This window comes from Colwellia sp. BRX8-9, assembly GCF_014077245.1.
In the GTDB taxonomy this organism is placed as follows: Bacteria; Pseudomonadota; Gammaproteobacteria; order Enterobacterales; family Alteromonadaceae; genus Colwellia_A.
The window spans coordinates 173,014-281,262 of the sequence record NZ_JACGVN010000003.1; the positions used below are offsets into that span (position 1 = coordinate 173,014).

Below are 108,249 nucleotides of genomic sequence, written 5' to 3' on the forward strand. Positions count from 1 at the left end.
GTTGGCCACTCAAAAGCCAAAGAACTTCTTATATCCAGACTACAACAATCAGATTTACCTAATCTCCTGCTGCGCGTTCGTAATGCAGTCGACGGTGAAATTTCTGAAATGAAAGTGTTAACAAAATCTATTGCCACTAACCCTTTTCTACTTGATTGGATAGAGTCTGGTGCCAGCAAAGACAATGAAGCTAACGTTATTAGCATGCTGAGTAACATCGCTAAAGATAACAATTTAAGTAATGCTTCCTTCGCCGATCGAAAAACAGCTAAATATTGGAACCAAGATGGCTTTCTTCGTGTTCTCAAAGATGACAGTCTTGATGGTTGGTTTTTTGCATTTACCAATAGTAATAAAGAAGAGTCGGCAAGTACCTACGCTTATCCGAATGGTAATGTAGATGTTTTTATCAACTATCAACAACTTAATGGACGAGGTGTTTCTGGATTATCTAAATCATTTAATGACATGGTTAGTTACCTAAACAGCTTTAAAATTGAAGAGTCAGGTTTAGTGTATCTTGTTGATCACTCGGGGTTGGTAAAAATCCATCAAGATAAAGCAAAAAGTGAAAAGGCGAACTTGACTGATATATATAAAGATATAAATTTTCAAACGCTGTTATCAAAAGAACAATTTTCTTTTCAAGAAACAGAAAGTTTAATCGTGGCGACAAGCTATATCTCAAGTTTGGGTTGGTATGTTGTTGCAGAAGTGCCAAAGGCTGAATTGTACTTAGCGTTGAACGAGTCACGAAATTATATGCTGATTTGGTTTGCCATTATTGTCGTAGTGTTTATTTTGATCAGTATCATTTTTGCAAAAAGTTTAACGCAACCTATCAATGACCTTGCTGGATTATTTAAAGCCTTGGGTGATGGTGAAGGCGACCTTAGTTACCGACTAAGTGAGAGCGGCAGCGAAGAAGTCTCACGTTTGGCCCATGGTTTTAATACTTTTATCAGTAAAATACACTCGGTAGTTAATGATGTCGCTAAAACATCAAAAGATGTCCGCCAAGCATCGTTAGATGTTTCCCAAGATGCAGAGCAGTCAAAACTCGATGCTGAAGGTCAGCGTGACATCGCCACACAAGTTGCAACGGCTATTAGTGAAATGGGTTCAACCATTACAGAAATTGCAGCAAACGCCGCACATGCGGCTGACTCGACCAGCGAAGCGATAACCCAAGCTAAAAATGCACAAGTTGTTGTTAAAGAATCAACTGAGAATATTTACCAGATGGCACAAAATATGGATTCTGTGTCTGTTACCATTGAATCTTTAGCGAATAAAAGCAACGCTATTAGCAGTGTGCTTGATGTTATACGAGGAATTTCAGAGCAAACAAATTTACTGGCATTAAATGCCGCGATTGAGGCTGCTCGTGCAGGCGAACAAGGTCGTGGTTTTGCGGTGGTCGCTGATGAAGTTCGTAACTTAGCGAAGCGCACCAGTGAGTCCACTGATGAAATTAATAAAATGATCAACCTTTTGCAATCAGAGTCTCAGCGAGCCGTTGATAGCGTGAGGGAAAGCAAAGTGACCGCCGAAGTTGGCGCAACGGATGCTCAACAGACAACAGAGGCACTTGAGGAAATTGTTGCTAATATTCAGCTCATTTCAGATCTAAATACTCAGGTGGCCACAGCAACAGAAGAGCAAGCAGCCGTTGTTGGTGAAATTAATATTCACGTTCATACGATAAGCGATAGCACAGAAAACAGTGCGCAAATATCAACCCGTATAGCCTCTTCAAGTGAATCACTTACTGCAATGGCAATGAATCTTGATAGCTTGGTCAAACGCTTTAAAATATAAGGGAAAGGTTAATGGCTTGGGTGAATAAGGGATTTTCAATCATTTAGTCTTTAATTTGACCAATAAAATAAAACCCAACGACTTTGATCGAGCAATATTTGCTGACAAAATCCTTGGGTTATTACTTTTATTGACAGTTAAACTTTAACGAAAACTAAGCAACAGCATTGTTTTTGTTAATGTTTATAACCTCGTTTGGATAAATATTTTTCATCACTAACTTAGGCGTACGGTCGACTTTAAAGAGTCCCCAATGTTTTTCAGGTTCTAATTTATCAGGAGATCCTTTCCATGGTTCATCAAAGGCTTCAAAGACAAAGGTCAGTATTTTTTCTTCTGTCGTCCAAGCAAGTAGTTGCTGATAATATTCTGCCTGTAGTACTTCGTTAGCATTCCAAGGCTCTATGCCCCGTCCATTTGATGCCGTTGTCCAACCCGCTTCGGTAATTATCACCGGTTTGTCAGGATAATGATGGGCAACACTGTAATAATTTTGTTTGGTATATTCGAGTGCATCTTCCATCGTTCTGTATTCCCAGGCAGGGTAAGTATGAATGGAAATAAAATCTAGTTCAGCAACCAAGGGCTCAAGTTTGTATGTCCAAGGGACATAGTTTTCACAAAAAGTTACCGGTTGATGAATTTCTTTTTTAATTTGTTTTACATAGTTTACTAAACTATCGACAGGTACCATATGGTCTGTCCATTCGACACTCGCTTCATTACCGACAGAAACTGAAAATACAATATCATCATACTTTTTGGTAAGTGCGATCATACTATGAATTTCATCACAATTTTTCTGACGATTAGCATTAATAACTTCTTGACTAAAATCAGCCCCCCAAGGACAGTTAGGGTTACTCATTTCTGCTGCCATATCGACGCCTAGCATTACTTTGAAATGCAGTTTTTCAGTTTTAATAACATCAAGAACAAGTTCGGCGTGTGGTCCACAATCGTAAAGTCGAAGGTAACTCCAATTTTTTTTCAAAATAAGTAAGTCTTCTTTAACTTCATTATAACTTGGGTAAAGACCTTCTCTTGGATTTTGCCCGTCACGATAGCCAGAATAACAAATAGCATTTTCATGAACTAATTTCATCGAACTAATTGTTGCTACTTTATCACTGTGTTTTTTAAACATACTTTAATTTCCCGTTTTTATCCCAAAGTCCCCAATGCGCGCCAACACCGCCTTCATCTTTAACTTTCCAAACCTCATCAAATGATGAAAAATAGAAGACCGCTATATTCTCTTCTTCTGCCCACTGATAAGTACCTAAAAAGTACTTAATGGCGTTTTCATAAGATGGCACAGCACCCCACTCTGCTGGACCTTCATTCGGCCAGCCAGTTTCAGTGATAATAACTTTTTTACCCTTGCCAGCTTTAATAGCACGGCGATACATGTCTTTCATGTAAAGAATGGAGTACTCAAGGGCACAGCCTTCCCAAAAAGGATAACAATTCGCTAAGATCAAGTCGCAGGCGTCGGTAACCTTGGGATGTTCTTCAAATTCATAATAAGCGTCAACATAGCCTACTTCGATACCCGGTAATGCTGCTTTTACACGATTAATGTAAGCGATTAATTGTCCTTCACTTAAGTCTTCACGCAGTAGGACTTCATTGCCAACGGCAACAATATCGGCATAACCTTGTTGTGCAACCGCTATCAGGTTGTTGATTTCTTTCTCATTATTTTCTAAATCATCATCTAGCCACGCACCGACTAAGGTTTTTAAACCTTGCTGCTTTGCTATCTTGGGGATATTTTCATTACCATCAGTACAAGAAAAAGAACGGATCCAGTTAATACTAGGAGAAATAATCGCCATACGTGCCGATATCTGTGCCTCGCTTATCTTAGTGCCAGGCCCTTGCCCTTCGGTATAAGGGCTAAAGGAAATACCATGAATTTTATTATCAAGTACCCCATTAACAGCACTTTGTAAGTCTTCTCTAGAAGAATGACCAAGATTCATTCCAGCCAATGACATATGCTTATTGTATTTACTCGACATGCTCGTCTCCGATAACCATCGTTATATATAATTGACGGGGTATTGATACCCCGTCTTTAATCAAACAACCAAAAAAATCATGCTAAATAATGATTAATAGAATAAATTATCAGTTGATATCGTTAAGGTTAATTGCTGTATTTGACCGCTTCTAAGAAACAGCTCAGTGCTCTCTTTAGCAGGTAAACTCAACGCTGAAAATGTGTGCTGTTTACCGTCTTTATAAGTCACCATTAACGAAGGTTCAACTTCATCGTTAAGCTGGTAAACAATTGGAACCTGACACCATGTAAAGGCGAGTCCCATTGCTGGCACCGTTATTTCTTGCCAATTTTTGTTAACATCTAGGTAGCGAAATGGCTTTGCTTGTTGAATAAATTCACATGATTGCAATAAGCTTGGTTCAAACGAGACAACACCTGCGTTAACGCGCAGACCTAACTCGCCAAAACGTGAAAGTATTTCTTCTTTCACTTGTCCGGTCATACCCGGTTGTTGCGCACCCGAATGTTTAGGGGTATGAGAGTATGGGTCCATTGGAAATGCACCATATTCAAGTGGCGTTTTGTTGAAACCAATACCGTCACGAACTCGATAGTATAAACTGGCAATTTGTCGTCTTACCTCGTCACTTTCACCTTGATCAACACAGTTAAAAAAGTTTTCTTCTACCGCTAACATCAGCTTAGAAACCATGTGCCAATAGATACAGCCCAATCCTTCAAAACCAAACATACCACCAGAGCGGCCAGTAAAAGCTTGATGATTAAAGGTTTGCTCATAAAGATCAAAAATCGCTGTTTTATCAGTTGTCAGTGCCTGAGGATATTCTTGACTAAGCTCTGTTAATTTATCTTGTAGAACATTGCTATTAGTAATATCAGCATTGAAGCGATATTGACCATCAATATCTTGCAAAATGATACGTTCATCAGCTTGTTTAAGCATCTGTTGCAGCGAAGTGTTTTCTTGTACCTGCTGGGCATCAACACAATTTTTTTCTAAAAAGCTTGGTAGCTTTCTATCGGGGTAAAGCATAAAACTTTTTTGATCGGGGCGATAAACATCACTCGCAAAAAGCGCTTCGAGTACATCAACCACTTGTTTTGGTTTAAGTGCACCAGAACTTAAGGCAGCAACCTGTCCTTCGAGCATTGGGTACAGATTTTTAACCTTGGAGGTCTTATTTTCTAGGCTCAATAAATTATAAGCGTTATATAATCCGTCGGCGCGTTCATTGGTCTCAATCGTATGTTCAATCGCTTGTAGGGCATCACTTAACATCGCACTGATCTGACTAATCTGCTGATGCGTCTTACCACTAAAACCTTCTTGGCTATAGATAGCTTGACGGTAATGGCTTGCTGCCATGCCTAGTTCTGCAGTACTTTGATAGCGTACCTCAGCAGTTACTGGCTCAGGGGTTAACGTTGAAACTAAATGTGTTAATGCGTTTGCCGTATCAGTCAACCATAAGTTAACTTCAATAGACAACTCAACATCTTGTGTTTCATTAGCAATTAACTCTTGGAAAAAACAAACATAACGACGCAAGTAACATAAGGTCACCATAGATAAACCTTGCCCAACTAAAGCATTGTTTGCATCATTCCACTCGGGTCTTTGGGTATTTAACCAAATGCCGCCATCAACCACTAAATTACCCAATTTAGACAATAAGGGCACTAATAATTTTTCCAACAAGTTAACTTGATAAACATCACCCTTGGCGTCAAGGACCAGTTTGCCATCAGCCCCCATTGTTTTAACACGTTGCTCAATGTTAAGCGCGAGCGACTCATCATAGGTGACGGTGCTTTTAGCATCTTTAACCAAGTCATCAAATGACTTAATACGATAAGGCACATTGGCATAACTGAAAAGTGTTTGGCGCAGCATTGCAGTCAATTTTTCTGGATGAAATTGCTTCGACAGCTCAAGCATCTTTTGTAAGTAAATTATTTGATGATCACCCCAATAGCCAATATAGCTCCACGGGTCATCAGGTTCTTCTACTTCCCAGTCGATGCCTTCTTTGGTAATTCTATAAGGATTATAACCATCCATCGTCGAAGCATTAACAAACTTGGCAACAACACTTTCAATAAATTGCGGGTAGCTATACGTTAATGCCTCCCAGTTTTGAAAAATATCTCGCCAATTTCCTTGGTAAGTTAACAAACGCTTATTGTTTTCATCCACTAATTTAATAGCGAACTGGTTCCATGGACGACTCGGATCGCCATGACGACGACCAAATGAAATAGGTAAATATTCAGAAGCTAAGCGCTCAAGTTGACTATCGCCAGACGTTTTAATTTCTGTCAGTAATTCCACAAAATCTAACTTTTCCGGCAAGCTGTCTAACAGCGCTTGATTGCGTTGATAAACCTTATGGTTAAATAAATTAATCGTCTTGGTAAAATCATCTGCAGAGATCTGATACTGATCGTCAAAAATACCACCACGCAAGGCATTAAATAAAACATTAGCATAGTGATGCTCGGCAACACTCTCTTCACCCGTTAATTGAAAACCATCAACAGAAGCCATAATACGTGCTAATTCATCAGAGCCATTCGCTATAGAATCGTTGATATTTTCGTCGAGTTTATTTCGTTCGCCTAGCTGACGACGCAAGACAACAGATTGACTTTGAGTCTGCTCAATATTAGCAATAAATTGCCATTTTTTATCACTGTGCGGCTTAAGTTCAAGGGTAGTATTCACTAAATATGCGCCACGAATACCTCGCTTTGTTGTTTCCTGTTCAACCTGTTCGCCACGTCGAAAAGCACTTAACTGCTCAGATGAGAGTAAGATATTAGTGTTATCTAAACCAAGGCAAAAAACCGTATTGGCTTTTAATGACTCACAAGGCTCTGCTCTATCGGTGATGCCCGAAAACAAAGTAAAAAAGGCAAGACCTGAACTTTCATCTAACTCGGTCCACTTATAGGCATCCACTAAATTGCTTGAATTTGTTTGCGTAAAGCGCGGTGTACCTGCAGGTAAAACATTCTGAAAACCATCAATAATTTCAACACTTAAAGGTTTATCTGATAAGTTCTCTAATTCACACTTCCTTACAAAACCATAAGTGTCGCTCGTTGCCCAGGTATAGCGAAAGGCTAACTGCAAATCATTATGAATTTCTTCAAAACACAGTTTATTGCCTAAAACGTTCTTGTATAAGTTTCTGGTGATATTAAAACGAAGTTCATGCTCACGATTAAAGGGTTCCCAATCAACCTTTTCACTACCCGTATTAACACGTAGTAGGGTTTTACACCCCGTATTTAACTCACTTTCATGAATTTTGTCTACGGTAATATAAGGAAATAAAGGCGTCTCTGGCGATACACGCCCCGCGGTTAATCCACCCGTTGATGAAACGAATAGCCAATGGTCACTATTAGAAATAACGCTAACAAAAAAAGGAGCCATCTTATTAACATTGTTAATGGCATAAAAACGTTCGTCAGCGATAGTGACAAATTCACCGGTCACTTGATTGTTGTGGGTATTACATATTTTCATTTTTAATTCCTACCTAAACTCAAGGTACTTTACTGTTCTAAATAATTGAATAAATTGATAGATAAACGTTTAAATTCATCTATTTCTAAAATTTACGGTTTACTGATTTAAGGGTTTAAATATTCTGACAAAGTCAACTTCCATTGATACCGGAAAAATACTGTCATCTATCGGGCCACCTGCTTTGCCCCACATACCGCCAATCGCGAGATTTAAAATAACGTGGTAAGGATGATCGTAAGGCCAAGCGCGCCAGCCGCTAGATTCATTGCTATAAAAGAAATAAGGCACATTATCAAACAATACGGTAATACTCTCTGGCGTCCACTCAACGGAGTAAAGATGAAAGGCTTTTTCAACATCTTGACCTTCGATACTGCCCTTTCGTTGTTCCCAATTCGCCCAATAATAAGCTTTATTATGTACGGTGCCATGAATGGTTTGCATGTCGTAACCAACGTGTTCCATGATGTCTATTTCACCCGAGTTGGGCCAAGCATCACAGGTTGCACTGCCTTGCCAATCTTCATTTTCTTGACAGGTGCTTGAATATTTAAAAGGATTACTAGGCAACATCCAAATAGCTGACCAAGTGCCTTGCCCTGCCGGTAACTTAGCTCGAACGTCGACACGTCCGTAAAGAAAGTCGCCTTTACCTTGTGAGTGAATACGGCCAGAGGTATATTTTGCATCATCTAAATTTTCTTTGTAGGCGGTGATCACTAAATTACCGTCTTTTACATGGACATTTTTGAGGTTATCGGTATAAGTTTGATCTTCACTGTTCACCTTACGAGCAGGCCAAATATCATAACTCCATTTATTTGGATCTGGCTTACCTTGATAATTAAATTCATCACTCCAAACTAATTGCCATTGCTTTGACTCAATTTCTTTTTTACGGACAATTAGGGCACTAAGGATTGGCTGCCCGTTGATCGCTTCAAAGTTTATATCTAGCTGTCCATCGGTCACTTCAACATTATAAACAGCTCGTGCTAAGGCCGAGATATGCTTACCATCTCGAGCAAGCCTGACATTTAAATCGCTAATAACCAGCTTGTCCTCAGCAAAAACATTGAAGACTCGGGCATCCATAGCAGTATCTTCAGGTTCAGCAAATTTAAAAATGATATCGTATTGGCCATTTTCCATGGGTTGCTTGATGCCAATATTACCAAAGCGAAAAGATTGATAAATAAAACTATCTTGTGAGCCTTTGATATTTTCAATCGTACCTATATCACCGGAAGTTATCGATTGATCTGCTTGATAGCTTATACCGTCAACACCAACATATTCACTGCCACCAACATTAATTGCCCAAACTACCGTGTTATTTTTTTCACTATGATCACTTTGCTTGTCGCCCTGATGAGCAGAAGCTAAATGAGCATCATCGGACTGATAACTTTCATCGTCGCTTATCAGTGCTCGGCCAATAAGTAATACAGGGATCAAGATTAAAACCAAGACCAGCAATGATTTTTTGTTACTTTGTTTATTCTTCATGGTATTGAAGCTCCAAATTCATAACGCCATCTCAGCTACGTAGCATTATTTATTAGCAATATTGAGAGCAACAATAAGGGAACTAGAATGTATCGCAATCAAAACAAGGCAAGATGGACTAGCCTTGCGGTAAAAACGACACTTCTGACATAGCGGCTAAGCCCCGTGAGTCTTTAAGGCTAAATGTATTTGTTCAACTTTTTCTTTGTTAAGCACATACTTTCGCATGACCCAAGCAACAAGTATTGAACCTAATGCGGGGTAAACAGTGAATGATAGTAAAATACCCTCTTTAGCTGTTTCTGTTTGTTCAACGTCTGCTTGATAGCCATAATAAGCCAGTAACCAACCGGCGAAAGCGCCACCAAAAGCGACACCTAATTTGATAAAAAACACCACCGAAGAATAGACCATGCCGGTTATGCGAACACCCGTTTTCCAATGACCATAATCAATGGTGTCAGCCATCTTTGCCCACAACAAAGGCGTTGCCATTTGTAAAAAGAAGCTCCATAAAAAAAACAAAGCAAAGGCGGTGGTTACTTGATCTTTGGGGACAAAATAACTCATCACACAGATAAAAGCGGCGATGAGCTGTAAACTAATATAAGCCTTAATCTTGCAGACTCTTTTTGCAAGAGCTTGAGCACAAGCGCAGCCTAAAATGCTACCAATCATGCCCAGCGACATAAATAAAGTAATTTGCGCTTCGAGACCGAGCACATATTTAACATAATATATCGCTAATGTGGCTCTTAATACTTGGCCTGTTAATAAAAATAAACCTGCCAGCGACAATATTCGCCATTGATCATTTTGCCACAGTGCTTTTAAATCGTCGAAAAAGGATGTTTGCTGATTTTCAGGTACGCAAACACGTTCTTTAGTACCACTAAAACATAATAGAAACATCGCCACGCCTAAAAGGCTCATCGCGACCATAGTGAGCTGATACCCTTTGGCTTTATCACCATCACCAAAATACTCAACTAAAGGCAAAGTGCCTGCGGCAACAATTAATCCACCGAGCATTCCTAAAACGAATCGATAAGTTTGCACTGATACGCGTTCAGCAGGCTGCTTTGTTAAAACACCACCTAACGCAGAATATGGGATATTAATTGCGGTATAGACCATCATTAACGAGGTATAAGTAACAAAGGCGTATATAACCTTAGCGTTACCCGTCAAGTCTGGCGTAGTAAATGCCATAATAGAAATAATGCCAAACGGCACAGCGAGCCAAAGTAGATAAGGTCGAAATTGTCCAAAACGTGTTTTAGTACGGTCAGCAAGTGCCCCCATCAGCGGATCAGTTATCGCGTCAAATAAACGCACCACTAAAAACATAGTGCCAACAACAGCTGGCGAAATACCCACCACATCAGTATAAAAAATCAACAGGAACATCATTACCGTTTGGAAAATAATATTACTGGCGGTATCACCTAAGCCATAAGCAATTTTTTCGCGAATTGTTAACATAAAACGTCTCTTTTGATTATTAACTCAACTAACGAGCTTATACACATAAGGTTATAAAATAAAAAAACCTATAAACAAAAAAGGCCTATATCGCAAAACAATATAGGCCTATTAATTGAAACTCACTAGATTACAGGTTTACTTAAAGCTGTAACGAACACCTACAGTATATCTAGTACCGTATTGTCTAGCGGATAAAAACTGCTCTTCGTAACGACCAAAAGATTGCTCAGTTTCGTTATTAAGATTTAACCCTTCAACAAATACCGTAAAGTTTTCATCAATGTCGTAGTTAATACTCATATCGACTTGACCAAACTCTTTAGCAAATTGTGGTGGCGCATCAGAAGAACCTTGAGCTTGTCCTACACCGATAAGGTATTCGTCACGCCAAGCGTAAGTGACTTTTACTGACAAACCTTCTTTTTCATAGAACAATTGAAAGTTAGCCGAATCACTTAAACCGGTTAGTGGTGTTTGCGGTTCTAAATCAGCAACACTATCAACTTTAGTTATGTCATCAACATCAAATTTAACATCACCATCAACAAACGTCGCATTAGCACCGAAACCAAAACCACTCTCGCCAAAAAAATGTTGAACAGCGACTTCTATGCCGTCAACCATCTTGTCATCAGGGGCATTGAATGGACGGGTAATATCCCATTGCATTAAAGGATCATCACCTGCTGGTTCAATAAAGCCTTGAGCGTTTAACGTCGCTCCGTTAGCTTGCATTTGTGCAAAAATTTCATCACTGGTTGGCGTGCCACCGAGGTCAGATACCGCTTGATTCCAACGTGGTCCCTGATAAATATCACGCATATCATCAACTGATGTCGTTATTGTTTGGCTACTAATAAAATTCTTTACATCTTTTCTAAAGTAACCAATAGCAGCATAACTGCCTTCTGCGTAATAATATTCTAAAGAAATATCAAGGTTAGTAGACTCATAAGGGTCAAGATTAGTGTTACCTTCACCACCTATACGAGAGTTAGGACGCGTACTTGCCCCTAATGAACGGCCACCAGCTAAGCTGCCTAAAGGAGCACGAGCTATCGTTTTCCCCCAAGATGCACGGGCAACAAGTTCCTCGCTAAGATCAATTTTGGCATCAATCATAGGTAAAAAGACGTCATGCTCACCTTCAAGCGATAAAATAGTATTTTCACCTGGTTGATATTGAGTAAGCCACTCACTGCCACCTTTCCACCAAACTTCGGTAGGTATAGGTTGCAAGACATTACTAGTTACATCGGTTTGCTCATATCTAAAACCAACATTCACCTGCACGGGTAATTCAGCAACTTCAAATTCAAATAAAGACGACGCATAAACACTCGTTGTATCTTCATCTACTGAAGATTGTGATTGAACACTACCAGGGCGGTAAGCGTCGGTACTAAAAAAGTCGTCGCCTAATACATCACTGTTTAAATAAGACGTTGAACGAGCAACCGCTTCATCAAAGTCAAAACTATAATAGTATCCAGCACCCATAGGGTTGTCGCCATTTGAAAATTCATCCAAAAAGCCATCGGTTGTATTGTACTCAAACATGCCATCAGGAAATGCCGCTGAATAATTGGGGTTAAACAAGAAACCACCAATCAAACCACTCCATGAACGTGAGCCACCCATGGTTTGCTCAGTACGAGCAACACCAAACTTAGCTGACTTTAATGGCGAGTCATCTGGATTTTCCCATGAACCATCGATTTGCAGTTGATCAATTTCAGACTTTCCAGGAGTATGCTCAAATTGGCTAAAATGTGAATCCATTTCACTAGGTGCAAGCGTTGTAGAGCCATTTTTCCAGAAGATTGTCCCTTGTGGAATATCACCTTGTCTGAAGTCATAATGTTTATTAACTAATTGATCTGAACCAAAAACTAATGATCCCGTGCCATTCATGCCTTTATCTTTGCCATTATCAGCTTTATTTTCTGAACTATGGTAATCGACTGAAAAAACAAAGTCATCTGACGGTCGCCATTCAACATTAAAACCTAATGAGCTTTCATTCGTTTCAGTTGTATTTCGATTGGCCGTATAAGAACCATCGTTACCAGACAAGTCGGCAAAAATAACTGTACCATTTTCATCTAATTCGTAAGCATCAATGTTGCCACCAAAATCGTGCCATTGACCCCAACCAATAGAATTAGTGCCCGTGGTTGACTCTCCCATCGTATAATCAAGTGTCATAATCACACTTTCAATAGGCGCATATTGAAAAGTAACATTGGCATTAGTTCTTTCACGCTCAACATTAGCAATACCATAGTTCATATCACGAGGGAAAAAAGCACCCGCTGCCGCATTTGCATCACGATTATCAATGACTTTGTCATCATCTAAAGTCGGAAGCTGTGCGTCTGGCTGAAACTGCCAACCTTGAATATTTGCCGATTGTTGTTGAAAGTCACGTTGTTGATGAGAGAACGACAAAGCAAAACCAAAGGTGTCATCAGCAAAAGTATTACTGTATAAGCCTGAAAATTCTGGTGTTACATCATCACCTTCAACATTAGACGAGTCATAAATGCCTTTTCCTGAAAGAACAAATTTCTCACCTGGGCTAGCAAAAGGCTTCATGGTAATAATATTAACTGTCGCGCCAAGACCACCACTTGGGTTTTCTGCACGCGCAGTTTTATGTACTTCGATAGCACTAACACCATCAGAAGACAAATTTTCTAAACTGTATGAACGTGAATTACCCGTACCCGGCATTTGACGACCGTTAAGTGTAATTAGGTTAAACTCTGGACCAAAACCACGCACGGTGATCTGGCTGCCTTCGCCATTAGAACGACTGACCGAAACACCGGTAATACGTTGTAATGACTCGGCTAAGTTAGTGTCTGGAAATTTACCCATATCTTCAGCAGATATGACGTCGACAACGCCAGAAGCGTTTCTTTTTACTGACATAGAGCGAGACAAACTGCTCATGATACCAGTCACTTGAATAACTTCTATCGCAGCGTCTTTTTCACTATTATTGACTTTATCGGTTACTGCTTCTTCGGCATAAAGCTGACTGCTCAAACCGGTTGCTAAAACCGCTGATATACAAACGGCTAGGCGCTTTTTATTAAAAATTGAATGTTTCATGGTTACCCTACTTTCTTAAAATTAGTTTTAATGACGGCGGCTGTTTAAAGCCGCTCAACCTTTGCTAATATCGTGGTTACAGTGCCGTTATCATCACATTGTCAAGACGAAAAACAGCCCCTTCTCCAGTTCCCCAAGCAGGGAAAATCATTAATACATCTATCTGACTAATATCCAAACCCGCATCAAATAATGTTTGTAGTGGGAATGTGTAGGTTTGCCATTCACCCGTAGTCGGTGCTTTTCCTTCTGTGCTGCCTGTTAAAGGAAGCTCTGCAAAAGTTTCGGCTTTATTTGACTCGATTTTAAACATCCAAACACTTGCCGCATCGTTTGGTGGTGTAACAACTTTAACATCAAATTTCACCACACCGTTGGCTAAGATAGCTGATGCATCAACAAAAACGCCATCTTCAGCATCAAGCCCAACAACCGTTGGCTGTGAACCAATAACATATTCAGCCGTTACGCCATGCGCGGTATCATCGTTTTCAAGTGTTGGTGTTGTGCCACCACAACAATCCCACATTGACCAACCTGTAGCAGGTGCATCAGCAAATAAAACATCATTGTTGACAGTTGTTGCTGTTGGGTCATAAATTTTAACGTTATCTAAACGGTAAATAGCACCTTCGCCAGCACCCCATGCAGGGAAAACCATTAAGACATCAATCGCACTGACATCTAAACCAGCATTTGCTAAGTCAGATAAGTTAAAAGTATAAGTTTGCCATTGGTCTAGAGCAGGTGAAACACCTTCAACAGAGTCAGTTAACGGAAGTTCTGCGAAGGTCGCATTATTGTCCGCTTCAACTTTAAACATCCAAGCCGCATCACCAGGCATAGCCGTTACTTTCATTTCAAATTGAATTACACCGTTAGAAAGAATCGCAGAGGCATCAAATGGCGCAGGTGAGTCTGTGTTATCAGCTCTTGAAATAAAGCCCATTACAGTTGGCTCACCACCGATAGAAAATTCAGCTACGTTACCGTGAGCATCATCATCTAACTCAACAGTAGGCATAGAACCGCCACAACAATCCCACATTGGCCAGCTTGGATTTTCGTCATCGGTAAAGACCACTAATTCAGGCGCTCCACCAACGTCACCTTCAATCGCGATATTAGTAATTAAATATTCAGCACCTTCGCCTGTTTGCCAAGCTGGGAATATCATCACCACATCAATTGCACTAAGATCTAGACCTGCGTCTTGTAAGACTGATAATGGGAATGTATAAGTTTGCCATTGACCCACAACAGGATCTGCACCTTCATTACTGGTGTTAAGCGCAACATCGCCAGTATTAGGTCCGCCGTCACCGGCTTCGACTTTTAATAACCAAGTAGTCGCAGAAGATGGCGGGGTAACCACTTTCATTTCAAATGACAAAGTACCATTTAAATCAACTAATGGTGATGCATCAAATGGGCTAGACTCGCCAGAAAAATCATCGCCAAAATGTCCGCCTCGCGTTGAAAAACCTAATACGGTGCCATTGTTATCATTAATATTAAATTGAACAGCATCGCCTTTATCGGCATCAGCGATAATTGCAGGTGAAGTACCACCACAACAATCCCAAGCAATCCAGTTAGCATTTAAAGTACCGTTAAAAATATCTAGGTTTTTAGCAACACCATCACTTGGGGGCAATGGAACTGGCGCTTTACCTTCAACAAGACCATCTTCTAAACTATCGTAACCAGGTCTTACTGTTTCACAGCCTTTACCGGTATCAATATTTTGCTGACACTGGTAAACACGTACATAGTCAATTTCAAATTTGTTATCTGCACCAAAAGCTGTGGCATCAACACCTAAGTCATTAACATTTTCAGGCCAAGTGCCACCAACAGCAAAGTTAAGTACTAAATAAAATTCTTTGTCGTAAGGAGCCTTGCTCCAATAGGTTTTTAATTCACCCGATAATTGGTCGTAGTATTCAGTAAACCAACCTCGATGTGCTAAGCCTACTGCTTCATCTTTAGAGTTGTAGCGAATTTTGGATTGTCGCTGTGTTGCATATAAATGGTCATCCATGTACCAGCGAATTTCACCTTCTTGCCACTCAATGGCGTAAGTGTGAAAATCATCAGCTGGGTTAGCGCCACTTGCTAGGCTATAAGCTTGTCCTGATTGAGAATTGTTAGGCCAGCTTTTACCATAATGAAGTGTTCCGTAAACATGGTTTTCTGCGGTACCGTCTTCTCTCGCTACACCTAAGTTAACTGATTCAAAGATATCAATTTCACCCGAACGTGGCCATTCGCCATATTCTTCATCGGTAGGCATCATCCAAAATGCGGGCCAGCTACCTTGTCCTGAAGGCGCTTTTGCACGCATTTCCATACGTCCATATTTAAAATCGGCTTTGTAACGCGTCATCATACGTGCTGATGTGTAAGGTAAAGCGGCGCCCTCGGCTGCGGGTAAGGCTACAATGTTTAATATGCCATCTTGTATATATGAGTTTTCAGCGCTGTCGGTGTAACATTGTTTCTCTTGGTTACCACCACCGTCACAGTTAACTTCATGCGTCCAGTTTTGACTGTTTATTGTGCTTGCATCAAACTCATCATTCCACACCATTTTCCAATCAGAGACAGGTTGTTGTGGATCAATAATATCTGGTTTAGTTTCGGTGGCTGCACCACCACAGCCAGCAAGTCCTAACGTAACCGTTAGCCCTATTAACGCGGCCAAGCCTTGTGTTTTAAATTTAACACTGCTTTTAGTTTTCATGTCTTCTCCCCTAGAGATATCCAAATCAAATATTTATAATCATTTTTATAATGTCTATACGCTACTTTTATCTACAAAGCTCACGTGAATACAAATACAATCGTAAACAAAATACTGTTATTAACTAAATATCTTTTAGCACAACGATTTACTAATTAGCATTTAAATACGGTCAGATGGGATAGTGCAAAGTTGAAATGGACAAAACAGGGTCAAACGACTTTTTTTGATGACCTTTTTGGCTTTTATAATTACCGCTTTACTTGGGTTTTGTATTAAGAGGCTAATACAACTTTAAAGCAAGGTGAGTCATCATCTATATAATATGATAAAGACTAAGCTCAGTGCTCTCTTTACCCATTAGCTTTTAAGAATGAACACCAAAAGACACCCAATTGATAAGTGTTAAACCTTAGCCTCTTGCCATCACACTAATAAATACTCCGCATTATTTCAAGGGTTGATTGCCCGATAAAATCGCCCATCACGTGTAAAACACCGCTAACAATTAGCGGATAAAAGCTATTATTTATCTCCTTACACCAACAAATCCGTACACTTTAAAGTCAAATCGCTCAATAAAAACCCAATTACAGTGCAAAATTTAATAAAAACCCACTTGACCATGAAATTAGGGACGACTCACCGTTTCCTGATTGTTTGTATCACTTTTTACTGTAGTTTATTTTTGGCTTTTCTACGATTAATCTCAGTTAAATTTAACTAGAAATGCATCATAAAATAATAAAAGAAGAAGAAGTTTGGCTATTTAATTAGCCAAGTGAGTACCTTCAACTAAGCAGCACGGCTGCTATATACAAACCTAAGTATAACGACACAAGCTTGGTTTTATATTGCCAATACTGCAAATAATCAAATGACAATTGAACAGTTTATAGGGGATCTAAATGACTAATATAAAAAATAAAAAAAGCTTCAACAAAAACATAATCGTCCTAAGCCTAGGTTTAGCTTTATCTGCATGTGGGGGAAGTTCAAGCGATGATAAAGTTGCTGACGTTATAGAAGTTAACTCCGCACCAACTATTAGCAGCACAGCGGTCACAACAATTGAATCAGGTTCCACTTATAGCTACTCACTAGTCGCTGCTGATGCCGATGGTGACACTTTAACAATGTCAGCCACAAATTTACCCGCTTGGTTAACGTTTGATAGTGCAACCGGAAGCTTAACGGGTACGCCAGCGGATAGTGATGCCGGAGATACGGCAATTACTTTAACCGTAAGTGATGGAACTGATGAAATCACTCAATCCTTTACTGTTTCAGTCACTGTTCAAGCACAAGCTAACAATGCTGCTGTTATTACAAGTACTGGCGTTACAAGTGCTACTGTTGGTGAGTCATACTCCTACACACTTATGGCAACCGATGCTGACAGCGATACATTGACAATGTCAACAACTGTCCCAGGCGCGCTTTCTTGGTTAACGTTTGATGACAGTACAGGCATATTGTCAGGCACACCGGCATCGGGTGATGTTGCTGCTACAGAAATCACCTTAACAGTGAATGATGGCACTGTAGATACAATGCAAACATTTACCATTACCGTTGCTGACGCTGCAGTTGAAAACACCCGTAATATGATTGCTTTTGAAGGTGCTGCAGAGACCTATGCTTTCAATAATTTTGATGGCGGCATGTCAACTGTGATGGCTAATCCACAAGCAATGGGCATAAATACCAGCAACCAAGTCGTAGAAATGCAAAAATTGGCTGGACAACCTTGGGGAGGCAGTACATTAACCTTGCCTACAGCATTAACCTTGGCTGCGGAAGATAACACCTTCACAATGAAAGTTTGGTCGGCGCGTGCAGTACCTGTTTTATTTAAACTTGAAGGCATTAATAAAGAAATATCAATGGATCATGCAGGCACTGGCTGGGAAAATCTTAGTTACGATTTTGCAGATGATGTAACCGGCGCCTTAGACAGCGTTACGGTAATATTTGATTTAGGCACTATGGGCGACGCAGAAGGAAACGCGGCAGATTGGACCTTTTATTATGACGAAATAACAACACCTGCAACCGCTGAAGAAGAAGTCGTAGGTGGTGGCTCTACAAGTACCACTGATTTTGAAGCTGATCCACAAAGCTACACCTTTAATGATTTTGATGGAGGTGCAGCCGTTGTGCTAGCCAACCCAGATGCAACGGGTATTAATACCAGCGCTCAAGTGGGTCAAATGACAAAATCTGCGGGCCAAACTTGGGGTGGTTCAACAATGACATTGGCTACACCAGCGGCAATTCCAGCTAATAGCATGATTACCATGAAAGTTTGGGCTTCGCGTGCTGTACCCGTTTTAGTTAAATTTGACGATATGGATGCAGAAAGAACAGCAAACCATACTGGTTCAGGATGGGAAGAGTTGAACTTTGATTTTACTGGCGCGACCAGTACAAGTGAAACCAGACTTACCCTAATTTTTGATAATGGCGTGATGGGCGATGCCGCGAGCGATGCCGCTAACTGGACTTTCTACTTTGATGATTTTACCACCCCTGCTGCTGAAGAAGTCTCTGCAGGTAACTTTGTTGCCGTTGGAACTCCATATGACTTTGAAGCCACAGGTTTAGGCAGTGATTTTGTTTGGGCGGTATTTGAAAATGATGATAACCCTGCACTCGAATTTGTTGCTAACCCGGCTTCATCAACAGTGAATGACTCAACAACAGTTGCTATGTTTACCGCTAGAATGGCAGGTCAGCCATGGGCTGGTACTGAAACAACGGCGGCCAATACCACACCATTTACGATGGACGCAACCAATAGCATTGTTAAAATAATGGTTTATAAGTCTGTTATCAGTGATGTGGCATTAAAGTTCTCTGTAGGCGCTGCGGCACAAGCAGAAATCAAGGTACCTAATACTAAAATCAATGAATGGGAAGAGCTTACTTTTGACTTTTCTAGCCGTATTGGTATGGCTGAAACCATTAATATTGACTCGGTAATAGTTTTCCCTGAATTTACTGACGGCAGAGCTGCAGATACCGTAAGCTATTTTGATAATATTACTTTCGGTCATAATGAATAGTGTTGATAAAAAAATAAAACTTAGCTTGTGTTTTAATTAGCTAAGTTTTACATTAATTGTTAGTAAAATAAAAAGGGTTCTGGTTTACATTGCTAAGCCCTTTTATCTCGTTTTAATAGACTTATTTGAATAAGCGGAGAGGTTTTATGAAAATATCAAAAATGTTACTCAAGAGTGAACTCGTGTTGAATATAGGATTTGGCTTAACCGTATTGTTAATTGGCAAAATAACCCTATATTTTATCGCCTAAGAAAAGCACTAAAGGTCGTACATAATGGACAAAGCCTTTAGTAACTTTTAAATAACCCCTTTTAATCCCCGCAACAAAAACAGAATCTAGCGATGTAAAAATCTTTCAGCGATGATGACTCTTCCCAAAATAGACAGTAAATCCAATATTTTTACCGTCAGCTAAGATATAAAATTCATTACTTTATTAACAGATAACAGCTTAAATATTATTGACTCGTCTTTATCGCCCAATGAATATTAAGTGAAACTATAGCATTTATCAGCAAGTAGTCAGCGTTAGGCATTTAATGAAAGACTGACTTAATCAGTTCGCATTATCTCATCATTAATTTATTTAGTTTTAATTGAAAGTAAACCATCATCCAACACATCTCGTACTACTTAATAATAACTTCTCGACACTATTTATTAATAATAATTAATGTTGAGGAGAGAATAAAGTTATTCGAATAAGTGGAGAGATTTTATGAAAACACTAAAAATGTTACTCAAGAGTGAACTCGTGTTGAATATAGCATTTGGCTTAACCGTATTGTTAATTGGCAAAGTAACCCTATATTTTATCGCCTAAACAAAGCACTAAAGGTCGTACATAATGGACAAAACCTTTAGTAACTTTTGCTTAAATAGCGTAAACAGCCTATCTCTTTTATTGTTTTATCTGATAACCACTTTTAAATATCCAAGTAACCGCTAATAAGCAAAAAGCTAAAAAGCCACTCATCACAAAAAAGCTTGTTAGTAAACTTACGTCAGCCACTTCATAAAAACTCCATCGAAAGCCACTAATCAAATAAAAAACTGGGTTAAATTGCGTTACTGTTTGCCAAAACGGCGGCAGCATACTGACAGAATAAAAAGTGCCCCCTAAGAAAACCAAAGGCGTAATAACAATAAGTGGGATCACTTGTAGTTTCTCAAAATTATCTGCCCAGATGCCAATAATAAAACCAAATAAACTAAAGGTTATAGCGGTCATCACTAAAAAGAACAACATCCAAAATGGATGGGCTATTTCCAGAGGCACAAAGAAATGTGCTGTTGCGAGAATAATCAATGCTAGCAAAATGGATTTTGTCGCTGCCGCACCGACATAACCGAGCAGCACCTCAAAGGAAGATACCGGAGCAGAAAGTAGTTCATAAATAGTACCGGTAAATTTAGGAAAATAAATACCAAATGAGGCGTTGGAAATACTTTGTGTTAACAGCGAGAGCATAATTAACCCAGGAACAATAAAAGCACCGTAGCTCACGCCATCTATTTCAGTAATTCGAGAGCCAATGGCAGAACCAAAAACAACAAAATAAAGTGACGTCGAAATCACTGGAGAAATAATACTTTGAAAAATAGTACGTTTAGTCCTGGCCATTTCAAATTTGTAAATAGCCGCAACAGCATAACGATTCATGTTTTTTCCCTTACTAATGAAACAAATATATCTTCTAACGAACTTTGATCTGTTTTGATATCTTTAAAAGCAATACCCGCTAAAGACAATTGTTGAAGTAAAGCAGATATTCCTGTGTGTTCATTGGTGGTGTCGTAACTATAAATTAATTGCATCCCTTCATTTTGTAGCTGTAAATTAAAATCAGTCAATTGCGCAGGCATTTCAATTAACGGTTCTTTTAAATCGAGGATCAATTGCTTTTTACCCAATTGATTCATTAACGCTATTTTATCTTCAACTAAAATGAGCTGGCCGTTTTTGATCACACCAATACGGTCTGCTATTTCCTCAGCCTCTTCAATATAGTGTGTCGTTAAAATAATGGTGACACCGTCGTTGCGTAATTCTCTAACCAGTTGCCACATATCTTTGCGCAGCTCTACATCGACACCTGCGGTTGGTTCATCTAAAAACAAAATAGCAGGTTCATGAGAGAGCGCTTTAGCTATCATCACTCGTCGTTTCATACCACCGGATAACTCAATCATCTTGTTATCTTTTTTATCCCAAAGTGATAATGATTTTAGCGTTTTTTCTATAAAAGCTGGATTCGGTTTTTTGCCGAATAAACCTCGACTAAATGAAACTGTTGTCCATACTGTTTCAAAGGCGTCAGTGGTTAACTCTTGTGGTACTAAGCCAATAAGACTTCGGGTATGTCGGTAACCGGTGACGATATCTTTGCCATCAACGGTGATTTGCCCAGACGTGGCATCAACTATGCCGCAAATAGCACTGATCAGTGTAGTTTTACCTGCGCCGTTTGGTCCTAGCAAGGCAAAGATTTCAGCAGGTTTTATTGATAAGTTAATATTATTAAGTGCTTGAAAACCACCCGCATATACTTTGTTAACATCTGTGATTTTAATAATGGGTTGCAAGGTTATTTCTCATCAGTATTTGAATACTACTAAGGTATACGACATACCCTATTGATGGCTAGGAAAATCAATAAATTAGTTGCCCCGTTTTTGTATTAGCTGTATTCAGGTCTTGTTTGGCATAGCTAATATCGAACGCTTGGTTAGGTGTTACGCTAAAACGGGTTAAATAAAGTGAAATTTATATGAATAAATGTCGCTTGTTAACGTTTATATTTTTACTACTTTGTCATCATTGATTAACGTATCTGTAATCTTTATTTTATGCACTATACTGGTATAGAACAAAAAACAAGCAACTGACTTAGTTTCTTGATCATCGCAACAAAAGGATTTCACCCATGATAAAGTTTCCGCTATTGATTACAATAATTTGCACAGGACTATTACTCTTTGCCTGTTCTAAACCCGCCGAAGAAGTAGCTAAACAAGCCGTTATCGAAGAAAAAAAACCTGTCTTTGAGACCTATAGCGCAGAAGAGTTCTTTAAAACAACCTCAGTCTCTGGCTCATCAATTAATGCTGATGCCAGTGCGGTTTTGATCAGTAATGATAAAACAGGTATTTTTAATGCCTACAAAATGCCACTTGATGGCTCAGCCCCAATACAATTAACTCAGTCAACAGTTGACTCTGCTTTTGCAGTAAGTTGGTTTCCTAAAGACGACAGAATTCTTTATACCGCAGACAAGGGCGGTGACGAATTAGATCATTTATATGTAAGAGAATTATCAGGCAGCATAAAAGACCTTACCCCAGGTAAAGACTTAAAAGCTTATTTTGTTGGTTGGCATGAAGATAATAAACAGTTTTTTGTTGCCTCTAATGAAAGGGACCCTAAGTTTTTTGATGTATACCGTTATCAAAATGATGATTATTCAAGGGATCTTATTTATCAAAATTCTGCCGGCTATTCAGTCGAAACTATCAGCCCAAATGGTCAGTATATTGCTTTGAGCAAAACGAATAGCAATGCAGACTCCAATTTATATTTAGCCGACTTAAATAAAGCAGACGAGTTAACTGCACTTATAACTGAGCATCAAGGTGATGTTGAACACAGTGCCTACACTTTTACTCGTGATAGTAAGCGGCTGATATATTCAACAGACGAATTTGGCGAATATAAACAGGCTTGGGCTTGTGATATAAAAGCAAAAACACAAGCACTAAACTACGCTGCAGATTGGGACGTTAGTTTCACTTACTTCTCTAAAGATGGCCGTTATCAAGTCACTGGTGTTAATGCCGATGCGCAAACTAAAATAGAAATTATCGACCTGAAAATAAAGCAACCGTTAACACTTCCTAAATTGCCCAGTGGCGATTTACGTGGCGTAAACTTTTCAGCTGATGCCAGTTTAGTTATTTTTTATATCAATTCAGATACGTCGCCTTCTAACCTCTATGTTCATCAATTAGGATCAAAGCGTATTAAGCGCTTAACTAACACAGGTAATCCTAATATTATTGAAGAGAACTTAGTTGTTGGCGAAATTGTCCGCTTTAAAAGTTTTGATGGTTTAGAAATTCCTGGGATTTTATATAAACCCAAACAAGCCGCTACACAAAAAGTCCCTGCTTTAGTATGGATACATGGAGGCCCAGGAGGTCAAAGTCGTAAGGGTTATTCCGCTACCATTCAGCATTTGGTCAATAACGGCTACGCTATTTTTAGAATAAATAACCGTGGTTCAAGTGGCTATGGTAAAACCTTCTTTCATTTAGATGATAAGAAGCACGGTGACCATGATTTAAAAGATGTTGTCTATAATAAATATTATTTACAGACTTTAGATTGGGTCGACAAAGATAGAATAGGGGTTATTGGCGGAAGTTACGGTGGCTATTTAACCATGGCCGCAATGGCATTTACCGATGAGTTTACTGTCGGTGTCAATATCTTTGGTGTCACTAATTGGGTCAGAACGCTAGAAAGTATTCCACCCTACTGGGAGGCCTTTAGACAGTCTCTTTATGATGAGTTAGGTGATCCCAGTACAGATAGAGAACGTTTACGCAGTATTTCTCCAGTATTCTTCGGTGATAAAGTCAAAAGTCCGGTACTTGTTGTACAAGGTAAAAATGACCCTAGAGTATTAAAAATTGAAAGTGATGAAATGGTTGAGTCTATTCGAAGCGGTGGAACTTTCGTTGACTATTTGGTCTTTGACGATGAAGGTCACGGCTTTAGTAAAAAAGCTAATCGCATTGAAGCATCTAATAAGTACTTAAGCTTTTTAAAAACCTACTTATAGTCTGTTAACCTAAAACTCGCATGTAAAGGTAAAGTCTGTTGTAGACTTTACCTTTTTTATAAGATGTTATTGCTAAAAAAAGCTAATACAGCCTTAGCCGTATTAGCGATATAGTTTAAAAATAACCTTACTTTAAATCAAACTAGCCTAGTTGCATCACTTAAATCCAGGTTTTGAATAAGATGTTATGGCTAAAAAAGCTAATACAACCTTAGCCGTATTAGCGATATAGTTTAAAAATAAACAAGCTTACTTTAAATCAAACTGGCCTAGTTGCATCACTTTAATCCAGGTTTTGAATGAGATGTTATTGCTAAAAAAAGCTAATACAGCCTTAGCCGTATTAGCGATATAGTTTAAAAATAAACAAGCTTACTTTAAATCAAAGCGGTCTAATTGCATCACTTTAACCCAGGCTTTAATAAAGTCATTAATAAACTTTTTGTCAGCATCATCTGAGGCATACACTTCGGCAATGGCTCTTAATTCAGAGCTCGAGCCAAAGATAAGATCAACCGGTGTCGCTTGCCACTTTACCTTGCCTGAAGCGCGGTCAGCACCGATATAAATTCCAGCTGTAGATTCATCTTTAGTCCACACGGTAGACATATCTAATAAATTTACAAAGAAATCATTCGTTAAGACACCAGGAGTATTTGTGAACACCCCAAAAGATGAACCATCATAGTTTGCATCAAGTGCTCGCATACCGCCAACCAACACGGTCATTTCAGGGACATTTAAACCAAGAGAATTGGCTTTATCCACTAACATCTCTGTTGGCGATAGGTAACTTTCATCCGTATAAAAATTACGAAAGCCATCCGCTTTTGGTGCTAAATAATTAAATGATTTAACATCAGTTTGTGCTTGTGTTGCATCAGCACGGCCAGGCATAAAGGGGACAGCTACTGTTGTGCCTGCTTTTTTGGCTGCAGTTTCAATAGCTGCTGCGCCACCTAATACGATTAAGTCTGCTAGTGATACTTGCCTTTTAGCTGATTGCTTATTGTATTTAGCTTGAATAACTTCAAGTGTTGTTAATACTTTATTAAGTTCGGCTGGATTATTAACCGTCCAACTATTTTGTGGCTCTAGTTTAATGCGAGCACCATTAGCACCGCCGCGCATATCGGTGACACGATGACTCGATGCTGAAGCCCAAGCCGTTCTCACTAACTCAGCAGTGGTTAAATCTGACTGTGTAATTTGCTTTTTCAGCTCAGCAATATCTTGCTTGGTAATCAGTTGATAGTTGACCGCAGGAATAGGGTCTTGCCATGTTAGCACTTCACTCGGCACTTCACTGCCCACGTATCTTGCACGAGGTCCCATATCACGATGTGTTAATTTAAACCAAGCTCGAGCAAAAGCTTTTTCAAATGCTTCAGGCTCTGCTCTAAAACGTTCAACAATTTTACGAAACTCAGGGTCTTCTTTTAGAGCAAGATCTGTAGTAAACATAATGGGTGCATTACGTTTATTAGGGATATGGGCATCCGGTACTAAGTTAACCGCAGCTTTGTTTTCAGGTGTCCACTGTTTAGCTCCTGCAGGGCTTTTCGTTAGAACCCAATTGAAGTTCATTAGGTTGTCTAAGTAATTCGTTGACCATTGTGTTGGTGTCGTTGTCCAAGCACCTTCTAAGCCACTGGTTATCGTATCTGCGCCAACACCGCTGTCACATTTGTTTTTCCAGCCTAAACCCTGTGCTTCAATATCAGCGGCTGCGGGCTCTGCACCAACACAATCACTGGGTTTTTTCGCTCCATGTGCCTTACCAAAAGTATGACCACCAGCGCTTAAAGCAACAATTTCTTCATCATTCATCGCCATACGACCAAATGACATTCTGATGTCTTGAGCAGCTAAGAGAGGATCAGGTTTACCATGGGGCCCTTCTGGATTAACATAAATCAAGCCCATTTCTACTGCAGCAAGAGGACCTTTCAATTTACCCTTTTTATCGCGACGTTTATCAGTAAGCATGGTCGTTTCAGATCCCCAATAAACTAAATCAGGTTCCCAATCATCCGTTCTGCCACCCGCAAAACCAAAGGTTTTAAAACCCATCGATTCTAGCGCTACATTGCCCGAAAGCACCATCAAATCAGCCCAAGAAATTTTACGACCATATTTTTGTTTAACCGGCCATAATAATCGACGTGCTTTATCTAAGTTAGCATTATCAGGCCAGCTATTAAGGGGTTCAAAACGTTGTTGCCCACCCGACGAACCGCCGCGCCCGTCATGTACTCTATACACACCAGCACTGTGCCAAGCCATGCGGATCATTAATGGGCCGTAATGCCCCCAATCTGCAGGCCACCAAGATTTTGAGTCAGTCAGTGTGGTTTGAATATCTTTTTTAAGTTGGGTTAAATCAAGACTGGCAAATTCTTCAGCATAATTGAATTGTTCGCCGTATGGATTAGATTCAGCGCTATGCTGGCGTAAGGGGCTAAGATTTAACATATCTGGCCACCAAAACTGATTGGTTTTTGCTTCATTTGCCGCGAATGCAGTTGTAGGTATTACCATTGCAGATAAAGCAACAGAGATTGCCGCAGCAATCGGAAGGGTTTTATTAAACATGTGCAGTCCTTTTTTATAATAATGGGTTTATAAAATGTCATCGTTAGCATAAGATCAATAAGGAGAATTGAATAGTTGATTAAATTGAAGATAATGTTCTATTTTACATAATGACTGGTTTAATATTTTCAATTAAAAATTATTGAAGACCTATCACATAGACTTGTTGAAAAGGTACCTGCCAGTGAAATTGATGCCGATATTCTTGCATTACCCTACTCTATTGAGGGATTGATCAGTTTCAATTTTTGGCAAGAAGGCTTTTATTGGGTCTGTCATAAGGATCAGTGTCCAAAAAAAGTTCAGGGAATTACCAGTGAAGCGTTAGAAATTGATAAGCTGATGTTGTTAAAAGAAGGCCATTGCTTAAAAGGTCATGCCATAGCAGCTTATCGCTTGCAGCCTTCACACAAAAAGCAAGACACTGATGTTGACTCGGCGAGTCCTCATACTTTGATACAAATGATTGCAGGAAAACTTGGTACAACACTTTTGCCACAGATAGCCTTAGAGCCATTGACCTTGAACGAGTCAGAACTTCGGGCGATTCATGTAAATGAACCCGGGCCACACCGCACCATTGTCTTAATCATTAGACTTAACTATGTCCGAACTAATGAATTAACTCTACTTAAAGATATTTTCACCAAACAATTAACTAACAAGTATAGTTAAAGCGAAATGCTGTTTAGTTTCATTAAATTAACGATAATTCGCTTCTGCTAATAACGCCAATATCTTATACTAGGCAGTCATCATTATTGAGACTAAAATGACAAATAGACAACTTTTACCACTGCTGATTTTAATGGTTATTTTTAGCCCTTTAGCCATAGATATATTTTTACCCGCTTTACCCATTATGGCTGAAGAACTTCTTGTTCCCATGAAGGAAATTCAATGGAGCATAACGATATTCATTCTAAGTATGGGCTTTGGTCAACTGATAAGTGGCCCACTCGCTGATAGATATGGTCGTCGCCCCGTTGCGATGGCTGGTATAATTATTTATGGCTTGGCTTCTCTTCTTTGTGCTTATGCAGATAACTTAACGTTTTTTCTCCTTAGTCGTTTAGTACAAGGCTTTGGTGCTTGCGCCATTGTTGTAGCCGCCTTTGCCAGTGTCCGTGATAAATACAACGCAATAGAAAGTGGCGTGATGTACTCTTATTTAAACAGTGCTATATGCTGTATTCCTGCGCTTGCACCATTACTGGGTAATGTTTTAACCGAGTATTTTGGCTGGCGAAGTAACTTTCAATTTATGACAGGATATGCTGTTTTTGCCGGTTTGATTTTGTTTTTTACCCTCAAAGAAACCAGGCCCACACATACCATACCCTCTAAAAATCTTATCAGCTTGGGGCATTTTATTACGGTGGCGAAACACCCTGTCTTTCTTTTTAATGCTTTAGTAGTAATGTTATCAATGGCAATTATTATTGCCTATGTAACGAGTTCACCTGCTTGGTTAATGGTGAGATTGGGGTTAGATCAGCAAAGCTTTGTTTATTGGTTTAGTCTCAATGCTGTCATTAATATTGTCGCTTGTTTTTTGGCTCCTCAGGTTTTAGTTAAATTTGGTGCCCGGGTGACCATAGGTTTTGGTATGGTTTTGCTGATTGTAGCCGGATTGTTAATGTTAGCTTTATTAACTTGGCAAACACCTGTCGCTTTTATGTTACCAATAATGATCAGTTCACTTGGTTTTTCATTACTGATGGGAGCTTGTGCAGGACAAGCTCTAGCACCTTTTGGTGAAAAGGCAGGTTCAGCTTCAGCGCTGTTAGGATTTGTACAAATGAGTGGTTCAGCAGTTATTGTATATTTATTACAACTATTGCCACTCAATGAAGCTGAGCAATTGGTGTTATTAATGTTGTCAATAATTCCAGTGTATTTCATCTGGAAGTTGCCTCAAGTAAAAGCCCGTATCATGTTAGATGGTTAGCAATTGGTGGTGATTTTTGATTTATTACCACGATTACCACTAAATTTAGATAATGAAGATATACGTGACTTGAGACTCTGGCACAAGAAAGTGTAATCGCTGACAAGTATTGTATTCTCGATCAATATCAATATTTCACAGAGTAGATTAATTTTGACTTTGATAAATATAAACTAACCTTTCTTGTTATTTTTAACTACTTGCATAACGAACGCTTAATATTCGGGTAGCCAGCGTTTCAATGCCTCTTGTAGCTTGTTAGGGTTCACAGGTTTAGCAATAAAGTCGTCCATTCCTACGGCTAAGCATTTCTCTCGGTCACCTTGCATTGAATTGGCAGTCATGGCGATTATCGGAATATTGCTATTAAGTACCTTAGATTGAGGAAGACGAATTTTTTTAGTCGCTTCATAGCCATCCATTACCGGCATTTGACAATCCATAAAGACTAAATCAAAAGGTAAGTTTTGTAACGAATTTAGTGCTTCTTCACCGTTAGCCGCTATGTCGACTTGCACACCAAATTTTCTCAACAAACCTTGTGCAACTCTTTGATTGATAGCATTGTCTTCTACAACAAGAACCCTTGCTTTGAACTGCGGAAGTGCACGAGCGCTAAACGCCGTGATCAAAGGTTGCTGTTGGGAATTAACGCCAGCAATGGTCATTAAGGTATTGTAGAGAATCGACTGATCAACAGGTTTGTTTAGATATCCGTTAAAGCCAGCCGCTTTTAATCTTTCGACATCGCCACGTTGCCCTTGTGAGGTCAACATTAATAAACGAGTCGTTGAAAAAATATCGCTATCGGCTTTAATCTTAGTTGCTAGTTGAAGCCCATCCATTTCAGGCATTTGCATATCCAAAATAGCAATATGGTAAGGAGTTCCTTGTATTCTAGCTTGGGTCAGTTTTTCTAATGCCTTATCTCCACTATCTACTAGGGTATGCTCCACTTGCCACTTGGTCAGTAATAAACCTAACAAAGTCCGGTTAGTTAAATTATCATCAACCACCAGTATCTTTTGATTCTGTAAATTGTCATAAATTTTCTTGGGTCGCATGTTATCAGCATTAGCAATATTTATACTAAACCAAAATGTAGAGCCTTCTCCGTCAACACTTTTCAGGCCGATCTCGCCGCCCATCAATTCAACTAATTGTTTACTTATAGATAGCCCCAATCCGGTGCCACCATATTTACGGGTCGTTGAACCATCGGCCTGGCTAAAACGTTCGAATAGCTTGTTTTGATCCGCTAACGTTAGACCAATGCCTGTATCAGATATCTCAAAGAGTAATTTAGTGTGCTGCTTAGTCTGCTCTTGTACTTTGCAATGGACTGAAACCTCGCCTTGCTCTGTAAACTTTATCGCATTACCGATAAGATTATTGAGTATTTGACGAATACGCCCAGAGTCTGCAATAAATGACTGAGCGGGTAAAATATTAGCCGGACAAATTAGCTCTAAACCCTTGTTATGCGCTTGAAAAGCGAGACTGGTAGCAAGGTCATGGAGCAATACTTCTAAATCAAATTCAAGTGGTTCAAGCGCTAACATTCCTGCTTCAACTTTTGAATAATCAAGAATATCGTTAATAATACTCAGTAATGACTCGGCACTATTTTTTACTGTTTTCGCAAAATTGTGTTGTTCTGGATTAAGAGCCGTATCAAGTAAGAGGTTAGTCATGCCAATAACGCCATTCATCGGTGTGCGGATTTCATGACTCATGTTAGCTAAAAAAGCGGTTTTTGATTCATTAGCAACATCAGCTTGTTTTTTGGCTTCAGCTAAGCGAATAATCGTCTCTTTTTGATGGCTAATATCAGTACTGATATAAGTATAACCACTGAGTAATTTATTTTTATCGTAAAGTGGTACAATCGTAGTGTCTACCCAATAGCATTGTCCCTCTTTAGCTTTAATACGCACCTCATCATGCCAATATTTCCCCTTAGAAATCGCCGCAAAAATCTTATGCCAATAATTTTTTGACTGGTTATTAGCATTGAGAATACTATGACTTTTACCGATGAGTTCATTACGATTGTAACCAGTAATGGCGCAAAACTTATCATTGGCGTAGCTAATAATACCGTTAATATCGATTACAAGGACCAACGAATGTTCGTCCATCGCTTTTTTTTGTGCAGCCAAATCTTGTTGGGCGGTAATGCGTTTTTCTTCATTGATCACTCGTGCATCAATTTCTATTTTGAGTTTTTTATTCATGCGAAAAAACACTAAAATAATAAAAATGAGCAATGAGGCTATCGGTAATGCCCAGACGAGAATAGTTGATAATTCAGTACCCGATTGAACGTGTACCGATAACCAATTATTTGCAATAGCAGAACGTTTTTTTTCATTCATCGCAGCAAAGGTTTTATTTAAAATCGGAATAAGGGGTTCAAGCCCTTTTCTTACCGCCATCGATATTTCAAGTGTATATGGGGTAAAGGAGGTAATAATTAGATCATTAATTTTATTTTTGTTTATTTCATAATTAATCGCAGCAATAGAATCAACAAAGGCATCAATTTCACCCAACTGTAATTTTTTAAGTCCGTCTTCAACCGATAAAACATCTACAATTTTAATACTGGGGTGATCTCGACTAATCAATTCATTATAAACATAGCCTTTAATTAGGCCTAACTTCCTGCCTTGTAATGACGATAAACTTTCAGCATAGAAAGCGTTTTTCTTGCTAACAATGACGAGAGAAATTTCAAAGTAGGGTTCAGTAAAATTTATATATTCAGCTCTTTCTTTTGTATAAAAAATTGAAGACATGACATCAATATTGCCAAGTTTAAATTCCTCTAGCGCTTCCCCCCAACTCTTACCTACTGTTGGTGTTAAATTTATTTGTAGTTGTTGTTTTGCATGCAACATGTAATCTGCTGATATTCCGCTATGTTCACCCAATTCATCATTAAATTCAAAAGGAGGAAATGCAGAGTCAGTCCCCAAACTAAAAGAATTATTTTCTGACAGCCATTTTTTTTCGTTATCCGTTAAACTAGCAACAGATGATGATTTTTGAAAAAATGGTTTTAAGGTGGGGAGCCACTGTTTTTCTAATTCAATAATGTTATTAACGGGCATGTTTTCAATACCAGCATTAATTTTAGCTAATAATTCAGGTTGACCTTTTGCTATCACCCCAAAGACATTATTAGAAACAATAATCTCTTCAGAAATAGTGAATACTCCACTTAAGCCTTTTTTCGCTATTTGTGCAAAGGCATTAGGTAACTCAGCAACAACAGCCTGAACCTCATTATCTAACAACTTCTCGAGAGCATCATCAAAGTTTTTATACGTTGATTGTTCAAAGCTAGCAAAATTTTCCTTAAGGTAGGACTCTTGAAAGCTAAAATATTGACTGGTTATTTTAATATCACTTAATTCTCTTAGCTTAGATTTTTTGTCAATTGAGCGATTATAAATGATACCGGTTTGTACATTATGGATAGGTAAGGAAAAATCAGCCCACTGTTGTCGTTGCTGATTCTTAAAGAGCCCAACATGTAAGGTATTCTTTTGTTTGAGCAACGCTATACTTTCTTCAAAGGGTAATAGAACAAAGCGAATAGGAATATTGTTAGTTTTAGACCAGAGCTGCCAAAACTCAACATAAAGCCCACTAGGATTACCATTGGGAAGCTTAAAACTAAAGGGCAAGTTATCTTCAGTGCCAACAACAGTAATAACACCTAACGGCTCATTACCCAGCTCTTGTGAAACTGATTGAAAACTATGAATAAATGCAAAAGTTAATAGCAGGTAAAAGGTAATTCTTAATTTCATATTATTAATTTTTATTCTTCATAGTCGTTAGTATAAGTTAAGTATTTTCTTGAATATCTTACCGGGAAATTAATAATTCTCAGTCAATAGCATTACCCGTAATATATCCATAATAGAGTCGTGTGTTGAGAACACATTTCATTAACTGATGATTAGAAAGCTTATCGTTATACAAGCGCATTCTATCAACAAAACTTAGCACTAAGTCGCTTTAAAATCAATCAGCACTAACATCCCTCTCCGTCTAAAATGTGCGCTTTGGCTATCCAACTACAGATATTAAAAACTATTTTTGCAATTCAACACATATCAGTTTATTCACGTCGTTTAATATCACCAACCGTAAAATTAGTCTTTGCGATGATAGCGCCAACTTAATACCTCATAAGCTTGACGAATTTCGATAAAATCCGCCACGCAGCCACCTTTATCGGGATGGGTAATGGCAATTTTCTTCTGATAGGCCCGACGTATCCCAAACCAATCAATATTTTTATCTACCCCTAACGTCGTCAGAGCAGCAGCAACCTTATCTACTGCGCGGTATCTTTGCCAAAAATGGGAAAAGAGTAACTCCACTTCTGCAAGGGTAATGTTATTTAAGTTAGACCAGTTTAAATAGTAATGGGCTAGATCAGCATCGCGCATAGCCAAGGTACCTTTTGCGGCAGCATGATTTGGCACTAAACAGATTTCTAATGGAAAAATAGTCAGTAAAAAACCCTCGTCTTTAATATCTCGTTGAATTTGATAAAGCGCATTCATAACAAAAAAATTCTTTTGAAATATGGCAATTTGAGGGTCAACATCCTTTTTTATCAGTAGCAAAAAATCCTGTTGGCAAAGGTTGACTAAATCAATTATGGAACAAGCACTGTTTTGTTTTTTTAAATATCCCAGTATGTTAATAATCAAAGGATTGGTCATAGGTTCATTCCTTGTTGATTTAATACTTTTAAGCCAGTAGATAAATTAAAAGCTAACGTTAAACGGTTGTCTTCTGATGACAAGTTACCTTAACGGCTACGCGATCACTCGCGGGTAAGTTTAGTAACACACCTGCAATTGAAGACATAAACTATTTTCATCTCTTTTCAAGAAAATAAGTAATAGCTCACATGTAACTTCAAAAAATAATAACTAAAATTAATGATAGGCGCGTTAGACTGATTTGTTGATATTATGGATACTATTTATCTACTAGACAGCAAGAATCCACAAAATTTTCTGTATACCTTGTTCACCAAAGGTCTGCAATTTATTATTGTGCAGCAGTAAAGTATTAAACAAGTCATTGCCTCTCACATATCAGGAGTAATGACTTGTTAGTATTATCTATCTTAAATTTTTTCGAATACAGTCACTCTTAACTTGCGGTCAACATTATCATCGGGAAAATCACACTCACTGGTAAAGCGTTCTGACATTTTCAAACTATGGCCAGATGATTCAATAATCTCGGCATCTGACTCATCCCACGTTGCATCATAACGATGAAATAAACAAATCAACCAACCGCCCTGACTTAAAAGCTTTGAACACATACTCACCAATTTAGAAAAATCTTGCCCTTTAGGCTGATGCTCTGCATAAGGTGATTTATAAACGGTTGGCGGTGGATCTAAAATAATGCCTTCGAACTGCTGACCACTTTTTATTGCCTTAGGTAAATGCTTATAGATATCACCCTTTATAAAACTGCGAGTGCCAAAGTCCATAGCATTTTTTTCGTAGCTTTTTTCAATACGCGGTAATAACGCTTTCGATCTGTCCAGGTGAATTGCGGCCTTCGCGTTCCCTTTTAAAGCCGCTATACCCAAACTGCCCGTGAATGAAAATAAATTCAATACACGACGGCCTTCACTATTATTAGCTAACCACTTACGAACGGGACGTGCATCCAGATATAAACCACAATTATGCATCGTATCGGCAAGCAAACTATAATAGACCCCGTATTCTTTGGTAAATTCTGGCGCATCAGCAATATCGCCATGAAGCGAGAACATTCTATTCTTCAAGCGTAACCCGAGAGTTTGATCACCTTTTGCCATAATAAGCGTGAAGGGAAAACATTGTAATAGTGCATCTTTGATTACATCAAGGTCCTCACGAATATCGTCTTTAAATTCGACCAAGGCCATAGTGCCAAATTTTTCAATAACTACACCCGGCGCTCCTTCGGTGTAACCATGGAAAACACGCCAAGAATCAAATTCATCTGATTCATTTAAGACTTTTCTATCATTCCATGCTTTTTCGATGAGATCTTGCCACTTTATAGTCAAATCTATGTCCTGCCCTTAGGTATATTTCTAGTGTGGATTGTCTATATTCGTTAGATAATAAGTTAACAAAGAACACACTATCGCTTAAAACTTGTCAGCACGAGTTACTTTGAAAGCAGAACATCAAATAAATAAAATAATATAATGCTGCATCAGCAACTTATTCAATCAATATTATAACTAACCACTGCCGGTGTTAATACTGATATCCTAATAAATCAACCTTGTTATTAAAAGTTCTCCTAATTGAACATATTTTGTTTAAGATACTTCTGCCTAAATACTATCAACATCAGCAGCAGTAAATAACTGAATAAACCACCACTACTTTTCCCCCTCTCATCATCATCGCCAGCGTCAAGCGGCATGTTGTTAACGCTAAATTTAATAGTGTTGCTGACTGAAAGTCTTGGGTTACCGTTGTCAGTTACGGTCAAGTCTACTTGATATGAATTCCCGCCGGCCATAGAAGAGGGATCAAAACTAACAAGACCACCGTCGATAATAGGTGATGGAATAGTACCGGATATAAGCCAAACATAAGAAAGGATATCGTCAGCATTTTCATCGGTGGCGTTAGCAGATATTGTGACTAAACCTCCGCTAATATCAACTGATGACACAGCCACATTATTCTGTGTTATCGACAAAGAAACTTCAGGAGATATATTAACCATCTCTTCGAAACAGCCCTTTTCATCAACACTTTCTCCTGATGGAGTATTTGGACACTGATCAAGGTTGTTCTCTATGCCGTCGTTATCATCATCAGCATAAACAGCGGGCGTATTTTCATTACAGCGCTGGGCATTATTTTGATTGGTAGCAGTACAATGCGCCAAATAATCCACTTCCATGGTGACTTTACGCAGACTTGGGTCTATCGCCCCACCTAGATTTCCCCCCATAGCAACGTTGAGTAAAACAAACATCGGTTCTTTATATTGTGGACAATTCGATACATTATGCGAAGTAACTAAGGTATCATCCATATAAAATGATATGTTGTTTTCATCCCATTCAATGGCGTAATCATGCCAATCGAGTACATCATTAGCGCCATTTGGATAAGCGAATCTCACTTCATTACCGCAAGAGCCGCCGCCGGTATTAAAAAAGTTAGTTATATAAGTACTCGGGCTATTGGCAAACCATTCCCAGACATCAATCTCGCCAGCACCTGGGTTGGGCCAGTTAACAAAGTCATCATCATTTTTACGGGGGCTTTCAGCAATACGATTCTCTAACATCCAAAACGCCGGCCAAGAACCCCTTTCAAGGTTATGAAAACGAATTCTTGACTCTATTCTGCCATAGAGAAACTCACGTTTATCTTTACCGTTAATTCGACCGGAGGTCCAATCTCTAGATTGATTATTCAAGCCTGCACAATTAGTTTGCTGCTTTCTGGCGATTATTTTTAAGGTGCCATTAGAAACATCAAAGTTCTTATCAATGGAACTATCATCATCGGTATAACATTGAACTTCATTATTAAAGTTGGCATCGACTTGGGCCGTCCAATTTTGCCAATTAACACTGTCCCCTGAAAAAGTATCTATATAGTTAACTTCCCAACCTGCCATAGTAGGTGTCGTTATTAACAAACTCAGCAAACTCATTAAAAACAGTCGACTTTTAAAGCTGATATTCTTTAGCATTGAATTAACATTGCACTGATAAACTGAATATTGGTTCATTATTATTCTCTTTTTTCTTAAAAGAACTTATTAAATCAATCGATAATCAATTTAATAAGCTGCCGATTTTATAGTGATTTTAAAAAGGCTATTAATGAAGCTTCGTCAGCATCAGAAAGTGCTTCATACTTAACTTTAGAAGCTTCTGATTCCCCACCATGCCAGAGAATTGCTTCATCAATCGTTCTCGCCCGTCCGTCATGCAAATAACTATGCTCGGGCGTACAAACTTCATTACCTTGGCCGCCAACTGGGTTTTCTACACCTCCAGTAACGCAAGCCGACAAACCTATGCCCCATAGCGGTGTTGTTCGCCATTCAGCCCCTGTAGCGTTGCCCTCACCTAAGTTGTCAGCAAGACCTTCACCCATATCATGTAACAGTAAGTCGGTATAAGGATGAATAGTTTGATCTCTTAGTTCTGTAAACGGATGATAAATACTGGTTTGCAGTGTTGCGGTATGACAATCCACACAACCAATACTTGAGAATAACGCTTGTCCTTGTTGTACCTGAGGATCATCAAGGCCACGTTGCGCTCGTACACCCAACAATGCGATGTATTTCACTAAATTGTTCAAGTGCTGGTCGCTTATTTCAGATTGGTCATGACCACATTCATTTCTTTCTTGTTGAGCAGAACCACAATCTGGTGATGGTAGTACAGAGGTCATCACCCCCATATCAGTATTAAACGCTGCCGCAACTTGATGCTTTATGCTTGATGTAGCGGCTTTCCAACCAAAACGTCCAAGGCGAATATCTTGGGTTTCGGGATCGATAGCACTTTGCGCTTTACCTGAAATACCAAAGGGAGCAAATTCATCATTGACATCAGCCATCGCTAAAATAGTTTCTTCAGGAATTGCTTCTAATAATCCTAGGCCAACGAGTTGAGGTGCAATGCGTGCTGAGAATTTTTCTGGCGTACCCGTTGAAAACTTATAATTAGGTGAACGTAAACCATTCACCTCAGTCCATGATTCAATAGCTACCGTTCCTTCACTTTGTACGCTTCCCGTATTCGATGGCTGTAAAACATCGCCACGCTGGGCATCGGGTTCACCATCAGCATCAGCAATTTTAAAGACCCATTTGTCTAATGCCTCGCCAATTGGTGCCGGAGCTGCCCTACCATTACGTTCATGACAACTTGCGCAACTATGATTAACAAAATGTGTACCTGACTTACCTACCATTTCTGAAAAAACACCATTGGCTGGGTCTTCATCATGTTTACCATCAACAAAAGAGGTATGATGAATACGTCTTCCTAAAACGAACGCTTGCCCATTTAAACTTGATAAATTAGTCGCCATTTGCATGAAGTGGTCATTAGGTTCATTAGTATATTGATAAGGTAATGTGGTATCACCGCCTAACCAACCTTGTTTAGCGATAGGATGTGAATTTTCACGCTCTGATGATTTATCATCAAAATCTCCGACTGTTTTCCAAGGAGCCATGCCACCTTTACCTACTTGGTAAAGGTAAGTTGTGCCGTAATAATTTGACCGCCCCTCAGGAACGCCCAATAAAAACTGACTAACTTCAATTTCCATATGTTGGCCAATACTGAGGGTTTCTGTGCTGCCATTAAGTCCGCGAAACTCATTAATGGTTACTGAATATTTATATTGATCGCCACTAGTACTTGTTTGCACAAGGTCGTCGTCGTAACTACCGTGACCGACCGTCACAACGTTAGGCTCATAATTACCATGGTATTCAGCAACAGTATTCATTCCTGAATACCATGCTCTAAATTCTAACGCCTCAAGCTGCCATTGTGTTACCCATTCAATTAAAATAGATGAGCCGCCTTTAGCCACATAATCGGTGAATTTATAACGTGCTGTTCTATGAGTCCAATAATGAGAAAGGTAATGGTCGTATTGCTGAAATTGATCTTCTTTAGCATGACGATCACGTCCTCTGTCAGCAAATTTGGTGACCACAGCATCATTAGTTTCATAAATTAAAGCATGTTCTTGTGCCGTGCTAGAGGTATAAAGTGGCACGATATCACCAAAAAGTCCGTATTCTTGAAGGTTCCAACCCGCTATAGCCGCACCTTCAATAGTTCCTTTTTCGGTGTCACCTTTATAAAAGTATAACGGTTTACCCTGATAGGCAGCTTGTGTTGTGCCATCATTTCGATTAATGATTGATAAATTTGGCACACCAGAAGCGACACCATCAGTCACTAGAAGCGGAGGCCAATTAACCGCACAACCATCGTTGCAATTACTGCCGTCAGATCCAATGTCATTATCAAAGGTATATAAGCTAAAACTTGGCTTTTGGCTGTCTTCACCACCAACAAGAATATCGTTGTTAAACGCCACTTCAATTAACTGTTCTACGGCTTCACAGCCGAGAAAATCCACAAAGGTCCCGATAGGTGTATCTGGACAATTATCCAGATTATTAAATACGCCATCACCATCTGAGTCAGCGCACCCCACCTCATTAATTTCTGCATTTTCAAGCGTATCAGGGCACAAATCTAGATCGTTACTAATACCATCTAAATCATCATCAATAACCGCTGTTATTTGCAGCCAATTAATATTGAATGAACCTGCGTTTATCGCTAATCGTAAGGTAAAATTACCGCTCGTCGTTAAAAACGAATTAACCACCTGGGTTTCAAAGGTTTGCCATCCCCCCGTGCTAGCAACATTGTCACTACCAATTGTATTGCCATTTATCGACAGCGTATAATTACCACCGCCTGAATCTGAAGCCACACGGCTGCTAATGGTATAAGTCCCAGCACTTAAGGTTACCGGGTATTCTAGCCATTCTGTTGCTTGGGTATAACCAATATTGTAACCGCCGCCTACATCAGTGGTAACTTCGATATCTACAGCGTCATTACGGTAACTTGCTCCGCCTTCATTGCTCGCTGTGGTATCAAAATAGCTGATGTAATCTTCTGCTTGAACAAGCACATCAACAACCTCTTCAATGACCGCACAGCCAGAGCTGTCTACCCTTGTATTGTCTGGAGTTTCAGGACAAGTATCATCTGCATCTTTAACACCATCATTATCACTGTCCGTATCGACACTAACAATAATGATGTCGCAACCACTCGCATCTACAGTGGTATTGGCTAATGTATTAGGACACGAATCGACTTGGTCGAATACTCCGTCGTTATCAGTATCTGCATTGATAGTCTCTTTTTCTGTTGGAGTTGACCCACCTCCACAACTTATTAGCGTACTGAGTAATAACAATGAAAGCATTTTTTTTGAAAAAACACTTAAAGCTCCTGTTAGTGCACTAAGATTTAATGTTAATTTGCTCATTATTTTATTATTCTTCTATTAAAATATTCAATTAAGTCAATGATTAACCGGCTTAATGAATAATTTGGTTTATAACGTTCCCAAAAGATAAACAGTACTGCTGCACTTATATCAATAAGCGCTAACTCTGCATTTTTGAATTATCTTACTGTCGAGCATCCTATAAATAGCCATGTTCAGACTTGAATATTTTTAGCACAATTATTGGTCAAACAGCATCGAAATACGGTCAAAGGGGGGGTAGGAAAAGTTGAAATGGATAAGGGATATAAACAAGTACTCATGATAAGCTTTTGTTATCACCCATACAAAAAAAATCATTTTAATTTATTTAAAACAATAACTTAAAAAAATTGACTTTATTTTATTTCGTATTTATTTTAACTAAAAAAATAAAGATCTCACAAAAATAAAGCGGGTTGTATATCTACATGGTTAACTATGTAGATATACAATTTATAAGTGCCTTAGACAGGCGTAACACCGTCAGTATTTTCATCTAAGGCATTCACTTCAGCCGCCATTTTTCCTCGACGTGCCTCAAGTTTACTCCGGGTATCATGAGCCATTTTCTCAGTAATAGGGTAAGTAGCGACCATCCAAATAGCAACCACTGAACAAAGTACAGGCACAAGTACATCAGCTAAGCGCATATAAAACAGCGTATCAGCAGATTGAGCTCCAGCTAACGCAACATCAAAACCTGTTGCATGAAGTAAAAATCCACCAGCTGCCATCGCCGCAGCCAAGCCTAATTTAACAACCCACCAATAAATTGAGCCAAACATACCTTCACGTCGTTCACCGGTTTCTAATTCATCAAGATCACAGACATCAGCAACCATAGATCCCATTAAGGTGAACAAGCCGCCTAAACCAAAAGAGAAAAATATAGGTGGAATAATCACTAGCATTGGATTATCCGGTGTAAAACAAATCCATTTAAGTGCATAACCAAAGATAGAAATGGCAATGGTAATGAAAAAAGCATTTCGCTTCCCTAACCAGCTTGATAACTTAGTGACAATAAAAATAGCACAAGACGTTGAAATAAATGACACCGTACCCGCCCAACCAACATATTCAGCACCTAATGCTTGATCGCCGCCAAAAACATAATAAATAATCACGTAACTTTGGAAAGCTGAAACCATCATAAAGCCGTTGAACACTAAAAAGGTTGCGCCACATAAACTAAGGAAAGGCTTAAATTTAAGTGTAATTAAAAAGCCTTTAAAGAAATCAGTAACGGCATAACTCAAGCTTCTTGGTTTTATTGGTGGTGCATTCGGGTCAATAATCGTTTTTGAAGTTGCTATGGGTGTAAAGCGTTCAGTAAGAAATATTGCTGGTAAAATACCAACAATAATAGTAAATAGCCCAATAATGACGGCTAACCAACTGGCACCTTCAATCATATCGCTAAACAGCGATTCATTTTGCATAAACAGTAAGAACCAAGGTGCAAATAACCACGCAAATTGGCCCATAAAATTCTGCACAGCCATGATACTGGTACGTTCATGATAATCTGGCGTTAATTCATAACCTAATGCGACCCATGGTGTTGCAAAAATAGTGTAGGCTAGATAAAAAATGATAGAACCAATTAAAAAGAACCAAAAGTAAAATTCTTCACTCTGGCCTCTCGGTAATTGCCATAACAAGGCAAAAGTAATACCTGCGACAATAGCCCCCCAGAATATATAGGGTCTGCGTCGACCCCATTTTGATCTTGTGTGATCGGAAATATAGCCCATTAGCGGATCGGTAAAGGCATCGACCAAACGAGGCAATGCGCCTAACAAACCGACTAAAGCTGGATTCATACCTAAACCCAAGTTAAGCACTATGGTCATAGTACCAATTGCCGCACCTAATAAGTTATTTACGAAAGCGCCAAAGCCATAGATAATTTTTCTTAGCGTGGAAATTTTATCTTCAGTCGCGGTTTGATAATGTTCTTGCGTACTCATAAAGCGCTATTCCGTTAAAATGATTATTGAATGAAACTTTAGCCTAATTAAAATTTAGTGAAAGGTTTCAATTATAAATGTCATTTGACACTATATAATTGTAAATCTTAAACAATATAAAAACGATGAGTCGGTCATTATGGGGCGATGAAATGGTCACAATGAGCTTTTTGAATTTATATAATTTTTTCTACTAGCTCAAAAGTCCAATAAAAGTATTTACTGAAAAATTGATAAAATCCCAATAACCTCGAAATAAGTCCACCCTACCGTATTTTAGTTGTATCCATTTACATTCGTAATAGTCTGTCAAAGTAAACTAATTTATAAATAATAAGGCTAAGGTTAATTAACCGTTTAAATTTATATTTTTAATTTCATTTGAGAGATGTAATACCTATAAATATTTGTCAGCAACTAAGCAATGCTAAGGATGTAGATAGAGCGTTTTACGTGCCTGCTTAGCTCACTCAAATGACATTAAAATAAAATTGGCAAAATGAAGAAATTAAATAATGTCAGGATAACTCAATACTATGCAGCCACTACTTAGTCAGCCGTCAATAAAGGAACAAGTTGATGAGCTAATGTCAAAAATGACATTAGCACAAAAAATTGGACAAATGACCCAAGCTGAACGACTGAGCTGTACGCCCGATGATGTCAGAAAGTACCATTTAGGTTCGGTATTGAGTGGCGCAGGTTCATTGCCCGAAAATAATGATCTTAACAGTTGGCTAAAAACAACCGATAGCTATTGGCAAGCATCAATGGTGAGTGACGAAAATCATTTAGCAATCCCCTTACTCTATGGTGTTGATGCCATACACGGTCACAATAATCTTAAGGGAGCAACAATTTTCCCACACAATATCGGTTTAGGTGCTGCCGCCGATGCTGATTTAATAGCACGTATTGCACAAGTAACACGAAAAGAGGTATTAGCGAGTGGCGTCGATTGGGTCTTTGCACCCAACCTAGCTGTTGCACAAAATATTCAATGGGGTCGCAGCTATGAAAGCTACGCTCAAACCCCAGAATTAATTAATCAATACGCAAGTGAAATTATCAACGGTCTTCATGGAAAGCTTGCTGGTGAAGGCGTTATCGCTTGTGTCAAACATTGGGTTGGCGATGGAGCTACAACGCATGGTATTGACCAAGGTGATGCTAATATTTCTTGGCAAGAACTCAACAATACCCATATTAGCCCCTACATAAGCGCTTTAAAAGCGGGGGCAATGACAGTTATGGCGTCATTTAATAGTTGGAATGGCAACAAGTGCCATGGCCATAAGTATCTGCTCACGGATGTACTAAAACAACAATTGAATTTTTCTGGTTTCATTGTTTCTGACATGAATGGTATTGATTACCTCTGTGATGATTTTTATCTCGCGGTTGCTCAAGGCGTTAATGCTGGCATCGATATGTTTATGCTCCCCGAAAACTGGCAGCAATTTATTCACCATCTTCATAACCATGTTGAATTAGGAACTGTGCCTATATCAAGAATTAATGACGCCGTCCGCCGGATATTGTCAGTAAAGTTTGCCAGCGGATTATTTAATTCGCCTCGTCCCAGTGAAAGGATTTGGGCAAATAATGTTAGTTTTGGTGCTAGTGCGCATAGGAATATTGCACGAGAAGCGGTCAGAAAGTCACTTGTGCTGTTAAAAAACAAGAAAAACACACTGCCTTTAAAAAAGCAGGCTCGAATTTTAGTTACGGGTAAGAATGCTGATAATATCGGTCATCAGTGCGGAGGGTTTACCATTGATTGGCAAGGTGTATCAGGAAACGATCAATTTGAAGGAGCCACTTCTGTCTGGCAAGGTATTTCAGCGGTTGCGCCCAATGCGGTATTAAGGCGTGATAGTGATGTTTCAGCAATATCGGCAAAAGATCATGATATCGCTGTGGTGGTGATCGGTGAGTACCCTTATGCAGAAGGCCATGGTGATATCAGAGATTGTGAAAACCTTATAATAGAGGCAGGATCACAAATAAACGGTCAAGTAAATATTTCAGCGCCCTATGGCAACTCACTAGCATTAAAACAGTTACACCCAGAAGACTATCTATTGATAAAAGATATTAGTGATAAGGGCATACCCCTGGTTGTTATTTTGATCTCAGGGAGAACATTAATCATTAATGACGAATTAGATAAGTCAGCAGCATTCATTGCTGCTTGGCTTCCTGGCTCGGAAGGCCAAGGTGTTAGTGACATGCTCTTTGGCGAGTTTAACTTTCAGGGAAAGCTGTCTTTTTCTTGGCCCAAAAAAACCTCAGCAGAAAAGAAGAAAAATAACACCAAACCACTCTTCCCCATCGGTTATGGTTTACGTTACAAAAAATAAAATAATGATATTCACTGGCAATAAATCCTACGATGATAGTGCATTCACACTTAGTGAGCACCCACCATCACTTAGAGCAACTGGCAATAGGATGGACTAATGCTTTGGTAATTTTTCCCTGTTGGTGTTTAACCAATGGTTGATTAATATAGCCAGTAAATTTAGCTGACATGCGTTCAGATATTAAGGTAGCGCCTGAGCTTAAATTGGCAATAAACCCCGTGGACTTTTGTAGTTTTTGTTTCTTTTTATTGGCATTTTTATTGGCGTTATCACTATGTGAATCGACCGATAAGCAGCCCGCAGCGAAGCTCTGTTCACGACTCGCGGCAAGAATACAAATTCTATTTTCTGCGGCACGCGATAACAAGCAATATTCAACCTCACCTGGCTCTTGAATTTCAAAAGGCACCAGTAATAAGTGAACTTGATTCAACGCCGCTACGTTAACTATTTCAGGTATGGTTGCATCATCAGCTGTTAGCATAACAAGCTTGATATTACCTTGCTCTAACGGTAATTCTACAAGAGTTAACGCATCTCCAAGTGGTGTCCACTGGTATCGTTGGCAAAAGTGTAATTGCTGCTGTTTTGCCAATAAACCCTGTTCGCTTATTAACACCGCCTGATGTGCGCCATCAATCACTAAACTAGTACACACATATTGAAAAGGTCTCAGTACTGAGCTGATTTGTATAATGAGTTGTTTACTCAAAGAGGCTATATCGGCGAGTTGCTCAGCATTATTCGTTATGGTTTTATCTGCAATAAAAAATAACTCAGGCAATTGAATAATATCACTGAGGTTGTTTTCAATGTAAAAACAAACATCTTCAATGGCTTGTTCATTAGACTTATAGGTTGCAAATATTGCGACATTCGCCGTTTCGGGAACCTTGTCATTATTCATATGCTTAGCCACCTTTTTTATCGGTAATGTTAGCGCTTGATAAAGTTCAGGGCGTCGTTGCATAAAGACATCGCTGCCATCAGGTCGGCATTTGTTATTGGGTGCTATCGCAGAGTTTTCTAAATCAAGATCAGCAAACACAAAACCTGCTTCATTATGGTTCATTTTAGCGAGTACTTTACCCTCAGGAGAAACTATTTGGCTTTGGCCTGCGCCACTTAGAGATCCCGTTGCTGACAATCGACCAATTTTATTTGCTGTGGCCAAAAATACTTTATTTTCACACGCTCGAGCTGGGTCATGTAAGTGACTTTGATCGTAGGAAAATGTGCTTATTGAATTACAGAATAATTGCCCACCTTGCAAAGCTAATTCACGAGAGGTGTTAAAGGTCATCGTGTCATTACCCATTAACAGTCCAATTTTTGCTAGCGGCGTTAAAGTTAACGTAGACGCCTGACTTGCATTAATAAAAAAATCATTTTCATGACCTTCTAATTTTTGTTTATCGACTTGGTCAAGGCGTTGCCCAAACGGCGAAAATAAACAAGTGGTTATACTAACACCTGCTTTAATCGCATCCTTTTTTTGTTCAGGTGACCAGCTACTTGCAGCATATCGCCTTAAAGTAACGTTTATGACGATGTAGCAGTGATGCTTTTTGGCTTGTTCTGCAATAGCCAGTAAAAAAGGACCGTCAATGTCTAAAGCTTGATGCCAAGCCTGACTACGGTCCTTGTACCCTGGTTCGGTATGGCAAAAAAGTGTATTACAAAATTGAGGTAACACTATGAGTGCTGGCTGACAGACGGCCGCCTCATTTATCATACCCAGGCAGGTTACTTGATTTTCTTGAACATCCAAAGTGGTGGCAAATTGAGAAACGGCGACTCGCATGATATTTTTTCCGGATAATGGGCTGGTGCAGTGATGCAAGCTTAAAGTCATAACTTTAAGAGAGGGGATATTATACTATTAAACATTGCAGCCCAAACTTTCGACAAACTTAAGGGTGGGCTAACAATTAACGGTTTAGCAAGAGTAGGCAATTACACTTGATGGCGTTGCATTACTTATAAAAATTTCATTTGCATACCCAAACTAATGCGTTGTTGATGACGGTCATAGTCGATAAGTGAATCACCATAACCATTAAAGTACTGTATCAAGAAGTCATAACCTTCAGTCAATGAATAAGAAAGATTTAGTTCGACACTACCTTTATTATCACTCAATTTAAGATTATTTCGCACCGCAGTGAAAAGGTTGAATTTGCCTAGCTGAGTACCAACACCAAATTCCATATGCCCAAGATAGTCTGTAATATCTGGATTGTCATCACCAATCACAGAAAGTGGTGTTTCTTTTTCATCTTCAGCTAGTCGATGCCAAGCTTTTATATAATAAAAAGCACTTTCGTCACTAAACACTAACGAAGCAAAAACTCGGTTCCAACTGCGCGATGAAAGACCACTTTGACCATTGGATTGATGATTGATGCCAAACTGAACTTGATTAAACTCAAAGCCTAATATGCTGTGATTCTGTTGCCAACTGTAAAATAATTCAGGTTCGTAATTTGTTTCTCGAAAAGGTTTAGATGCCTCACTGTTGTACAATTGCCAATACGATACTGCGGTAAAACCAAAGTACAGACCTGAAGCATCAGTCGTTGGTAAATATATAGGAAACTTGATGCTAATTTGATATTTAGCCTCTACATTATCAACATTATCATTAGTTAACTCTTCAACCGTGCGGGTACCTGGTTTACTAATATAGGAGACTGGCAGTAGGTAATTTAATCTATGTTGCGAAATAGCAAAGGGGTTAGCGGTTGTTTTCAAAAGCGCTTGTTCTCTTTTCTCTAGAATAGATTTTTCTTTTTTTGTGGCGACACTTACTTCTTCAGCCATTAATAACTGAGGTAAAAAAAGCAGGATTAAGCATAAGGTTTTAGTTATAACTGTTGGTATATGGACGTTGTTCAAGTGTTATTTCTCATAAAAATTTAGTATAGGATCGACTTATCAATCAATGTTTAAAGGCATTGTGATAGTCGCTCAGTTTATTTTTCGTCATTCACTGTTTTGTTATTAAGTACTTAAACAGGGGTTGATTAAGTACATTGTTAACTAGAGTTAATAATAGCGATAATAACAGGTAAATCCAATTGGGTCAGTCAAACTTATTTGTAAAAGTAGTTTACATAAGCACCAGGGTGCGGCTTATTGGCCTTCTGCTGATGATTAAAACAAGGCTAATTAAATCAAAATATAAGTCGCAGTCCCTAAAAAGATTAAAAAACCAACCGCATCGGTTATGGTTGTTAAAATAACACCGCCCGCAATGGCTGGGTCTACACCCAGTTTTTTCAATATTATAGGAATAAGCGCACCTGAAAGCGTACCGGTAAGGCTCACAACAAAAAGAGCCAGCGCAAAAACGCCCCCTAACTGCCAATCGTCATACCATAAAATTGTAATTAAAAAGACCACTGCAGCCCATAATATGCCATTAATAAAAGAGACTTTTAATTCATGAATGGTCAGCGAAACAATATTGGCACTACTGACTAAATCGCGCGCAATACCACGAGTAACGACAGTTAACGTTTGGCTACCTGTAACGCCTCCCATGCTTGCCACTACGGGCATGAGTACCGCGAGCGCGACAAGTTGTTCTATTGATGCTTCAAAAAAGCCAATGACCCAAGCGGCCACAAAGGCGGTGATTAAATTGGTGCCTAGCCAAATAGCTCGATTAAAAGAAATATGAGAAACAGGGGCAAACATATCGAGCTCTTCATTAAGGCCGGCGGAGGCCAATAAACGCTGCTCTGAATTATGTTTTAGCACATCGATAACATCATCAACCGTTATTCGACCCAACAAAAAATTATTTTCATCTACAACTGGCGCAGAGATTAAATCATGGTCTTCGAAAATTTGTGCAACCTGAATGGCCGATTGTAACGAATCAATCAAGGGCACATCGTTTTTCATTACATCGCCAACCGACAAGCTATTATCCATTGAAACCAAGTCACTAAGATATAAGGTTCCTTGTACCTTGTTATTTCTGTCAACAACAACCAGTTGGTCAAGTTGTTCGGGCAACATACCTTCTTTTTTTCTTAACTTACACAAATACCGATAGACGGCTTTAAGACTAACATCCTTTCTGACCGCCGTAGCGTCAACATCCATCATACCGCCGGCTGTATTATCAGGAAAAGAGGCCACTGTTTGGTAACGCTCTTTTCGCTGACTATCCATGGCCTCAACCATAGCGCTTACTACTGGTAATGGTAAATCAGCATCAATGTCGGCTAACTCATCCATTTGAAGCGTCGATAAACATTTAAGTAAATCAGCTTCACTGGTTTTTTTAATCAAAAATTGGCGCAGTTCGCGGTGCACTGAGAGTAAGACTTCACCCTTGTAATTAACCGGGATCAAACTCCAAAAATCATCGCGATATTTATTGGGTAGTGATTCGAGTAATCGGCCCAATTTAGCCGGATGATATTTCTCTATTGAAATCAACAGCTCACGATCGTCTTCTTGCTCTAATGAATGCGTTAATTGGCTAACAAGTTTGGTAAAAGTATTGCTCATAGGATCCACTTATAGTGATTAATTCAATATTTACTGGAAAAGGCGTGCTTAGCAAGTTGCTTGAGCGTAATTTAGTCGCAATCACCACTGACATCAAGGCTTATTAATAGGTCAAGCTATTGCTTGAAAAGCCCGGCTAAATTTATGTAAATAAAACACTTACTTTAGGCGCTTAACAATAAGTCATCGCTAAAAGCGCGAGCCAGTCACTAGATATTAAAATAACGAGGATAAAAATAATTTTAACAATATGCATATAATAATGTAGACAAAGCAGTGCATTGGCCTTATAAAAACATTAAAATTGTACCATTTGCTAACTTTACTGGACCACCACTTTTTAGCCTTTAAATAATAGATAGAAGTAAGGCTTTCTCTATTTCTTGTTATAGAAAGCCTTAATGTAAACACTGAGTGCCAGTAATGCTAACCGGTAAGCTAACACCTACAAATCGTCAATAGGCCTAGTAATAATAACGTTTAAATATCGCCTGAGGTTTTTAATTACTTGGCTTACCAAATGATAATGACTGCAATAATTTTATTATTTTAAAATACCACACAACAAAACAATTAGAGTATACACTGAGCCAATTATTTGTATTAAACAAGGGTTACAATGAAGGAAAATATGCAGACATTCATCGCTTTATTGTCAGCAGATGACGATAATGATTTACGCCAACATTATTTAGCTTCAAGTGAGTCGGAAAATATCATTCAATTAGCTTATCTATTTCAACAAGGAATAGCGCAAGTCGCATCGTTTGATTTTTATCAACAATTAACCACGACATTAATAGCCAGTAAAATTTTACCTGTTGCGCTTATCGCACAAATTAAAACCAACGACACATTGAGTTTTTTTACCCCTGCCCTTCAGGTACAAGACAACTTTACAAAAACAGATCGCAGACAGCGCAATGCTTTACATTATTTATTCGCTGGCAATAAAGCAGTCGCCAGTACCCCACCCTTTATTTATTTACGTTCAATGATGTTATTTGGCAGCAATAATACCTTACGTGATGCACTCTGCCAGCGTGACCACGAAAACTTAACTCCCATTGAAGTTTATTTATCGACTAATCAAAATTTAATTTCGCTAGCGCCGCACGAACTTACCGCATTATTGGCCTTAATAGAGATCGAAAGTAAACAACAGCCCTTAGCCACAACCAACTACTCAAAGGTAATTAAAGTGCTTGCTGAATTATGTTCTCGTCAAGATAAGCACTTTGACAGTGAGCTACAACGTCTTATCTTGGTCGCCATCTACTACAAAAAAGCCATTAACGATATCGTTAATGGCTTACACTAAATTCCAGTTGGCGTTATCGCAATGATTATTGAGACTTGTTATCTTGTAAAAATTGTTTAACAACTAATACTGTTGCCTGAGGGTTTTCTTCGTGAGGTACATGCCCTAAATCATCAAAGACAACTAATTGACTGTTGATAATATCTTTCTTAAATTTCATCGCAAGCTTGATGGGGATGAGCTTATCTTTTCTTCCCCAAATGATAAGCGTTGGTACATTTATTGTTGAGATCTTTTTGGCTAAATCCCCGGGGACCGTCTGCTTAAAGCGTTCTTTTAGAGCGTTACGATTTCCTTCACGAAGCGTCAAATCATAGTATCTGTCAACTAATTCACTGGTGACTAAGTCAGGGTTTCCATAAACATTCTCAACACTTTTTTTCACCAAAGATTTAGGTAAAACGTTTTTTAATAACCGGCTCGTTATCGGATTTTTAGACAATTTAAAGGCTAAGGGTAAAGATTCAGACTTAAAAGGATAGCCACTCGCGTCGACTAAAATTATTTGAGAGACTCGCTCTGGATATAACACTGCGGTAGCCCAAGCAATATACCCGCCTAAAGAGTTACCTGCTAATACACTTTTTTTAACCTTTAACTTATCTAACACAGCAATAACAACTTCAGCATAATGTTCAATAGTATAATTATTTTTAGGATCGGGGCCGGTTAGACCAAAGGCAGGTAAATCAAAGCGAATAACTCTGCGTTGTGTTTTTAGTTGGTCAACCCAGCCATCCCATGTATGTAATGACGCGCTCGTACCATGAATTAAGACAATAGGATCTTCATCAGACTTTGGTCCTTCATCTCTAAAATGTATATTCATACCAGCAATCTGCATAAATTGTGATGGCTCAGCAGCCCAGCGCTTGCTGAGTTCAGCGACAGACTTATCAGGTGCTTGATTAACATAAAGATAACTGGCAAATAAAACGACTACGCTTAGTAGTATAAACAGACTGATTTTTAAAATTCTCAAGAGATTATTGGCCTTTTTCTCTATATATTGTTGATGAAGATTGATTGTAGCTGAATTTATTCTATCAGTATCAGCTACAATGAATAATCATCCCGGGTAAATATCCAAACGCTAACAACGCCATAATGATAAGTTGTTATTAAGCATAATCGTAATGACCTCCAGACTTAAGGGCTTTTTGATAGGCTGAACGGGCTTGAAAACGCTTAACGTAAGCGGTAATTTCTGGGTAGTTATTGTCATTTGAACTTTTGGCAACCCAAGCCTCTAGAGGAAAACTCATTTGAATATCAGCACCAGATAATTCTTCTCCAGCAAACCACTGATTATTTTTTAAATGGCTTTCGATAAAGTCTAAGTTCCCGGTAATATTTGGCCCAACATAGCCTTTCATTACTTTTTTCACAATCCCTCTAGCAATTGGCTTAACAAAAAAGGGCATCGTACTTTTCAATATTTTTTCAAAGATTATTTTTAGTAATAATTGTGGCATCAATGTTCCCTCAGCAAAATGTAACCAGTATATATACTGGCGATGTGCTTCTGTGCCAATATCGGGAGTAAAATCATCACCATAAGTTTGTGCAAGGTATTCAATAATGGCTCCAGACTCAGCAACAGTAATGCTACCATCAGTGATCACTGGAGATTTACCCAATGGATGTACTTTCTTTAAGGTGTTAGGCGCTAAATTTGTTTTTAGGTCTCGCTCATAACGCTTAACGTCATAAGGTACGCCAAGCTCTTCTAAAGCCCAAAGCACCCGCTGCGAACGTGAGTTATTAAGGTGGTGTACAACAATCATAGTTTTCCCCATTAAGATAAAAGCCTAAAGCCAACTATTGTACTATAAATCGCTATCATGATTTATTCGTGATGACCGCAACCAATAGTACAATAGTGCTAAGTATATATTATTTTAATAGCTTTATTTCCCGGCGTCGCATACGATTGAACCACATAATTATACTATCGGACTATTTTAATGCTTTGGACCTCCTGTGTTGTATTACGTCGAGATATCGAGCAACACCAGCATAACCTCCATGAGTTTGTCGTCTGTTTAAAAGGTGCTGTAAGCATAACGATTAATGACGAAAGCCATCAACTTTTAAGCGGACATTCCGTTTTTATCCCTGCTGAATATCAACATTCAATCACGACAGATAAAAACACCGAAACAAAATTACTGTTTGCATGTATTGCTCCCCCGTCCTTTGATAACTTGTCAACACCCGCCAACAGTTTGTATTTAAAAACGTTATCTAAAGGAGGATTTTTAACTAACAATCTCAATTTAAGCAGCCAGCACAGTACGCAAGGAATGCAAAAAATTGCCAATGAACTCGAAATACAACCCATTTCGAGCTCACCATTAAATGTTTGTTTAAAAGAGAACCTCTACTTACGACTATTACTGATCCATATCAGCAACGCCGGTTACGAGCAGCAAGCAAATGCACAATCATCTTTGCGAATGACCAATGCTCAAGATTGGATCAACAATAATTACACTATGGATATCACTCTAGATAAGGTGGCAAAGCAAGTTAATCTATCAAGAAGTCATTTTGCTCGCCAATTTCGCCAGCACACCGGTTTCAGCTTTATTGAATACCTTTTAAAACTGCGTTGTGATGCCGTTGCTAAAAACCTTGCTAGTTCCAACACCGATATAACCGAAATTGCTTTTGCTTCGGGCTTTAGTAATCTTAGTCATTTTTACCGGCACTTTAAACGCCGCTACGGGATAACTCCCGGTGCTTTTAGGTTAATGATTAAACATCAAGGGGTAACACTGAGACCTTAGGCCGCTGTAAAATTTTTCTAGCTAAGGAGTGTTTTACCTTAAGTGTTGTCATAGATGTATTAGCGCAAATATAGACTTCAAAACCCTATAAGCTCAAATATAATAAAGTTACCCTTGCAAGGGTTCGAGATAGAGTGACACAAGATTCATGCAATGTGTTGCCAGAATACTATTTTTCAAAGTAACCACAGCAGAAATTTGTCTACGTCAGATAAATTTATCATTTGAGAACCTGCTTAGATTCACGATTAAATACCTGTCGATTATCAGAATTATATAGGGGAGCTAAGATATAAACTTTGCTGAAGTCTTTACGGGTAATGGGGATAACGTTGAGCAGGTATTATGCAGGATAACAAAAAATAAAATCGAGCACGATGAAGATAACGAACACCTACTTCAGCATGCTTTAAATCAGCCTTACTTGATTGAACTACTCGGCACTTAAGTACCGAGTTTTCTCGACGACACTGATAAATTTAACCGAACTTTAGTCATAAGTATTAAATTTATTAAACTTTATAATAGAGGTTAATTCATCACCATATTCTGCACCCTTTTCAGAATAACGGTCTAACTTTTTAACTAAAGAGTAGGGGTCATCAGTTTTTAGTCGTAATTGCCTAAATTTCTGAAAGGCGGCGCTGCGTCCAAGGGTTCGATAGTAGCCCCTTACCGAGGCTTTAATAGAAGGGTATCTTTTTAGCCAAATGGTTTTATCACCCCTTTTTTTCAGTGCCGCGATTCTAGGTTCATCTTCATCGAATGACCAAACACCAAAAATATTATTAGCTTCATTAAAAAAACGAGAGGTTGCCCAAGAACTCTCCATTGCCGCTTGTGCAATAGCAATACTTTTAGGGTGAGGTTTAAGTGCCATTAACAGCTCATTATCAGTTTTGGCTTTATATTCTATTTTCAGTTTTTCTATCATATCGTTATCACTACCTAACTTAAGTGACTCTGAAACGTCAAGATATTGAACCATAAGTTCATCATAAACTTCGTCTATTGCAGGAATAATTAAATTTTTAAAGCGAGCCTTTTTCTCTTGTACTGTCATTTTTGGCAAAGTAGGTTCATTTGCGCCATAGAAATAAATCGCTGTCGATAATAATAATATTAAGGGGATAAGTATCAATAATGTTTTTGACTGAAAAGCAGTTAATTTCATGGCAAGCCTTGTAGTTAGAAATATATTGTTAAGTATAAAAAAGCGGTTAACTTTCAGGAAGTATAGCATAAAGTCCGCTAAAATTTTAAAAGTAAAGTTATCTAGTTCTGCAGTCTCGTGTCATAAAAAATTTACTTGTTTGATAAACAGCTGTGAAAAATTATTTTTCGTCTATTTTTCGTCTATACTCATTTTACTTATTTATTATCCTATTAACTAACATATGCAGCTAAAACTATTTTTATTAATCATCAGTTTGTTATTTACTCTGCCTTCCTTTGCTCAACAAAAAATCACCATTGCCTTTGGTGATGCTCTTGCACCTTGGGTAATGCCTGAAACTAACGACGGTATAATAATAACTTTAATAAGAGAGGCCTTAGAGCCAGCTGGCTATGAAATAGAAGCAATTTATTATCCATATGCTCGCCGAATAACATCATTCAGAGCTAAGGATGTTGATGCGGCCTGTGACATGAACTTAAAAACAATGACCAAAGAAAACCTTACCGGTTTCTTATCTGATGAAGCTTATGCTTACGAAAATTTTGCCTTCGCATTAAAAAAGCATAATTATAAATTTACTCACTTGAATGAGCTAGCTTCATACTCTTTATTGTCTTGGCAAGGCGCCAAAACACACTTGGGTGGAGAGTATGCCGTAATGGCCAACAAAAACCCGCTTTATCTAGAGAATCATGATCAAGAATTACAGGTTAAAATGTTATATCTAGAACGTTTCGATATCATTCAGTTAGACCTACAAATATTTAAACATTACCGAGCTAAAATTCAAAAAGAAGGACAAATCAATACCCATTTATTAGTGGATAAATTTCCACTTTTTGGAGCAAGCCCTAATAATATTCTTTTTCAGGATAAAAAAGCCAGAAATGCCTTCAATAAAGGCCTTAAAGAATTAAAAGCGAATGGTCGTTATGAAAAAATATTCGCATCGTATACCTTAGGTAACTAGTGAGTTATTTACGGATTATAGTCTCGACTCTAAGGATGACGAACCATTAGCGAAAAGTGCTCAACGTTTAGTGGTTTATTCTTATCATCCTCGCCTCAATATTACTCATCAATTTTGCACGAAGATAAAATGCCTTCGCTATTTTATATCCGTTAGCTTAAACAAAAATATTACAAGGTTAGCTTCATAGCTACTTATGCTCTATATTTCACGTAAAAAATACCGTTAGTTTAATCTGATCTTGACCAGAATATTAAGCTTAATGTAAAGTTAGTTTAAATGAGCTCGTCGTTCATCTTAACCATTATTTCACTCAACTATTTTAAAGGGCAATGCTATAGCGAAAGCATTTTTTTTACGCTAATAGCCACTTAAGTCTGGACTAAATGACTAAAATTAAAAACATACAAGATGTCTCTTTTGGCACCCCTATCGGTATATCGATGGGCAATGTAACCGCTTATTCTAGCGATTATGATACCGTAGACCCATTAATCTATAAATCGCGTAGTCACTTTAGAAGCTATGTAGATGATATTTATATGGGACATAAATGGCAATGTGTTGAATTTGCTCGTCGATGGCTTTACACCAACAAAGGTTATATTTTTAACGATGTAGCTATGGCTTACGAAATATTTAATTTACGTTCCGTGAGAGATATTGTAAATAATAACGAACTCGCCTTAAATGCCTTTGAAAATGGCGCAAAGAGATTACCTGAAGTAGGAAGTTTACTAATTTGGGATGAAGGTGGAGAATTTGAAGAAACGGGTCACGTAGCTATAATCACTGCAGTTTTTAACGATAAAGTGTATATCGCCGAACAAAACATGGCCTTTGCACCTTGGCCAAATGGGCAAAACTATTCGCGTGAAATAAAAGCAAAATTAGGCAGTAACGGCGACTACTGGCTACACTGCCCCTCTGATGGGTCAACCATTTTGGGGTGGTTAATACAAACTGATGATGAAACAGATGCGCTGATTTCTTCTCTGCCAGAACCCGAAGTGTTTAATATTGAAGCTTGTACTGCGCCAGCACAAAATAAAGCCAATACCCCTTGGTTAAACCTCGCCAATGACGACGAATATGCATTTTTTCAAATGATGGCTGGCCATAGACTGTCATGTGATGATGCAAGCGCTTTACGCTATTACCGTATATCACCCCAAGCTCATTTAGCACTAGAAACGGCCACGGATGAACTGCATCAAATGTTTATGCATACTACCGATTACGTGCTGGAACATCCAGAGCTATTGGAAAAATTTGGCTTACCCAAAAACCTAAATGAAAAAATTAAGCGCTCATGGTCTAACCGCGCTAATCAATTAGTAACAAGTCGTTTTGATTTTTCAATGTCTGAACATGGCTTGAAGGTCTACGAATATAATTGTGATTCGGCATCATGCTATATGGAGGTTGGAAAAGTACAAGGTAAATGGCTAAAACACTTCCAAGTGAAAGGTGGAACTGATGCAGGCACAGCCTTATTTAGCCTTTTAGTTAAAGCTTGGCAAGCTCGTGCTATCGACTCCGTTATTCATATATTACAAGATGATGACCCCGAAGAAACCTATCATGCACTCTTTATGAAAAACGCCATAGAAGCGGCGGGTCATCAATGTAAAATATTGGTAGGGATTGATTCATTAACGTGCAATAAAAATAATGAAATTGAAGATTCAGCCGGCATAAAGCTTCAATGGATATGGAAAACATGGGCGTGGGAGACTGCACTTGACGAAATAAGAGCAAATCAAGATGATGTCATTAATAAAGCTCAGCATAAAAAACCGCATAAACCTAGCTTATCTGACGTACTACTAAACGATAATATTATGGTTTTTGAGCCACTTTGGACACTTATTCCTAGCAACAAAGCGATTTTACCTGTGCTATGTATGCTATTTCCAAATCATCCCTACTTGTTAAATACCAGCTTTGAATTAACGGATGAACTTGAGCAAACTGGCTACGTAAGCAAGCCAATCGTTGGCCGCTGTGGTGCAAATATAAAGATAATAGATGAAAACAAGCAAGTGATTGCCGAAAAGTCAGGTAATTTTGAAACAAGAGAGCAAATCTACCAAACATTGTTCCCCTTGCCCTATGTCGAGGATAAATATGTGCAAGTTTGTACTTTTACCGCAAATGGCCATTATGCCGGTAGTGGTGTAAGAGTGGACTCGTCAATGATTATTGATAAAGATAGTGATTGTTTAGCATTACAATGTAAACATGACGTATAAAAATGTTTCTTGCGCTAACATTCAGCATATCTGCGCTTATTTCAACCGTATCTAGGATATTAACTTGCAATTATTAAGTATATTAAAAAATATTAAAAACTTTTTATTAACGGCATTTATTGGTGGAATGGTTATATTATTGCCCGTTGTTATTGTTTTTAAAGTCGCTTTTTGGCTATTAAATTCACTTTCAATGGCCTTTGAACCGATATCTACTTTTTTCTCAACACAATTTGTCTCTCACATCCCTTTAGCTGAAATCCTTGCGTTTACTGCAGTGTTTTTATTGTGTTTTATCATAGGACTACTCGTACAAACAGTATGGGGACGCTATGTTCATGGCCAATTAGAACAACGCTTACTTGTTCCAATTCCTGGTTATACGCTGATAAGAGATATACTGAGCCAGTTTAAAAATAAAGATGGTGGTTCTTTTACGCGCCCAGTAATGCTTAAAGCATTTCAATCTGAACAATTAGTTTTGGGTTATATTACTGACGAATTAGAGGATCATTTTGCGGTATTTGTGCCTACTAGCCCTAGCCCATTTAATGGTTTTGTTATTTTTGCTCCTAAAGCAGATGTTAAACACATTGAAGGCAGTGCTAAAAGCGTGATGAACTTAATCGTCGGCTGTGGTGTTGGCTCAGCTAAAACATTAACAAAAGATCATTTTAAAACCCCTTAACTTTACCATGTGTTAATGCGCCAATTTACAGAGTAAAACCAATAAGATAACAATTTATTTTTGGTGCTAACGCAATTTTTGTGAGTTAACTCAGTAAGTAACTCGTAATGACTATGGAATTTAATGACCAATGAATACATTAGAAGTGGAAAAAGAACGGATATGCCAGATAAGTTCTATTCTATATAGCGCGAGCCAACCGATTAGAATACTCACCCATTTAGAATGGAACAGAGATATTAAACAGCAATTCTTTGCGGATAAGTGCAAAGAGCTACCTAAGGTTAGCTACCCTACTTTTGATCCCAGTAAAACCTTAAGTTTAGTGAGTGAAGCTAGAAGCTTGATGGGGAATTCAGACATAGATGAATGGCTAAAGCGCATTTCAACTAAGCTTGAACATGGTGCTTTGATGATGGGATCGGTAGGCACTAAAAAGTTTTATGAATTTTCTGAGGCGCTTTACGGTAAACCTACCAACCCATTTACTGACGGTAAATCAACACCGCTTGAATTGGCAAATATTTTTGACAAACAAATTAGTAGTTATGCTAGTTACAACTTTGGTAGTCCACCACCTATGTGTTATCTAGCTTCAGATATCGCTGAGCAAATGCAAGCAGCCGTGACTAAAATGTTTGGTACAGATGCGCCAAAAGTTGAAGTGGTTGACGAGCTATCTGCCAACGCGCTAGCAAACCCAAAGTTAATACGGATTAGGAAGACAGCCTGTTTTACTGATCTTGACGCGCAACAACTCATTAATCATGAAGCCCATATTCATGTTGCCACCTCAATTAATGGACTTAATCAGCCGCACCTTAAAATATTAGCCGCTGGTCATCCTGGGACCACTAAAACACAAGAAGGCTTAGCGGTATTTTCTGAATATATCACTAATTCTATCGATTTGGATAGACTGCGTAGACTAGCTGACCGTATTATCGCGATACAAATGTCGATTGAAGGCGCAGACTTTTTAGAAGTGTATAACTACTTTTTAGGTCGTATTGGCAATGAATCACAAGCTTATGAAAATACTCGAAGAGTTTTCAGGGGAGGTGTTTTAACTGGCGGCGCTCCCTTTACTAAAGATGGTGTTTACTTAGAAGGACTTATCCGCGTGCATAATTTCTTAAAAGCTATCGCCGCTAATGGTCGAGCAGATTGTCTTAAATTATTATTTTGTGGAAAATTAGATATTGAAGACATTCCTGTACTATACAAATTAGAGGAAATGGGGCTATGTCAGCCCGGTAAATACTTACCACCATGGGTTGAAGACGCACGCTATTTATTGGCTTACTTAACCTGCTCTGAGTTTCTCAATAAAATGGATATGCCTAAAATTTATAGCCATTATGATGAGTTGCTGCACAGCATTCCAAAAACGTTCAATTAACGTTGCGAAATACATTAGCTACTAGCTGCCATCAGGCTTATATATGATAGCGGCTAATGCTGCCATTTAACAACAACTACTAGCTGCCATCAGGCTTATATATGATAGAGGCTAAAGCTACGGTTTAACAACAGCTACTAGCTGTCATCAGGCTTAAATGCAATAGCGGCTAATGCTGCCATTTAACAACAGCTACTAGCTGTCATCAGGCTTATATATGATAGCGGCTAAAGCTACGGTTTAACAACAACTACTAGCTGCCATCCGGCTTATATATGATAGCGGCTAATGCTGTTGTTAAAACAGCGTTACTTATGCAAAAGTTAGTGGTCGTCCTTATATTTTTCATAGACCTTTTCAAAATTCCCTGGATGTGCGGCAAAAGCAGCAAGCACCTTAGGGTCGAAATGCTCAGGCATGGTTCTACCATCACCTTCAATAATTATTTTTACTGCCTTTTCATGACTAAAAGCAGGCTTGTAAGGACGTTTTGAACGCAGCGCATCATAAACGTCACACAGCGCCATAATACGAGCAGATAATGGAATATCTTCACCAGAAAGACCATTAGGATAGCCAGTGCCATCCAATCTTTCGTGGTGATTTAATGCGATTTCAGCGCCCATTTTGATAAAAGGAGAATCCCCCTTTTGCAGGATTTTTGCGCCAATAGCACTATGCGTGTTCATGGTCTCACGCTCTTGAGGTGTAAAAGGCGTTGTTTTGAAAAGAATAGCATCTGATATACCAATCTTACCAATGTCGTGCATTGGGCTCGCATAAAACAATGCTTTATTCATTTTTTTACTCAGACCAAGCAATCGTCCTAACAGATATGAATAGTGTGCAATACGGCGTACGTGTGCCCCGGTCTCCTCATCCTTAAATTCAGCAGCGCTGACCATAGTGATGATAGTTTCCTTATAAGCATTTTCAAGCTTAACCGTACGTTCTTTAACCTTGTCTTCAAGTTTATTGTTGTATTCTGTAAGGAGATCACTGTAATCCTTTAAGCGCAACATATTCCTAACCCGTAATATAAGTTCAGCTCGGTCGATTGGCTTAGTAAGAAAATCATCAGCGCCTACTTTAAGTGCCGTCAATTTAGCCGCATGCTCATCTATCGAGGTCACCATAATAATTGGAATATACATGGTCTCAGGATTAAGTTTTAACCTTTCAGCAACTATATTGCCATTTAGCCCAGGCATCATGATGTCGAGTTAAGGTTTGATAGCGTGCTCAATAAAAAAAACACTTAATATAGCCAATTCATTAATACTCAGCTTGGGGTAAAACATAAGTAGCTTTAATCGCTAACCGTTGCGGTGCAATATCATCGAAGGCCTTTTGATATAGTGCTATCACGTCATTGGCTGTGTTTATATTGAAAGCAAAGTAGTTACCTACCTTATTGACCTGCCAGACCTGTTCATAGTCAGTTTCATCAAAGCCAAGTTGTTCTGCTAAATGAGCGAAACCATGTATAGAGATAACAATCATGTCGACACGATCTGATTGCATCATTAAAAAAGCTTGTTTTAAGGAGGAGACTTTTGCCAAGTTAGAGGAAGGGAAACCCACTTGATTAAGCGAAATTTCTGAGATATCGCCTGCTACGGTGGCAACTTTACGATAAAAAATTTGCCCTAAATTAGCGAACTCAAAGTTTTTTGATTTTTTGGCCATTAGTACATGAGTAGAGTGAAAAATAGGCCCGACCCATTTAAATAAACCTTCTCGAGCTTGAGTTCTAGAAACGGTAAACAAAGCGCTGTTGGCTTTATCTAAGGTAAATCTATAGCCACGTGCCCAGGGAACAACCAGAATTTCTTGTTCTGCAATGTCTAAATGTTTCCATAACGCTTTTAAGGTCTCTACTGAAATTCCCTTAAGCTTATCATTAACTAAATAATTAGCAGGAGGATAGTTTTCAGTATAAAAAGTAATATTTTTTGTTGGCGATAATTGTTGAAGTGCTTGTAGCGGAGCAATCACAATAAAAAATAGTAAAATAGACTTAATAATAAATTTATTCATTAAAACTGAATCCTCCACCACGACAAAACAAAATTAACAGACTTTATTATCAATTAACGTCAACCTTATTTATAGTCAATATATTTTGCCATATCAACGTTATTGATGGTGGACTGAGCTATGTGCTGTAAATAAAGTACGGACTGCATTTATCAGCTGACTATAAAACTATAACTAACTTAACATATTGTTTGAGTTTATGATTTTAATTAGTAACTTTTTTAGTGTACAGGCATTACTGGCTATAATCCTCGTTGCCATTCTTGACGAAGCGGAATTTCTGTAGAATGCGCTAATGCCATTTGCACCGTATTAACTAGTTTCTCTTTATCTTTCCCTAAAATGCCCTTTAAGACTAAGTAATTTGAAGCATGATCAGACCTAAAAATAGTTTTTTCTAATTCCAGAGCGGATAACAATGTTGCCATTTCAATAAATAACTCTTGCTGACTTAGCAGTCGATAGGGTTGATATTGTCGGTCAGTAAAGTTTTTAGCAAAACGTTCTTGCCCTAAAGGAAAGCTAACCACGAGTGTCGATAAGTAGTCGGGTTGTGCTTCATTCATTAATTTAGCTGAGTTAATGGCATGCTGTTTGGATAGCTCAGGTCCGCCAAGTCCATTTAAGATCATCACTGAACTTTTAATACCTGCTTGCTTAATTTTGTTGAGCGCAATTAAAGAGCTTTGATAGGTTTCGCCCTTGTCAATTAATTGTAAGACCTCATCGTCACCGCTTTCACAACCAACATACAAGAGAGACAAGCCTAACGCCTTTAACTCTGCTAGCTGTTCAACAGTTTTATTACTGACGTTTCTTGGTAGACAATAACTTGCAACACGAGTGACTTGCGGAAAATATTGCTTTATTAGCTCAAGTATTTCTTTTAAGCGTTTAAACGGTAACATCATTGCGTCACCGTCGGCTAAAAACACCCGACCAACCGGTAAGCCTGAGTCGACAACTTTAATCATCTCTTCTTCAATTAATGCGACTTTTTTCGGTTTAAATTTTTTATTTTCGGCCGTATACATTTCACAAAAAGAACAATTATTCCAAGAGCAGCCATTGGTAACTTGCAAAATAAGGCTCTTCCACTCACTGGGCGGACGAAAAACTGGCTCTATATATTTAAGGGGATACATTGGTCACTCACTTTTTAGATCACTTTAGATAGCTACACATCATCGAAAAAAAGTAGCAAATTCAACCTGAAAATATTCAGTTAAATCTTACGACCAATCGCCTCTATCTTTAAAGACTTTCGCTTCACTGGTGCTATGGGTTTGGTTGTAAGTTTTTATCTTTTGATTTTTACCTAACATAACTTTTAATTGATAATAAGTTTCACGGGCTAAGGTAAAACGGTCACTACGCCACCAAACATGATTATAAAGTTTTTTAACACCTGCAACCGCATCTGGTGATTGCTGGCAAAGTTTATCTGCTAAGCTTTTTGCTGACACTAAGGGATCAGCACAAATATCGGTAATTAACTTGAATTCAAGTGCTTGCTGCGCAGAAATTTCTTGACCAGTCATCGCCAACAACTTCGCTTGATCTGCTGGCAAGTGTTCTTTAAGTGCCAAAGTGCCACCCATATCCGGAATGAGTCCCCACCTTGCCTCTAAAATAGATAAAGTAGCACTGGGCTCAACAAAGCGAAAATCGCCACCGAGTGCTATTTGTAAACCGCCCCCCCAAACTCTGCCATGTAATGCCATGATCACCGGAGCAGGAATTTTACGCCAGCCCGTTGATACACGTTGTGCTAAATTTGATTGACCGGGTAACCATTTAAACAGGAGTTTAAAGATATTAACCGGTGCTTTCATCACAGACTTAACATCTAAACCACTACAAAAGTCGACACCCTTACCATGAACAATTACTGCTCGCAGTGATTTATCTTTTTGTAATTGTTTAATAATTTTATCAAGTTGATAAAACATCATCATATTAATAGCGTTATGCTTATCTGCACGATTAAGGGCAACATAAGCAATGTTGTTTTCGATAGTTAACAATACGGTTTTTTCTGGCATACTGACCTCTGGTTAGACCAGAATAAAATAACCTTGTCGACATGAGATGTAAATAAATAAAACAAATAAAAACAAATGAAACTGGAAGCATAAAGATGGAACATTATTTTCAAGGTAAAACAGTCGTTATTACCGGTGCATCTGCAGGTGTTGGTGCAGAAACTGCCCGAGCCTTTGCCAAATTGAAAGCTAATTTGGTTTTGTTAGCGAGAGGACAACAAGCACTCGACGAGATTGAAAAAGAACTTAGTGTTGAAACTTCGGTGTTAACCATCAAGATGGATGTCGCTAATTCAGCTGATTGCCAAAAAATGCTAGAGAGTGCTCAAGAGAAATTTGGCAGTATTCATTATCTTATTAATAATGCTGGCTATCATCAACGCGGTAATGTTGAAGATAATACCGCTGAACAATTAGCAAAAATGGTCGATGTAAATTTACGTGCGCCAATAGCACTGTCGGCATTAATTTTACCTTATATACGCAGCAGTATAACTAATGGTGGCTTTGGCGGCATCGTTAATGTTGGCTCTTTAGCTGGTCGAACACCATTACAGGGCGCTGCAACCTATTGCGCAACTAAGTCTGGGCTGCGTGCATTTACCTATGCCCTTGCTGATGAATTAAGCGGTTCGGGGATTAGTATTGGTTTGGTTTCTCCGGGGCCAATCAATACTGGCTTTATTATGTCTGAAATAGATGAAGTAGAAGATATTGTATTTTCTCAACCGATGAGCAGTCCACAGCAAGTCACTGAGGCAATAATCCGCGTAGCTAAAGGTGAGCAAATCGAGATTACATTACCTCGTTCGAGCGGTTGGTTAACTACTGTTTCTTATCTATTTCCTTCACTAAGACGCTTTCTAAGACCGGCACTTTATAAAAAAGGTCGAAAAGCAAAAGAGCGTTATCGAAACAAAAAATAATAAAGGCAAGTACATTGTCCGCATATCCGTATATAATATGGCTATAACTGTTTAGTAAAAAAGAATCTCATGACGCTAGAAGACGAACAACTCAATAATCCCTTGCACGGGCTTAAATTAGATACACTTTTAAATGAAGTGTATGATCATTATGGTTGGGAAATTCTAGCGGAATATACCAATATTAATTGTTTTAAAAACAAGCCTAGTATTGAATCTAGCTTAAAGTTTTTGCGTAAGACCGAGTGGGCACGTGAAAAAATGGAACGTTTTTATTTATATCAATTTAAGAACTTGCCTAAAGCTGATGATGAACAATATGAAATTCCACCGCGTCTGCGAGTGATACCCGCACGCCAGAAACCTAAAGACCCTGCCGTACTCATTTTAGGACAAGCCCCTATCCCTACAATCAGATCATCCAATTTTTCTGATAACAAACCTTCATCACAAGGTCGAGATAGCAGAAGTAATAGCAGTAAGGGTAGCTATAAAGATAAAAGTGAACAGGGCTTTGCTCGTCGTACAGAAAAACCTGAACGCTCAAAGCCAGCTAGTGCATCTTCAAATCCTTACTCTGATTCTCCTAAGTAACATCAATATAAGCATTCAAGTGACAGATTTACTACAGGGTTAATCTGTCAACATATCAATAAATCTCAAACTAAAATTATAAATATCTCCAGGCCATCGCGCCGATAAGTAGTTTCTATCTTTAACGATAAAGCCACGTGACAAGTGCTGTAAATCATCACGAGCTAATGGCAAACTGCCATTAACAAACTGAGTTTTACTGGCAAGTGCTGCCACTAATTCATCTTCTGTGGTTGTTTCTGGATACGTTAAATAATAATCATCTAACCAAAGTCGAGTTAATTGGAAAGCCATAAGCTCTTGACGCTTTAATAGCCCGGTACATTGATAATTATAGATGACCGATTTTTGACTTTTGGGATCAATACTTCTCGCTGGAATTAATACGCCATGACAAACAGCCGCGACGGGTTTATTTTCATTAAAAAAATCAACCACCAATCTTTGTAATACCTCTGACTCTAAATATTCTTTTACCCCTTTGTCATGCCCACCCGGTAATAATAATCCATCGAAGTCACTGGCTTTCACATCGGTGTAAAATAAAGGCTTATTAAATTCAGCTGATTGTTCCAGTTGACGATAGGCATTTATGGCATCTTGTCTAGCCTGTAATAAGGGTTTGAGCAAGCCCAAACCTTTTCCAGTCAGCATAATATCGTCAGCCGTCGCGACCTTGCCATCAGGTGTTATAAAGGTCATTTCAACCTGCTGTTCTTTTAGCAATAACCAAGGAATAGCGACTTCTGAAGGATCGCAACCATAGCGCGGTAGCGGGATCAGTACTTTTTTGTTATGCATCTTTATTGACCCTATTTAAGATTTATTTGTTAGCCTGTTCTTGTTGCAGGAAATAAGTCCATTGCTGCTCGTAGGCAGACATTTGCTGATGTTTCTTAGTGGCTAAATGCATTTGCTTGTCGTGCTCTGTGGCGAAAGCGCCTGTATGACAAGCTAAGCATTTTTTATCTTCAGGCACCCTACTTTTACGGTTATAGGTAATATAGTCGTCGCTGTTAGCATCAAACATCGCCTTACAGTTTTCTAGAGGCGCTTGGCTGTATATATAAGTTGTACCTTGAGTTGATTTAACATGTTTATCTCTGTTTACATTCCTGACTTTATAATCTGGAAATTTAGTAATATCAAAGAAAAAACGACCAATATAGTTGATATCGGTATCAGTGATTAATGCTTTTTCAATATTCCATTGCAGATAAGGTTTAACATTCTTTGAAGTGATCAACGCAAGTTTTGCACCGTTTTCATCAAGAAAGTATTGAAAGCAGTTCAACAGATATTTTCTCAGTAAAGCTCTGTTTAAGGTATTAACACTTAATTGCTGGCACTGAGCTTGAAAAGCTTGTTCAGAAGGAAAAGCGGGTAATAATGGAAATTGAAAGATCACCAAATCAAATGATTTTTCAGCTAACGTCCCCCAAGTATTTTCATCAGTGACGTCAAAATCAGTGATGACTTGGCAATTGTCCTGCTGTAACTGCTGATAATAAACATCACCGTACTTTTCCTGTAAACAAGCCATGCTGTCATAGATGGTTGCTGTCAGCTGCTGGGGTTGATGATGTTTAAGTAAAGATGCAGAAAAAGATAAGTCGCCATCGCCAACCGTTAAAACACGCCATTTAGGATCAATATGCATAATGAGATTTATAGAATAATAAAATTAGCATTGTATACCCGTTAACGCGTAAAGTGCAGAATTTCAGTGCTAATTAAAGTGACAATAACAATCGCCAGCTTTTGTCTAAATTGATAACTACTCGCAATTAAGGTACTAGCTTTGTACTTTACTTACGGCATTTTGCCACTGTGCATAAAGACGATTTTTTTTCTGCTCGCTGATTTGTGGCGTAAAACTTTTTTCACAGCGCCACAAGGTTGATAATTGATCAACAGAAGAAAAAACGCCTGCTTGTAAGCCGGTTAAATAAGCAACGCCTAACGCTGTGGTTTCAACGATATCAGGGCGTTCAACCGTTATCGATAACATATCGCTGATAAAATTAAGCAGCCAGTTATTTTCCGCCATACCGCCGTCTACTTTTAAAAATGAGAGCGCTAAGCCATCTTTTGCCATAGCATTTTGTAAATCTTTGCTTTGAAAAGCAACCGACTGCAAAGCAGCAGAAATTATTTCATTTCGACCTGAGTCACGACTAAGGCCTGAAATGACAGCGCGAGCATTAGGATCCCAATACGGGGCACCCAAGCCTGTAAATGCTGGGACTAAAAAAACACCATGCTCAACAACCGTATTTTCAGCAATTTTTTCACTGTCACTTGCTTTATCAATGATCTTTAATTGATCTCTTAGCCATTGAATAGTTGCCCCTGCCATAAAAATACTGCCTTCAATAGCATAAGTAACGTCACCGTTTAAACGATAGGCAATAGTTGTCAGTAGGCGATTAGTTGACTTTAAAGCTTTATTGCCGGTATTTAGCATTAAAAATGCGCCTGTACCATAAGTACATTTCGCCATGCCCTCAGTAAAACAAGCTTGACCAAATAAAGCCGCCTGTTGATCGCCAGCCATCGCTAAAATGGGGATTTCACCATTAAATAAAGATGATTGCGTGACACCAAATTCAGCGGCGCAGTCCATCACGTCAGGCAACATACTTTTGGGTATTGAAAATAAAGCCAGTAATTCATCATCCCAACATTGTTGGTGAATATTAAATAACATAGTGCGAGAAGCATTAGTTGCATCGGTTTTATGAGATTTCGCCGCCGTTAATTGCCACAATAAAAAAGTATCAACAGTGCCAAAAAGTAACTGACCTGCGTCTGCTTTTTCTCTTGCACCTGGTACATTATCCAATAACCAATTAATTTTGGTCGCAGAGAAGTACGCATCTAAAATTAAACCCGTTTTATCCATAATGCTATTTTTGATGTCTTGACAATCAATTGAATCACAAAAAAAAGCAGTACGTCTATCTTGCCAAACAATCGCATTGTAAATAACATCGCCAGTATTTTTATCCCATACGAGGGTCGTTTCTCGCTGGTTTGTTATGCCAATACCTAAGATATCGCTAGCACTCAACTGATTTTCATCTAGCACTTTTTGACAGGTACTTAAGACACTCTGCCATAGTTCGTTGGGGTTGTGTTCGACCCAACCATCTTGAGGAAAATATTGCGGAAACTCTTGTTGGGCACTCGCGTAACGTTCACCTTGGGTGGTGAACAATATCGCTCGTGAACTTGTTGTGCCCTGGTCTATCGATAAAAGATACTTTGCCATAAAAAAAGCCGTCTCCGCTGAATGAATAAAGTTAAGCAGGTTAAACAGATCATGCCACAACTTGCTTGTTGAGCAATTATAAAGGTTTTATCGCCACAACTTGCGTTATTGCTTGGCTATTATTACCCGCGTCTGAAATTGTTATCGCTTAAACATATCGATAAAAGATACTTTGCGGTAAAACAAAACAGTCTCCGCTGAATGAATAAAGTTAAGCAGGTTAAACAGATCATGCCACAACTTGCTTGTTGAGCAATTATAAAGGTTTTCTCGCCACGACTTGCGCTATGGCTTGGCTATTATTACCCACGTCTGAAATTGTTATCGCTTAAACATATCGATAAAAGATACTTTGCGATAAAACAAAACAGTCTCCGCTGAATGAATAAAGTTAAGCAGGTTAAACAGATCATGCCACAACTTACTTGTTAAGTAATTATAAAGGTTTTCTCGCCACGACTTGCGCTATGGCTTGGCTATGATTTCCCGTATCTGAAATTATTGTCCCTTCAAAAGAATGAATAATTTGCCAACCAGCAAAATGCTCAAGTAATTCTCCTTTTTTTAATAAAAAATCAGGATTTTTGGGGCGACCAAGAACCGCTTGTCCTAAGGTGAACGTTTCATAAATAACGAGACCATTAGGAACTACTGCCGCTTTAATCTGCTCGATAAGTGGTCGATGTAAGTAGCGAAAAACCATTACGGCACTATAACTATTTTCAACTAATGGCTGAGAAAACCTTTGTTCAAAGTCAATAAGCCAAAAGGTGGCTAATGTTGATTGATATTTATCTGCATCATGACTTATTGCTTGCTGAACATTCGCTAATGACTGCGTGTTAATATCAGCAAAAGTCACCGCTAAATTTTTCTCTAGGCAAAACAAACCATTCCTGCCATTGCCACAAGCTAGATCTAAGATGGGTAATGAATTTTCATGAGGGTTAAGTTCAGGTAAATACTTTTCTAGCAAGGAGGAATGCATAATTTTAACTTTTTGACTTTTTACTATGAGTAATAAAAAAGGCTGCAATCAATTTGCAGCCTTCATTTAATTCAATACTCATCATTAATAAGTATCGTTATTTAATCGCTTGATGACTGAGTCACTTAGCTACTTAAAACTGAGATACTGGCGCCGCTATTGCTTTACGGGTGATCTCAGCATTAACTTTTAATGCTTCAACAAAGCTTTGGTAAGCAGATTGTGCAAGTTGTTGCGTTTGTTGTTGTGCCATTCTTGGGTCAAGTGCTTTTTCAACATTACTCGCTATAACAGCTTGAACTTCTAATAAGGCTAAATCACCGTTATTTAATGTTACCGTCGTTGCTGAAATCTGACCTTCACTTGGATGAGGTAATTTAAAAGCCTCACGACTTAAGCTAGGCGCAATATCACTACCTGAGCGTGTAACATCAGCTTTTTCAATGAACACGGCGTTAATCGCTGTTAACTGCTCGCTAATATCATTACCTGCTTTAAATGAAACAAGTAAAGAGTCAGCTGTTGTTTGTGCTAGCTCTGTTGCTTTCTCGCTAATCAAAGTATCACGAATTTGTACAGTAACTTCAGTAAGTGGCTTAACTTCTGCTGGTTGGTACTCTTCTAAACGAATAACAATCGCTAAAGTATCGCTAACTTCAATAATGTCTGAGTTTAAGTTCTCTTGAAGGACTAAATCAGAGAAAGCAGCTTCGATTGCTTTAGGGCTATCAAATGGCGCTACATTGCCAAATTTACTTAACCAGTCTGTCGTCATTATTTTTGAGTTAACGGCTTCAGCAGCTTCGTCTAAACTATCAGGAGCTTCAAAACTTAATCGTGCCATTTCCTGTTGTAAATCAAAAAACTTATCTTGTGCTTTTGATTGACTTACTTTTGCTTGCAGTTCTACTTCTACATCAGCAAAAGCCTGAACTTGTTCAGCTTTTAGGTCGGTTAATTTAATGATATGAAAACCAAAGTCACTTTCGACAACATCACTTACGCTATTAATCTCGGTTAACGCGAAGGCGCCTTCGTCAAACGCATCGCCCATGGCACCACGTTCAATCCATTCTAAATCACCACCATTTTCACCGCTAAAAGTATCGTCTGAACTTTCTTTGGCTAAAGTAGCAAAATCTTCACCGGCATTAACACGGGCTAATAAAGCTTCTGCCGTTACTTTTGCCACAACTTCATCATCACCAAACTCAATTAAAATATGAGCGACACGACGCTGTTCGTCTTGACGATAGCTGGCAATATTCTCTTGGTAGTATGCTTTAACATCAGCATCACTGACTTCAATTGTTTTTGCAATATCGTTAACATCAAGTGCGATGTAGTTAAGTTTTACTTTTTCTTCGTTTTCAAAACGGCCTTGATTAGCTAAGTAGTACTGATTGATTTCATCGTCAGTTAACTCAATACCGGCTTTAAACTGTTCAGCATTAATGGTCGCATAGCGGACGTTACGCTTTTGGTTTTGTAAAGCGCTTACCCGTTTTTCTTGGTATGGCAAGTTGAACTCGCTGGCAACAAGTGCTTGTGTTAATTGACGACGAGTCATTTGAACACGTAAGTAATCACGAAAATCTGAAGATTGATAAAAACCGGCTTGGTTAATCATCGCTAAATAACGATTATTATCAAAAACACCATCGACCTGAAATTCAGTCATCGTGCGAATAGTTTGCTTAATACGTTCATCAGAAGCGCGAATAGACATATCAACTGTACTTTGATCAATCAGCTTTTCATTGATTAGGTTATCTAAAATACCGTTACGAAAGTTAGCCATATAATTTTCATCTGCTGATAATGTTTCGAACATATCACCAAATTGTTGTGCCATACGATTACGTTGCGCTTGATAAGCTTTATTAAAAGCATCTTGTGATATTTTTTCACCGTTAACGTCAGCGACAGATGTGTCTACTGAGTTGGTATAAGTACCAATTCCCGCTAAAGCAAAAGTTAAAATAACTAAACCTAGGATTGATTTTGCAATCCAGCCCTGTGAACCTTCTCGAATATTTTCTAACATCTTTTTCTCTATTTATTACGACAGATATATCTTTGTTCAGGATTCTATCAGAAGCATCACTGACCTTGAAGTAGCAGACGAAGATTTAATTATTTTATAGTGATATAAATGAAGCTATTTATGGGATATGTAAAATAAAAAAAGCCTTCGTTTAAAAAGGCTTTTCTGATTTATCTACAAAAATTGAAGCAGATAATTATGGATTAACTGAATCTTTTAATGCTTTACCAGCTTTAAATGCTGGGATTTTAGCTGCAGCGATTTGAATAGTTGCACCCGTCTGTGGGTTGCGGCCAGTGCGCGCAGCACGGTCACGTACTGAGAAAGTACCAAAACCAACTAGAGCAACTTGCTCACCATTTTTCAATTCGTCTGTAACAGCTTCAATAAATGAATCTAACGCACGACCAGCAGCAGCTTTAGAGATGTCTGCACCAGCAGCGATTTTTTCGATTAGTTGAGATTTGTTCACAAGTATTCCCCTTCAATTGTTATTATTCAGTGCCATCATTTGTTTTAGCGTCCTGCGGAAACTTTTATATTGAGCTTCTTTTGAACATCAAGCACTGTGTTTAAGAAAATAAAATTTATTATTTATTTTTATCTTAACCAAACCCTAATCCTATGTATGGATAGGGGTCTAGCGTTATCAGCGACATTAACTTAACACAGTTTCAGTGTTTGAAAAGCAAAAATCACTGTTTTTTGTTAATTTTTTGCAATTTTTTCTTTTATTTACTAAAAAAACAGCAATTTTTACAAATTAGTTGCCTAATTTGAATTTTTCTACTGGATGCTCTAAGGCAATATCTAATACCTCTTCTATCCATTTTACCGGATGAATAACCAAATCACCTTTAACATTGTCAGGAATTTCTTCCAAATCACGCTCATTATCTTTTGGAATAATGACTGTTTTAATACCACCACGATGCGCAGCCAAGAGTTTTTCTTTTAAGCCGCCAATAGGAAGTACTTCACCTCGTAACGTAATTTCACCTGTCATAGCAACATCTGCTCTGACCGGATTACCGGTTAAGCTAGAAACTAATGCCGTACACATACCAACACCGGCGCTTGGCCCATCTTTTGGTGTAGCACCTTCAGGGACATGGACATGGATATCACGTTTTTCATGAAAATCAGCATTAATACGAAATTTATCGGCTCGACTACGTACAACCGTCATCGCTGCTTGTATCGATTCCTGCATCACGTCACCTAATGAACCGGTGTAAGTCAGTTTACCTTTACCTGGAACCGAAGCTGTTTCTATAGTTAATAACTCACCACCTACAGATGTCCACGCTAAACCAGTCACTTGACCTATTCTATTTTCACTATCCGCTTTACCATAATCAAAACGTTGTACACCCAAAAATTCAGATAAGTTATCTTGATTAATAGTGACTTTTTTAATGGTTTTATCTAATAAAATCGCTTTTACCGCTTTACGACAAAGTTTTGATATCTCTCGCTCTAAGCCACGTACCCCAGCTTCTCTTGTGTAGTAGCGAATGATGCCCATAATAGCGCTGTCTTCAATTGAAATTTCTTTCTCTTTTAGACCATTACGACCAACTTGCTTATCGAGTAAGTGATTCTTGGCAATATTAAGCTTCTCATCTTCGGTATAACCCGACAAACGAATAACTTCCATGCGATCCAATAAAGGTCCAGGGATATCCATACTATTAGAAGTAGCAACAAACATCACATCGGATAAATCGTAATCAACTTCCAAATAATGGTCGTTAAACGTCGTGTTTTGCTCAGGATCAAGCACTTCCAGTAAAGCAGAGGCAGGATCGCCACGCATATCAGACGCCATTTTATCTATTTCATCTAATAAAAATAGTGGATTCTTAACCCCAACTTTAGCAATTTTTTGAATCAACTTACCTGGCAAAGAACCAATATATGTGCGGCGATGGCCTCGAATTTCAGCTTCATCACGCACACCACCTAGTGCCATACGCACGTATTTACGTCCGGTTGACTTAGCAATAGATTGTCCTAAAGACGTTTTACCAACCCCTGGAGGGCCAACTAAACAAAGAATAGGTCCTTTTAGCTGGCTAACACGTTGCTGCACCGCTAAATACTCTAAAATACGTTCTTTAACTTTATCTAAACCGTAATGATCTTTATCTAAAATATCTTGAGCAAGTTTTAAGTTACGCTTTAACTTACTACGCTTCTTCCAAGGTACACTGATCATCCAGTCGATGTATGAGCGAACCACGGTTGCTTCTGCCGACATCGGTGACATCATTTTTAATTTACGTACTTCGGCTAAAGTCTTTTCTTTAGCTTCTTCGGGCATTTGCGCATCTTCAATTTGCTTTTCAAGCTGCTCAACTTCGTTTGAACCTTCTTCGTCATCGCCTAATTCTTTTTGAATGGCTTTCATTTGCTCATTCAAATAGTATTCGCGCTGACTTTTTTCCATTTGTTTTTTAACACGGGTACGAATTTTCTTTTCAACTTGCAATAAGTCAATTTCGCCTTCCATCAGTGCCATTAAATATTCTAGACGTTGAGCAACATTCTCTATTTCTAGTACTTTTTGTTTTTCAGCTAACTTTAATGGCATATGTGCAGCCATCGTATCCGCTAATTGTTCTGCATCATCAATACCTGAAACTGAAGTTAACACTTCAGGTGGTATTTTTTTATTGAGTTTGACATAACCTTCAAACTGAGAAATAGCCGAACGAACCAAGACTTCACAATCGTCTTCGTTAACGGTTTCTACGTCAAGAAACTCAATATCGGCAGTGAAGTATTCTTGTGTTTCAACAAATTGAGTTATACGCGCTCTACGCGCTCCTTCAACTAACACTTTCACCGTGCCGTCAGGTAATTTCAACATTTGTAAAATTGTGGCAATCGTACCCGCACGATAAACATCATCGGCTGTAGGGTCGTCAACTGCGGCATCTTTTTGTGCAACAAGAAAAACCTGCTTGTCATTTTCCATCGCGATATCTAAACAGCGAATAGATTTTTCGCGACCTACAAATAATGGGATCACCATTTGGGGATAAACAACAACGTCGCGCAAGGCTAGAACAGGAATTTCATTGATACCAGATAACTCTTCGGTCATAGGTTACTCTCTCGAAAATCAGTAGGGAAAAAATTGTAGTTAAAAAGTATATGGGGATTTTAGTAAAGCTTTCAACGGATAGACAAAAAAAAAGAGCTAAATGATCAATGTCATCTAACTCTTTTTATCGAAACACCTAAAATTTTAGCAATGAACGGCTACTCGCTCGCTACTTTTTCCTGTGGTGTATCGTAAATAATAATCGGTTTTGACTCACCTTTTATTACTGTTTCATCGACCACAACTTTTATCGCATCATTCATTGATGGCAATTCGTACATGGTATCAAGTAAGACGCTTTCAACGATTGAGCGTAAACCACGCGCGCCCGTTTTACGCACCATTGCTTTGTGTGCAATAGCAATTAATGCATCTTCTCTGAACTCTAATTCAACGTTTTCCATGTCGAACAATGCACCAAACTGTTTAGTTAGCGCATTTTTAGGCTCTTGCAATATTTGGATTAATGCGTCTTCATCAAGTTCTGTCAATGTTGCTACAACAGGCAAGCGACCAATAAATTCAGGAATTAAACCATACTTAATCAGATCTTCTGGCTCAACATCTTGCAAGTGTTGGGTTAGCGTTTTCTTGCTATCTTTGCCACGAACTTCTGCGCCAAAACCTATACCTGCACCAGTATGTGAACGTTGCTCAACAACTTTATCTAAACCGGCAAATGCACCACCACAGATAAATAAGATTTTTGAGGTATCAACCTGCAAAAACTCTTGTTGAGGATGTTTACGCCCACCTTGTGGTGGAACTGAAGCAATAGTGCCTTCAATAAGCTTTAACAATGCTTGCTGAACACCTTCACCTGATACATCACGCGTGATTGATGGATTATCTGATTTACGTGAAATCTTATCAATTTCATCGATGTAAACAATACCACGCTGGGCTTTTTCAACATCGTAATCACATTTTTGTAAAAGCTTTTGAATGATGTTTTCAACATCTTCACCAACATAACCTGCTTCAGTTAATGTCGTTGCGTCGGCCATAGTAAACGGCACATCAAGTAAACGCGCTAAGGTTTCAGCCAGTAATGTTTTACCACTACCCGTTGGGCCAATAAGTAAAATATTACTTTTACTTAACTCTATACCATTGTGAGAGTCACCATTGCGTAAACGTTTGTAGTGATTATAAACCGCTACTGCTAATACTTTTTTCGCGTGATCTTGACCAATAACGTAGTCGTCTAAACTTTCACGGATCTCTATCGGTGTAGGTAAGCTTTCTTTTTCTTCTTTCGGGGAAATTTCTTTTATTTCTTCACGAATAATATCGTTGCACAGTTCAACACACTCATCACAAACAAATACTGACGGACCAGCAATAAGTTTACGAACTTCATGTTGGCTCTTGCCACAAAACGAACAATACAAAAGCTTGCCGTTATCACCGTCACCATTTTTAATATCGGTCATACGGAACCTCAATTTGTTTAATTTCTAATACAGATACTGTTAAGTATTTCATAAATTATCTAGATCACAAAGTTGTGAAATTATTTATCTAATCGTTCTGTTAATATGGAGTCAACTAATCCATATTCAACCGCACTTTCTGCACTTAGGAAGTTGTCACGGTCGGTGTCATGAGAAACTTTCTCTAATGACTGACCTGTATGCTCGGCCATTAAACTGTTCAATTTAGTTTTAATATAAAGAATTTCTTTCGCATGAATTTCAAAGTCAGATGCTTGACCTTGGAAACCACCAAGTGGCTGATGAATCATCACACGGGCATTGGGTAGACAGTAACGTTTACCTTTTTCACCGCCTGACAATAAGAATGCGCCCATGCTAGCCGCCTGACCAATACATACTGTACTAATGTTTGGCTTAATAAACTTCATCGTATCGTAAATAGCCATACCTGCAGTTACCGAACCGCCAGGTGAATTAATATATAAGTATATATCTTTATCAGGACTTTCAGACTCAAGGAATAATAACTGAGCAACAATCAAATTAGCCATGTGATCTTCAACTTGACCACACAAGAAAATAACACGCTCTTTTAAAAGTCTTGAATAAATATCGAACGAGCGCTCACCCTTAGGTGTTTGCTCAATAACCATTGGCACTAAAGCACTATCGATAGTGCTGGTGATTTTCTGAGAATTATTTTGAGAAGTAAACAACTAAAATTTCCTTTCTATATAAAAAATGGCTCGTATGTCCCCATACCAGCCATTTAAGCGATTGCTTGACATAATGTCAATCTAAAAGGTCTACCAATTCACATTTGTTTCACTAAAGTGCGACAAATTTAAGCAAATGGCAGCAACTTAGCCGATTAAGTTTCTTTGCTCAGTGGCAAGAATCCTAAGAGACTCAGTCTTATTTACCTTCTGGATTCATTATATCTTTAAAGCTTGCTTTCTTTTTATTAACTTTTGCGCTTTCAAGTAACAATTCAACAGCTTGCTCTTCTAATGCAACATTCTGCATTTGTTGGTTAAGCTCTTTGTTTGTTGCGTAGTACTCGATAACTTCTTTTGGATCTTCGTAAGCTGATGCGGCTGATGCAATTAATTCGTTAACTTTGTTTTCATCAACTTTTAATTCATTAACTTTGATCACTTCACCTAGTAACAAACCAACTTTAACACGGCGTTTAGCTTGCTCTTCAAACATATCAGCTGGAAGCTCTGGCATGTTATTAGGATCCATTTGACCCGCAAAACGTTGCATTGCTTGCTTACGTAAAACGTCAATTTCTTGAGCGATTAACGCTTTAGGAATTTCAACATCGTTAGCAGCTAATAAGCCTTCGATTACTTGCTCTTTAACTTTAGCTTTAACCGCTTGGGTTAACTCACGAGTCATGTTAGTGCTTACTTCAGTGCGTAATGCTTCTACGCCACCTTCTTGAACACCAAACAATTTAGCAAAATCTTCATCGATTGTTGGTAATACTGGACCTTCAGTTTTATGAAGAACGATATCAAACTCTGCTTCTTTGCCTTTTAGGTTTTCAGCATGGTAATCATCAGGGAAAGTCACTTTAATTGTTTTTTCATCGCCAGCTTTCATGCCAGTAATTTCTTTTTCAAAACCTGGGATCATGCGACCAGCGCCTAATTCAAGTTCGAAATCTTTAGCTTCGCCGCCTTCAAAAACTTCACCGTCAACACGGCCAGTAAAATCTAAAACAAGTTTGTCACCGGCTTTAGTTTTACGCTTGTTTTCTTTCCACGTTTTATGTTGATTCTGTAATGTAATAAACATTTCATCTAAATCAGCATCTGTAACTTCAACGTCAGGACGTTCAACGTTAATTGAATCTAAGCCCGTTAAAGCAACATCAGGGTAAACTTCAAAAGTAGCTTCGAATTCTAGCGCTTTGCCGTCTTCATTGCTTTTAGCAATAAAACTTGGACGACCAGCTGGATTCATTTTTTCTGCAACGATTGCATCAACAAAGTTACGTTGCATTAATTCGCCAGCAACTTCTTGACGAACTGATTGACCGTAACGCTTTTGGATAACAGTCGCAGGAACTTTACCTGGACGGAAACCATTAATTCGCTGGGTTTTTGATATGTGACGAAGACGGTTTTTAACTTCTACATCTACTGATTCTGCAGGAACAGAAATAGTTAACTTACGTTCCAAACCTTGTGTAGTCTCTACTGAAACTTGCATTTTAATACCTCAAAACTTAGCGTTTTAGTAACGCTTTCAATAACACAACTACTTCACAGCTTAATTAGCCAAAGAGTGTGACGTTTGTAGCCCTATAACCAACGCTACAGAAGCCCGAAAAATCAGAGTAAATACCAACACTAATAAATAGTTCCTCGCTCAGCGAGGTTTAAAAGGCATGATATAGACCTAGATTTTAAAATAATGACGCGAAATTATAGCGATGCTTGATATAAGAGTCGACCCTTTAATGACGTTATTTTTGACTTATTTTTTAAATGGGTGATAAAACGAGTAAAAACAGTGTGTGCTGACTTCATTTAAATGTAATAAATTAAATTTAAAGTGCATAAAGATTGGTGTAACTGGTAGTTAAAGAGTTGTTCTAGATTAAATTTATGATTTGTAAATAGAAGTGTATAACGGGAGATGACAAAGATAAAAGGCATATAAAATAAGAAGTGGTCGGTGATGCAAGATTCGAACTTGCGACCCCTTGGACCCAAACCAAGTGCGCTACCAAGCTGCGCTAATCACCGACATTTTCTACTTAACCTACTTTACTACAATATTTTATCACCATCTCTTGAGAAAAAATGGGGTGGCTAAAGGGACTTGAACCCTCGACAACCGGAATCACAATCCGGGGCTCTACCAACTGAGCTATAGCCACCATTGTAAAATACTGTTTGGTACGCCCTGCAGGATTCGAACCTGCGACCCACGCCTTAGAAGGGCGTTGCTCTATCCAGCTGAGCTAAGGGCGCACATTACCTACAGGCCAAATTTTTAGTTATTAAAAATAATTAAAAAAGTGGTCGGTGATGCAAGATTCGAACTTGCGACCCCTTGGACCCAAACCAAGTGCGCTACCAAGCTGCGCTAATCACCGATATGTACTGCGTTTAAAAGAACTAAAAATATGCCCCTTTCAACGGATGCGGATATTACCTAGTTGCCTGAGTCCCGTCAAACCTTTTTTATAAAAAAATAACCGTTTGCTCACTTTTAAAACAAGCCGCTTGATAATCAGCACTTATTGCCTATAAATATAGCAACTCTTCAATTATCAATAAATTCAGTTTTTGGCATACTTGATAAGCGTATATTTTATTTTTAAATCTTCATTTGACGATATATTACCGAATAAAAGACCATTTATAAGAACAGTAGCTATAACAGTCCAGGTTTTTATGCGAAAATAGTGTCGTTTTTCATCATTTAACTAAGTTAATAGAAACTATCATGACAGCAACTCTTATAGACGGTAAATATATTGCTCAGCAGCTTAGGCTCTCAGTAAAAGAAAAAGTAGCAGTACGCGTTAAAAATGGCTTACGACCTCCCGGGCTAGCCGTGATATTAGTCGGCTCAGATCCTGCTTCACAAGTTTATGTTGGTAGTAAGCGTAAAGCATGTGAAGAAGTTGGTTTTCTTTCTCGCTCATATGATCTGCCCCCAACAACCACTCAAGCTGAATTATTTACTTTAATTGATGAATTAAATAATGACGAAAATATTGATGGTATTCTTGTTCAGCTCCCTTTACCAAAAGGTTTAGATGCTAATTTAATTATCGAGCATATTAACCCTTTAAAAGATGTTGATGGCTTCCACCCATTCAACGTCGGCAAACTAGCACTTCGTCAACCAGGATTGCGCCCCTGTACACCTAAGGGCATTATCAAGCTGATAGAGACTACCGGTATAGACCCACATGGTTTAGAAGCGGTTATAGTCGGTGCTTCAAATATTGTTGGTCGTCCAATGACATTAGAACTATTACTGGCCGGTTGCACAGTAACCACCACGCATAGATTCACTAAAAATCTTGAAGATAAAATACGTAACGCTGATTTACTTGTTGTGGCCGTAGGAAAACCTGAGTTCATTCCTGGAGAATGGATTAAGGCTGGCGCTATTGTTATTGATGTGGGGATTAACCGTTTGGCCAATGGCAAACTTGTTGGTGATGTAGGTTTTGATATAGCTCAAACGAAAGCCGCTTATATTACGCCCGTACCTGGCGGCGTAGGCCCAATGACAGTAGCAAGTTTAATCGAGAACACTTTGATAGCTTGTGAAGAATTTCACTAAATTTTAAGCCGCTTAATATAAAGGAATAACCAATGTCTGACGCTATTTATCAGTTTAATGCGCTGAACAATAAAAAAGAAACCGTTGAGTTGAAAGACTACCAAGGTAAGGTAATGCTTATTGTAAATACGGCAAGTGCCTGCGGATTTACGCCTCAGTATGAAGGTTTACAATCACTTTACAGTGAGTATCAAACACAAGGTTTAGCGGTTTTAGCTTTTCCTTGTAATCAGTTTAAGCAACAAGAAAAAGGCAGTAATGAGGAAATACAGCAGTTTTGTGATCTAACGTTTAATATCAAATTCCCATTATTTGATAAAATTGACGTCAATGGCGACAACACTCACCCTCTTTTTACCTTTTTAAAGGCACAAGCACCTGGAATACTAGGTTCTAAGAGCATCAAGTGGAATTTCACTAAGTTTTTAGTGAACAAGAAAGGCCAAGTAGTTAAACGCTATGCGCCAACCACTAAACCGACTAGCATTAAAGCGGATATAGAAAAGTTACTCGCTGAGTAACTTATAATAAGCAGCCAAAAGTGTTGGCTGCTCTTATTATCTTATTGAGCTTTTGCTACTTTTAACATTTCAAGGTTACTGGCAATATCTTCTGCCGCTGTTCTTGGCGAAATATCATCATCTATTTTCAAGATTTTACCTTCTTTAGAAATATAAAATGTCACACGACTAGCAACCTGCATCATATTCAACACATCGTAGGCTTTTGCAGTCGCTTTTGTCGGGTCGCTTAACATCGGAAAGTCTGCGCCGGTTTTCTTAGCAAAATCTCTGTTGTCATCTAATGGGTCAACACTGGCCATAACGTAACTTGCATTATACGCTCTGATCAAATGCCCTTTCTCAACCAATGACTTACATTCAATGGTACAACCACGCGTGTTAGCCATTGGATACCAAGCTAAAACAACCGCTTGCTTACCTTGGTAGTCACTAAGTTGGTAATAATCACCATTGGTGGCTTGCAATTTAAAATCTGGTGCTTGCTCTCCCACTTTTAAATCAGAGGCTAACAAGCTAAAGCTCGTCATTAATGCTAAAAATGTACAAACTACTTTTGATGTTCTTTTCATCAGAGTTACCTTTTAAAAATGAATAATATTTTTTGTTAGTTTACCTTATTTTAGCTCATTAACCTTTAGCTAAAAGGTTATCGAGCCAACTTGTCGGTAGTATACGTTTGAATACGGCAAATAGTTTAGTAGGCACGGTAATTCTGTATCTTATTTTCGGGCGTTTACTCTCTAAGGCATGGATCAACGCTTTGGTGACATCTGCCGCTTCTAAGGTAAATTTTGCATTCGAGGTTTTACTGGCCAGCCTTGCTATTTGTTGTTGATACTCAAGATGATGGGCACTGTCTTTAGCGTCAATGTTGGCTGTAAAAGCACTTAAGGCATTGGCGCGAAATTGAGTATTAATGGGACCTGGCTGTAAAAGTATCACTGCGATATTCGCTGATCTCAATTCTAACCTTAAGGTGTCAGACAAACCTTCAACAGCATATTTTGAGGCATTATAAGCGCCACGATAAGCCATAGAAACAAAGCCTAACACTGAGCTACATTGAATAATTCGGCCATGACCTTGCTTGCGCATAACCGGAATAACTTGTTTAGTCAGCTCGTGCCAGCCAAAAACATTGCTTTCAAATTGGCTTATAAGCGCTTGAGTTGGTAAGTCTTCTAATGCGCCCGGTTGACCATAGGCACCATTATTAAAAAGAAAATCTAATGTCCCCCCAGTTTCATTGAGCACAAAAGCAAGTGCCGCATGGATACTGTCAACTTGGGTTAAATCAAGCTGGCAAGCGGTTAAACCTTTTTCTTGTAGCATAACAACATCGGCTTGTTTTCTTGCGGTAGCAAAAACTTGATAGCCTCTTGTTGATAACGTCAGAGCCGCATCTAAACCAATACCGCTTGAACAACCTGTTATTAAAATAGATTTTTTCACGCTGTTATTATTACCTGTAATTCGAAAATTTGCTTTATTGTCGGTGAGCATACTGGGGATATCAAATCAGTACAAGGCGAGATAATTAATTGTATAGATAAACACGAATGCCCAGCGCAATAATTGTTAGGCTAACATGATACACTTTTGTTTAAACACTAAAACGAGTTAAGCAACCATTGAAAGATTGTAATCAATGTGGAAAATGCTGTATAAAATATGGCGACGGAGGCATAGCAGCTTCGATTGAAGATATTGAGATGTGGGAAATTTTTCGCCCTCATATTCATCAATATGTAATAAAAGATAAGATTTGGTTTAATCCTCAAACCGGTAAACAACTGACACAGTGCCCTTTTCTAGAAAAAATGCCTAACCAAGATGCTACCGAGCAAGTTAAATATACTTGTGCAATTTATCAAGACCGCCCTGAAGACTGCCGGGATTATCCGAGTAATATCAGTGAGATGATCAGGGATGAGTGTGAAATGATAGAAATCATCGATTTAACCCATCCCCAACAAGCGCAATACAAACTTAATAAATTAATGAGCCGTAGTTAACGTTTATTTTTTGGCACATAATTTAGAATAGAAAGTGGCACCACTTTTTTGACTGGAAATCCTTCAAATTCTTTGCGTTTAATAACATGCCCTAAACGGCTTTCTATCGCACACAAGTTTCTAAAGTTGTCCTTGGCTACAAATGATACCGCTTCTCCAGAGGCTCCCGCTCGACCTGTTCGGCCAATACGGTGAATATAGTCATCGACTTGATCAGGTAAGTCGTAATTAACCACTCGAGTGAGCTCGCCGATATCAAGACCGCGTGAAGCAATACCTGTAGCGACAAGAAACTTAATTTTACCGGCTTTAAAGTCATTAAGAACTTGTTCTCGCATCGCTTGTGTTCTGCCACCATGAATAGACTCGGCACTAATGCCACGTTTTTCTAGCTGGCTAACAAGTTTAGCTGCACCGTGTTTTGTTTCGATAAAGATCAGCGCTTGCTGCCATTGATGTTCAATAATTAAATGGCTCAGTAATGCCGACTTATTACCTTTATCAACCGTTATTAACCATTGATCAATTTTAGGTTTAGAGGCGCTATTATTGCCGATAGAGATTTCTGTCGCATTACTAAAGGTACGCTTTGATAACGTTCGAACATCATCAGAAATAGTGGCTGAAAATAATAAGTTTTGACGTTCGAGTGGCAAACGTTCAATGATTTTATTAATATCTTCAATAAAACCCATATCAAGCATTCTATCAGCTTCATCTAAAACAAGGACTTCAAGTTCATCAAAATGCAGAGCACGTTGATGAGCCATATCAAGTAATCGCCCGGGAGTCGCAACAACAATATCAACCCCCCAAATAAGCTTCTGCCTTTGCGGTTCAATGTCAGTACCACCGTACATTGCCATCGAGCTTAGGTCTAAATACTTACCATAATCACGGATACTTTGTTCTACTTGAACGGCAAGTTCACGTGTTGGGGTAAGAATAAGCGCTCGAATACGTTTGCCACGTAATTTTCGTTCGGTATTAAGTTTTTCAAGTATTGGTAAAACAAAACTGGCCGTTTTACCGGTACCTGTTTGCGCTGCAGCAACAAGGTTCTTTCCCGATAAAATAACCGGAATGGCTTTTTTCTGAATAGCCGTTGGCTCGCTATATTTTAAGTCAGCAAGTGCTTTTAAAAGCGGTTCACTTAATCCCAGTGTCGAAAATGGCATAATACTATCCTTGAAGTTTAATTTTTAAACCTTTAATAAAGGTCGATAAAACTTCATCACTACAATCTCTATAATGTTTATTATTGATGCTTCGAAAAAATGCACTTAATTCATATTTGGTTAAGCTCAACTCGGCTAATTCAAGCGTATCAATCACTTCATCAGCTTGTAGAGAAAAAGCAATTTTTAACTTATTAAAAATAGCGTTATTAGTTAAGACAGCTTCAGGAACCGCTTGTGGTCCTTCTTTTGCGCCTCTTCTTTCAACAATCAAGCCATTGAGGAAACTAGCAAATTCTACGTCAAGTAGTTCAACATAAGTCTCATCGTCTTTTTCTTTATAAAAACAAACCAATTGCTCTGCTGATATTTCACAAGCGTTTAATTTAAAGACGGCACGGGTTTTTTCGTCATCAAAATCAAGTAAAGTACTTAAGCGACGAAGAATATCATTGTTTATCATGTTTAGACCTAGAGAACGTTGTTAAGGTGAAGGCAGCAGTAGAGTTGTCTTCAGAATGGTAGAGAGTATAGCGCACTCATTTTAAATGTTGGCTAACTCATTTTTTTATCTATAAATAGTGCTTAGTTAAAGCGTTAAAAACGCCATTAAAGGCGTTTTCAACAATCAAATAACTCAGCTAAAAGAGGACTAAGCTCTTTTTTGAGCCTGTATTTGGCTATCAAGATATTCATCTAATGAACCTTGAAAATCAACAAGCTTTTTATCTTTAATATCGATAATACGGGTTGCTAAGCTAGAAACAAACTCACGGTCATGACTAACAAAAATTAGCGTACCTTCAAAGTCTTTTAGCGCATTGTTTAATGCATCTATCGCTTCGATATCCATGTGGTTAGTTGGCTCATCCATAATTAATACGTTGATATCAGCCATCATTAAACGACCGAATAACAAGCGATTCTTTTCACCACCTGAACAGTTACGTGCTTTCTTGTTAGCATCATCATCAGTGAATAACATACGTCCTAGCATGCCACGAACACTTAAATCATTGTGACAAGGTCTACGCCATTGTGACATCCATTCCATCAATGTTAAGTCGTTGTCAAAGAATGAACCACTATCTTGTGGACAATAACCCACAGAAGCATTTTCAGACCATTTAACAACACCTTCAGTCTGCTCTAACTCGCTCATTAAACAGCGTAGCAACGTCGTTTTACCAACACCGTTTTCTCCGATGATAGCTAGTTTAGCGCCCGCTTCTAACAGTAAATCACCTTTAGAAAACAAAGTAACACCGTCAAAACCATGAGCTAAACCTTCAAGCTCTAGTGCTTGTCTGTGCATTTTCTTGCCAGGGGCAAAAGCTATTTTTGGGGTGATACGACTTGAAGACTTTACATCATCAAGTTTAATTTTATCCATTTTCTTAGCACGAGAACTTGCTTGTTTCGCTTTAGAAGCGTTAGCGCCAAAACGGTTAACAAAGTCTTGCAACTCAGCGATCTCAGCAACTTTTTTATCATTACCGGCTAATAATTGTTCGCGTAACAAACCAGACTGCGCGAGGAAGAACTCGTAATTACCCGGATAAACGCGTAATTCACCGTAATCAATATCAGCCATATGTGTACATACTGAATTAAGAAAATGTCTATCATGAGAAATAATGATCATGGTACATTTACGTTTGTTTAACTCAGCTTCTAACCAACTGATGGTATGGATATCCAAGTTGTTGGTTGGCTCATCGAGTAACAAAATATCAGGGTTAGCAAATAAGGCTTGTGCAAGTAAAACACGAAGTTTCCAACCTGGAGCAACTTGTTGCATTGAACCATAATGAAAAGATTCTTCGATACCTGCTTCTAGTAGTATTTCACCCGCGCGACTTTCTGCGGTGTAACCGTCCATTTCAGCAAATTCACTTTCTAGGTCACCAACACGCATACCATCGGCTTCGCTCATTTCAGCTTGTGCGTATATAGCATCTCTTTCTTGCTTTACTTTCCATAATGGCATATCACCCATAATAACAGTGTCAATAACATTGTGTTGTTCAAAAGCGAACTGGTCTTGACCCAACGTACTAACTTTGTTGCCAGTACTTACCGAGACATTGCCTGAACTTGGTACTAAGTCACCACTGAGTATCTTCATGAATGTAGACTTGCCACAACCATTTGCGCCGATCAAACCGTAGCGGTGACCATTGCCAAATTTAGCCGAAATGTTTTCAAACAAAGGCTCTGCGCCAAATTGCATTGTAATGTTAGATGTAGTGATCAAAGATAAATTCCTAAATAGTGCTAACTAAAATTGTTAACCAGCAACGGTGAAGATAGCAAAAATAGAAACATATTTAAGACCATCAAAATAAAGTGGCGCATTATACAGTAAAAACTCTATTTTCTCTACTTAATCCTTAAAATTTTTGGTTGTTTTTTCACCAGTATCAACACAGAAGTGATTAGTGCTTGATATATTATTAAATAAAAATAATCAAAGCTCGTTAATCGCCTAGGGTATTTGCTTGCAAAACCTTATTTGCTCTAGTATTTTGTTCGCACAATAAAAATAATAAATGCGGATATTTCATGTCTATTGATACAATTTATAAAGTCACTTTACATCCTTTCATTAATGAATCTATTGCTAGCTTAAAATCGATGACCAGTTTATCGGGGAGCGCCGGCGAAGCTTTTATGGATAAAGTTGAAGACTTTCGCTTTAAAGGTTATGCCGTTTGCTCTGATATTACCGGCTGTTTAGATGGGGTAATTATGATGCATCATTACCCAGAAACCGCAGTAGCTATTGGTAATTCTGTTTGCCAAAATATGTTTGATGAAGCATATGATTACCCAGAAATAAATGACGAGTTAAGTAATGCTTTAGCAGAATGGGGCAATACCATTGTTGGCCGAGCAACTGATTTACTGAGCCGCAACAACTTAAAATTTGATTTTTCTAGCCCGTATTTTATCCATAATTTTAAAGATATGGAAAAATACTTAGCAGGCGTTAAAGAGATAATAACGGTGCCAATTACCGTTGAAGGTGTTGGTCGATACTATTTTAATTTATTGGTGCGTAATGTTAATTTTCAAACCAGTAATGTTGAAAGAGAACAAAGCTCAGGCATTGCAAACCCACACAGCACACCTTTACCACTAGAGAGCAAAATATTACTTGTTGACGATAGTGCGATGATACGAAAAGCAATAAAACGCTTTTTAGCTGGTTTAGGTTATGAAAATGTTATTGAAGCAGACGATGGTAGTACTGCGGTAGAAGCGGTAAAAAATCAAGCACCTGACTTCCTTTTCATGGACGTCGTGATGACTAAGATGAACGGTAACGAAGCATTGAAAGCTATTCGTGCCAGTGGCTCAAATGTACCTGTGGTAATGTTGTCTTCGGTTACCGATAAAGGACTCGTCGATGAATGCCAAGCAAGTGGCGTTTCTGGTTTTATCTTTAAGCCAATTCAAGCCAGTAATGGCGCAGAAATAATTAAAGACTATTTAAAAGTAGTGTAAGCCCGTACATATTTATTTGATCAGGTACTTTATTTCAAAGATAAAGTACCTTTAAACTATTTGATATAAAAAAGAAGTTTTATAAAAGACATGGAAAAAGACACTGTTTCAACGGGTAACGTTTATGTGATGACTCACTCTTTTTTTTCAGATGTGATAAGAATAGGCTGTACTCCAGATGATCCGGTCGAATACGCTCGGTTACTATCAAAAAACTCGCCAGGTGATTACTCGCTGGTATTTTCTTTAGCGTGTAACAACCCGTGCGCGATAAAAAAGAAAATACGCGAATATCTCAACGCACAAGAATACGTTAATGAGTTTTACCAAGTATCAGCAGTGGTCGCAGCAAAACTGCTAAAAAGAGAAACCTTAAGAATTGCCATTACTAATGAAGTAAGTACTGACTAAGTTTTATAAAAAACGTCCCTGCCCCGGACAATAGCCACAATAAAACCACTTAACCCTATTTGACTAGTAGCTCACTAACAATAAGCTTTAACAAAAAAGTTTCCCGTTCAATAGAAAGTCCCTTTTTTAGACTATTCGCTATTGTTTGCTCATTATGACTAATCGCTTGATGTATATTCATCCAAACTGGATGCATACCATTGTTAATTTCATGCGCTTCAAGCTCGGTTTCAAGTAACTCTTCATCTATTGAACAAATATAACAATAAGACTCCATATGAATAAGTTCGAAGCCGGGCTTATGCCAAGGTCTAAACTCTTCATATAAACCAAACGCTTGAATATTTTGCACATTATGCGCGCCAGTTTCTTCTTTTAACTCGCGCACCAAACCGGCAACATTACTTTCACCTTCGTCGATACCGCCACCGGGTAAACTGTAATCATGATACCGCTTGGTATAAAGCAAAAGTATATCTTCGCCTTTTAAGACAATAGCCCGCGTTGCTTTTCGAGTAAATTGGCGTGCTGACATATCACGAATGTCAGGATGAATAGTTGATTTTAGTAAACGCATAGCAGGATCTTTAGAAATATCTAGAAAATCATCACCATTAAAACAAGAAGTTGTTAACTCCACACCCTAACCGTAATAATTTTAAACAACAGGTTATGAGCATCTTACTACAGTGAAGATAGATTAGCCGAAGATTTTATAGCTCCGCATAAATAGTACCCAGTACTAACAGGAGCTTGCGCTATTATTTTGGTATATCAATAAAGTATTTTAGAATAATCACCAGATTTGTCATTATTAAAGTGATGTTATCTGTCATATGAATATTAAGCCCAGTGAACAGGATCAACATGATAATAATTTTTAAGTTGCTGATAGAGCATCGGATACTTAGCATGAAACTGTTTAGCTTGCTCAAAAAATACTTCACTGGTAACAGCAAAAAATTCAGCCGGATTTGTTGCTCCGTAATAATCAAATAATGAGGGTGCTCCGGTTCTTGCTTGCATCTTTAACTGTTCAAATTGTAGAGAAAAAGCAGCAGACCAACCTTGATAGCTCTGCCCTTTATCCAGGATAGGCGCACCGTTAGCGCTGCCATTTTCTTGGTCTAGCTGATGGGCAAACTCATGAATGACCACATTACGACCATCATCAGGTATTTTTGCACCGTCTAAAGTATCTTGCCAAGATAATACAACTTTACCAAAATCCCATGATTCACCCGCCAATGCTACTTTTTGTTGGTATCTTAAGCCATCAGTCCCCATATTTTGCTGTTGCTTAATAAAAGCACGAGGGTAAACCAGGATAGTTTGTAATTTAGGGTAAAAATTAGTCTTGCGATTAAGCAACAATAGACATGCTTGGGCAGAAATCGTTATACGTATTTCATCGGTTATTTTAACACCGTTACAACCAACGAAGGTTTTCTCCGCCAAGAATACCTGAATATGTTGCTTTAACTGCAACTGTAAATCTGTTGGCATTTGTCCAAAATAAGGCATTCTTTGTTGAATGATTTTTCGCCATGTTTTTTTAAATGGCTGACGCCTTATTTTATCTCGCTGATATTCTCGCCAGTAAGGCTTACCGACAGAATAGCCAATAAGTAAAACGCCAATAAATATGGGAAGAAGATAAGACAACATAATGAACTTTACTGGTTAGGATTTACTATGATGTAGGTCCGCTATGATTAAATATCAAGCTATTGCCGCTATATTTCATCATTAAAAACGCTAAATATTAATTTTTCCGTTCTTTAAGAAACCTTTTAAGCTAAATACTGATTGTTGCCAATAAAGTTAACAGGTATACATATTGCGACATTGTGAGTATTATTTTAGCGTTAAGTAATACTTATAATAAAAGGCTCGATCGCAGGGCAATACTTGGAATTAAAACCACATGAAATTATCAAAAATATCTGCAGCGTTAGCAGCTGTGCTCGCTTTTTCTGGCTGCTCTGAACAAGAAACAAGCAGCAATAAAGCAGAGCCAAAGCAAACTCATCAAGCGACAGCAACTAGCAACAATGAATTTAAATGGCAGGTAGACCGTTTTGCTGATATCCGTGTTATACGTTATCAAGTACCTGGTTTTGAAGAGTTGCCTCTAGAAACTAAAGAGTTGTTATTTTATCTTTATAAAGCAGCGCTTTCTGGTCGTGATATTACTTGGGATCATAACTACAAATACAACCTCACCATTCGTCATACACTAGAAGCGGTTATTGCTGATTATGCCGGAGACAAAAGCAGCGAAGAATTCAAAAAGTTCAATGAATACACCAAACGTGTTTGGTTTTCTAACGGCATTCATCACCATTATATGTCAGGTAAATTCAGCCCTGAATTTAGCCCTGAAACTTTTGAACGCTATGTCATGTCAGTTGCCGAAAAAGGTAAATTACCCTTAAATAAAGACCAAAGTGCTGAGCAGTTAGTGGCCTTACTAACGCCTATTTTATTCGACCCAACGGTCGCACCTAAAATGGTTAATCAGTCTGCTAACATTGATAATGTTGTTGCCTCTTCCGTTAACTATTATGAAGGCGTTACCGAACAAGAAGTTGAAAACTTTTATAAAAATAAGGTCGATGTAGACCCTAAGCGTCCAGTATCTTGGGGCTTGAATTCTAAATTAGTAAAAATTGACGGCAAGATAGTTGAACAAGTGTGGAAAGTTGGTGGTATGTACGATAAAGCCATCAGTGAAATTGTCTTTTGGCTAGATAAAGCAGCAACCGTTGCTGAAAACGAGCAACAACGTAAAGCCCTAACCTTGTTATCTAAATACTATAGAAGCGGTGATTTAAAAGACTTTGACGACTACTCTATTGCTTGGGTTAAAGACGTTAATTCAGATGTTGACGTAGTAAATGGTTTCATCGAAGTTTACGACGATCCTCTAGCTTACAGAGGTTCATTTGAATCCGTTGTTTCGGTAAAAGATCACGAAGCCACCAAGGTGATTGCTAAGATTGCCGCAGAAGCTCAGTGGTTTGAAGATAATTCACCACTCATTGAAAGCCATAAGAAAAAAGAAGTCAAAGGTATTACCGGTAAAGCCATTACAGTTGTTATTGAATCTGGCGATGCTTCTCCTTCTACGCCTATTGGCATTAACTTACCCAACGCTAACTGGATACGCGCTGAGCATGGTTCAAAGTCGGTAAGCTTAACTAATATTGTTAGTGCTTATGACAACGTAAAAGGTGGTTCGTTAGCCGAGTTTGTTTGGGACGATGCTGAACTTGCCCGCAGCAAAGAATTTGGTCCGTTAGCGTCTCACTTACATACCGATTTACATGAAGTTGTTGGTCATGCTTCGGGGCAAATTAACGAAGGCGTTGGCACACCTAAAGAAACGTTAAAGCAATATTCGTCAGCCCTTGAAGAAGGTCGCGCCGACTTAATTGCCTTGTACTATCTTATGGATCAAAAATTAATTGATATGGGTGCAATGCCAAGCTTAGAAGTGGGTAAAGCAAGCTACGACAGTTATATTCGTAACGGCATGATGTTGCAATTAAGGCGTCTAAAAGAGGGTGAGCATATTGAAGAAGCACACATGCGTAACCGCCAGTTAATTGCAAGTTGGGCATTTGAAAAAGGTGCCACTGACAATGTTATTGAAAAGCGAGTTCGTGATGGAAAAACTTTTTTTGTTGTCAACGACTATCAAAAGCTACGGACATTATTTGGCCAATTATTACGTGAATTACAACGAATAAAGTCTGAAGGTGACTTTGCTGCAGGCCAAGCTTTAATTGAAGGCTATGCGGTTAAGGTTGACAAAAAATTGCACTTAGAAGTGTTGAGCCGTTATGAGAAACTTAAATTAGCACCATATTCTGGTTTTGTTAACCCTAAATTAGAGGCCGTTTATCTAGGTGATAAAATGACTAATGTTAAAATCACTTACCCTGATAACTTCCAAGAGCAGATGTTGGAATATGGTAAAGATTATGGTTTATTGCCCGTTTTAAACTAAAGTCAAAACCTCTTAAAATAACGTAAACGTTATCAGAAACCAAGGCGTGTGATCACAATAATCATACGCCTTGTTTATTTTGCTTAAAACGCCCTCTTTATCCTTAAAGTTATCTTTGGCATAATGTCGATTAGCAATATTAAGTAAAAACATGACAACTAAGTATTTTATAATATTTACGCGCAGCTTATAACTATAAAATTAAAACTATAAATTAATACAATCCAGAGAATTCTAATGAAAAAAACAACGATTCTATTATTAGCGATGGCTTCAACATTTGCCACAGCTGATGAAGGTATGTGGCAACCTCACCAATTGCCAAGCATTGCATCAGAACTTACCCAAGCAGGTTTAAAATTAAATCCTAACGATTTAACCGATCTTACTGGTTTTCCTATGGGTGCTATTGTCAGCCTTGGTGGCTGCACGGCTTCTTTTGTTTCTGATAAAGGCTTAGTTGCCTCTAATCACCATTGTGTTTATGGCTCTGTTCAATACAACTCAACAGCAGAAAACAACCTACTCGCCAATGGTTTTCTAGCAAAAACCTTTGATGAAGAGCTACCCGCTACACCCGGCAGTCGTATCTATGTAACAGAAGAAATCAATGATGTTACCACGTTAATTAAAGGCAGTATTACCGAGAACATGTCGGGCTCTGAGCGCTATAAAGCCATAGATAAAAACTCTAAAACATTAGTAGCTGAATGTGAAAGTGATGACAAATATCGTTGTAGTGTTGTCAATTTTCATGGCGGTTTAGAATATTATTTATTTAAACAATTAACTATTCGCGATGTTCGTTTAGTCCATGCTCCAGCAAGTAGTGTTGGTAAGTATGGTGGCGATGTTGATAACTGGATGTGGCCACGCCACACCGGAGACTATGGTTTTTATCGTGCATATGTCGGTAAAGATGGGCAACCCGCCGATTTTAGTAAAGACAACGTACCTTATGAGCCAAAGCATCACCTAAAAGTGAATAAAAGTAGTGTTGATGAAGGCGATTACATTATGGTGCTAGGTTACCCAGGACGCACCAACCGTTACCGCACTGCACTTGAGGTTGAAAACCAATTTACTTGGACTTACCCTAATGCTAAAAATTATCGTGAAGAGCTTATCGACTTAATTCATAACGAGTCTGCACCAGAAAGTGAAGCGAGAATAAAGTACGAAAGCACCTTAGCCGGCTTAGCTAACTACGCAAAAAATTACGGTAGCATGATAAAAAGCTACAATAAAGGCACAACGTTAGCCCGTAAACAGCAACTAGAACAAGACTTAAGCGCTTGGATCAATGCTGATAAAATGCGAAAGGCTAAATATGGCAACGCACTTACCGGCCTAAATAAGCTACTAAAACAAAACCAAAAAACTCAAGCACGCGATCTTATTCTAGGTTATATGGCTTACAACAAAATGTTAAGCACCGCTTATCGTTTACATCGTTTAGCCGTAGAAAAAAACAAACCAAACGTAGCGAGAGAAAGAGGTTACCAAGAACGTGATCTTGCACGTTTTGAACAAAGCATGAAAACCTTTAATCGTCGATTCGACGCGAATATCGATCAAAAGATCTTATTCGCTATGTTGACACATTATGTTGAATTGCCTAAATCAGAACGTATTCTCGCCATCGATGAATTTTTTGAACTTGAACAAGGGCTAAATAAAAAAGCCTTAAGCACTAAGCTTGAAAAAATGTATCAAACATCAACAATTGCTGACCAAGAAACTCGCCTTACTTGGATGAATAAATCGGTAGCCGACTTTGAAAAAAGCTCAGATCCCTTTATTCAACTTGCCGTAAAGACTTTTTCTGTAAGAAAAGCACTTGAAGAAAAAGACGAAGAATTGTCAGGTAATATTCAAGCTTATCGTCCTAAGTATATGGAAGCGTTAATCGCCTATTTTAACGATAAAAAACTCCCTGTATACGCAGATGCTAACAGTACATTACGTATTACTTACGGTAACGTAAAAGGTTATTCGCCAGTAGACGGACTCACTGCAACACCTTTTACCACACTTGAAGGTATAGTAGAAAAAGACACAGGTATAAAACCTTTTAATGCGTCTAAAAAACAACTCGAGTTAATTAAGAGTAAAAATTATGGCGAATACGCTAAAAAAGAACTCGGCTCAGTGCCAGTAAACTACCTAGGCACATTAGATATTACCGGTGGTAACTCTGGCTCACCTACTCTCAACGATAAAGCAGAATTTGTTGGTTTAGTCTTTGACGGTGTTTATGAAAGTATTATTGGTGATTGGGATTACGACACTAAATTAAACAGATCGATTCACGTTGATATTAAATACATGTTATGGGTGATGGAACATGTTGACGGCGCGACCAATCTTATTGAAGAAATGGATATAGTTGAATAATTAACTTAATTTTATTTACCTTAAAAATCCGGCTTAAGCTGGATTTTTAACGTTAACTAAACGAGATTATATGAACGATATACTTGCTAACAATACGTTATCCAAAGGTTGGTTGTTACTCTTTTCAGTTTGGGTACTCGCCACCATAAGCACGCTTGCTAGTTTATTTTTTAGTGAGGTTGTTAAACTCCCCGTTTGCTCTTTGTGCTGGTATCAGCGAATTGCTATGTACCCTTTGGTCGTTATTTTACCAATGGCTTTATTTCCATTCGACGCTAAAGTGACCCGCTATGCGAGTGTATTGGTTTTATTTGGCTGGCTAACCGCATTATTTCATGTGTTATTAGTGGCCGGTTATATTCCTAAAAGCGCACAGCCCTGCGTACAAGATATTCCTTGTTCAGAAACGCATCTCAATGTTTTTGGGTTCTTAAATATGCCAATGATGTCTTTACTAACCTTTAGTCTCATGGCTTTATTATTATTTTTTATGACTAAATCGGAATCATCATGAATAAAAAAACACTTTTCATTAGCGCCAGCCTTATTATCCTTTTGGCTTTTATTGGCGCAGCAACAATATTTAAAGCAAACAATAGCCACCAGAGCGCTAAGGTTGAAAACCTCGACATCATTGAACGTGTTGGCGCGCCAATAAAAGGACCGTTAGAGGCAAAAGTGACCATTGTCGAATTTTTCGATCCTGCTTGCGAAACATGTTCAGCTTTTTACCCACTGGTAAATAATTTAATTAAACGCTACCCTGGTAAAGTTAAGGTTATGATGCGCTACACCCCTTTCCATAAGGGTTCAGATCAAGTGGTTAAACTACTTGAAGCCGCACACTTACAAGAACAGTTTTGGCCGGCAGTAGAAATTTTATTTGCCAAACAGCAAGCCTGGACTCGCCATCATGTTGCTCAACCACAAAGTGCTCGTGCGTTATTAAAGGACTTACCTTTAGATAGCGCACAGTTTATGCGTGATGTCAGTAGCGAAAACGTTAGCAAGGTTATAATGCAAGATATCGCAGACGGTAAAACCCTCGAAGTTCGAGCAACGCCGCAGTTTTTTGTTAATGGAAAACCTCTGGTTAATTTTGGCTACGAACAGTTAACTCAGTTAGTTGAAGAAGCCATCGCCGAAGCCTACTAAGTGTTAAAAACAAGATGACGGTAAAATGTATAATCATTTTATCGTAAAATAAAATGAAAAAGGCGCGTATTCCCTCAAAGAATACGCGCCTTTTTTATGTTTACCAATAAGGTCTGATAAAAAATATCAAATCGACTTAGTTAATACTGTTCTCATCACTTAATTCAATATTAAGTTCTAAGACATTTAAATCGCCACCTTTATTATCAAGGTTTATCGAAAAACTTTCATCGGTGACTTTAATGTACTTACGCAATACCTCAAGGATATCCGCAGTGAGTTGCGGCAAGTAATCAGGCTGTTTATTTCGACTATTGCGCTCATGTGCAACAATAATTTGTAAACGTTCTTTCGCCTTAGAAGCGGTTGTTACCTGTTTTTCTTTTTTACGTAAAAAATAATCAAGTAATGCCATGTTATCCTCCAAACATACGACTAAGAATGCCTTTTTTCTTGGCATGTAAAAATCTAAAATCAACGGTTTCACCTAAAAGGCGATCAACCACATCCTGATACGCTTTTCCTGCATCACTTTCAGTATCTAAGATCACTGGCTCACCGGCATTAGATGCCTTAAGTACCGCTTGTGATTCCGGAATAACACCTAATAAAGGTATTGATAGAATATCTACCACATCTTCAACACTTAGCATTTCACCATCATCAACACGCTTAGGTGAATAACGCGTTAATAATAAGTGTTCTTTAATAGGTTCTAAGCCAAGCTCAGCTCTGCGAGAACGGCTAGCTAACATACCTAAAATTCGATCAGAGTCACGAACCGATGAAACTTCAGGGTTAGTAGTGACTATAGCTTCATCAGCATAATAAAGCGCCATCATAGCGCCTGCTTCAATACCCGCTGGAGAATCACAAACTATATAGTCATAGGTTTTACCAAGCTCTTCAAGAACCTTACCAACGTTTTCTTTATTTAACGCATCTTTGTCACGGGTTTGTGAAGCAGGTAATATAGATAAACTACTGACACGCTTATCTTTAATTAATGCCTGATTTAGGGTGGCTTCACCATTAATCACATTAACAAAGTCATAAACAACTCGGCGTTCACAGCCCATAATCAAATCAAGATTTCGTAAGCCTATATCAAAATCAATTAACACAACCTTTTGACCTTTTAACGCCAAACCAAGACCGATTGCCGCACTTGATGTCGTTTTGCCAACCCCGCCCTTTCCTGATGTAACTACTATTATTCGTGCCATAGACCGAATATCCTTTATAAGTTAAAAGTTAAATAAGTTTTGATGACGTTAATTCACTGTCAGTCAAATGTATATATACGGGTGAGCCCCAATGTTGCTCCATTGACTCGCTTAGCCAATAGTTACCATTAATCGAAACTAATTCGGCTTCAAGATTTTGGCAATATATTTGCGCATGATGGTGACCTGTTGCGCCGGCAATGGCTCGACCACGTAACGAACCATAAACATGAATATTACCATCAGCAATCACTTCAGCTCCAGCAGATACTGAGCCAATAACCACTAAATTTTGGTCTTTAGCATAAACTTGCTGACCAGAACGAATTTGACCACGATGTATTTTATCGCTGAAAAGTCCACGATCTGGTATATCGGCTATCGTTTCAGTTTTTGTAATTTCTGGTTTTTCTGCACGAGGCGCTTTATCTAAAGACTGGTTTTTTGCTGTATTAACAAATGAAAAGCCAAGTTCGCGGATCAACGTTCGTTGTTCTTTAGCTATCAACCCCGTAAAGCCAACAAAGGTAAAATTGAATTCTTCAATTAATGATTTGATTGCTTGATAGTCAACCGAACCCTCTAATTTTTCAATACTAACCACAATAGGAACAAGATAAAAAAAATCTGGCGCTTGCGCGACTTTGTTTGCTAAATCAGACCGAATATCTGCTAATTTTGATGTTTTTAAATGTAAAACAGACAGGGTAAAGCTTGAACCTTTAAATTCAATGCTAGCATCAGCCATAGCTAAATTTTTCCTAAGTATTAAGTAACGATGATTACCACTATCTTAACTTACTCAGCGATAGTGGCAATACTAGAAAAGGTGAAAGTGTTTATAAAGCGTTTTTAAGTGTCGAAATCAACACTTCTTGTCTGTGTTGATTTTGCTCAATTTTATTATTTGCTATTAATAATGAATAGCTTAAATTAATTGACGCAACTAATAAAGCACGCTCGCTGCTAGCATTTCCTCTTTGCTGTTTAATGTCATCGCACATAACAGCAAGTTTACTAGCCGCTTCCTTTAAATCCTCTGCCTGTTCAGCTGGGCAAGAAAACTGATGTAGCTTACCCATAATTTCAATGCTGATGCCATTAGAGTCTTTAATAGACATTAACTAAGCTCTTCTGCACTTTGCAATTTAGCTAATAAAGCAGTTAATACATTATTTGTTTGTTTCTGTTTTTCTTCACCTTCTAAGACTTCAAGCTGAAAGGTTTCATTTTCATCGACAAGCAAAGCTTTTTGCTCTGCTAATTCTGCCACTTGCTGAGCTAAGCCTGCTTTTTGCTCTGCTAATTCTGCTATTTGGCTTTTTAATTGGTTATTTTTATCAATGATTTTTTCGATCAGTTGTTCGAGTTGTGGGAGAGTATTTTCGTTCATAAGGCGCTCTGGTTAACTGTACTAATTAAGGGCGGCAAATTTAATATAAAGTGAGGCAGAATGCTACTTTTTACGACAATTATCGCCTTAATTTGTGTAACAATTATTAAAGATAGAATAGATTAATAAATCACGTTTAAAAAACAAGCGCTTCGACCAAATAACAAGCGGTAAATATAAGAAGTCTAGCCGGTAAATTTTTATATTAATTAACACCAATACGCATTTAACAACGCAAACTATCTTAATCTCGACCCTTTTTTATCACTAAATTAACTGACCTTTCTCTAACCTCCTTATCAATAACTAAAACATTGACCCGCATCAAGTCTGCGTTCAAATAATAACGCAACGACATAAATAACAGTTCGAGATCAATATTCGAGACAAAGAACTCGATAAAATAACGTCATAGATAAAGATAAAGACAATAAGTCACTACATTTTATTACTCAATGAGAACAAACTTATGAGCTTAAAAAATTCCCGCTTGGTTAACCCACTTGATAATGTTTCGTTTGGCAATGTCTACATAATGACACATTCTATTTTTTCAAATGTAATTAGAATAGGGTGTACTTCGTGCAATACTGAAGAATATGCAAAGTCGCTGTCAAAGAAGAGTCCAGGCCATTATCAACTCTTTTTTTCTTTGGCATGCGAAAATCCGTGTAAAGTTAAAAAGCAGATAAGACCGTATTTTGATGCGAAAAAATACGTTAACGAGTTTTATGAAGTGTCGCCTGAAATAGCAAGAAACCTATTAAAAAGAGAAGTGTTAAAAATACCCGTTTTAAGCGTGCACTAAACTATTTTTATAGGGTTGATTTTAATAAGTACTGATTAATATACTATTAAGATGACGGTCAACATTATGGAAATAACAGATTGGTTATAAGCGCCTATAGATAAACGTGACTTTATTCATTTTAAAACTCATCGCTAATGGCGCTTTTTATTGTCAATAATTATGCAAATAAGTCACTTGCTTCAGGGTGTTTTTCTAAATATTTGATAATGTATGAACACTGCGCAACCGCTTTTTTATTATCAATTTTTATCTGCTGAAGAACATCTTCTAACAGTGTTTTTGCTAGGCCTTTCCCCGCTAGTTCATCAGGAACAATAGTATGGGTTAAGTGCATATTACCGTTTTGATCATCGTAAGTGATATAAGCAACCGCGCCATCGATATGGTATTCGTATTTACATTCGTTTGCGTTATGTATGAGCGTGTAAGACATTATTTTTCCTTAAAAGAGATTAAAACGACTTCTTTCAAAAATAGCATGAAAGATCTAAATCTACCTGCCATATTTTACTGAAAGTGTCACATTACTGACATTCATCATATTTATTTATTCTTATAATAACACCATCAAATTGGACTAGTTAACATTAGGCCAATATTTATCTGCCGGTTTACTACGCAGGAGTTCACTGTGAATTATAAAGATTATTACAAAATTATGGGCGTTGATAAAACGTCGTCTCAGGATGAAATTAAAACATCATATCGGAAATTAGCACGAAAGTTTCATCCCGATGTCAGTAAAGAAAAAGATGCAGAAGCTCGCTTTAAAGACATTAATGAAGCCTATGACGTGTTACGCGATAAAGAAAAGCGCGCCGCTTATGACCAACTGGGTAGTAATTGGAAGGCGGGCCAAGCAGGCTTTACCCCGCCACCTAAATGGCAAGAGCAATATCAGCAAGGTAATGGGAATTTTAATGCCGGCGGTCAAGGCGACTTTAGTGATTTTTTTGAATCATTATTTGGTGGCGGCTTCAACGCAAACCAGCATTCATCGCGTGGTCCTCAGTCTAGGCAAGGGCAAGACAGTCATGCAAAAGTATTAATTGACTTACCTGATGCATATACCGGGGCAACTCGAAGCTTTACCTTGCAAGATCAGATGGTTGATGAACATGGACAAGCACAATCAAAAGCGCGAACCTTGAAAATAAGTATTCCAAAAGGTATTAAACCCGGACAGAAAATTCGTTTACAAAAGCAAGGTGAAACAGGTTTTGGCGGCGCTAACAATGGTGACTTATATATTGAAGTAGGCTTTAACCCTCATCCCTTATATACCATTGAAGGGCAAGACATCACCACCGAGCTTACTATTAGCCCATGGCAATCAGCACTAGGTGAAAAAGTAAAAGTGCCAACACCAACAGGAACAATTGATTTAAGCCTGCCTAAATTAGTAAGTAGTGGTGCTAAAATGCGTCTAAAAGGTCGGGGCTTACCAGGTAAAATTGCTGGAGACTTTTTTGTAAAACTTAAAATTGTTTTTCCAAAAAGCTTATCCGCAGCAGAAGAAGCGCTATACCAATCTTTAAAAGGACTCGCAAATGATACTAGCAAAGATGAAAGTGAAGATGACAAGGTTAAACAAAGTAGTTAAACAAAGTATTTAGCGTCTGCTCGGAGTAATAGACTAACAGGTAATGGTTCGCAACAAAGTAACATATTTTTGATAACCGGTATTATTGAAGTGAGAACCCGTCAGAAAAAGCCACCTTTAATACGTCTTAAATATATTAAAGCATTCTGTTAGAATAGTCGGCTATTGATTAAAGGACACCGAGGCAGCATGTCAGAATTTACAGAATTTTCACTTTTAGAGTCAATTATTGATCGCGTTACTCTTAAGGGCTATAAACAGCCTACACCGATCCAAAAAGAATGTATTCCGGCTCTTATTAATGGGAATGATCTTCTTGGTATAGCGCAAACGGGAACAGGAAAAACGGCGGCTTTTTCACTGCCTATTATCAATAATTTTGGTCGAAATAAAATAGATATTCAAGCGAAGAGCACGCGTTCGCTAATACTAACGCCAACGAGAGAGCTCGCCTCGCAAATAATGCAAAACATTGATGACTACTCTGAAGGTTTAGAACTTAAAACTAAGGTTGTTTATGGTGGTGTAGGAAGACAAGCTCAAGTTGACTCGATCGCGCTCGGACTTGATATTTTAGTGGCAACCCCTGGACGATTATTAGATTTAATTGAAACGGGTGATATAAATTTTAAGGCGTTAGAAATATTTGTCTTAGATGAAGCAGATACTATGCTTGATATGGGTTTTTTTAAAGATGTTCAAACCATTATATCTAAACTGCCAAAGAAGCGACAAACACTATTGTTTTCAGCGACTATGCCCGCTGAAATAGAAATACTGGCAGAAGCAATATTAACAGATCCAATAAAAATTCAAGTTGCGGCTGAAACGGTCACTATCGATTTGGTTAATCAAAGCGTATACCATCTTGATAAAGCGAATAAAGTACCTTTACTCTTTAATATATTACAAAAACCTGAATTTGAAAAAGTGCTTATCTTTTGTAAAACAAAGTATGGCGCTGACATCATTGTTAAAGCATTAGAAAAAGCATCGATAACAGCCGCTAGCCTTCACAGTAGTAAAACACAAGCCGTTAGAGAGGAAGCGCTACAAAACTTTAAAGATTCTAATCTAAGAGTATTAGTTGCCACTGATGTTGCTGCTCGCGGAATTGATGTTAATAATATTACTTTAGTTATTAACTATAACCTTCCTGAAGATCCAAGAAATTACATACATCGTATAGGGCGAACAGCTCGGGCCGGTAAAAGTGGAATGGCCATTTCATTTGCTGTAGAAAATGATATGAGGCAATTAATTAATATCGAAAATAGCATAGGACAAGTTATTCCTATTGTTACGGAGCAGCCTTTTCATAAAGAGTTTTCAAAATTGCCTAAAGAAGTCAAAAAAAAGGTAAGTAAAACAAATAAGACGAACAGAACGAATAGCACAAGAAAAAAAAGAAAATAAGGATAGCTATAAAGTAGCCAACTAAAGATTTTTAGCTCGGCTACAAATATCAACCGTAGATGCCTTTTAGAGTGCTTTTTTTTGCGGTGAAGATAAGTACACTGGGCAAAAGTTTATCAGCATTAACCTAGTTGCGGTGCAAATGAGCACCATAAATTAAGTAATATGTTTAACGATTAATTTTAGTGCGCATGCGGTAATGGCTAACCACACCTATGAGTACTATTCGTTGAGTCAGTCGGCGCATAAAGTGATCATTAATTATTATAATGCTCAGGGGTAGATTATAGGGTGCCCTACTTTTCTATCTTTTTATCCATTCGAAATAGAGTAATCAAGCATTCTGTGCTCGTTGGTTACTCAATTATCTAATGAGATAATTGAGCTTGTTAATCTTCGGCATAGAGTTTCTTAAAGTTTTTTAGATTCCAGCCAATCATGACTTCATTACCAATTTTAAGGGCGGGTAAAGAGCTAGCTCCTATAGCGTCAAGCTCTTTTCTACCGCGCTGCATTTTCGCATTGGTTAATCTGTATTTTATGCCATTATTATCCAAGTATTTTTGAGCTTCACGAGAATGGGGGCATTTATCTGAAATATATAAAACAACGCGTTTCATCACTAACCTTTGCTGAATTGTTAAAGATTCACTATTTTACTGAACTCTCAGAAAAAACAAAGATGAATTAACCGAACTTTCAATTTTATACAAAGAAAATTAAGCTACTTTGTTAAACCAAGGTAATAAAAATATATCAACTAGTTGTTTGGGCTTTGATTTAATCGTTTCTGCTTAGAGCTACCAACAATAAAATTTTATCAATTAAACTTTTTTAATTTGTGATTTTATCGACTTTGCAAACGTAAACACCATTAGTTTATTGAACACTTTGCAGCATTTAGAATATGTAAATCTAGCTTTACCCTGTAAGACAACTAAGCCACCAAACCTACCGTTTAAATGATTGCCTTGGCATTATTTTTTGTAAACTCAATTGACCTAAAAACCTTAACAAACTTCTCTAATTGAAGTCTTACGCTGTCCAAATTGGATTTATATGCCAACTCTCCAGCCATAAAGGAAAATCATCCGCCGACATGGGTCGGGAAATTCCGTAGCCTTGCGCGATAGTGCAGTTCAACGACAGTAGTTTTTCAGCGTGAGCCTTTGTTTCAACTCCCTCGGCTATCACACCGCGATTAAAAATATCAGCTAAGCCGATAACAGCCTTAACAATGGCAAGGTCAGAGGTATCTGTAAGCATATCTCGAATAAAAGTCTGATCAATTTTTAAAATATCAGCGGGTAGGCGTCTAAGGTAAGTTAGCGAAGAATAGCCAGTGCCAAAATCATCCAAGGCAAACTTTACCCCCATTTTTAGACAGGTATTCATGAGTTTACTGACCTGAATTACATCTTCTAGTGCACTAGTCTCTAATATTTCTAATTCCAGTAATTCAGGATAAATTTCAGGGTAGGCAGCTAACGCTCCCGCTAAATGTGTTACAAAATTACCACTTTGTAATTGGCTAGCACCTACGTTGACACTTACTGGTATGGTTAACCCTTGTGTCTGCCAGATACTCATCTGTTTAAGTGCTGTATTAATAACCCATTCACCAATTTTAATACTAATTAAATGGCCTTCAATGATGGGTAAAAAAGCATCGGGTGGCAAGATGCCTTGTTGAGGGTGTTTCCACCGGATCAGAGCCTCTGCGCCAATCACCTCATTGGTTTTCATGTTCACTTTAGGCTGATAATATAAAACAAACTCTTTTTTCTCAAACCCCTGACGAATGCGCTCAAGACCCTCCCTTCGTGTTCGATCTGCCTCTGAGGGGCCTATATCGAAAAACCGATAACAACCTTTCCCTGCATCTTTGGCAATATACATAGCCTGATCCGCTTGGCGAAGCAAAAGGTCAGGGTCAGAGCCGTTTTTCGGATAAAGCGTCACACCAATGCTGGCTGAAACTTTAAGTATATTATCATTACATATAATATTTTGAGATGCAGCTGTCAATATGCGCTGCAATACCGGCTCACATTCGTTTATATTATCGAGGTCGCTAAGTACAGCGATAAATTCATCACCGCCAATACGCGCTAAAAAATCACCCGCACGTAAAGACTGCTCAAACTTAGCTGAAATGTCGATTAGAAATTGATCACCCGTGTTGTGCCCATAACTATCATTAATTTTCTTGAAACCGTCTAAATCAATATAGGCAAGTGCAAGTATTTTTCCGTGTCGCTGGCTTTGCTTAATAGCCAACGTTAACTTGTTAGCCAACAGTATTCTATTGGGAAGACCGGTTAATATATCGTGATGGGCGCTATGTTCAAGTTGCTCTTGATGCGCTTTAAGATGAGTAATATCAGAGAACATTGATACATAGTGCATTACCTGACCAAGGGCATCACTTACTGCGCTAATTGATTGCAATTCGGGATAAATGTCACCATTTTTTCGTCGATTCCATATTTCTGAGCTCCAGTAGCCGTGTTCCTTCAAGGTTTTCCACATGTCTTTATAATAGTCATCGGACTGACGACCTGATTTGAGAATTCGTGGATTTTGACCAATAGCTTCCTTTCTACTATAACCAGTAATTTGGCTAAAAGTGTCATTGACCTCAAGGATATTACCCCTGATATCTGTTATTAAGATACCTTCGTGGGCGTGACTAAATACGCTAGCAGCGAGTTTTAATTTTACTTCTGTTTGTTTGCGCGCGGTTATATCAGTTAATACGGTTAAGCACTCGAGGCCGTCGTCGTTGATACTCATCATCACCTGAACGGTAATTAATTTATTATCAACGTATAGTTTTACTTCACAAGCGGATTGATTTAGCCCTTTAAAAGCATTCGACAGGTGTGAGTTGAATTGAGGCAGGGAATCTTCGGTTAAAAACGCGGCCAATCTCAAACCATTTATTTTTGCGCGCGGAATACCCAACATGCTGGCAGCGGTTAGATTGGTTTGGGTAATATCGCCTGAACGGTTAAGGGAAATAAAAGCCACAGGAGCGAAGTCGTATAAGGCTTCGTAACGTATTGCTGCTGCTTCAGAAGAATCTCTGGCTAAAATAAGATCGTTTTGCTGCATTTCTAACTCTATCTGGTGCACCTGTAACTCATGCAGAAGACTAACAGTCGATGCTTCATCAGTAATTGAATCACTTTCAGGTTGCCCATCTTCTTGCAAACGGTGCATAGCCTCTTTACGCACAGCAACTTTTTTGCTTGTAAGCTGCTTTGAGTCTTTTTTCATGATGTACTCTTCCTCATCGGGCATTTACCTTTATGTGATACTTTATTATTCCAGTATTAGCAGTTTTTCTAGTGTATTTTGTACATTAACGAGCATTTTTTTCATTGCCTCTGCCGAGGTGTTATCATCTTCTGCTAACATCAACTTAATATCATCTAACGTGCTAAGATTCTGTTTTTTATCAGTAATATTTTCGGTCACACAAACGAATAGGCCTTGCTCTTGTGAGTACATAGCACAAATAAACCACTGCCTAGACTCTTTGACGTAATATTCGAATTTCTCAGACTTTCCTGACATCGCCACGCGACCACAGGTTGCCATAAATTCAGTGTTAGATTGTAGGATATTTGGCACGACTTCACTGCCTTTTTTCCCTGCTACCTTATCTAATCCCGTTATTCCCGCGTAAGCATTGTTTACTTCAAGATAGTTGAAATCAACCGCTTTGCCGCCTTCCATTGTTATATTCTTGTAAGCAACGGCATGTGATGAATTCTCAAATAGCAAACGAAAGCGAGATTCTGACACAGCCATAGCAATACTCGCATTCCTGTTAATAGTATTATCGCTAAAAGTAATAACCACGCCATCAATTAGAGTTTCCTGCGTGCGATAGGGCATAATGCGTACAATATACCAACGACCATCATGAGTCGTTACTTCCTCTTCATGAAACATCAGGCTTCGTAGTACTTCATCCGTATGTTCAGATAACTTAGGATAAATTAATGAACTGACCAAGTCAGTGATAGGGCGACCGACATCACTAGGAATGAGTTTGAAAATTTTAACCGTTTCAGGGGTAAAACGACGTACATTGAGCTCATTGTCTAAAAAAAGCGTGGCGATGCTAGTACTATTAAGTAGATTTTTTAAGTCGTCTCTGGCTAAAGACAATTCATTGACTTTGATGTTTAGCTCATGATTAACCGCTCTTAACTCCTCATTCATCGACTGCATTTCTTCTTTGGAAGTTGTAAGCTCTTCGTTAGTGCTTTGAAACTCCTCATTCGTACTTTGTAATTCTTCGTTGGTAGATTTAAGATTCTCTTGTGCAAGCTGCATTTCGTTAGTGGTAAGTCGCAGTTCTTCCCTCCCCTGAGACAATATATTTTTTAGTTTTTCTATTTCATCACTATGGTCTTTGGCTAAATTACCTTTGAGCGATTTTTTAATGGGTGCAATGGCCGTTGTGGAAGTCGTAAACAACACAAGAACCATAGGGCCTAATGTTGATGAATCTAATACTGGTTGTACCCTAACATCGACCAGAATAATATTACCGTTACTGACAACCTCAACGTTCGTTATATCTAACTTTTTCTTCAGGCGCACCGCGCGATTAAATATTTCGTTCAATGGGGCGGCCAAACCTTCACGTGCCATGGAGAAAAGGTTGTAATTGACCTTGCCTACCGATGGCTCTAAATATTTCCCGGTTTTTCCGTTGATATAAATGACATCCGCTTTTTCAGTGGTTAGCAGAGCCGCCGGAGTAAAATTCTCTTGTAATAAGGATTGGATCAAATCTTCTAAGTTCATAGTAACTGTATCTTGGGGGTTAACGGGCACGTTTTTTTCTGGCTTTAACTCATGAGAATAACTATTCACTTCGTTAACCGGAAATTTCATAACATTAAAAGGCTGTGATGTCTCACGTCGTTTGTAAATACGTTCTTTTCCACTTAAAAGAGTAAACAGTGACTCTTCGTTTCCAATGGTTTCAGACGTTCCTAAAACAAGCACTCCAGACGGTTTTAAACTGTAGTGAAATAAGGGAAATAGTTTCTTTTGCAATTCTGGTTCTAAATAGATGAGCAAGTTACGACAACTGATGATATCAAGTTTGGTAAACGGAGGATCCATCACCAAATTTTGTTGGGCGAAAATAACATTTTCTCGTGCCTGTTGACCGATTTGATAGCCCCCGTCTATTTTCACAAAATATAAGTCTAATAGTTCTTTAGAAATATCAGCGCTAATACTATTGCTGTAAATCCCCATTCTAGCTTTATTTACGGCATCAATATCGAGGTCAGTAGCAAAAATCTGTAATTCAAAATGTTTGGTCGAGTTAAATTTTTTAAAGGCTTCTTGAAACACAATTGAGAGGGTATAGGCTTCTTCTCCGGTAGAGCAAGCAGGAACCCAAGCACGTAATGTACCTCCCTCTGGATATTCAGACAAAAGCGAGGGGATCACCTCATTTTCTAGTTTTTTCCAAACGGTATTGTCGCGAAAAAAGTTAGTAACACCAATCAGTAGCTCCTTAAGTAGCAATTCATTTTCTTGGGGATTAGTCCGTAAATAACGCACGTAGTCGGGTATATTGGAAAGCTGATGCAAGGCCATACGTCTTTCAACACGACGATTAATAGTGGTTTTTTTATAAAGCGAGAAATCTTGTCCGGTATGAGCGCGTAGCAATACCATCACCTTTTCAATATCTTCTTTATTTTTATTGTTCTCTTCAATCGGCAATGGCACTTTATTTACATAGTTAATGATATAACGCATTAATTCATCTGCTGGTGCTACGGCATCAACTAATCCGGTATCAATAGCACTTTGAGGCATACTGTCAAACTCGGCTGTATCAGGACTTTGCACAAATACCGCACCTGCTTTATCTTTGATCGACCCCAAACCCAACGTTCCGTCTGCCCCCATACCTGAAAGAATAACAGCAATACTGTGTTCCTTTCTATCGGCTGCCAGAGAAGTGAAAAAAGAATTAATAGGCAATTGCAAACCATGCGGGTTAGCACGCGTGAATAAAATTAATGTACCGTTTAAAATAGTTAGATCGTGGGCAGGAGGTATCACATAGACATTATTGGGCATAATCACCATATGATCGGTAATTTGATGTACGTCTAAGGGAGTCATGCGTTGCAGTAAGTCGCACAGGATGTTTTTGTGGTTAGGGTCTAAGTGTTGCACTACAATAAAGGCCATGCCGCAGTCAGCAGGCACATTACTTAAAAATCGTTCGATGGCTTGAAGACCGCCAGCAGAAGCACCGATAGCAATGATAGGGAAAACATCAACAGTAGACGACGTTTTATTCTCTGTTTTCTCATCAACCTGTTGTTCAGAAACAACATCTTTAGATTTTTTCATTGTGTGTGCTATTTTTATTCTTAGGGTGGCGGTTATAGATAATGCGCCGAATATGATGAAAATTCAATAAATTCAATAAATTC

78 protein-coding genes and 4 tRNA genes (1 of these 82 only partly in view) are annotated in these 108,249 nt (G+C 38.4%); 26 read left to right on the top strand and 56 right to left on the bottom strand.

The window, feature by feature from the left end:
- On the top strand, positions 1 to 1,821 hold the 3' portion of the coding sequence (locus tag H4J70_RS03840) for a methyl-accepting chemotaxis protein (protein ID WP_182214922.1). 90 nt of this gene lie to the left of the window's left edge; 1,821 of the gene's 1,911 nt are visible here — the last part of the coding sequence; its start codon lies beyond the left edge, outside the window; its stop codon occupies positions 1,819 to 1,821.
- Between the two features lie 154 nt (positions 1,822 to 1,975).
- On the opposite strand, the gene H4J70_RS03845 is transcribed toward H4J70_RS03840, so the two are convergent.
- From H4J70_RS03845 to H4J70_RS03875, 7 genes are all read right to left on the bottom strand, one after another.
- The gene (locus H4J70_RS03845) at positions 1,976 to 2,968 is read right to left on the bottom strand and encodes a glycosyl hydrolase family 17 protein (protein ID WP_220465246.1); all 993 of its coding nucleotides are present in this window, start codon (positions 2,966 to 2,968) and stop codon (positions 1,976 to 1,978) included.
- On the bottom strand, positions 2,961 to 3,848 hold the full coding sequence (locus H4J70_RS03850) for a glycosyl hydrolase family 17 protein (RefSeq protein ID WP_182214921.1): 888 nt from the start codon (positions 3,846 to 3,848) through the stop codon (positions 2,961 to 2,963). Before H4J70_RS03850 ends, H4J70_RS03845 begins: the two co-directional genes overlap by 8 nt.
- 93 nt (positions 3,849 to 3,941) lie before the next feature.
- Positions 3,942 to 7,388 (bottom strand): hypothetical protein, encoded by a 3,447-nt coding sequence (locus tag H4J70_RS03855; protein WP_182250649.1) that lies wholly within the window; start codon positions 7,386 to 7,388, stop codon positions 3,942 to 3,944.
- A gap of 99 nt (positions 7,389 to 7,487) precedes the next feature.
- Positions 7,488 to 8,900, bottom strand: coding sequence for a malectin domain-containing carbohydrate-binding protein (locus tag H4J70_RS03860; RefSeq protein WP_182250650.1), 1,413 nt, complete (start codon positions 8,898 to 8,900; stop codon positions 7,488 to 7,490).
- Between the two features lie 156 nt (positions 8,901 to 9,056).
- Entirely contained in the window at positions 9,057 to 10,385 is a 1,329-nt protein-coding gene (locus H4J70_RS03865; RefSeq protein ID WP_182250651.1) for a glycoside-pentoside-hexuronide (GPH):cation symporter, read from the bottom strand.
- Positions 10,386 to 10,523: 138 nt separating this feature from the next.
- Positions 10,524 to 13,508: a TonB-dependent receptor gene (locus H4J70_RS03870; RefSeq protein ID WP_182243245.1), complete on the bottom strand. Its 2,985-nt coding sequence runs from the start codon at positions 13,506 to 13,508 to the stop codon at positions 10,524 to 10,526.
- A 76-nt stretch (positions 13,509 to 13,584) separates the two neighbouring features.
- Positions 13,585 to 16,254 (bottom strand): glycoside hydrolase family 16 protein, encoded by a 2,670-nt coding sequence (locus H4J70_RS03875; RefSeq protein WP_182250652.1) that lies wholly within the window; start codon positions 16,252 to 16,254, stop codon positions 13,585 to 13,587.
- Positions 16,255 to 17,162: 908 nt separating this feature from the next.
- Between H4J70_RS03875 and H4J70_RS03880 the strand changes: the two genes are divergently transcribed.
- Positions 17,163 to 19,322 carry a putative Ig domain-containing protein gene (locus tag H4J70_RS03880; RefSeq protein WP_182221604.1) on the top strand — a complete coding sequence of 720 codons (2,160 nt, stop codon included), beginning with the start codon at positions 17,163 to 17,165 and terminating at the stop codon, positions 19,320 to 19,322.
- Between the two features lie 902 nt (positions 19,323 to 20,224).
- Here H4J70_RS03880 and H4J70_RS03885 read toward each other — a convergent pair.
- Positions 20,225 to 20,986: an ABC transporter permease gene (locus H4J70_RS03885; protein ID WP_070374125.1), complete on the bottom strand. Its 762-nt coding sequence runs from the start codon at positions 20,984 to 20,986 to the stop codon at positions 20,225 to 20,227.
- On the bottom strand, positions 20,983 to 21,909 hold the full coding sequence (locus H4J70_RS03890; protein WP_182214908.1) for an ABC transporter ATP-binding protein: 927 nt from the start codon (positions 21,907 to 21,909) through the stop codon (positions 20,983 to 20,985). The genes H4J70_RS03885 and H4J70_RS03890 overlap by 4 nt, the downstream gene beginning before the upstream one ends.
- A gap of 341 nt (positions 21,910 to 22,250) precedes the next feature.
- Between H4J70_RS03890 and H4J70_RS03895 the strand changes: the two genes are divergently transcribed.
- Complete coding sequence (locus H4J70_RS03895) at positions 22,251 to 24,167, top strand: S9 family peptidase (protein ID WP_182250653.1); 1,917 nt, start codon at positions 22,251 to 22,253, stop codon at positions 24,165 to 24,167.
- A gap of 372 nt (positions 24,168 to 24,539) precedes the next feature.
- Here H4J70_RS03895 and katG read toward each other — a convergent pair whose 3' ends face one another.
- The gene (gene katG, locus H4J70_RS03900) at positions 24,540 to 26,762 is read right to left on the bottom strand and encodes a catalase/peroxidase HPI (protein WP_182250654.1); all 2,223 of its coding nucleotides are present in this window, start codon (positions 26,760 to 26,762) and stop codon (positions 24,540 to 24,542) included.
- A gap of 141 nt (positions 26,763 to 26,903) precedes the next feature.
- On the opposite strand from katG, the gene H4J70_RS03905 reads away from it, so the two are divergent.
- Positions 26,904 to 27,437 carry a LysR substrate-binding domain-containing protein gene (locus tag H4J70_RS03905; protein WP_310740302.1) on the top strand — a complete coding sequence of 178 codons (534 nt, stop codon included), beginning with the start codon at positions 26,904 to 26,906 and terminating at the stop codon, positions 27,435 to 27,437.
- A 97-nt stretch (positions 27,438 to 27,534) separates the two neighbouring features.
- Positions 27,535 to 28,713 (top strand): multidrug effflux MFS transporter, encoded by a 1,179-nt coding sequence (locus tag H4J70_RS03910; protein ID WP_182250655.1) that lies wholly within the window; start codon positions 27,535 to 27,537, stop codon positions 28,711 to 28,713.
- A 215-nt stretch (positions 28,714 to 28,928) separates the two neighbouring features.
- On the opposite strand, the gene H4J70_RS03915 is transcribed toward H4J70_RS03910, so the two are convergent.
- The 6 genes from H4J70_RS03915 to H4J70_RS03940 all read right to left on the bottom strand — a co-directional run bounded on the left by H4J70_RS03915 (position 28,929) and on the right by H4J70_RS03940 (position 41,818).
- Positions 28,929 to 32,534: a response regulator gene (locus H4J70_RS03915; RefSeq protein ID WP_182250656.1), complete on the bottom strand. Its 3,606-nt coding sequence runs from the start codon at positions 32,532 to 32,534 to the stop codon at positions 28,929 to 28,931.
- A gap of 348 nt (positions 32,535 to 32,882) precedes the next feature.
- Positions 32,883 to 33,461: a DNA-J related domain-containing protein gene (locus tag H4J70_RS03920; RefSeq protein WP_182250657.1), complete on the bottom strand. Its 579-nt coding sequence runs from the start codon at positions 33,459 to 33,461 to the stop codon at positions 32,883 to 32,885.
- A gap of 413 nt (positions 33,462 to 33,874) precedes the next feature.
- Positions 33,875 to 34,822 carry a class I SAM-dependent methyltransferase gene (locus H4J70_RS03925; RefSeq protein WP_182214897.1) on the bottom strand — a complete coding sequence of 316 codons (948 nt, stop codon included), beginning with the start codon at positions 34,820 to 34,822 and terminating at the stop codon, positions 33,875 to 33,877.
- A 242-nt stretch (positions 34,823 to 35,064) separates the two neighbouring features.
- Complete coding sequence (locus H4J70_RS03930; protein WP_259367991.1) at positions 35,065 to 36,522, bottom strand: glycoside hydrolase family 16 protein; 1,458 nt, start codon at positions 36,520 to 36,522, stop codon at positions 35,065 to 35,067.
- A 68-nt stretch (positions 36,523 to 36,590) separates the two neighbouring features.
- The gene (locus H4J70_RS20860; RefSeq protein ID WP_182250658.1) at positions 36,591 to 39,842 is read right to left on the bottom strand and encodes a di-heme oxidoredictase family protein; all 3,252 of its coding nucleotides are present in this window, start codon (positions 39,840 to 39,842) and stop codon (positions 36,591 to 36,593) included.
- Between the two features lie 467 nt (positions 39,843 to 40,309).
- On the bottom strand, positions 40,310 to 41,818 hold the full coding sequence (locus tag H4J70_RS03940; protein ID WP_182221612.1) for an MFS transporter: 1,509 nt from the start codon (positions 41,816 to 41,818) through the stop codon (positions 40,310 to 40,312).
- Between the two features lie 536 nt (positions 41,819 to 42,354).
- Between H4J70_RS03940 and H4J70_RS03945 the strand changes: the two genes are divergently transcribed.
- Positions 42,355 to 44,181, top strand: coding sequence for a glycoside hydrolase family 3 protein (locus H4J70_RS03945; protein ID WP_182250659.1), 1,827 nt, complete (start codon positions 42,355 to 42,357; stop codon positions 44,179 to 44,181).
- Between the two features lie 67 nt (positions 44,182 to 44,248).
- On the opposite strand, the gene H4J70_RS03950 is transcribed toward H4J70_RS03945, so the two are convergent.
- The 3 genes from H4J70_RS03950 to mgtE form a co-directional block, all read right to left on the bottom strand.
- A complete protein-coding gene (locus H4J70_RS03950; RefSeq protein WP_182214890.1) occupies positions 44,249 to 45,988 on the bottom strand; it encodes a nitrilase-related carbon-nitrogen hydrolase in 1,740 nt (579 codons plus the stop codon).
- A gap of 176 nt (positions 45,989 to 46,164) precedes the next feature.
- Positions 46,165 to 47,007, bottom strand: coding sequence for a phospholipase A (locus tag H4J70_RS03955; protein ID WP_157470793.1), 843 nt, complete (start codon positions 47,005 to 47,007; stop codon positions 46,165 to 46,167).
- A 348-nt stretch (positions 47,008 to 47,355) separates the two neighbouring features.
- Positions 47,356 to 48,711, bottom strand: coding sequence for a magnesium transporter (gene mgtE / locus H4J70_RS03960; RefSeq protein ID WP_182214888.1), 1,356 nt, complete (start codon positions 48,709 to 48,711; stop codon positions 47,356 to 47,358).
- Positions 48,712 to 49,330: 619 nt separating this feature from the next.
- On the opposite strand from mgtE, the gene H4J70_RS03965 reads away from it, so the two are divergent.
- A complete protein-coding gene (locus H4J70_RS03965; protein ID WP_182231424.1) occupies positions 49,331 to 50,032 on the top strand; it encodes a hypothetical protein in 702 nt (233 codons plus the stop codon).
- A 25-nt stretch (positions 50,033 to 50,057) separates the two neighbouring features.
- On the opposite strand, the gene H4J70_RS03970 is transcribed toward H4J70_RS03965, so the two are convergent.
- A complete protein-coding gene (locus H4J70_RS03970; protein WP_220465247.1) occupies positions 50,058 to 51,014 on the bottom strand; it encodes an alpha/beta fold hydrolase in 957 nt (318 codons plus the stop codon).
- Between the two features lie 139 nt (positions 51,015 to 51,153).
- The gene (locus tag H4J70_RS03975; protein ID WP_182221615.1) at positions 51,154 to 51,819 is read right to left on the bottom strand and encodes a glutathione S-transferase; all 666 of its coding nucleotides are present in this window, start codon (positions 51,817 to 51,819) and stop codon (positions 51,154 to 51,156) included.
- 180 nt (positions 51,820 to 51,999) lie between these two features.
- Here H4J70_RS03975 and H4J70_RS03980 point away from each other — a divergent pair, with 180 nt between their 5' ends.
- The gene (locus H4J70_RS03980) at positions 52,000 to 52,824 is read left to right on the top strand and encodes an AraC family transcriptional regulator (RefSeq protein WP_182221616.1); all 825 of its coding nucleotides are present in this window, start codon (positions 52,000 to 52,002) and stop codon (positions 52,822 to 52,824) included.
- Between the two features lie 490 nt (positions 52,825 to 53,314).
- Here the strand turns inward: H4J70_RS03980 and H4J70_RS03985 are convergent, their stop codons facing one another.
- On the bottom strand, positions 53,315 to 53,998 hold the full coding sequence (locus H4J70_RS03985) for a glucosaminidase domain-containing protein (protein ID WP_182214882.1): 684 nt from the start codon (positions 53,996 to 53,998) through the stop codon (positions 53,315 to 53,317).
- Between the two features lie 223 nt (positions 53,999 to 54,221).
- Here H4J70_RS03985 and H4J70_RS03990 point away from each other — a divergent pair, with 223 nt between their 5' ends.
- From H4J70_RS03990 to H4J70_RS04005, 4 genes are all read left to right on the top strand, one after another.
- Positions 54,222 to 54,974 carry an ABC transporter substrate-binding protein gene (locus H4J70_RS03990; protein WP_182250660.1) on the top strand — a complete coding sequence of 251 codons (753 nt, stop codon included), beginning with the start codon at positions 54,222 to 54,224 and terminating at the stop codon, positions 54,972 to 54,974.
- A gap of 386 nt (positions 54,975 to 55,360) precedes the next feature.
- On the top strand, positions 55,361 to 57,229 hold the full coding sequence (locus tag H4J70_RS03995) for a glutathionylspermidine synthase family protein (RefSeq protein WP_182230120.1): 1,869 nt from the start codon (positions 55,361 to 55,363) through the stop codon (positions 57,227 to 57,229).
- A 64-nt stretch (positions 57,230 to 57,293) separates the two neighbouring features.
- Positions 57,294 to 57,917: a DUF502 domain-containing protein gene (locus H4J70_RS04000; protein ID WP_182214877.1), complete on the top strand. Its 624-nt coding sequence runs from the start codon at positions 57,294 to 57,296 to the stop codon at positions 57,915 to 57,917.
- 130 nt (positions 57,918 to 58,047) lie between these two features.
- Positions 58,048 to 59,319, top strand: coding sequence for a flavohemoglobin expression-modulating QEGLA motif protein (locus H4J70_RS04005; protein ID WP_182230121.1), 1,272 nt, complete (start codon positions 58,048 to 58,050; stop codon positions 59,317 to 59,319).
- Between the two features lie 323 nt (positions 59,320 to 59,642).
- Here H4J70_RS04005 and H4J70_RS04010 read toward each other — a convergent pair whose 3' ends face one another.
- The 4 genes from H4J70_RS04010 to H4J70_RS04025 all read right to left on the bottom strand — a co-directional run bounded on the left by H4J70_RS04010 (position 59,643) and on the right by H4J70_RS04025 (position 63,404).
- A complete protein-coding gene (locus tag H4J70_RS04010; protein ID WP_182250661.1) occupies positions 59,643 to 60,533 on the bottom strand; it encodes an HD-GYP domain-containing protein in 891 nt (296 codons plus the stop codon).
- A gap of 61 nt (positions 60,534 to 60,594) precedes the next feature.
- Complete coding sequence (locus tag H4J70_RS04015) at positions 60,595 to 61,359, bottom strand: ABC transporter substrate-binding protein (protein WP_182250662.1); 765 nt, start codon at positions 61,357 to 61,359, stop codon at positions 60,595 to 60,597.
- Between the two features lie 242 nt (positions 61,360 to 61,601).
- On the bottom strand, positions 61,602 to 62,504 hold the full coding sequence (locus H4J70_RS04020) for a radical SAM protein (protein ID WP_182221621.1): 903 nt from the start codon (positions 62,502 to 62,504) through the stop codon (positions 61,602 to 61,604).
- An 87-nt stretch (positions 62,505 to 62,591) separates the two neighbouring features.
- A complete protein-coding gene (locus H4J70_RS04025) occupies positions 62,592 to 63,404 on the bottom strand; it encodes a crotonase/enoyl-CoA hydratase family protein (RefSeq protein WP_182221622.1) in 813 nt (270 codons plus the stop codon).
- Between the two features lie 95 nt (positions 63,405 to 63,499).
- On the opposite strand from H4J70_RS04025, the gene H4J70_RS04030 reads away from it, so the two are divergent.
- Positions 63,500 to 64,330 (top strand): SDR family oxidoreductase, encoded by an 831-nt coding sequence (locus H4J70_RS04030; RefSeq protein ID WP_182214865.1) that lies wholly within the window; start codon positions 63,500 to 63,502, stop codon positions 64,328 to 64,330.
- Positions 64,331 to 64,399: 69 nt separating this feature from the next.
- Positions 64,400 to 64,924 (top strand): VF530 family DNA-binding protein, encoded by a 525-nt coding sequence (locus H4J70_RS04035; protein ID WP_182230126.1) that lies wholly within the window; start codon positions 64,400 to 64,402, stop codon positions 64,922 to 64,924.
- Positions 64,925 to 64,963: 39 nt separating this feature from the next.
- On the opposite strand, the gene H4J70_RS04040 is transcribed toward H4J70_RS04035, so the two are convergent.
- The 14 genes from H4J70_RS04040 to H4J70_RS04105 form a co-directional block, all read right to left on the bottom strand.
- Positions 64,964 to 65,725 (bottom strand): type 1 glutamine amidotransferase domain-containing protein, encoded by a 762-nt coding sequence (locus tag H4J70_RS04040; RefSeq protein ID WP_182230127.1) that lies wholly within the window; start codon positions 65,723 to 65,725, stop codon positions 64,964 to 64,966.
- A 22-nt stretch (positions 65,726 to 65,747) separates the two neighbouring features.
- Positions 65,748 to 66,584, bottom strand: coding sequence for a class I SAM-dependent methyltransferase (locus H4J70_RS04045; protein ID WP_182250663.1), 837 nt, complete (start codon positions 66,582 to 66,584; stop codon positions 65,748 to 65,750).
- 135 nt (positions 66,585 to 66,719) lie between these two features.
- Complete coding sequence (gene glpK, locus H4J70_RS04050; protein ID WP_182250664.1) at positions 66,720 to 68,198, bottom strand: glycerol kinase GlpK; 1,479 nt, start codon at positions 68,196 to 68,198, stop codon at positions 66,720 to 66,722.
- Between the two features lie 436 nt (positions 68,199 to 68,634).
- The gene (locus H4J70_RS04055) at positions 68,635 to 69,186 is read right to left on the bottom strand and encodes a methyltransferase domain-containing protein (protein WP_220467853.1); all 552 of its coding nucleotides are present in this window, start codon (positions 69,184 to 69,186) and stop codon (positions 68,635 to 68,637) included.
- A 133-nt stretch (positions 69,187 to 69,319) separates the two neighbouring features.
- Entirely contained in the window at positions 69,320 to 71,233 is a 1,914-nt protein-coding gene (locus H4J70_RS04060) for a SurA N-terminal domain-containing protein (RefSeq protein ID WP_182221628.1), read from the bottom strand.
- Positions 71,234 to 71,429: 196 nt separating this feature from the next.
- Positions 71,430 to 71,705, bottom strand: coding sequence for a nucleoid-associated protein HU-beta (hupB, locus tag H4J70_RS04065; RefSeq protein WP_070374161.1), 276 nt, complete (start codon positions 71,703 to 71,705; stop codon positions 71,430 to 71,432).
- A gap of 291 nt (positions 71,706 to 71,996) precedes the next feature.
- Complete coding sequence (gene lon / locus H4J70_RS04070; protein ID WP_070374162.1) at positions 71,997 to 74,345, bottom strand: endopeptidase La; 2,349 nt, start codon at positions 74,343 to 74,345, stop codon at positions 71,997 to 71,999.
- Between the two features lie 158 nt (positions 74,346 to 74,503).
- Positions 74,504 to 75,781, bottom strand: a complete 1,278-nt coding sequence (clpX, locus tag H4J70_RS04075; RefSeq protein WP_070374163.1) for an ATP-dependent protease ATP-binding subunit ClpX — start codon at positions 75,779 to 75,781, stop codon at positions 74,504 to 74,506.
- A gap of 80 nt (positions 75,782 to 75,861) precedes the next feature.
- Entirely contained in the window at positions 75,862 to 76,470 is a 609-nt protein-coding gene (clpP, locus tag H4J70_RS04080; protein WP_182214969.1) for an ATP-dependent Clp endopeptidase proteolytic subunit ClpP, read from the bottom strand.
- A gap of 229 nt (positions 76,471 to 76,699) precedes the next feature.
- Complete coding sequence (tig, locus tag H4J70_RS04085; RefSeq protein WP_070374164.1) at positions 76,700 to 78,007, bottom strand: trigger factor; 1,308 nt, start codon at positions 78,005 to 78,007, stop codon at positions 76,700 to 76,702.
- A gap of 462 nt (positions 78,008 to 78,469) precedes the next feature.
- Positions 78,470 to 78,546, bottom strand: a tRNA-Pro gene (locus H4J70_RS04090).
- A gap of 58 nt (positions 78,547 to 78,604) precedes the next feature.
- Positions 78,605 to 78,680: transfer RNA gene (locus H4J70_RS04095), tRNA-His, on the bottom strand.
- 17 nt (positions 78,681 to 78,697) lie between these two features.
- Positions 78,698 to 78,774 (bottom strand) — tRNA-Arg (locus tag H4J70_RS04100).
- 48 nt (positions 78,775 to 78,822) lie between these two features.
- Positions 78,823 to 78,899: transfer RNA gene (locus H4J70_RS04105), tRNA-Pro, on the bottom strand.
- A 353-nt stretch (positions 78,900 to 79,252) separates the two neighbouring features.
- Here H4J70_RS04105 and folD point away from each other — a divergent pair.
- Positions 79,253 to 80,104 (top strand): bifunctional methylenetetrahydrofolate dehydrogenase/methenyltetrahydrofolate cyclohydrolase FolD, encoded by an 852-nt coding sequence (gene folD, locus H4J70_RS04110; RefSeq protein WP_182214853.1) that lies wholly within the window; start codon positions 79,253 to 79,255, stop codon positions 80,102 to 80,104.
- Between the two features lie 32 nt (positions 80,105 to 80,136).
- Entirely contained in the window at positions 80,137 to 80,625 is a 489-nt protein-coding gene (locus H4J70_RS04115; RefSeq protein ID WP_182214852.1) for a glutathione peroxidase, read from the top strand.
- 41 nt (positions 80,626 to 80,666) lie between these two features.
- Here the strand turns inward: H4J70_RS04115 and H4J70_RS04120 are convergent, their stop codons facing one another.
- Both H4J70_RS04120 and H4J70_RS04125 read right to left on the bottom strand, forming a co-directional pair.
- Positions 80,667 to 81,197: a redoxin domain-containing protein gene (locus tag H4J70_RS04120; RefSeq protein WP_182174330.1), complete on the bottom strand. Its 531-nt coding sequence runs from the start codon at positions 81,195 to 81,197 to the stop codon at positions 80,667 to 80,669.
- Between the two features lie 58 nt (positions 81,198 to 81,255).
- On the bottom strand, positions 81,256 to 82,080 hold the full coding sequence (locus H4J70_RS04125; protein WP_070377001.1) for an SDR family oxidoreductase: 825 nt from the start codon (positions 82,078 to 82,080) through the stop codon (positions 81,256 to 81,258).
- A gap of 179 nt (positions 82,081 to 82,259) precedes the next feature.
- On the opposite strand from H4J70_RS04125, the gene H4J70_RS04130 reads away from it, so the two are divergent.
- Entirely contained in the window at positions 82,260 to 82,643 is a 384-nt protein-coding gene (locus H4J70_RS04130) for a YkgJ family cysteine cluster protein (RefSeq protein ID WP_070374168.1), read from the top strand.
- Here the strand turns inward: H4J70_RS04130 and H4J70_RS04135 are convergent.
- The 3 genes from H4J70_RS04135 to H4J70_RS04145 all read right to left on the bottom strand — a co-directional run bounded on the left by H4J70_RS04135 (position 82,640) and on the right by H4J70_RS04145 (position 86,078).
- The gene (locus H4J70_RS04135) at positions 82,640 to 83,821 is read right to left on the bottom strand and encodes a DEAD/DEAH box helicase (protein WP_182221630.1); all 1,182 of its coding nucleotides are present in this window, start codon (positions 83,819 to 83,821) and stop codon (positions 82,640 to 82,642) included. The two genes, H4J70_RS04130 and H4J70_RS04135, sit on opposite strands and share 4 nt — an antisense overlap.
- A gap of 4 nt (positions 83,822 to 83,825) precedes the next feature.
- Positions 83,826 to 84,284 (bottom strand): DUF1456 family protein, encoded by a 459-nt coding sequence (locus H4J70_RS04140; RefSeq protein ID WP_070374170.1) that lies wholly within the window; start codon positions 84,282 to 84,284, stop codon positions 83,826 to 83,828.
- 189 nt (positions 84,285 to 84,473) lie between these two features.
- Positions 84,474 to 86,078, bottom strand: a complete 1,605-nt coding sequence (locus H4J70_RS04145; RefSeq protein ID WP_070374171.1) for an ABC-F family ATPase — start codon at positions 86,076 to 86,078, stop codon at positions 84,474 to 84,476.
- A 308-nt stretch (positions 86,079 to 86,386) separates the two neighbouring features.
- Between H4J70_RS04145 and H4J70_RS04150 the strand changes: the two genes are divergently transcribed.
- Positions 86,387 to 87,331, top strand: coding sequence for a response regulator (locus H4J70_RS04150; RefSeq protein WP_182221631.1), 945 nt, complete (start codon positions 86,387 to 86,389; stop codon positions 87,329 to 87,331).
- Positions 87,332 to 87,421: 90 nt separating this feature from the next.
- Positions 87,422 to 87,742 (top strand): GIY-YIG nuclease family protein, encoded by a 321-nt coding sequence (locus tag H4J70_RS04155; protein WP_182221632.1) that lies wholly within the window; start codon positions 87,422 to 87,424, stop codon positions 87,740 to 87,742.
- A 55-nt stretch (positions 87,743 to 87,797) separates the two neighbouring features.
- Here H4J70_RS04155 and H4J70_RS04160 read toward each other — a convergent pair whose 3' ends face one another.
- Both H4J70_RS04160 and H4J70_RS04165 read right to left on the bottom strand, forming a co-directional pair.
- A complete protein-coding gene (locus tag H4J70_RS04160; RefSeq protein ID WP_182250672.1) occupies positions 87,798 to 88,319 on the bottom strand; it encodes an NUDIX hydrolase in 522 nt (173 codons plus the stop codon).
- A gap of 266 nt (positions 88,320 to 88,585) precedes the next feature.
- Entirely contained in the window at positions 88,586 to 89,410 is an 825-nt protein-coding gene (locus H4J70_RS04165; protein WP_182221633.1) for a zinc-dependent peptidase, read from the bottom strand.
- A gap of 259 nt (positions 89,411 to 89,669) precedes the next feature.
- On the opposite strand from H4J70_RS04165, the gene H4J70_RS04170 reads away from it, so the two are divergent.
- The 4 genes from H4J70_RS04170 (at position 89,670) to H4J70_RS04185 (ending at position 95,309) form a co-directional block, all read left to right on the top strand.
- Entirely contained in the window at positions 89,670 to 91,757 is a 2,088-nt protein-coding gene (locus H4J70_RS04170; protein ID WP_182214843.1) for a dipeptidyl-peptidase 3 family protein, read from the top strand.
- A 237-nt stretch (positions 91,758 to 91,994) separates the two neighbouring features.
- Positions 91,995 to 94,154, top strand: a complete 2,160-nt coding sequence (locus H4J70_RS04175) for a S46 family peptidase (protein ID WP_182214841.1) — start codon at positions 91,995 to 91,997, stop codon at positions 94,152 to 94,154.
- 70 nt (positions 94,155 to 94,224) lie between these two features.
- The gene (locus H4J70_RS04180) at positions 94,225 to 94,668 is read left to right on the top strand and encodes a disulfide bond formation protein B (RefSeq protein WP_182244049.1); all 444 of its coding nucleotides are present in this window, start codon (positions 94,225 to 94,227) and stop codon (positions 94,666 to 94,668) included.
- Positions 94,665 to 95,309, top strand: a complete 645-nt coding sequence (locus H4J70_RS04185; RefSeq protein ID WP_182214838.1) for a thioredoxin domain-containing protein — start codon at positions 94,665 to 94,667, stop codon at positions 95,307 to 95,309. The genes H4J70_RS04180 and H4J70_RS04185 overlap by 4 nt, the downstream gene beginning before the upstream one ends.
- A gap of 136 nt (positions 95,310 to 95,445) precedes the next feature.
- Here the strand turns inward: H4J70_RS04185 and minE are convergent, their stop codons facing one another.
- The 5 genes from minE to H4J70_RS04210 form a co-directional block, all read right to left on the bottom strand.
- Positions 95,446 to 95,724: a cell division topological specificity factor MinE gene (gene minE, locus H4J70_RS04190; RefSeq protein ID WP_070374180.1), complete on the bottom strand. Its 279-nt coding sequence runs from the start codon at positions 95,722 to 95,724 to the stop codon at positions 95,446 to 95,448.
- A 1-nt stretch (position 95,725) separates the two neighbouring features.
- Positions 95,726 to 96,535, bottom strand: coding sequence for a septum site-determining protein MinD (gene minD, locus H4J70_RS04195; RefSeq protein WP_070374181.1), 810 nt, complete (start codon positions 96,533 to 96,535; stop codon positions 95,726 to 95,728).
- A gap of 28 nt (positions 96,536 to 96,563) precedes the next feature.
- Entirely contained in the window at positions 96,564 to 97,283 is a 720-nt protein-coding gene (minC, locus tag H4J70_RS04200) for a septum site-determining protein MinC (protein WP_182243183.1), read from the bottom strand.
- A gap of 91 nt (positions 97,284 to 97,374) precedes the next feature.
- Positions 97,375 to 97,656 carry a cell division protein ZapA gene (locus tag H4J70_RS04205; protein ID WP_182214834.1) on the bottom strand — a complete coding sequence of 94 codons (282 nt, stop codon included), beginning with the start codon at positions 97,654 to 97,656 and terminating at the stop codon, positions 97,375 to 97,377.
- Positions 97,656 to 97,928, bottom strand: a complete 273-nt coding sequence (locus H4J70_RS04210; protein WP_182214833.1) for a DUF904 domain-containing protein — start codon at positions 97,926 to 97,928, stop codon at positions 97,656 to 97,658. The genes H4J70_RS04205 and H4J70_RS04210 overlap by 1 nt, the downstream gene beginning before the upstream one ends.
- A 535-nt stretch (positions 97,929 to 98,463) precedes the next feature.
- Between H4J70_RS04210 and H4J70_RS20985 the strand changes: the two genes are divergently transcribed.
- On the top strand, positions 98,464 to 98,736 hold the full coding sequence (locus H4J70_RS20985; RefSeq protein ID WP_404842483.1) for a GIY-YIG nuclease family protein: 273 nt from the start codon (positions 98,464 to 98,466) through the stop codon (positions 98,734 to 98,736).
- A gap of 160 nt (positions 98,737 to 98,896) precedes the next feature.
- Here the strand turns inward: H4J70_RS20985 and H4J70_RS04220 are convergent, their stop codons facing one another.
- Entirely contained in the window at positions 98,897 to 99,172 is a 276-nt protein-coding gene (locus H4J70_RS04220; protein ID WP_182244047.1) for a GNAT family N-acetyltransferase, read from the bottom strand.
- A gap of 198 nt (positions 99,173 to 99,370) precedes the next feature.
- Between H4J70_RS04220 and H4J70_RS04225 the strand changes: the two genes are divergently transcribed.
- Both H4J70_RS04225 and H4J70_RS04230 read left to right on the top strand, forming a co-directional pair.
- Positions 99,371 to 100,342, top strand: coding sequence for a DnaJ C-terminal domain-containing protein (locus H4J70_RS04225; RefSeq protein WP_182250666.1), 972 nt, complete (start codon positions 99,371 to 99,373; stop codon positions 100,340 to 100,342).
- A gap of 189 nt (positions 100,343 to 100,531) precedes the next feature.
- Positions 100,532 to 101,758, top strand: coding sequence for a DEAD/DEAH box helicase (locus tag H4J70_RS04230; RefSeq protein WP_182250667.1), 1,227 nt, complete (start codon positions 100,532 to 100,534; stop codon positions 101,756 to 101,758).
- Between the two features lie 389 nt (positions 101,759 to 102,147).
- Here H4J70_RS04230 and H4J70_RS04235 read toward each other — a convergent pair whose 3' ends face one another.
- The 3 genes from H4J70_RS04235 to H4J70_RS04245 all read right to left on the bottom strand — a co-directional run bounded on the left by H4J70_RS04235 (position 102,148) and on the right by H4J70_RS04245 (position 108,166).
- Positions 102,148 to 102,378 (bottom strand): glutaredoxin family protein, encoded by a 231-nt coding sequence (locus tag H4J70_RS04235; protein ID WP_070374193.1) that lies wholly within the window; start codon positions 102,376 to 102,378, stop codon positions 102,148 to 102,150.
- A 415-nt stretch (positions 102,379 to 102,793) separates the two neighbouring features.
- Positions 102,794 to 105,040 (bottom strand): GGDEF and EAL domain-containing protein, encoded by a 2,247-nt coding sequence (locus H4J70_RS04240; protein WP_182250668.1) that lies wholly within the window; start codon positions 105,038 to 105,040, stop codon positions 102,794 to 102,796.
- A 45-nt stretch (positions 105,041 to 105,085) separates the two neighbouring features.
- The gene (locus H4J70_RS04245; RefSeq protein WP_182217814.1) at positions 105,086 to 108,166 is read right to left on the bottom strand and encodes a chemotaxis protein CheB; all 3,081 of its coding nucleotides are present in this window, start codon (positions 108,164 to 108,166) and stop codon (positions 105,086 to 105,088) included.
- Positions 108,167 to 108,249: the final 83 nt, after the last annotated feature.

Excerpts from the sequence above, each read along its gene's own strand:
- H4J70_RS03950 (WP_182214890.1), bottom strand. The coding sequence starts at position 45,988 with ATGCGAGTCGCCGTTTCTCAATTTGCCACCACTTTGGATGTTCAAGAA.
- H4J70_RS03850 (WP_182214921.1), bottom strand. The coding sequence starts at position 3,848 with ATGTCGAGTAAATACAATAAGCATATGTCATTGGCTGGAATGAATCTT.
- H4J70_RS04025 (WP_182221622.1), bottom strand. The coding sequence starts at position 63,404 with ATGCCAGAAAAAACCGTATTGTTAACTATCGAAAACAACATTGCTTAT.
- H4J70_RS03985 (WP_182214882.1), bottom strand. The coding sequence starts at position 53,998 with ATGAAATTAACTGCTTTTCAGTCAAAAACATTATTGATACTTATCCCC.
- H4J70_RS04015 (WP_182250662.1), bottom strand. The coding sequence starts at position 61,359 with ATGAATAAATTTATTATTAAGTCTATTTTACTATTTTTTATTGTGATT.
- H4J70_RS04150 (WP_182221631.1), top strand. The coding sequence starts at position 86,387 with ATGTCTATTGATACAATTTATAAAGTCACTTTACATCCTTTCATTAAT.
- minE (WP_070374180.1), bottom strand. The coding sequence starts at position 95,724 with ATGGCATTACTTGATTATTTTTTACGTAAAAAAGAAAAACAGGTAACA.
- H4J70_RS03945 (WP_182250659.1), top strand. The coding sequence starts at position 42,355 with ATGCAGCCACTACTTAGTCAGCCGTCAATAAAGGAACAAGTTGATGAG.
- H4J70_RS03870 (WP_182243245.1), bottom strand. The coding sequence starts at position 13,508 with ATGAAACATTCAATTTTTAATAAAAAGCGCCTAGCCGTTTGTATATCA.
- clpX (WP_070374163.1), bottom strand. The coding sequence starts at position 75,781 with ATGACCGATATTAAAAATGGTGACGGTGATAACGGCAAGCTTTTGTAT.
- H4J70_RS03975 (WP_182221615.1), bottom strand. The coding sequence starts at position 51,819 with ATGATTGTTGTACACCACCTTAATAACTCACGTTCGCAGCGGGTGCTT.
- H4J70_RS04205 (WP_182214834.1), bottom strand. The coding sequence starts at position 97,656 with ATGTCTATTAAAGACTCTAATGGCATCAGCATTGAAATTATGGGTAAG.
- H4J70_RS04115 (WP_182214852.1), top strand. The coding sequence starts at position 80,137 with ATGTCTGACGCTATTTATCAGTTTAATGCGCTGAACAATAAAAAAGAA.
- H4J70_RS03980 (WP_182221616.1), top strand. The coding sequence starts at position 52,000 with ATGCTTTGGACCTCCTGTGTTGTATTACGTCGAGATATCGAGCAACAC.
- H4J70_RS04240 (WP_182250668.1), bottom strand. The coding sequence starts at position 105,040 with ATGAAAAAAGACTCAAAGCAGCTTACAAGCAAAAAAGTTGCTGTGCGT.
- katG (WP_182250654.1), bottom strand. The coding sequence starts at position 26,762 with ATGTTTAATAAAACCCTTCCGATTGCTGCGGCAATCTCTGTTGCTTTA.
- H4J70_RS04120 (WP_182174330.1), bottom strand. The coding sequence starts at position 81,197 with ATGAAAAGAACATCAAAAGTAGTTTGTACATTTTTAGCATTAATGACG.
- H4J70_RS04175 (WP_182214841.1), top strand. The coding sequence starts at position 91,995 with ATGAAAAAAACAACGATTCTATTATTAGCGATGGCTTCAACATTTGCC.
- H4J70_RS04040 (WP_182230127.1), bottom strand. The coding sequence starts at position 65,725 with ATGCATAACAAAAAAGTACTGATCCCGCTACCGCGCTATGGTTGCGAT.
- H4J70_RS03875 (WP_182250652.1), bottom strand. The coding sequence starts at position 16,254 with ATGAAAACTAAAAGCAGTGTTAAATTTAAAACACAAGGCTTGGCCGCG.
- H4J70_RS04045 (WP_182250663.1), bottom strand. The coding sequence starts at position 66,584 with ATGCATATTGATCCTAAATGGCGTGTTTTAACGGTTGGCGATGGCGAC.
- H4J70_RS04235 (WP_070374193.1), bottom strand. The coding sequence starts at position 102,378 with ATGAAACGCGTTGTTTTATATATTTCAGATAAATGCCCCCATTCTCGT.
- H4J70_RS03880 (WP_182221604.1), top strand. The coding sequence starts at position 17,163 with ATGACTAATATAAAAAATAAAAAAAGCTTCAACAAAAACATAATCGTC.
- minC (WP_182243183.1), bottom strand. The coding sequence starts at position 97,283 with ATGGCTGATGCTAGCATTGAATTTAAAGGTTCAAGCTTTACCCTGTCT.
- mgtE (WP_182214888.1), bottom strand. The coding sequence starts at position 48,711 with ATGAGCAATACTTTTACCAAACTTGTTAGCCAATTAACGCATTCATTA.
- H4J70_RS04165 (WP_182221633.1), bottom strand. The coding sequence starts at position 89,410 with ATGTTGTCTTATCTTCTTCCCATATTTATTGGCGTTTTACTTATTGGC.
- H4J70_RS04185 (WP_182214838.1), top strand. The coding sequence starts at position 94,665 with ATGAATAAAAAAACACTTTTCATTAGCGCCAGCCTTATTATCCTTTTG.
- H4J70_RS03895 (WP_182250653.1), top strand. The coding sequence starts at position 22,251 with ATGATAAAGTTTCCGCTATTGATTACAATAATTTGCACAGGACTATTA.
- H4J70_RS04035 (WP_182230126.1), top strand. The coding sequence starts at position 64,400 with ATGACGCTAGAAGACGAACAACTCAATAATCCCTTGCACGGGCTTAAA.
- H4J70_RS04030 (WP_182214865.1), top strand. The coding sequence starts at position 63,500 with ATGGAACATTATTTTCAAGGTAAAACAGTCGTTATTACCGGTGCATCT.
- H4J70_RS03910 (WP_182250655.1), top strand. The coding sequence starts at position 27,535 with ATGACAAATAGACAACTTTTACCACTGCTGATTTTAATGGTTATTTTT.
- minD (WP_070374181.1), bottom strand. The coding sequence starts at position 96,535 with ATGGCACGAATAATAGTAGTTACATCAGGAAAGGGCGGGGTTGGCAAA.
- H4J70_RS03940 (WP_182221612.1), bottom strand. The coding sequence starts at position 41,818 with ATGAGTACGCAAGAACATTATCAAACCGCGACTGAAGATAAAATTTCC.
- tig (WP_070374164.1), bottom strand. The coding sequence starts at position 78,007 with ATGCAAGTTTCAGTAGAGACTACACAAGGTTTGGAACGTAAGTTAACT.
- H4J70_RS03930 (WP_259367991.1), bottom strand. The coding sequence starts at position 36,522 with ATGAACCAATATTCAGTTTATCAGTGCAATGTTAATTCAATGCTAAAG.
- H4J70_RS03965 (WP_182231424.1), top strand. The coding sequence starts at position 49,331 with ATGAAGGAAAATATGCAGACATTCATCGCTTTATTGTCAGCAGATGAC.
- H4J70_RS04230 (WP_182250667.1), top strand. The coding sequence starts at position 100,532 with ATGTCAGAATTTACAGAATTTTCACTTTTAGAGTCAATTATTGATCGC.
- H4J70_RS03860 (WP_182250650.1), bottom strand. The coding sequence starts at position 8,900 with ATGAAGAATAAACAAAGTAACAAAAAATCATTGCTGGTCTTGGTTTTA.
- H4J70_RS03990 (WP_182250660.1), top strand. The coding sequence starts at position 54,222 with ATGCAGCTAAAACTATTTTTATTAATCATCAGTTTGTTATTTACTCTG.
- lon (WP_070374162.1), bottom strand. The coding sequence starts at position 74,345 with ATGACCGAAGAGTTATCTGGTATCAATGAAATTCCTGTTCTAGCCTTG.
- H4J70_RS20860 (WP_182250658.1), bottom strand. The coding sequence starts at position 39,842 with ATGAGCAAATTAACATTAAATCTTAGTGCACTAACAGGAGCTTTAAGT.
- H4J70_RS04135 (WP_182221630.1), bottom strand. The coding sequence starts at position 83,821 with ATGCCATTTTCGACACTGGGATTAAGTGAACCGCTTTTAAAAGCACTT.
- H4J70_RS03920 (WP_182250657.1), bottom strand. The coding sequence starts at position 33,461 with ATGACCAATCCTTTGATTATTAACATACTGGGATATTTAAAAAAACAA.
- H4J70_RS04170 (WP_182214843.1), top strand. The coding sequence starts at position 89,670 with ATGAAATTATCAAAAATATCTGCAGCGTTAGCAGCTGTGCTCGCTTTT.
- H4J70_RS03915 (WP_182250656.1), bottom strand. The coding sequence starts at position 32,534 with ATGAAATTAAGAATTACCTTTTACCTGCTATTAACTTTTGCATTTATT.
- glpK (WP_182250664.1), bottom strand. The coding sequence starts at position 68,198 with ATGGCAAAGTATCTTTTATCGATAGACCAGGGCACAACAAGTTCACGA.
- H4J70_RS04010 (WP_182250661.1), bottom strand. The coding sequence starts at position 60,533 with ATGATGCCTGGGCTAAATGGCAATATAGTTGCTGAAAGGTTAAAACTT.
- H4J70_RS03855 (WP_182250649.1), bottom strand. The coding sequence starts at position 7,388 with ATGAAAATATGTAATACCCACAACAATCAAGTGACCGGTGAATTTGTC.
- H4J70_RS20985 (WP_404842483.1), top strand. The coding sequence starts at position 98,464 with ATGACACATTCTATTTTTTCAAATGTAATTAGAATAGGGTGTACTTCG.
- H4J70_RS04180 (WP_182244049.1), top strand. The coding sequence starts at position 94,225 with ATGAACGATATACTTGCTAACAATACGTTATCCAAAGGTTGGTTGTTA.
- H4J70_RS03955 (WP_157470793.1), bottom strand. The coding sequence starts at position 47,007 with ATGGCTGAAGAAGTAAGTGTCGCCACAAAAAAAGAAAAATCTATTCTA.
- H4J70_RS04020 (WP_182221621.1), bottom strand. The coding sequence starts at position 62,504 with ATGTATCCCCTTAAATATATAGAGCCAGTTTTTCGTCCGCCCAGTGAG.
- H4J70_RS04210 (WP_182214833.1), bottom strand. The coding sequence starts at position 97,928 with ATGAACGAAAATACTCTCCCACAACTCGAACAACTGATCGAAAAAATC.
- H4J70_RS04220 (WP_182244047.1), bottom strand. The coding sequence starts at position 99,172 with ATGTCTTACACGCTCATACATAACGCAAACGAATGTAAATACGAATAC.
- H4J70_RS04140 (WP_070374170.1), bottom strand. The coding sequence starts at position 84,284 with ATGATAAACAATGATATTCTTCGTCGCTTAAGTACTTTACTTGATTTT.
- H4J70_RS04005 (WP_182230121.1), top strand. The coding sequence starts at position 58,048 with ATGAATACATTAGAAGTGGAAAAAGAACGGATATGCCAGATAAGTTCT.
- H4J70_RS04055 (WP_220467853.1), bottom strand. The coding sequence starts at position 69,186 with ATGCATTCCTCCTTGCTAGAAAAGTATTTACCTGAACTTAACCCTCAT.
- H4J70_RS04160 (WP_182250672.1), bottom strand. The coding sequence starts at position 88,319 with ATGCGTTTACTAAAATCAACTATTCATCCTGACATTCGTGATATGTCA.
- H4J70_RS03865 (WP_182250651.1), bottom strand. The coding sequence starts at position 10,385 with ATGTTAACAATTCGCGAAAAAATTGCTTATGGCTTAGGTGATACCGCC.
- H4J70_RS04245 (WP_182217814.1), bottom strand. The coding sequence starts at position 108,166 with ATGAAAAAATCTAAAGATGTTGTTTCTGAACAACAGGTTGATGAGAAA.
- H4J70_RS03885 (WP_070374125.1), bottom strand. The coding sequence starts at position 20,986 with ATGAATCGTTATGCTGTTGCGGCTATTTACAAATTTGAAATGGCCAGG.
- H4J70_RS04060 (WP_182221628.1), bottom strand. The coding sequence starts at position 71,233 with ATGTTAGAAAATATTCGAGAAGGTTCACAGGGCTGGATTGCAAAATCA.
- folD (WP_182214853.1), top strand. The coding sequence starts at position 79,253 with ATGACAGCAACTCTTATAGACGGTAAATATATTGCTCAGCAGCTTAGG.
- H4J70_RS03845 (WP_220465246.1), bottom strand. The coding sequence starts at position 2,968 with ATGTTTAAAAAACACAGTGATAAAGTAGCAACAATTAGTTCGATGAAA.
- H4J70_RS03995 (WP_182230120.1), top strand. The coding sequence starts at position 55,361 with ATGACTAAAATTAAAAACATACAAGATGTCTCTTTTGGCACCCCTATC.
- H4J70_RS04155 (WP_182221632.1), top strand. The coding sequence starts at position 87,422 with ATGGAAAAAGACACTGTTTCAACGGGTAACGTTTATGTGATGACTCAC.